The organism is Mesorhizobium helmanticense, from assembly GCF_003034915.1.
Classification (GTDB): domain Bacteria; phylum Pseudomonadota; class Alphaproteobacteria; order Rhizobiales; family Rhizobiaceae; genus Mesorhizobium; species Mesorhizobium helmanticense.
Window position 1 is genome coordinate 1 of sequence record NZ_PZJX01000007.1, and the last position, 115,343, is coordinate 115,343.

Sequence of the window (115,343 nt, forward strand, 5' to 3'; positions counted from 1 at the left end):
GGTGGCGAACAGGAAGCCGACGCCGATCATTGCCAGCACGCCAAGCATTCCAAGCAGGAAGGGATCGCCAAGACGCTCGCGGAACAGGCCGAAAACGATCGCGGCGCCCGTCAGGACGACGATGAAGACGATGAGCCGGGCAACCGCACCCGGTCGCGTGTTCTGGTCGACGATAGGTACCGGATAGAAATCGCCGCGCGTTTCCTTGGCCATATGCCCCTGCTTGTGAATTCCGGTACTTGCCCCTGCCCGGTTGAATCACATTCTCAATGCCTCGAAAAGGCCTCGGCGGCAAATCCACCCTAAAAATGACGCGTTCGGCGGCTAATCCATGTCGCGCAAAAGTGCGCAGCGGTTTTGCGACAACGACAGGCATAAAAACAAGACCTGATGCGCCTCGCATGAATCCGTTCAAAGGCGACGCGCTTGGCGTTTCACGCCGTTCACGATGCGACAAAGGCAACTTGCGGTAGCGTGCCGCAACGGTCTAGTGTCGCGTTTCTTCGAAAGCCGTTTTGGGGGCACCGATGCTGCAGTGGCTGGATAGCGTGGCGGGTCCTGGTTATGCCGCAGCAATCCTGTGGGCGCTTGCCGCGCTTGTCCTTCTGGTCATCGTTCTCATCATCATCAAGCTTTTCCGCAGCCTGACCTTCGGAACATTCGTTGCAGGCGGCAGAAACCGCAAGACGCGGCTGGCCGTCATGGACGCCACAGCTGTCGACAGTCACCGCCGGCTGGTTCTGGTGCGCCGCGACGATATCGAGCACCTGCTGCTGATCGGCGGCCCGACCGATGTCGTCGTCGAACGTGACATCAGGCTGGCCGCGCCGCGCCGCCCTGCGCTGACCGGAGATGGCGGCGGCCATCAGCCGGCACCGCGGCCACGCCCACCTCAACCTGCTCCCGCGCCGGTGAAGCAGGCACCGCAGCAGTCGGCAAGTGCCGCACCAACGCCTGTCCGCCCCCGCCAGATGGAACCAGCGCCAAAGCCGGCAACACAGCCGTCCAAACCGGCGGCCATCGCTCCGCTGCCCGCCTATGGATCAGGAAATGGCAGTGTCGCTCGACACGCGCCGGCGCCGGCCGACCAGGCCTCCGTCGACGATACGCTGATGCAGGAGCTTGAGTTCTCGCTCGACGAATCGCCGGCCAGCAAGCCTGCGGGCAAACCGGCGGCGAAGGCGCCGCAGTCCCTGGATGACGAGATGACGAGACTTCTCGGCGAGCTTTCCAGTCAGAAAAAATAGCCAAACAAAAATGGCCGGGGATATCCCGGCCATTGATGACTAATCTTGCCCGAAAGCTACGCTTCAGTCGTCGCGGTAGACCTTCTCGCGGCGCTCGTGGCGCTCCTGCGCCTCGATCGACAAGGTTGCGATCGGACGCGCATCGAGGCGTTTCAGCGCGATGGGTTCGCCGGTTTCCTCGCAATAGCCGTAAGTTCCCTCATCGATGCGCTGGAGTGCCGAATCGATCTTTGAAATGAGTTTTCGTTGACGATCGCGGGCGCGCAGTTCGATGGCGCGGTCGGTTTCCGACGAGGCGCGATCAGCCAGATCGGGATGGTTGGCGTTTTCCTGCTGCAGGATTTCGAGAGTCTCGCGCGCTTCGCGCAATATGTCATTCTTCCAGGTGACGAGCTTCAGGCGAAAGTAGGATTTCTGCCGTTCGTTCATGAACGGCTCGTCTTCGGAGGGTACGTAATCGGCGGTAACGATGTCGTTCATTCGACTCACCCAACAACCCCAAATTTGGCGCCTATATATTCGCGGACCGAAGGCTGCACAAGCGCAATCCGCGACAGTTTCACGCAATTGTTAATGTCGGACCGAATGGCATCGGCGACATCCTTCGCATGAAGGGCAAGACCGAATTCGCTTATGATTCGTTAGGTTTGAATGGTGCCAGCCATTGTGCGCCAAGCCTTTCTCATGGCTAATCCTGCTATAGTCCTGGCGCTTGACGCCGACACGAACGGGGGTTTGGTGAGCAGACTTTATCTGTTGAGGCATGCGAAAGCCGGATGGGCGCTGCCCGGCGTCCGCGACTTCGATCGCCCGCTCGATGCATCGGGCGTCGCCGATGCCGAAATGATGGGCACCCTCATGCGGATCCGCAATTACACCCCCGATCTTACCCTTTGCTCCAATGCAAAGCGGGCGCGCCAAACGCTGGAAGGCCTGGCCGGACACACCGATACCGGCCGGGTGCTGTTCCTCGACACGCTCTACAGCGAGGACGCCGCCGCCTATCTGGCCGCCGTCCGCGACAATGGGGGGCCAGGCTCGGGCGGGCCAGACTCCCTGCTCGTCATCGGCCACAACCCGATGACGGAGGATCTCGCACTGGCACTTTCGGGCGACGGCGACGAGGCGGCACGGGGGTTGCTGAACCATGGCTTCCCAACGTCCGGCCTGGCGGTGGTCCGTTTTCCAGGCAATCTTGCCCATGCCGCTCAAGGTGCAGGCTATCTCGAAGCCTTTATGACGCCGACCGAACCCTGACGCCATTTCAAACCTGCGATGCAAGGCCTATATCGGAGGCCACGGGAGTCCAAGAGAGCAGATTTGGCATCATCGCTGACCACTTTCACCGACGAGGCGAGGATTGCCCTGGATACGCTGTCGGGGCGCGCCGCCGGGCTTTTTTCACCGTCGCTGCGCCTTGGCGTGACCGGACTTTCGCGCGCGGGCAAGACGGTGTTCATCTCGGCTCTCGTCCACAACCTGATCCATGGCGGGCGCCTGCCCCTGTTCGAGGCGCAGAAATCGGGACGAATAGCCCGGGCTTTCCTGGAAGAGCAGCCTGACGACGCCGTACCACGCTTCCAGTACGAGGATCACGTCGTCGCCTTGGTCAATGACCGCCTGTGGCCGGATTCGACGCGCGCCATTTCCGAGCTCAGGCTGACCATCGAATATGAATCGGCCTCCGGCTGGAGCCGCATGTTTTCATCAGGCAGATTGTCGGTCGATATCGTCGATTATCCCGGCGAATGGCTGCTCGACCTGCCGCTGCTCGGCAAATCCTACGCCGATTTCTCACGCGAAGCCTTCGAGATGGCCGTGTTGCCGGTGCGCATGGAGCTTTCGCAGGAATGGCGGGCCCTCTCCGCTGCGGTCGACCCCGACGTGGACGCCGACGAGATGACGGCGCGCCGCCTCGCCGAGAGCTTCGCCGCCTACCTCAAGGCATGCAAGCTCGATGAACGGGCGCTTTCGACCTTGCCGCCCGGCCGCTTCCTCATGCCCGGCGACCTTGAGGGCTCGCCGGCGCTGACATTCGCGCCCTTGCCGACCTTGAGCGACCGGCGGGCGCGTTCTGGCTCGCTGCAAGCGATGATGGAGCGGCGCTACGAGGCCTACAAGACGCATGTCGTCAAACCGTTCTTCCGCGAACACATCGCCCGCCTCGACCGTCAGATCGTCCTGATCGACGCCTTGCAGGCCCTGAACGCCGGTCCAGGCGCGATGGCCGATCTGGAGCGCGCGGTGACCGAGATCCTCGCCTGTTTCCGTCCCGGCCGGGGCAATTTCCTGACGGATTTTTTTTCAAGGCGCATCGACCGCATCCTGGTGGCGGCGACGAAGGCCGACCATCTGCATCATGAAAGCCACGACCGGCTGCAGGCAATCGTGCGGCGGCTCGCCGACCGCGCCGTAGCGCGGGCGAATTTCACCGGCGCCGATGTCGATGTGGTCGCCATGGCTGCCGTGCGCGCGACGCGCGAAGGCACGGTCAAGCAAGGCCGCGAAACGCTGCCGGTCATCATCGGCACGCCGCTGAAAGGCGAGAAAATCAACGGTGAAACATTTGACGGAAAAACAGAAACAGCCATATTTCCCGGAGACTTACCGAAGAAAGCTGATGCTGTTTTCGATATCTCTGGGCCAGACCATCGGCAGAGCGGTGACGACCCTGCGATTCGCTTCGTACGCTTTCGCCCGCCAAAACTCGAACGCACCGCCGAAGGCGTCACGCTGTCGCTGCCGCATATCAGGCTCGACCGCGCCGTGCAGTTCCTGATCGGAGATCATCTGGCATGACCGCGCCGCGCAAGCCGGCGGCATTCCGCATCGAGCCGGAAGCTCCGCCAATCCAGGAAGCACCGGGCAAGGAAGCACCGGAAGGTCGCCGCCCCGACACACAGGCTGTGCGAAAACCCCGCGCGGTAAAGGCCGACGTCGCGGTCGTCGTGCCCGCCGAGATCGACGTCTTCGACGAACCCGACATCATCGCCGCGGAACCACCGCCGGCAGTCGCGCCGCGCAAGCGTTCGTTGCTCGGCAGCATATTCTTCGGCGCCATGGGCGTGCTGGTTTCGCTGGCCGTCGGTCTGTGGACTGACCAGCTGATTCGCGACCTGTTCCAGCGTGCGCAATGGCTGGGCTGGCTGGCCGCCGGCATGGCCGCCATCGCGGTTTTGGCTCTGTTGGTCATTCTCGTCCGCGAATTCCTGGCGATCTCCCGTCTCGCTGAGGTCGAAAAGCTGCAGAAACGAGCGCTCGACGCCATCGCCCGCGACGACCCGAAGGCCGCGCGCGCCGTGGTCGACGAACTTTCCGCCTTTGTCGCGGCCAAACCCGAAACCGCGGCCGGCAGGCGCGCACTGGCCGAGTTGCGCGGCGAGATCATCGATGGCGGCAATCTGGTGCGGCTGGCCGAGGCTGAAATCCTCGGGCCGCTCGATGCGCGCGCCAAGGCAATGATCCTCGATGCGGCAAAGCGCGTGTCATTGGTGACGGCCGTCAGCCCGCGTGCGCTGGTCGACGTCGCCTATGTCGTGTTCGAAGCCGGCCGATTGATTCGCCGCCTGTCGGAGCTCTACGGTGGCCGGCCGGGCACGCTCGGGTTCTTTCGATTGGCGCGCAGCGTTCTCGCCCATCTGGCGGTCACCGGCTCGATTGCCGTCGGTGACAGTTTCGTGCAGCAGATCATTGGCCATGGCCTTGCCGCGCGGCTCTCGGCGAAGCTCGGCGAAGGCGTCGTCAACGGCATGATGACGGCGCGCATCGGCATCGCCGCGATGGAGACTGCAAGACCCCTGCCCTTCAGCGCCGCGAGGCGGCCGGGATTGGGCGATTTCCTGTCCGCGCTGACATCGTTTGCAACGAAGAAAGAAAGTGAAACAACCCCCGACAAGTGAAGAACCGCGTATCCTTCGGGCGTTCCAGAGGCGGTTGTAGTGCTTTGATCCTTGCGCGTGATCCCCGTTGAAATCGATTCCGGTTTTCGGGAGGATATGCCGTTTGTCTGCCCGCATTTGCACGATGCCAATTGGTTCGACATGGCCGCAAAAGGCTTAAGCGGTCACCAAGCATTAACCAATCTTGTTCATGGTCGGGTGGGTTCCAAACTGATCTCTTTGTTGCCGGGTGTTGTCGATGAAAAGCGCAATTCTGTCCAGCGTCCTGCCCATGGCCGTCGCGCTGGCCGCAACCGCCGGCCTGGCCGGGAAAGCCCTTGGAGCAGAGCCGGACAAGCAGTTCTTCCGATCGGTCGAAGGCAAATGGGTCGGCCCGGGAGAAATCGTCGCCGGCAAATACAAAGGCACCAAATTCACCTGCAGTTTCACCGGCTCGACGCCTGACGGCAAGGTCGGCATGTCGCTCGACGGCGGCTGCCGCGTCGGCGTGTTCACCCAGCAGATGTCGGCGACCGTGCAGCACAAGGGCCGCCAGGGCTACAAGGGCAGCTTCATGGGTGGCGCCGCCGGCTCCGGCCTCGACATCATCGGCGGCAACGTGGTTGACCCGCACAAGGTCGTTTTCACCATCAACCGCAACCAGTTGCGCGGCGTCATGCAGGCTCTCGTGCCCGACGACAATTCGATGACGGTGACGGTCGCGGTGCGTGTCGACGAGCAACTGGTGCCGGTCATCGGCATGAAGCTGAAGCGGATCGATGCTGTCGAAGTCGGCTCGATCGCCCCGAACTGAACGCCCAGCGCCGCCAGCAATGCTGACCCTCTAGAGCAGAGCTTCGCAGACTCACGCGACGGCACCACAACCTTGTGTGACGCGCCGGCAACACGAGTTGCGCCACGTCCCGAATTGGCACTGTTCGATCTCTCCCGAAGCCCCTATCTTGGCCGCTCGATCGCCCAATCCAGGCGATCGCTAGAAAGCGAGCGGAACGGCAGGCATGGCGGCAGAAGCATCGGGTAGCGAACTGATCCAGGTGGTGGCATTGCTCGCCGCAGGTGTCGTCGCGGTACCGATTTTCAAGCGCATGGGGCTTGGATCCATCCTCGGCTATCTCGCCGCCGGCGTGGTGATCGGCCCGTTCGGACTTCGTATCTTTGCCGAATCGCAAGCCATTCTGCATGTCGCCGAACTCGGCGTCGTCATGTTCCTGTTCATCATCGGGCTGGAAATGCAGCCGTCGCGGCTTTGGGGCCTCAGGCGCGAAATCTTTGGCCTCGGGGCATTGCAGGTCGGCGTGTGCGCGCTGTTGCTGACCGGGGTCGGCCTGGCGGGCGGCTTTCCGGTCTCGCAATCCTTCGTCGCCGGCGCCGGATTCGTGCTGACCTCGACCGCGATCGTCATGCAGCTTCTGGAAGAGCGTGGCGAAATCGCCGCGCCCAAGGGCCAGCGCATCGTCTCCATCCTGCTGCTCGAGGATCTGGCGATCGTACCGCTGCTGGCCCTGATCGCATTCCTGGCGCCGGGCGGCGCCCATATGAGCCTGACGGAGCGGCTGACGGAGGTGGGCATCGGTCTTGCCGCGATCGTCGGGCTGGTGCTGGCCGGGCGCTATCTGCTCAACCCATTCTTCCGCATCCTGGCCGATTCCCGCGCTCGCGAGGTGATGACCGCCGCCGCACTTCTGGTCGTACTGGGGTCGGCGCTTGCCATGCAGCTCTCGGGTCTGTCGATGGCAATGGGCGCTTTCCTGGCCGGTGTGTTGCTCTCGGAATCCACCTTTCGCCATCAGCTCGAGGCCGACATCGAGCCGTTCCGGGGCATCCTGCTCGGCCTCTTCTTCTTGGCCGTCGGCATGTCGCTTGACCTCAATGTGGTCGCGGAAAACTGGCGGCTCGTCGCCATCTATGTCGTTGCCTACATGGTAATGAAGGCGATCGGCATCTATCTCGTCGCCCGCATGCTCAAGACCGGCCACCGGGAGGCGTTAGAGCGTGCCGTCTTCATGGCGCAAGGCGGCGAGTTCGCCTTCGTTCTCTATTCCGCCGCGGCGGCGGTCGGCATCATCGACAGCCAGGCCAATGCGACCCTGACCGCGATCGTCATCATCTCCATGGTGCTGACGCCGCTGGCCATCCTGGCGCTGCGCTATCTGACGCCACGCGACGAGCAATCGCTTGAAGGGGTCGACATTGCCGACGGCCTGACCGGCAGCGTACTGATCATCGGTTTCGGCCGCTTCGGCCAGATCGCCAGCCAGCCGCTGCTCTTGCGCGGGATCGACGTGTCGATCATCGACAATGAGGTCGAGATGATCCAGGCGGCGGCCGATTTCGGCTTCAAGGTCTATTATGGCGACGGCACGCGGCTGGACATTCTGCGCGCCGCGGGTGCTGGCCGGGCGCGCGCCGTGCTGATCTGCGTCGACAAGCCCGATGCCGCCGTCCGCATCGCTGAGCTGATCAAGGCGGAGTTTCCCCTGCTGACGGTGCTGGCACGCGCTTTCGATCGCGGAACCGCGCTGCAGCTCATCCGGGCCGGCGTCGACTTCCAGTTGCGCGAAACCTTCGAATCGGCCCTTGTCTTCGGCGGTTCCACCCTTGAGGCGCTTGGCGTCGATCCCGAAGACGTCGCCGAGGTCATCGAGGATGTCCGCCGCCGCGACGCCGCCCGTTTCGAGTTGCAGCTCGCCGAAGGCGTTCGCGCTGGGGCGCGCTTCCTCAAAGGCAATATCGGCACGCCCATTCCGACGCCGCTCAGCACCCCGCGGCGCGCCGGCCAGGCGCTCAATGAGGAGACCGCCGACGTGCTGCATAAATCCGAACCGGCCGACTGAGGAGCCCGCAGATGATCGAAATGGACGAGCGGGCCCTTGCGGTCGCCCAATTCTGGCGTGACGCCGGAAAGGATGCATGGTTCGAGAAGAACGACGCCTTCGATGCCGACTTCCGCAACCGATTTCTCGACCTGCATTATGCCGCTGCCCGGCGCGAATGCGACGACTGGTCGAACCATGCCGAAGGCTCGCTCGCCTTGATGATCCTGCTCGACCAGTTTCCGCGAAACTGCTTTCGCGGCACCGGGCACATGTATGCGACCGACCCGCTGGCGAGATACTTTGCCGGAAAAGCCATCGCCGCCGGCCAGGATCTGGCGCTCGACGAAGATTTGCGTGTTTTCCTCTATCTGCCCTATGAGCATTCGGAGCTGCTCGACGATCAAGAACGGTCGGTGGAACTGACGGCCACCAAGGCGCCCGAGTATCTGAAATATGCTGAGGAGCATCTGGAGATCATCCGGCGCTTCGGCCGCTTTCCGCATCGCAACAGGATGCTTGGCCGCGAAACGACGCCGGAGGAACAGGCGTTCCTCGATGGCGGCGGGTTCTCCGGCTGATCTCTTGCTGAGCCTGCCGGCCTCAGGCGAGCCACCAGTCGCGGCCGGACGGCAATCGCTCTATGCCAGCTGTATCAACGGCGGCAAGCCGCTCCGCCACGCTCCTGCCGCCGACGGCGAGGCCAGGCGCGATCTCGGCCAGCGGCGCCAGCACGAAGGCGCGTTCCAGCATGCGCGGATGCGGCACTTCCAGCCCCGTCTCATGGATGATGCGATCGCCGAACACCAATATGTCGATATCGATCAGGCGCGGTCCCCAGCGTTCCTCGCGCACCCGCTTCAGTCTGCGCTCGGCGTCGAGACAGAGATCGAGCAACGCACGCGGTGTAAGCGCAGTTGATATTTCGGCTGCCGCATTGAGGAAATCCGGCTGATCGAGCTTGCCCCAGGGCGGCGTCCGGTAAAGCGAGGAGACCGCGACGACACGCGTCTTCTCGTCGCCATCCAACATGCGCAGCGCCGCAGCCATAGACTTTGCCGGATCGCCGAGATTGCCGCCAAGGCTGAGGTAGACGGTATTATTCTGGCCAGACAACGGTCACCTCGACATGATCGAGCACACCGGGCACCGGCGCATTCGGCTTGCGCACGGTGATTTCGGCCCTTTTGATCTGCGGAAACCGCGCCGTCAGAGCCCGGGCCACCTCCAGTGCCAGCGCTTCGATCAGAAAGCGCCGCTCGCCGGTGACGATCTTTTCGATCACCGCGAAGGCAATGCCGTAATTGACCGTGTCGTCGATGGAATCATCAACCAGCGCCCGGCCCGGTTCTACCGTGAGGGCGGCATCGACGTAAAAACGCTGGCCGAGCGTTTCCTCCTCGTCCAGCACGCCATGCCGGGCGAAGAAGGCGCAGTTCTTCATACGGATGACATACATCGCTCAGCTTCCCCGGACATCTCGCGCCAGCATAGCATCGGCAATGGCCAGCGCATCCATGTTGATTGCGACATCGTGGACGCGAAAAAGCTGTGCGCCCCTGAGCCTCAGAATGACGCTCGTTGCCGCGGTCCCCGCACCCCTTGCCGAAGCGTCGCGGCCGGTAACAGTGCCGATGAAGCGCTTTCTCGACGTGCCGGCCATCAATGGAAAGCCCAACGCATCGAGCTCGGAAAACCGCGCCATCAGGTCGAGGTTTTCCTCCGCTGTTTCCTTGGCGAAGCCAAAGCCCGGATCGAGCACGATGTGGTCGTCGGCAACGCCGCTTCGCCGGGCGATTTCCAGTGATTTCCTAAGGAAGAAAAACTGATCCTCGATCACGTCGGGCAGTTTTTGCCGGTCACGCCCGGTGTGCATGATGACAAGCCCGGCGCCGGTTTCGGCCGCGACGCGCGCGATGCCCGGCTCGCGCTGCAGGCCCCAGACATCGTTGACGATATGCGCGCCGGCCGCCACCGCCAGCCGGGCGGTGTCCTCGCGATAGGTGTCGACCGAAATCAGCACTGTGCCAAGCCCGGCGAGCGCCTCGATGACCGGCAGCACGCGAGCCTGTTCTTCGTCTGCGTTTACAGCGGCGGCGCCGGGGCGCGTTGATTCTCCGCCGACATCGATGACCGAGGCCCCCTCCTCCATCATGCGGTGTGCCTGGGCTACCGCCTGTTCGGGCGCGACGAACAGCCCGCCGTCGGAAAAACTGTCCGGCGTGACGTTGAGGATGCCGACGATCACGGACTTGCCGCCAAGGTCGAGATGGCGTCCGTGCGCCAACTGCCATCGCCTTGTCGTCATTGTCCATCAACCATGTGTGATCCGCCAAAGATCAAATCCGTTGCGTCGACGACGGCCGTAAAGCAAGGTAGCTGAAGAGGCAACATGATGAAACGCCCCCTGCTCTGCGCTCTGATGCTCGCAATGGTCGCTTTGCCCGCGGCGGCGGCGTCATTGGTGAAAACATACAGCTATTTTCCCGTCGGCGGCAGGACGCTCGACGACATCGAGACTCAGCTCACCAAACATGGGCCTCGCGTGAAAAGCACCGGGATGAGGCATCCCGGCGCCACGCAAATGGCCTTCACCACGCGTGTCGGCTACGCGGAGAATGCGAATTCCTGCCGGATCGTCGCCGCCACCGTGACCGTCAAGGTCAAGGTGATCCTCCCGGAGTGGCGTCGTCCGCGCAAGGCTGATGCCGGCGTAAGATTGTTCTGGGACACTCTGTCTTCCGACATCAAGCGCCACGAGGAACGCCATGTCGAGATCGCCAAGAACCATGCCGGGGCGCTTGAGCAAGCGCTGAAAGCGAGCTATCCGCAGAAGACCTGCCAGGAGGCCAAGGCGAAGGCTGCCGAGATCACCGCAGCCATGCTTGCCAGGCATGACCAGGATCAGCTGCGGTTCGACCGCGTCGAAAGCGTCAATTTCGAAAGCCGCATCACCCGGCTGCTGCGCTATCGCATCGAGCGTATCGAGAACGGCCGGTTGCCACCGACCTGAGATTTCGCCGGGTCAGGGAACGCGCCAGCGCGAGCCAATTTCGCCGAAGCATGGTGCCAGGCCGGAAAAACTTTCGAGCCCCTGTCGAAATCGGCCTATACGGGACGACATATGTCAGGTTGGCCAAGGCGAAACCCCAGAACCACCAGACAACAATCGACGCGGCAGACGCACCGGACCGGCTTCCGGGGACGCACGCAAGCCCATGAAAGACTTAAGACGATGGACCTGGCTGTCGACAAGCAGGCGACGATGGTGCCCCCATTACCGCTGACAGAGAGCGAGAAGAACGCCATCATCGGCGGCGTGCTGTTGTCGATGCTGTTGGCGGCGCTCGACCAGACCATTGTCGCACCAGCCATGCCGACCATCGCGCATGCGCTCGGCCATGCCCAATATTTGCCCTGGATCGTGACCGGCTATCTCCTGACCGCAACCGCGGTGGCGCCGCTCTATGGCAAGATCTCCGACGTCCATGGGCGCCGGCCGACCGTCTATGCGGCGATCCTCATCTTTCTAGCGGGCTCGCTTGTCAGCGCCATGGCCCCCAACATGCTCGTGCTGATCATCGGCCGGGCGATCCAGGGCGCCGGCGGCGGCGGCCTTTTCGCTTTGGCGCAGACCGTCATCGGCGACCTTGTGCCGCCGCGCGAACGGGCCCGCTATTCCGCCTGGATCGCAGGCACATGGGCCGTCGCCAGCATCGCCGGGCCGCTGCTCGGCGGTGGCTTCGCCGAACATCTGCACTGGTCATTGATCTTCTGGATCAACCTGCCACTCGGCTTTCTGGCCATGGCGATCATCAACAAGCCGCTGAAGAAGCTGCCGATCGCGGCAAAGCATCATCGCATCGACGGGCTGGGCGCATTGCTGCTTGTGGTGGCGACGGCCTTGCTGCTGCTGGCGCTGAACTGGGGCGGCAGCACCTACCCCTGGCTGTCCAGCGAAATCCTTGGGCTGCTTGCCTGTTCGGCAATGTTCTGGGGTGCTTTCGCGCTGCGGCTGCTCAAGGCGGCAGAGCCGCTCATCTCGCTCGAAGTGCTTGGCAATCCGATCGTCCTGACCGGCACATTGTCCATGTTCCTGCTGCAAGCCGCCAATATCGGCCTGGCAGTCTACCTGCCGGTCTATCTGCAATCGGTCATCGGGCTGTCGGTTGGCGAATCGGGCATAGCCATGCTGGGGCTGATGCTCGGTACCGTTGCCGGCGCGACATTCAGCGGCCGCGCGATGCCGCACTTCGTTCACTACAAGCGGATCGCGATGGCAGGGGTCACTTTCGCCATAGCCTGTCTCGGCGTGCTTAGCCTTGTGGCGGGACATGCCTCCCTGCTGGTGGTCGAAATCCTGACGACATGCATTGGCCTCGGAAGCGGAACGACGTTTCCGGTTGCCGCCGTGTCGGTTCAGAACGCCGTCGATCAGCGGCATCTCGGCGTCGCCACCGGTGTGCTGACCTTCCTTCGCTCATTGGGCAGCGCCCTTGGGGTCGCCATGCTTGGCGCGGTCGCGCTGGGCTACGGCCTGCCGCTGGCCAGCGAAGGCGCGCGCACGACCAGCGCCGTTGCCGACGCCGCCGCATTCGCGATGATCTTCCTCGCTGCGGCCGTGACCCTGGTCCTGGCGCTGGTCGCGCTCGGGCTGATGCCGGAAAAACCGCTTCGCGGCCATGCGGAGACGGCGCCGGTTCTTGCGGAGTAAGCCCGCGACGACGCACGTCAATCGTGGACGCCGAGCTTCTTCTGCAGGCTGGTCGACGAGGTCGTATACTGGAATACGATGCGCTCGCCCGGGCTGATGATGCGCTTTGCCGCCTGCGCCATCAGCGCCACCTCATGGAACCCCGACAGGATCAGCTTGAGCTTGCCGGGGTACCAGTTGATGTCGCCGACAGCGAAGATGCCCGGCACCGATGTCTGGAATTTCTCGGTATCGACCGGGATCAAGTTCTCATGAAGATTGAGCCCCCAGTCGGCGATCGGACCGAGCTTCATGGTCAGACCGAAGAACGGCAGCATGCGCGTGCACGCCACCTCGACATCGCCGTCAGGCCCCTTGATGGTCGCCGATGAAAGCAGGCCATCGGCGCCGGTCAGGCCGGTCACCTGGCCGACCTGGAAAGCCAGTTCCTTCCTCTCCTGCATGGCATACATCTTGTTGACGCTGTCTGGGGCGGCGCGGAATTCGGGGCGCCTGTGGACCAGCGTCACGCTTTTCGCCACCTGTTGCAGGTTCAGCGTCCAGTCAAGCGCCGAATCGCCGCCACCGACGATGACGATATCGTGGCCGCGAAAATCCTCCATCCGGCGAACCGAATAGAAGACGCTCTTTCCTTCATAGGCCTCGATGCCCGGGATCGGCGGACGTTTGGGCTGGAATGAGCCGCCGCCGGCGGCGATCACCACCACCTTGGCTTCAAACACCTCGTTCTCGTCGGTGATGACGCGAAAGCCGCCGTCATCCAGCTTTTCGAGGCTCGAAACCATGCGATTATAGGTGAATTCAGGCTTGAACGGCGCGATCTGCTCAAGCAGCTTGTCGACCAGCCCCTGCGCCGAGATCGAGGGCCAGCCTGGTATGTCGTAGATCGGCTTTTCCGGGTAGAGTTCCGCGCATTGCCCACCGGGCCGGTCGAGTATGTCGATCAGGTGGCATTTCATGTCAAACAGGCCGAGCTCGAACACGGCGAACAAGCCGACCGGCCCTGCCCCGACGATGAGAACGTCCGTCTTGATCGTGTCGGTCATGCGATGCGCCTTGTGCCAAACTGGCGCGACACTGCATGACCATTGGCCCGCTGCCAAGCTGTCGCCGGGAAAATCATTGGGCCGTGACGTCAGCCCTGGCGAGCAGGCACGCGCACGACCAGTCCATCCAGCGCATCGCGCACCTTGATCTGGCAGGACAGCCGTGAGTTCGGCTGGACGTCGTAGGCGAAGTCCAGCATGTCCTCCTCCATCGCCTCCGGCTCGCCGACTTCAGCTGTCCATGCCTCGTCGACATAGACATGGCAGGTTGCGCAGGCGCAGGCGCCGCCGCATTCGGCCTCGATCCCTGGCACCGCGTTGCGGATCGCGTTTTCCATGACGGTCGAGCCGTTCTCGGCATCCACGTCGAAATGCGTGCCGTCGTGGGCAATGAAGGTCAGCTTGGTCATTTGTCACCTGAAGGGAAGTCCCAGCCGAGATAATCACTCCGGCAGACAAGTCAACTGCCGTGCAAAAACGCCGCTCTATGCCGTTTTTTTGGAAACTGGAATTAGCGGTTGATGGCTGCGATGAAATCGCGCACTTCCTCGATCAGCGCGCCAAGGCGCTTGAGCGTGCTGGGGTCTTCGGGCTGACGCTCGATGGCGGTGGCGCAATCGGCGATGGCGAAGGCGCCGACCCCCCGGGCAGAGCCTTTCAGCCCGTGTGCCAGAAACAGCCTTTCCCGGACATCGGCGTCGGCTATCCTGTCTCGCACCGACAACGCCTGCTGCACGAACAGGGCGAGCACCTCCTGCTCTAGGCCACGATCGCCCATCGTCTGGCGGGCCAGATGGGCCATATCCACAGGCCGTGCCGGCCCGGTTCCCGACACGTCGCCGCCAGGCATTGAGAAGGCGATGCCGTTTTCGCCACGCATGAACTCTAACTCCTTGATCGTCGGATCGCCGGAAAAGCTAGGCGAATCCCGTGGACAACGGGTTAATGAATGGCCGGGAAAAATGTTGCGAAAACGGCGCCGGGATCACGGTGTTGTTAACCTTATATTTAAAGTTTTACGTATCTCGCGGAATGCATGTTTTCTTTACCCCGGTGTGTCATTACGATACGAGGGGTCCATTTTTCAGCCTCCTGCGCGGGATGCGAAAATCACAATCATAAGTCCCGCGGCAGCTTGTACAGGGTAGCGAAGGCATGGCGAAGAAAACAACGACGACAAGAACGCTCGACAGCGACGTAGCCAAGGAACTCGAAAAAGCGCTTGATATCGACCTGAGCGGGGACGCCGGCGGCGATCTCGACATCGCGGCGTCGATGGAAGATCTGGAAGCGCAGATATCGCAGGCTGCGGACGAGTTGGCGCGCGAAGGCCGCAACCAGGATGCGGAGCCTGTCGTCAGCCAGAGCGAGACGGTAGCGCCCCTCGCAAACCAAAGCCACGCAAACCAAAGTCAAAAGACGGCGCCCACAGCCAACCAGAGCCAGAGCGCGAAACCCGCGGCGAAGGCCAAGCCCGCCGAATTGCGCCCGGTGGAAACGCGCAATGGCTCGCAGCCGGCCGGTTTCGCGCCAGCCAACGACGATCGTCAAAAGGATTACAAGACGCTTCTCCACAGCCTCAATCGGCGCGCCTCGAACACGATCTATTGGGTTGTGGCGATCGTTTCGCTCGTCTGGCTTGCCGGCGCTGGAGCGTTGGCCAATCTGCTGTTCGGACCGGATATCTGGAAAATCCGCACGCTTGACCAGTTTCTGGCCCGTCCCGAACTGATCGGCCTGGCGGTCGCGGCAATCCTGCCCGTTATCCTGTTCTGGGCGTTTGCCGCCATGATCCGCCGCGCCCAGGAGATGCGCATCGCCGCCCAGTCGATGACGGAAGTGGCCTTCCGCCTGGCCGAACCGGAAAGCCTTGCCCAGGATCGCGTCATGATGATCGGCCAGGCCGTTCGCCGCGAGGTGGCGGCCATGGGCGAAGGCATCGAGCGCACGCTGGCGCGCGCCGTCGAGCTCGAAACCCTGGTCCACAGCGAGGTGAACCAGATCGAACGCTCCTATTCGGAAAACGAAACCCGCATCCGTACGCTCGTCGACGGGCTGGGCAGCGAGCGCGAAGCCGTGGTCACCCACGCCGAGCGCGTGCGCGCGTCGATCGCCGGCGCGCATGAGACGCTGAAGGAAGAAATCGGCTCTGCCAGCGACCTCATCCGCGACAGCATCCTCAACGCTTCGACCCAGCTGTCTATGACCATCACCAATTCCGGCGATACATTGATCGACAGGATCAACGGAAGCTCGATGTCGATCTTCGATCAGGTGGAAGGTCGCCTCGATACGATCACCGACCGGCTGTCGACCTCCGGCGAGGCCTTCGCCAGCCTTCTCGATACGCGCATCGCCAAACTGACGGACACGACCGATGGCCTGACACGGTCGCTGACCGACCTGCTCGACGACCGGACCAACGGCATGGTGTCGCTGCTCGGCGGCGCCGCGCGCACGCTGAGTTCCGAGTTCGAAGCCAGCCTTAGCGGCATCGAGCGCACGCTTGCCGAACGCGGCCAGGCGCTGATCGGCGAATTCCAGACCCGCGCCGAAGCGCTGGACACCGGCACGCAGAAGCTCAACGCCGCGCTGGAGGCCCGTGCACGCCAGATCAACGAGACGCTGGTCGAACGCGCACGCGAAATCGCCCACACCTTCCAGGAAAGCAAGGACACGCTGTCGGTGATGATCGATCAGGGCAAGACCCAGATCGGCGCCGACATGGCCGACATCGTTTCGTCGACCTCATCCATGCTTGAAGCGCGTGCCAGCGACTTCGCCGGGCGCATGGAAGCGGCGCGCCATGTCGTTTCCCGTTCCTTCGACAGCGATATCCAGCGACTTGCCGACGCCCGCGTCGGCATCGAGGAGGCCGTCGAAAACCACAGCCGCAAGCTGTCGGAAAGCCGCGAGCGCATGACGGCGGCAATGCAGGCCGATCTGGAGAAGTTCGCCGAAAGCCGCGTCGGCATCGACGCAGCCGTGACTGACCAGGTGCAGAAACTTGCCGAGGGCCGCAGCCTGATCGCGCGCGCGCTCGAGGAGGATCTGCGCAAGGTCAACGAGTCGCGCGCCGCCATCGACGCTTCGCTCGGTAGCCATCTCGAAAGGCTCGAAGAAGGCCGCAACAGGCTTGCGCTTGCCCTCGACGAAGACTCCGGGAAACTTGTGCAAGCCCGTACAATCATTGATGAAATGGTTGCCGGACACGTCGGAAAGCTTGCTGAGGGTCGCGGCATTCTTTCGCGGGCGCTGGAGGCCGACCTCGCCAAGCTGGCCGACAACCGCGCCGGCATTGACGGGCTGGTCGCCGCCCAGGTTGAAAAGATCGCCGAAGGTCGAGCCGTCCTGGCCAAGGCACTGGAAACCGACATTGTCGGCATCAAGGACTTGATCGAGAGCCATTCCGCGAAACTGGCGGAAGACCGCGCCGGACTGTCGCGTTCGCTTGACGACGACCTGTCCGGCATCAGGGGCCTGATCGAGAGCCATTCGGGCCGGCTTGCCGAGGATCGCAGCCTGTTGTCGCAAACGCTCGAGGCCGACCTCGCCAAGCTGGCCGAAAGCCGCTCGAGCATCGACGGCCTGGTCGCCGGTCAGGTCGAGAAGCTGGCCGAAGGCCGCGATATCCTCAAGCGCGCTCTGGAAACCGACCTGAACACGATCAAGGGCGTTATCGCTGGCCAGTCCGATAGGCTGGCGGAAGACCGCAACCAGCTTTCACGAGCGCTGGAAACGGACTTGCAGAGCGTCAACAGTCTTATCTCCGACCACATGAACAGGCTCGCCGAGGACCGCTCGACACTGTCGAAGGCGCTCGAGGACGATCTCGCCAAGCTGGCCGAAAGCCGCTCGAGCATCGACGGCCTGGTAGCCGGCCAGGTCGAGAAGCTGGCCGAGGGCCGCGATATCCTCAAGCGCGCACTGGAAGCCGATCTCGGCAGCGTCAACAATCTCGTCAACAGCCACGCCGAGAAGTTGGTCGAGGACCGTTCGGCCTTGTCGAAGGCTCTTGAGGACGATCTCGCCAGGCTGGCGGAAAGCCGCTCAAGCATCGACGGGCTGGTCGCCGGCCAGGTCGAGAAGCTGTCCGAAGGACGCGACATTCTCAGGCGCGCGCTGGAAGCGGACCTTAATACGATCAAGGGCGTCGTCGCCGACCAGTCCAAGCAGTTGACCGACAATCGCGCGGAGTTTGCGCGGGCGCTGGAAGCCGATCTCGGCAACGTCAACAGCCTCGTCGGCAGCCATGCCGAAAAACTCCTGCAGGACCGCTCGACGCTGTCGAAGGCGCTTGAGGACGATCTCGCCAAACTGGCGGAAAGCCGTTCGAGCATCGACGGGCTGGTCGCCGGCCAGGTCGAGAAATTGGCCGAAGGCCGCGACATACTGAGGCGCGCGCTGGAAGCCGATCTCAACACGATCAAGGGCGTCGTTGCGGACCAGTCCCAGCAATTGACCGACAATCGCGCGGAGTTTGCGCGGGCGCTGGAAGCCGATCTCGGCAACGTCAACAGCCTCGTCGGCAGCCATGCCGAAAAACTCCTGCAGGACCGCTCGACGCTGTCGAAGGCGCTTGAGGACGATCTCGCCAAGCTGGCCGAAAGCCGCTCAAGTATCGATGGGCTGGTCGCTGGCCAGGTCGAGAAATTGGCTGAAGGCCGCGACATACTAAGGCGCGCGCTGGAGGCCGATCTGGAAAGGCTTGCGGCAAGCCGTGGCGAAGTCGACGACATCATTACCGGCCATGTCGGCAAGCTCGCCGAAGGCCGCGACATGCTGACCCGCGCCTTGGACGACGATCTTTCCAAACTTGCCGACACGCGGAAGGACGTCGACCGTTCCCTGTCCAGCCATATCGACCAGATCGCCGCCCGAAGCACCGACATCTCGGATGCCATCGCAGCCGACGTCGAAAAGATCGAGCAGGCGTTCAGCCGGCAGACGGGTATCATCGAGGAGCGCGCCGGAACCATGGAGCGCGCGTTGTCGACAGGCGTCGACAACGTCCGCGCCGTGCTTGAGAAGAGCGCTGTTTTCGTTGCTGGAGCGCTGCGCGAGAAGGTCATGGAAGTCACCAGCGCGCTGCATGAGCAGGCGGGTGTGGCGTTCAGCGACGCCGACCGCAAGATCGCCGAACGCGCCGAGCAGACCTCGGCTGCCCTGCTTGCCAGGGCAGAGGATATCGCCCGCACCTTCGAGGAGGCGGATCGCCGCCTTGCAGCGCGTGCACAGGACACGTCGAGCGCGCTTATTGCCCGCGCCGAGGATACATCGAGCGCACTCATGGCCCGTGTCGACGACACGTCGAACTCCTTGCTGGCGCGCGCCCAGGCAACAGCCGATCAACTGGCCGCCCGTGCCGGCGAGATCGCCGGAACATTCGATGCGGCGGACCAGAAACTGGTTGCCCGCGCCGTCGAAACAGCACAGTCGCTGGCCGCACGCGCCGGCGATATCCTGCGTAATTTCGAAGGCGCCGACGAACGGCTGACCGTGCGCATCGGCGAATCGGCCGAAGCACTTGCGGCACGTGCGTCGGACCTCGGCCGCATCTTCGATGCCGCCGACCAGCAGTTGATGTCGCGCATTGCCGAAGGCTCGGAGGCACTGTCGGCGCGCGCCTCCGAGATCGGCCGCATCTTCGACGAAGCCGATCACCGCCTGGTGGCGCGCATCGCCGACAGCACCTCGACGATCGGCGAGCATGCCGACAACATAGTCGGTGCCTTCGCCAGCACCGAGCAGCGTGTTGCCGAGCGTGCAAGGCTGACCGGTCAGGATCTTGCCGTCCATGCGCGCGAAATCGAGCAGGCGCTGGCCGGCGCCGATGAGCGCCTGGCGTCAAGCGCGGCGGCTGCGGCGGCTCGCGTCGAGGAGCAACTTGCCGGCGTCGAGAACCGTCTCGCCTACACCACCGAAACGGTGGGCCAGAGGCTCAACGAGCAGGTTTCAACCGCCGAGGCGCAACTCATTTCACGCGCCAACGCAATCGCCGAGACCTTTACCGCGGTCGGCCAGCATATCGGCCAGAGCACCAACGACGCAGCGAAGACCATCGGCTCCAACACTCGCGAGCTCAACACCATGCTTGCGGCGCGTTCGGCCGAGATATCGAAAATCCTCGACGAAACGGCACGGCCTCTGGTCGAACGCTTCGCCCAGGGCGGCTCGGAACTGCAAAAGAGCATGGAAGAAGTCACTGAGCGCGCCACCGAGAAGCTGCGCAGCGAAAATGCTGCTCTAGTCAACGCGCTCGCCAGCCGCACCGCCGAAACGCTGTCGGCCGTCGAGGGCGCACGCTCGACGCTCGCCGACAGTGTCGCCGAGCTCATCGGCCGCATGAGCACATCCAGTGCGCAGCTCGGTCAGTTGATCGAGCAGGCGGCGACCAATCTCGGCCAGGTCGACGAACGCCTGAGCGGCAGCACGCAGAGCTTTGCCGCGACGACCGAAAAAGCCGCGCAGACCTTCGCCAGTTCGGCGCGCCTGGTCGATTCGAACACGACCCGGCTTACCGAACTGTCGTCCGCCACCTTGCGCGAGGTCGCCTCGATCGCCACCAAGTTCGACGAGCACAGCCGGCTGCTGTCCAGCGCTTCGGACCTGTTGGGCTCGGCCCAGGCCAACCTCGAACACACGCTGGAGCGCCAATCCTCACTGGAAGATCTCGCCGTCGGCCTGGTCAAGAAGTCGGAGGACCTGGAAAAGGTGATGCGCTCGTTCGAGAACCTGGTCGGCCAGACGCTGCAGAACGCGGAAGGCAAGACACTGGAATCGGCCGACAAGATCCGGTCCGCCATTTCAGAGGTCGTCGATTCGGCAACCAAGCGTTTCGCCGACGCAACCGAGGAGATGCGGCGCACGGCGGGCTCGATCAAGAGCGAGCTCGACCTCACCCGCGCCGAGCTCAAAAAGGGCGTCATCGAGATGCCGGAGGAAGCAAAGGAATCGACCACGGCCATCCGCCGTGCTGTTTCCGAACAGATCAACGCGTTGAAGGAACTTTCGGATATCGTTGCGAAATCCGGCCGCGGCGCCACCGATCCCTCGGAGCCACGCAGCCTGCGTCCGGCGCCGCAGGCGCCTGTCGCACGCGCTCCCGAGCCGCCACGCCGGAACCCGTCGCCGGCGCCGCAGCCGGAGCTTCGTGCGCCGCAAGTGCCGTTGGGCGGGTCCGCCTTGCGCGACCTGGAGCGCCCAGTTGAGACGGCGCGTCAGCGCGATCCCAATGCCCGGACGCCTCAGGGTGGCTGGGTGCGCGATCTCCTGACCGGGGCATCGCGCGAAGAGGAAGCCAGGCCCGTCGCTCCGGCCGAAACGCGCCCGGCCCCTGCCCAGCGTTCGCCGCTTCATGTCATGGAGTCGCTCAACTCGCTTTCCGTCGATATCGCCCGAGCCATCGATCACGATGCTTCGATCGAATTGTGGAACCGCTATCGGCGTGGCGAGCGCGACGTGTTCACGCGGCGTCTCTACACGCTGAAGGGCCAGCAGACTTTCGACGAAATCCGCCGCAAATATCAGACCGAGGCGGAATTCCGCGCCGCCGTCGACCGCTACTGCGACGATTTCGAGAAGCTGCTCAAGGACGTGTCGCGCAACGATCGCGACAACATCATGGCGCAGACCTACCTGACGTCGGACACCGGCAAGGTCTACACCATGCTTGCCCACGCCAGCGGCCGCCTGCATTGATCAGGCAATAGGGAATCAAAAAAGGCGGGAGATTTTCCCGCCTTTTTCATTCTCGATCCGCAGGTTCCGCAGCCGGCCTTGTTTCTCTCAGATCACCGAATCAGTCCAGCGCACGATGTCCCTGGCCGCGTCGCCGAAGGCGTTGTCGAGTGCGCCGACATAGGCCTGGTTGCCGCTGCCCGAGACGGGCGCGCTCGCGGTAAAGCTCTTCGATGCGCGCACCTCGCCGTTGCGGTCGTTCAGTATCCGCACGAACAGATCGACCTCGGCGTGTTCGCCGCCATCGACGCGGACGTCGAAGGACCGGACCTCGACGATCACCTGGTAATCGATCGCCAGCCCCTCGCCCGGCTTGCCAACGCCGGCGAAGCTGCCCGAACGCTGGAACGTCTCGGCGAGCCGCGCCTGCACGATCAGCGGCAGCCGATCGGCCCACTGCGCGCCCTTGAGATACTGGATCGACCGATCGGACGGCCTGATGACGATGTTCTGGCTGTCCAGCGCCTTGAGCGCCGACGGCTGGGCGATGAGTATCTGGCGGCGGCTGTGGCTGCGCGCGTCAAGCGATGGCGCCGAAAGCTCGAACGTATCGAGCGGAGCCGGGCCGCCGCCCGGCAAGGCCGCGCAACTGGCAAGGGTCAGGGCAAGCAATGCCACAGCCGATCTGACGCCGCCCGATTTGACCCAAAACGACTTCACACGCGATCCCCGCAATACCCGGCCTCGTTGTCCCCAGATCGTAAGGTCAACCTGCATTGGTGGTCCATGTTTTTGCTGGGTGCGAAGGCCGAAGTCAACGCCGCGCCCTGCCATCGAACTGTCGAACCTCGCCTTCTCCCCCTGAAAGTATCCGCTGCGGATTGCGGCTGAGGTCCGTCACCGCCTCTTCGATACGGTTGATCGAGCGGCGACTGTCCTGGACCAGCGCCTCGACGTTTTGCAGGCCCTGGCCGGAGAATCGCGCCAGATTGTCGGTGATGGTGCCGAGGCGGGCGTTCAGCGTATCGGCGACCTGCTTGAACGACTTCAGCGTATTCCTGGCATCGGCCATCACGCCGTCCGCCTGGCCGGAGCCCAGCAATGTGTCGACCTTGGCGAGAATGCCGTCGACGCGCACCGAAGCGTCGTTGAGGCGCCCCGCGAGCTGGTGTGCATCCTTGATCGTTTCGTCGATGTCGTCGCTTCGGTCGGCGAATTTATCGGTCACCTTGGCGATATCGGCGGCAGCCTTGTTGGCGTTTTCGCTGGCTTTCTGGATGTTGGCCAGCGCGGTGCGAACCTGCGCCGGGTCGATGCCGTCGAGAACGCCGTCGACCTTGGTCAGCGTGCCTTGCGTCTTTTGTGCGAAGTCGTTGATCGACCCCACAGCCGTGTCGACATTCTTGATGACGGTATCGAACTGCTTCGAGGTTTCCTTCAGATTGCCGGTCACCGTATCGACATTGGCGACGATGCTCTTGATCTGGTCCTTGTCGACGGCATTGAGCAGCCCCTCGGCCGCCTTCAGCGTCCCGTCGAGCTTGCCGGAAACGCCCTTCAACTCGTCCGACAGCGAACTGACGCTGGCGAGGAATTTGTCGATACCGTCGGAGTTCTTGGCCAGCGCGTCCGAGAAGGTCTGCACATTGTTGACGGTCTGCGTCAGCGGCCCGCGAACGTCCTTGGTGAAGCCTTCGAGCTGGGTGAGAACCGTGTCGGCGCGGGTGAAGATGTTCTGCGCCGTTTGCAACAAATTGGTGACCGCCGACGGGTTGGCGACGATCTCGGCGACCTTGCCTTCCGCTTCCGCCTGGTCGAGAAGCTTCACTTCCTTGGGATCGGCGCCCTTGAGTTCGATATTGGCCTGGCCTGTAAGGCCGGCAAGCCCGATATCGGCCTGCGTCGACTTGGTGATCGGCGTCATGCGGTCTATCTCGGTGTCGGCGATAGCGGCGGTCGGATTGTCGACGTCGATATAGACGCGCCTGACATCGCCGACCTTGACACCGTTGAACAGCACGAAACTGCCGCGGCCGAGACCGGACGCCGAGCCGGGGATGCGCACACGCAGCATCACCGTCTCACCCTTGTCACCGATTGCGGCCGTCCAATAGACGAACGCAAAAGCCGCCAGGATCGCGGCCAGCGTGAAAATGCCGACAATAACGTAGTTGGCTCTGGTTTCCATTGCCTCACTTATGGCTATGCGCGCGCCGCAAGATCAAGTTGCCGGGCACGTTTTCCGCGGAAATAGGATTTCACCCACGGTTCCTCGCTTTTGAGCATGTCGTCGATCGTGCCTTCGACCAGCACCTTCTTTTTGCCGAGCACGGCCACCCGATCGCAGGCGGTGAACAGCGTGTCGAGATCGTGCGTGACCATATAAACGGTCAAATCCATGGTATCGCGCAGCTTGACGACCAGTTCGTCGAACTCCGCAGCACTGATCGGATCAAGGCCGGATGTCGGCTCGTCGAGAAAGACGATGTCGGGGTCGAGCGCCAATGCGCGCGCCAGTGCCGCGCGCTTGATCATGCCGCCGGAAAGCTCGGAAGGGAATTTCTGCGCCGCATCCGGTGGTAGCCCGACCAGTTCGACCTTGAGCATCGCCAGCTCGTCCATCAGCTTTCGCGGCAAGTCGAGATACTCACGCATCGGTACCTGCACATTTTCAAGCACCGTGAGTGCGGAAAACAGCGCGCCGTGCTGAAAGAGGACGCCGAGGCGCATGTCGATGCGAAGACGCTCCCTTTCGCTCGCCTTTTCGACATCGACGCCGAACAGCTTGATCGTCCCCGATTGCTTGCGCGTCAGGCCGAGGATGGTGCGCAACAGAACCGACTTGCCGGCGCCTGAAGCGCCGACAAAGCCGAGGATCTCGCCGCGCCTGATATCGAGCGACAGATGATCGAGAATGACCTTGTCACCGAAGGAGACGGTGATGTCGTGCGCCGAAAGCACGATCTCGTCTTCGTCGGCTTCCGCCGCAACCCTGGATGCCTCTGTGCTGTCCTGCATTGTCATGTCAGAACTCGATCGCCGCGTAGAACATGGCGAAAAGCCCGTCGAGGATGATGACCACGAAGATCGACTTCACCACGGAAGCGGTCACGTGCTGCCCGAGCGATTCTGCGCTGCCGCCAACTTTCATGCCTTCGACGGAGGCGATCGTGCCGATGATCATGGCCATGAACGGTGCCTTGATCAGGCCGGCAAAGATGGTGCTGATATCGATGGCGACGCGCAGCCGGTCGATAAAGGCCGCCGGCGGGATGTCGGAATAGAGCCATGCGGCCAGGATGCCGCCGCCAAGGGCCGCGAAATTGGCGATGATCGTCAGGCAAGGCAGCGCGATCACCAGCGCGACCAGCCGCGGAAATACCAGGACGCCGATCGGATTGAGCCCGATGACCTTCAGCGCGTCGACCTCCTCGCGCATCTTCATCGAACCGATTTCAGCGGTGATGGCGCTGCCCGAGCGGCCAGCGATCATGATCGCGGTCATCAGCACGCCGAGCTCGCGCAGGATCAGCACCCCGACCAGGTCGACGACAAAGATGTCGGCGCCGAAGTAGCTGAGCTGATAGGCGCCTTGTTGGGCAACGATCGCGCCGACGATGGCCGACATCAGCACCACCACTGGTATGGCGCCGACGCCCATGCGATCGATCTGGTTGAAGATTGCCGCCGGATTGACCGCATGGCCGCGGCCAAGCTTCATCTGCGAGCCTTGTATCGTGGCGCCAAGAATGTTCATCGAGGCCAGGAAATCGTCGCGCATCTCGTAAACGCGACGGCCAACCGCCTCGAGCGCACGGATGACGATGTTCGGCGGTCTTGCAATGCCCGACTCAGGCTCGCGCCGAACCGCGTCGCCGACCGCGCCGAGCAGGATGGAGGCGATCTCGCTTTGCCCCTGCAGGTCGATCTCGACACCCTTCTTTTCGAAGACGCTGACCAGGCGGTCGATCAGCCAGGCGCCGGCGGTATCCATCTTTTCAATATGGGAAAGATCGAGCGTAAGCGTCTTGAAACCGCTGCGTTTCTCGATCTTGCGCATCTCGGCATCGACCAGTGCCACGGTGCGCGTCGTCCAGTTGCCGGCGAAGGCGCAGCGCAGAACATCGCCCTCTTCACCAACCTCAACGCGCGGCCGGGGGTCGGCCTCGCTGGGGGTGCCGCTTGCGAAACGTTTGCGGGTGGTCAACATGGCGTCCTGTTTAGCCTGACGGGGTCGAGCTGTCGATTTGCCGACAAGCCCCTTCTCGCACAGCCGGAGCAGAAAAATATGGCGCGTGTCATTTCGGTCGAGGCCGAGCGCTTTCCCATCGCCGGCGCCTTCACCATTTCGCGCGGCTCGAAGACCGAGGCCGAGGTGATCATTTGCACGATCAGGCAGGGCAGCCATACCGGGCGCGGCGAATGCGTCCCCTACAAGCGCTACGGCGAAAACATGGATGGCGTCCACGCAGCGATCGAGGCCATGCGGGAACGGATTGCAGGCGGCATCGACCGGGTTGGGCTGCTCGACGCCATGCCGGCGGGTGCCGCGCGCAACGCCATCGACTGCGCGCTCTGGGATCTGGAGGCGAAGATTACCGGAACACCAGTGGCGCGCGCGATAGGCGCGGTTCCGTTGCGGACGCTGGAGACGGCCTACACGTTGTCGCTCGGCGAGCCGGAAGCGATGGCCGCACAGGCCCGCGCCAACGCCATGCGTCCGCTGCTCAAGGTCAAGATCGGCGGCGACAACGACATCGCCCGTATCCGCGCCGTCACCGAGGCGGCACCGCAAAGCCGCATCATCCTCGACGCCAATGAGGGCTGGACGGACGATAACATCGTGGAAAACCTCGCCTTTGCCGCGGAGCAACGCATCGCGCTGATCGAACAGCCGCTTCCCGCGGGCCGTGACGGCATCCTTCGCCACATCGCGCATCCGGTGCCGATCTGCGCCGACGAGAGCGTGCACGAGGCGAAGGACCTCGCCTCGATGGTCGGCCTCTACGATGCCGTCAACATCAAGCTCGACAAGGCGGGCGGGCTGACGGCGGCCCTCGCCCTTCGCAACCGCGCCCGCGAACTGGGTTTCGGCGTCATGGTCGGCTGCATGGTCGGCACGTCGCTTGCCATGGCGCCGGCCGTGCTGCTCGCCCAGGATGCCGATTTCGTCGATCTCGACGGTCCGCTGCTGCTGGCCCGCGACCGCGTGCCGGGCCTCGTCTACCAGGGATCGCTAGTATCACCCCCCGATCCGGTGCTGTGGGGCTGAACGAGCCGCAAATCCGATCAGCGTCAGCCCGATCAGGGCGATCGGGATCATGGCGAAAAAGCCGTCCACGCCGAAGCGGTCGTAGAGCGGGCCGGACAGAAGCGTGACGACAGCCGTGAAAAAGCCGTTGGAGAAATATGCGATGCCTTGCGCTGCGCCGGTTCGTTCCTCCGCGACTGTTTCGCCGATCATCTTCTGCAGGCCGATCAGCACCAGCGCCACGGAAATGGCATGCAGCGTCTGGACAGCGAAAAATCCGGCGACGCCAAGACCAAGCGGCCAGATCAGCGGGAAAGCGATCCAGCGGACGATCGAGCCGATCCCGGCTATCACCATGATCGACACGACGGAGAATGAGCCGAACACACGGGTGAAGGCCAAAAACATGCAAATCTCGGCCACCACGCCCCATCCCCACAGCAGCCCGACAACCGAATCGCTGATGCCGATCGATTTCCAGTAGATCGACACGAAACCGTAGAGAAACGCATGGCTGGCGGTGATGACGCCGACGCCGATGGAGAAATACAGGAAATACGCATTAAGAAGTTTCGGCGCCGATTGCTGGATATCGCTGGCTGACAGTGGCGAGGCCCGTCGGGGACGACCAAGCCGCGGCGCAATCAGTCCGACGGCAAGGGCTGCGGCAAACGCCACGAAGATGATCACCGGGACAGCCCCGGCGCTGGTCGCGGACAGGATGAAGCCGCCGGCAAGATTGGCGCAGAGATAGGAGATCGATCCCCATTTGCGCATGCTTGCGTAATTCGAGCCGAAGCGGCGCACGCCCGACAGCGCCAGCGAATCGGCGATCGGCGAGTGCGGCGTCCAGACGACGGCAAGCGCCAGCGACACGGCGAGCACCATGGCGTAGGTCGGTGGCAGGAAGTAGCCGGCGGCCAGCACCAGCGATGCGGCGACCAGCGCGATATAGACATTGGCGCGGTCCCTCGCCCGGTCGGCGAGCGCGGTAAGCAACGGCGTGGTCACCACACGCAGGAACATCGGCGCGGCGAGAATGACCGCTATTTGCTCGGCATGAAAACCCTTTGCCTGCAGCCACAGCGGAAAGTAAGGCAAATGCGTGCCCAGCGGCACGAAAAGCGTGAAGAAGATCAAGCTCATGCGCAGCTCGAAATGGCGCGGCTTGACGAGCTGTTCGGGCGAAAGCGGCGGCAGGGACATGAATCGATCCAATGACGCTGCATTCGTCGGCTGCAACGCGCATCGATCCCTAACATGCGGGAAAGTGAGTCGAAACCGCCTGGACCAACGCATCGGCCCGAAAATCGATTCCGATTTTCGGAGAGCACGATGCGTAGATTAGAAAGTGTTAGGGCGTACATTGTGCGTCCAAGTGGGCGCACGTCGCCCTAATTAATGCACTGTCAGGCAGCCTCGACCACCCTGTCCTCGATGAGCATTGGGATGAACGGCTCGTCCGGCGCCTCAGGCAGGACATGCGCCCAGGTCAGGATCTCCATCCGGCCGTCGAAATGCTCGACCACCGCCGTGCAGCTTTCGACCCAGTCACCGGTGTTGATATATTGCACGTCCTCGAAATTCTCGATCGCCGCATGATGGATGTGCCCGCAGATGACGCCGTCGACATGCGAGCGGCGCGCCTCCTCGGTCAGCACCGTCTGGAACGAACCGATGAAGTTCACCGCCTTCTTGACCTTGACCTTGGCCCAGGACGAGAACGACCAGTAGGAAAGGCCGAGCAGTTGACGCAGTCGCGTGATGACGCGGTTGACCAGCATCGCTCCGTCATAGGCGTAGTCGCCGAGATAGGCCAGCCAGCGCTGATTGTGGACGACGGTGTCGAACTGGTCGCCATGGATGACCAGCAAACGCTTGCCGTCGGCGGTCTCGTGGATGGCACGGTCGGCGACGACGATGCCGCCGAAATGCACGCCCTGGAACTGGCGCGCGAACTCATCATGATTGCCTGCGATATAGGTGATGCTGGCGCCCTTGCGTGCCTTGCGGAGCAGTTTCTGGACGACGTCGTTGTGGCTCTGCGGCCAGTGCCAGCTGCGTCTCAGGCGCCAGCCGTCGACGATATCGCCGACGAGATAGATGATGTCGGCATCGTGGTAGCGCAGAAAATCGATCAGGAAGTCGGCCTTCGCCGCCTTCGATCCGAGATGGATATCGGAGATGAACATGCTGCGGAAAGTGCGGGGCTCTGCGCCGGGCATTGGATTCTCACCGTTGCTTTCGAGCAGCCTATGCGCCGATTCATGCAACAACCGTATGACGGTTGCGATTGGTCCAGCCAAAGGGGTAGCCTGCCACGCTGTTCAAGGAGAAGAAATCATGGATCTCGGCATTCGCGGCAAGAAGGCCATCGTCTGCGCTTCGAGCAAGGGGCTAGGGCGCGGCTGCGCCATGGCGCTGGCCGAGGCCGGCTGCGATCTGGTGGTCAATGGACGCAATGCCGAGCTACTGGCGAAAACCGCGGCCGAGCTGCGCGAGAGATTCGGCGTGAAGGTGACGGAGATCGTCGGCGACGTCTCGAAGCCCGAGGTGCAGAAGGCACTACTCGCCGCCTGCCCCGACCCCGATATCCTCGTCAACAACAATGGCGGACCGCCGTTTCGCGATTTCCGCGAACTCGACCGCGAAAAGATCCTCGAAGGCGTCACCCAGAACATGGTGACGCCGATCGAGCTGATTAAGGCCGTCATCGACGGCATGGCGTCGCGCGGCTTCGGCCGCATCGTCAACATCACCTCGCTGTCGGTCTATGTGCCGATCCCCGGCCTCGATCTGTCGTCGGGCGCACGCGCCGGGCTGACCTCGTTCCTTGCCGGCGTGGCGCGGACGGTGATGGACCGCAACGTGACGATCAACAACATGCTGCCGGGCAAGCTCGACACCGACCGGCTGCGCGGCCCGCATGAACCCGGCAGCGTCGAGGATCCGACTGCCGCTGCCAAGCGCAAGGCCCAGGCAGCGGCCAACGTTCCGGCCAAGCGGCTCGGCACACCGGAGGAATTCGGCCAGATCTGCGCCTTCCTGTGCTCGGTCCATGCCGGCTATCTGACCGGGCAGAACATACCGGTGGATGGCGGCCTCTACGTCAGCGCGTTCTAGTGATGGAGCCTTAAGCGTAAGATCCGCGATGCTACACTCGTCCCTCATATCCTTCCTTAACGGCGAGAAACCGGCCGACGAACTTTGGCAGGAGATCGAAACCGAAGTGACCGAGTGCGCGACTGCCTCGACTACGCCTGGCTGCGTGGGGCACGTCATCATAACTGACGGGCCAGATACGATAATTAATCTTCGACATGTGGACGTGCTGGTTAGTCGGCTGGCGGACGGCATCCTGCCGGTCCAAGCAGCCGCCTACATCGCCGATGCGCTGATTATGAGCGACGACTTCGCCTTTGCGGACGAGGGCGTCTCGGAGGTTCTGTACTGTCTGTCAGACGACAGCGCGCGCCTTTCGCGAGAAGACGTGCAAGCCTTGCGGAACCGCCTTTCGACGGGAGCCTAGCGGGTGCTTTGGAATTGGGCGGCGGCGCAGCTCGCCGCAGCTCCCCGCCCCGTCATCCCAACATTTCAATGACAGACCGCATAGGCCAGGCGGCCTTGCAAAGCCACAAGCCACGCGCTTGCGACATATCACCTCTCGAAAAGCCACGGCTGCATGCTAAGAGTTTCAAAACAGCAAGCGGACTGATTTGAGGAGCGGCCGGCATGGAAGGCGAAGGCAAAAAGACGGCCCGGTCGGACCTCGACGAAGCCGCACTCTACTTCCACAAGCACCCAAGGCCCGGGAAGCTCGAAATCCAGGCGACGAAACCGCTGGGCAACCAGCGCGACCTGGCGCTGGCCTATTCACCCGGCGTCGCGGCGCCCTGTCTGGAAATCCGCGACAATCCGGCGACCGCCGCCGATTATACGGCGCGCGCCAATCTGGTCGGTGTCGTCTCCAACGGTTCGGCGGTGCTGGGCCTCGGCAATATCGGGCCGCTCGCCTCCAAGCCTGTCATGGAAGGCAAGGCGGTGCTGTTCAAGAAATTCGCCGGCATCGACGTCTTCGACATCGAGATCGACGCGCCTGGCATCGAGCGCATGGTCGAGACGGTCGCGGCGCTGGAGCCGACCTTCGGCGGTATCAACCTTGAGGACATCAAGGCGCCGGAATGCTTCGAGGTCGAGGAGCGGCTGAAGGCCCGCATGGGTATTCCAGTCTTTCACGACGACCAGCACGGCACCGCGATCATCGTCGCCGCCGCCGTGCTTAACGGGCTGGAGTTCGCCGGCAAGGCTATCTCGGACATCAAGATCGTCACTTCGGGCGCCGGCGCCGCCGCGCTTGCCTGCCTCAACCTCCTGGTCCTGCTCGGTGCCCGTATCGAAAACATCTGGGTCACCGACCGTTTCGGCGTTGCCCACAAGGGCCGCGTCGACGAGATGGACCGCTGGAAGGACCCTTATGTGAAGGACACCGAGGCGCGCACGCTGGCCGATGTCATCCCCGGCGCAGATGTGTTCCTCGGCCTTTCCGCCGCCGGCGTGCTGAAACTGGAATTGCTTCAGCACATGGCGCCAAAGCCGCTGATCCTGGCGCTGGCCAATCCCAATCCCGAGATCATGCCGGAAGCGGCGCGGGCGGCACGACCCGACGCGATGATCTGCACCGGCCGATCCGATTTTCCCAATCAAGTCAACAATGTACTCTGTTTTCCTTACATCTTTCGTGGCGCGCTGGACTGCGGCGCCAGCGCCATCAACGAAGAGATGAAGATGGCTGCGGTGCGGGCGATCGCGGCGCTGGCCCGCGAAGAGCCGTCCGATGTCGCCGCCCGCGCCTATTCCGGCGAGACGCCGATCTTCGGGCCAGACTTCCTGATCCCCTCGCCCTTCGACCCCAGGCTGATCCTGCGCATCGCGCCGGCGGTGGCCAAGGCTGCCTGCGACACCGGCGTCGCCACACGGCCGATCACCGACTTCGCCGCCTATATCGACACGCTGAACCGCTTCGTCTTCCGCTCAGGCCTGGTCATGAAGCCGGTGTTCTCGATGGCCAAGGCGTCGAGCGCCAAACGCGTCATCTATGCCGACGGCGAGGACGAGCGGGTGCTGCGCGCAGCGCAAGTCGTGTTGGAGGAAGGCATCGCCGAGCCGATTTTGATCGGGCGCCCGCATGTCATCGAAGTCCGGCTGAAACGCTACGGGCTGCGCATCAAGCCGGGCGTCGATTTCGGCCTGATCAACCCTGAGGACGATCCCCGCTACCGCCACTATGTCGATCTGCTGATCGAACTTGCCGGCCGCCGCGGCGTGACGACGGAAGCCGCGCGCACCATGGTGCGCACCGACAACACAGTCATCGCCGCCCTCGCCCTGAAGCGCGGCGATGCCGACGCCATGGTCTGCGGCCTCGAAGGCCGTTTCGAGCGGCATCTGCGCAACGTCACCCTGATCATCGGCCCACGCGCCGGCATCAAGGACCACGATTTGTCGACGCTTTCGATGCTGATCTCGCAGCGCGGTATCATTTTCCTCACCGACACCCACGTCTCCGTCGACCCGACAGCCGAGGAGATCGCCGAGATGACAGTGCTGGCGGCGGAAGAAATCCAGCGCTTCGGTATCGAACCGAAGGCCGCCTTGCTCTCGCATTCGGATTTCGGCTCGCGCGATTCACCCAGCGCTCTGAAGATGCGGCAGGCTGCGGCGATCCTGGCGCGCATCGCGCCGGACCTGCAATGCGACGGCGAAATGCATGCCGACACGGCTCTGTCCGAGCAGTTGCGCCAGCGCGTCTATCCGCATTCGCGGCTGAAAGGCGAAGCCAATCTGCTGGTGTTCCCCAATCTGGACTCGGCCAACATCACGCTCACCGCGCTACGCACGATGATGGATGCGCTGCATGTCGGGCCGATCCTGCTCGGTACCGACAGGCCGGCGCATATATTGACGCCGTCGGTGACGTCGCGCGGCGTGGTCAACATGACCGCGCTCGCCGTGGTCGAAGCAGCCCACAAGGCTCAGGCGATCGTAAATCTGGGATGAGCCCGTCTTCGGCGGTAAGCTAAACAAACAGTTAACTGCAATCGCGGTAGTTTTGGCGGCGGGAAACGGAGTTCTGGGCAAATGATGGGCGCTGGGTGGAAGCTGACGCGTGCAGCGGCGCTGCTTGCCGCTTTGGCGTTGTCCAGCCTTGCCGTCACCCAATCGCAGGCCGCCTCCCGTGTTTGCCGGCAGTTGGAAGCCGATCTGGCGTCCGCCTCGCGTGGCGGCGGCAAGCCGGCTCTGCTCAGAAAATATGACGACGCGATCGTCCGGCAACGCCAGCAGATCGCAAAGGCCAGCAACCAGTCCGGCTGCGGCTTCTCGCTGTTTGGCCGTAATGAAAACGCCTGCGCCGCGCGCGACGCCACGCTCGACCGCATGAACGCCAATCTCGACGCCTTGGAGGCCAAGCGGGCGCAACTCGCCGGCGGCGGCTCGCGGCGCGATCGCGCCCGCATATTGGCCGCGCTCGATGCCAATGGCTGCCGCGACAGCATTGTCGCTCCGAAGCGCGCGCCGCTGCGTGAGGCGAACCGTCAAGACGGCAATGGCAACCTGCTCGATCGGCTGCTGAACGGTGACAAAAGGCAACTCGAAGCGCCGGAGAGCGATCCCGACGAACAACGCGGCATCCGCGCCATGATCAACCAGCCCGACCGGATGGACCTGCCACGCCTTGGCGGCGAATTCCGCACGGTTTGCGTGCGCACCTGCGATGGCTACTTCTTCCCGATGTCGAATGCCGCCTCGATGGGCGATTTCGAGCGCGACCAGAAGAACTGCGATTCGAGCTGTCCCGGCACCGAGATGCAAGTGTTCTACACGCGCGGCCAGGATGGCGATTCGGCTGACATGACCTCGTCGGCCACCGGCAGGCCCTACCGCGAACTGCCGACCGCCTATCTCTACAAGCAGTCCTCACGCCCGCCGGCCTGCGGCTGCAACGCGGCACAGAATTTCGAAATCATTGCCGGCAAGCCGCCAAATCCTGAACAGTCGCAGGCCGATACGCAAGCCGAACCGTTCATTCCAGTGCCTGTCGCCAAGCCGGATCCGGGCGCCGACCCCGAGACCTTGGCCAACGCCGAAGGCGGCCTCGACCGTGAAGCCATAAAGCGCATGGCCGTCAAGCCCGTGGCGTCGACCTTGCCGCCACCGGAACAGCGCAAGGTCAGGGTCGTCGGGCCAGCGTTCCTTCCCGACCCAAAAGCGGCAATAGATCTGCAAGTTCCGGCCCCGAAGGCTGTCCGGTAAGTGCCAGCCTGAGTGGCATGAACAGCGCCTTGCCCTTGCGGCCGGTCGCTTCCCTGATCTTGCTCGTCCAGTTCTTCCAGACCGACCCGTTCCATGGCTCTTCCGGCAAAAGATCGAACGCCTGATGAAGAAAATCGCGGTCTTCGTCGGAAAACTCAGGCGGCTCCTGCGGACCTTCGCGAAGCGTGCGCCACCAGATGGCAGCGTCGGCCAGCCTGTCGACATTGCTACGCACAGCGAGCCAGAATGGCTCGGCCTGTTCGCCTGATATGCCAAGCACGATCAGCCGGTCGCGCGCTTCGGAAAACGGCATGTTGTGGAGCAGTGTGCGATTGAGCACGAAAAGCTCGTCCGGATCGAATTTGGCGGCGGATTTCGACGTTGCGGCCGGATCAAAGCGCTCCGCAAGCCCGTTCATATCGGGCACTGCCACGACATTTTCCGAAGTGCCGACGAGTACGGCCAGCGAGGCGACAGCCATCGGTTCGATGCCGGTCTCGCGCAGGCTTTCGATGGACAGTGCGCCGGTTCGCTTCGACAGCCCCTCGCCCGTACTGGTGGTCAAGAGATTGTGGTGGCCGAATACCGGCGGCTCGGCGCCCAGCGCCTGGAACAGTGCTATCTGTACGCCGGTGTTGGTGACATGATCGTCGCCGCGGATGACATGACTGACGCCCATCTCGATATCGTCGACCACCGAAGGCAGCGTGTAGAGATAGGTGCCGTCCTCGCGCCGCAGGACCGGATCCGAGAGCGAGGCTAGGTCGACGGTCTCCTCGCCGCGCACCATGTCGTCCCAGTGGATTTCGGTGCGTTCCGGCTGCAAGGGATCGCTGGTGAAATTGGGCAGGAGGAAGCGCCAGTGCGGCCGGCGGCCGTCCGACTGGTATTCGGCGACCTGATCGCGCGTCAGCGTCAGCGCCTCGCGGCCATAGACCGGCGGCAGGCCTCGCGTGCGGCGCACCTTGCGCCTGAGATCGAGCTCTTCCGGCGTTTCATAGCAGGCATAGACAAGGCGCGCCGCCTTCAGTTTCTCGATCGCCGCATCGTAGATCTCGAAGCGCCGCGACTGGTACTCCGTGGCATCGGGAAAAACGCCCAGCCAATGCAGATCATAGAGAATGGCGTCGGAAAATTCCTGCGTCGAGCGCGCGACGTCGGTGTCGTCGAAACGCTGGATGAAGCGGCCCTTGTTGTTCAACGCAAACAGCCAGTTGAACAGGGCGGTGCGCGCATTGCCGATATGGATGCGGCCGGTGGGCGACGGGGCAAAACGGACGGTAACTGTCATGAGCGGGGCGTACCGGATGCTTTCGGTGTTGACAAGACACGCCCCCGCGCGCTGCCGCAGACATAGAATATGACGGCGGAAATGAAAAGCCTGCAGCGCAGGGCGGAGTTCGATCCAGCAGAGCTTGAATCAAAAACCCGCCTCGGTGGGCGGGCCGTTGGCGCAATCAGCACCATGAATAAATTCCTAGCATAACTGATATCACCTGTCAAGTTGAACCCATCCAGCTTGGGTTCCTCGCCCACGAAAGTGGGGGCGAGGAACCCGGGTCTTGCCAGGTCGGAATGCCACGCAGCGATACAACCCGTCAGATCGCCAGCCCCTTGGTCAGTTCCAGCGCCTGGCGCTCGAACAGCCGGCGGTAGATGCCGCCTTGCAGACGGATCAACTCGTCATGCGAGCCTTCCTCGGCGATGCGGCCGCGATCGAACACCAAGAGCCTGTCAAGCGCCCGCACCGTCGACAGCCGGTGCGCGATGACCAGCGTGGTGCGGCCGACCATCAGCCGCTCCATCGCCTGCTGGATCAGCACCTCCGATTCCGAATCGAGGCTGGATGTCGCCTCGTCCAGAATGAGGATCCTGGCATCGGCGAGGAAAGCGCGCGCGATCGCCACCCGCTGGCGCTCGCCGCCGGACAGTTTCACGCCGCGTTCGCCGACCAGCGTGCCGTAGCCCTTCGGCAGGTCGGCGATGAAGTCGTGCGCGCTGGCCAGCCGTGCGGCATGCTCGATCTCCGCCTGGCTGGCGCTCGGCCGGGCATAGGCGATGTTTTCGGCCAGCGACCGGTGAAACAGGATTGGCTCCTGCTGGACGATGGCGATCTGCCCGCGCAGCGACGCCTGCGCCACCTGCGAGATATCCTGCCCGTCGATCAGGATCTGCCCTGAGTTCACGTCGTAAAGGCGCTGGATCAGCTTGACGAAGGTCGTCTTGCCCGAGCCGGAATGGCCAACCAGTCCAACGCGTTCGCCCGGCGCGATATCCACCGAAAAGTCGCGGTAGAGCGGCAGCCGATGGTTGCCATAGTGGAAGGTGACGTTGTCGAAGCCAATACGGCCGTCGGTGATGCGGATCAGCTTGGCACCGGGCCGGTCCTCGATGCCGAGCGGTTCGGACTGGAAGTCGACCAGTTCCTCCATGTCATTGATCGAGCGCTGCAAATTGCGGATATGCGTCCCGATATCCCTGAGATAGCCTTGCAGCACGAAGAACGAGGTCAGCACGAAGGCGACATCGCCGGCGCTCGCCTGCCCCCACGACCACAGCAGCAGCGAAAATCCGATCACCGCCGTCCTGAGCAGCAAAAGCATCGTCCCTTGCGTGGTGCCATTGAGGGTGCCGCGCACCCAGGTTCGCCGCGTGCGGGCACGCCATTTGGCGACCACTTTGGCAAGACGCGTTTCCTCGCGCGTCTCGGCGCCGAAACCCTTGACCACCGCATTGCAGCTCACCGCGTCGGCCAGCGAGCCGCCAAGGCGCGTGTCCCAGGCGTTGGCAAGCCTTGCCGCCGGCGCGACATAACCGAGCGACAGCATCGCTGTCACCGCGATGAACAGTACCGAGCCGGCGGCGACCACCACGCCCATTATCGGCCAGAACCAGCCGAGCAGCAGCGTCGAACCGATCAACATGACGACCGACGGCAGCAACGCGATCAGGATCGTGTCGTTGAGCAGGTCGAGCGCCCACATGCCGCGCGTTATCTTGCGCACGGTCGAGCCGGCGAAGCTGTTGGCATGCCAGTCGGTGGAAAACCGTTGAACGCGGTGGAAGGCGTCGGCGGCAATGTCGGCCATCATCTTCAGCGTCAGGTCCGTGATGCCCATGAAGGCGATGTTGCGCAGAACGACGCCCGCGAGCGCCAGCGCCACCAGCATGGAAAACGCCGCCATCGCCGCATTCCATGCGATCTCGTCGGCCGCAGCACTGCTGGCGACGGCGTCGACCAATCGGCCGGAATAGAGCGGCGTCAGCACATCGGCCGAGGTCGACAGCAGGAAGGTGCCCATGATGAGCGAAAGCCGCCAAGGCTGACGCCGCCAATGGCCGAACGTAAAACCAAGAACGCTGCGAAAGGCGCTCGCGCGCAAATCGATCTGAAAACGAGCCATGATGTCATCCGGGCGCAAACGAGCCCGGTCCCAGTAAGGTAGAAATGAAAAAACCGCGTTGGCGCCAACTGGCGCCCGGAAATGCGGAGGTTTGGTATCTTGGCGGCTCACCCTCTAACGGGCGGCGACCGGCAGCGGCAAAGGCCTGTTCTCAGCTCAGCTCTCGTCGCGAAGGAACTTCGCGGCCTGCTGAACAGGACCTAGGCTTCGCGGCCTCGCATAACGATGTCAAATCCTGGCATTCGGTTCCTCCCAAAGGGGGATCGCGGGAAGGCTTTTATAAAGATGCCTCGACGCTTCGCCAAGATAGCGGCCGAGCGAAACGGCATCTGGTCCAAACAGTGAGACGATTTTGCAACAATCGCGGGTTGTGCCGCTAGCTCAGCCTGCCGGGATGCGGTCGAGCCGCATGTATCGGCCATCGGTGGACGGCTTGAAGCCGAGCTTTTCATAGACCGCATGGGCGTCGTTGGTCGCCAGGCTCCAGTGCGTGACCGTCTTGCAGTCCGGATGATCGATAAGTGCCTGGACAAGCCGCGTGCCGATCCCGCGCCCGCGATGCCCGGGCCAGACGATGATGTCGGCAAGATAGGCAAACACCGTGCGGTCGGTGATCGCCCGGCCGAAGCCGACCTGTCTGCCGCCGAGGTAAGCGCCGGCGCAGAGCGAATTGGCAAAGGCGCGGCGGTGCGTTTCGTCGCTGCGCCCGGTGCCCCAGTAGCTCGCCATCAACAGGTCGGAGGTCGCCCGGAAGTCGATCCGCGACACGTCGAAGCTGATCTCGCAGTCAGGCACGACCACTATCTTTGCTTGAGCATGATCTTGTCCGAAAACCGGATTCCACTTTTCGGGGTCATGCCCTAGCCCCGATCCCGAAATCGGTTGGTGATGGGATAGCGGCGGTCGCGGCCGAAATTCTTCCTGGTGATCTTCACACCGGGCGCCGCCTGCCGGCGCTTGTATTCGGCGATATAGAGCAGGTGCTCGACGCGCGTCACCGTCGCCCGGTCGTGGCCGCGCGCGACGATATCGTCGACGCCCATCTCTTGCTCGACCAGACACTCCAATATGTCGTCCAGCACCGGATAGGGCGGCAATGAATCCTGGTCGGTCTGGTTCTCGCGCAGTTCCGCCGACGGCGCCTTGTCGATGATGTTCTTCGGGATCACCTCGCCGGAAGGACCCAGCGCGCCCGGCGGCACATGCGAATTGCGCCAGCGCGACAGCGCATAGACCTGCATCTTGTAAAGGTCCTTGATCGGATTGAAGCCGCCATTCATGTCGCCATAGAGCGTGGCGTAGCCGACCGACATCTCGCTCTTGTTGCCGGTGGTGACGACCATCGAGCCAAACTTGTTGGAGATCGCCATCAGTATGGTGCCGCGCGCGCGGCTCTGCAGGTTTTCCTCGGTGATGCCTTCCTTGGTGCCCTCGAAAAGCTGCGTCAGCGTGTGCAAAAATCCCTCGACCGGCTCGAAGATCGGCACGATGTCGTAACGGCAGCCAAGAGCGCGAGCGCAATCCTCGGCATCCTTCAGCGAATCCTTGGAGGTATAGCGATAAGGCATCATCACGGCGCGCAGCCGTTCCTCGCCCAGCGCATCAACGGCAAGGGCGGCGCAGATCGCCGAATCGATACCGCCGGAAAGGCCGAGAACGACATTCTTGAAGCCGTTCTTGTTGACGTAGTCGCGCAAGCCCAACATGCAGGCGCGGTAGTCCGCCTCCTCCCTTTCCGGGATCTTCGACATCGGCCCTTCGGAGCAGACCCAGCCGTCAGAAGTCCTCTTCCAGGTGGTGACGTCGACCGCCTCCTCGAACTGGCTCATCTGGAAGGCCAGCGTCTTGTCGGCACCTATGGCAAACGAGGCGCCGTCGAAGATAAGCTCATCCTGGCCGCCAAGCTGGTTGGCGTAGATAATCGGCAAACCGCATTCGATGACCTGGCGGATGACGACCTGATGGCGCACGTCGATCTTGGCGCGGTAGTAGGGCGAGCCGTTCGGCACCAGCAGGATCTCTGCCCCGCTCTCGGCCAGTGTTTCGCAGACAGCGACATCGCCCCAGATGTCTTCGCAGATCGGGATGCCGAGCCGCACGCCGCGGAAATTGACCGGCCCCTGGAGCTCAGGCCCGGCTTGAAAGACGCGCTTTTCGTCGAACTCGCCATAGTTCGGCAAATCGAGCTTGTAGCGCTCGGCAAGGATCTTGCCGCCATCGGCAAGAATGATCGAGTTGTGCGTGCCGCTCTTGCGCTTCAGCGGCGTGCCGATAATGACGCCCGGGCCGCCGTCGGCGGTGTCGTTGGCAAAGTCCTGCGCCGCCCGCTCGCATGCCTTCAGGAAGGTCGGCTTCAGCACCAGATCCTCAGGCGGATAGCCGGCGAGGAAGAGTTCCGTGAACAGCACGAGGTCCGCGCCCTGGCGGCCGGCATCCGCCCTCGCCTCGCGCGCCTTGGCGAGATTGCCTGATATGTCGCCGACCGTCGGGTTGAGCTGGGCGACGGCGATGCGCAGGATATCGGGGGCGGTCTTCTTGGTCATGCCTGCTGACTTAGCGCGGCAAAATTCGTCGGGCAATGCCGTTCGCTTGGACCACCCGGATCGAATGACATATGTCATTCGTGTCCTAATCGATCGAGTATCGATCGTGTCCTATTCGCCCATATATTCCCGCAGCGACTCCGGCGAGTGGTTCTCGCCGATCGACATTGCCAGGATGCGCGAAATATGCCGGCGCGGTAGCCGCGTTTGCGCCACCCAGGCGTTGATCTGAGCCTGGATCTTGTCGAGGTCCCTCTTCGAACTTGGGCTTTCGGCGATGTCGAGGCCGGCGTCTCGCAATGCGGCCGCCATGTCGGCGGAGATGATGAAGGCATCCCATTCCAGCCAGCGCAGGAAATACTGGCCGGTGTTGCCTCCGAGCCGGCTGCCGTGCTTGCCGAGATAGGCCATCAGTCCGACCTGGTCGTCCGCCGGCCAGTCGGCGAGAAATCTGCCGAAGCCGCCATGCTCCTTCGACACCCGCTCGACAAAGGCAGCGTTGTCGCGAACGGATCTGATCTTCTGCGGGTTGCGCACGATGCGCTGGTCGGAGGCCAGGTCGTGCCAGAAATCATCGGGCTGGAACAATAGCCGCTTCGGCTCGAAGCGAAGAAAAGCCTCTTCGAATCCGGGCCATTTCTGCTCGATGACACGCCAGACGAAGCCGGCGGCGAAAACACGCTCGGCCATGGTCGACAGGATCCGGTCGTCGGTAATGTCAGCCACCGCCGCGTTGTCGGGCATCGGGCCCAGCAGCGACGCCAGCGCTGCTTCACCGCCCTTGCGTTTTGCCGCGCGGGCGCGGATTTTCGCGAAATCGGGCATCTGTTTCCATCCTCACGCCGCGCTTTTGACGGAACGGCATCTTCCTATATGGAAACGAGACTGCCAAGCCGATGCTTTTCTTATGGAGACATCCATGAACAAGACCGTGCCCGAATTGGCCAACCGTTGGCTGGGGCTAGAACCGGAGAACTTAAGCGAACCTGAGAGGCGGGTGCTGCAGAGTGCGGTCGATCGCCAGCCGGTATCGCAGAACATCAACGACCTTGCCGGCACACAGAATGCAGGCGACCGGATCGCGGACGCCATCGCCCGCGTCGGCGGCTCATGGACGTTCATCCTGTCCTTCATCGCCTTCCTGATTCTCTGGATCGGAGCCAATTGGTGGCTGCTGGGGCGCGATTCATTCGACCCTTACCCTTTCATTTTCCTCAATCTCGTCCTGTCGATGATCGCCGCCCTGCAGGCGCCGGTGATCATGATGTCGCAAAACCGCCAGGCCGCGCGCGACCGCATCGACGCCGCGCACGACTACGAGGTCAATCTCAAGGCAGAGATCGAAATCATGGCATTGCATGAGAAGTTGGACGAACTGCGCCACAGCCAGATCATCGGCATGCGCGACGAGATTGCGCAGATAGCCGAACAACTGAGGCGGATCGACGAACGGCTCGCTCCGCAGACATCGCCCTCATGACGGAGGTAATCCATCATCTCATCGAGCAGTACGGGCTGATCGCCGTCTTTCTGGGCTGTGTCGCCGAGGGCGAGAGTGCTGCCATTCTTGGCGGATTTTTCGCGCATCAGCACGTCTTCGGCTTTTGGCAGGCCTTTCTGGCGGCAGCCATGGGCGCCTTTGTCGGCGACACCTTCTTCTTCATCCTGGGAAGAAGCTTCGCCGACCACCCATTCGTGATCAAGTTGAAAGGCCGGCCCGGCTTCAGCCATGCCTACCGTCTCGTCTCGAGCCATCCCAACATCTTCGTGCTGTCCAACCGCTACATCTATGGCATGCGTCTGGTCGGCGGCATCGCCGCCGGCTTCGCCAGCATACCGGTGGCGCGCTTCGTTATCCTCAACGCGATCTCTTCGTTGGTCTGGGCCGCGTTGTTCGGCACCGTCGGCTATGTCTTCGGACTGGGCGCCGAACGCATCGTCGGCCAGGCGCTGGCCCGTCACGAGCGGTTGCTGATCGCTCTGGCGATCGGGCTTGCCGTGGCCGGCCTGGCCTGGTTCGTCGCTCGTCACTTCGCCGGCAAGGAACGCGACAAGGATGCTAGAGCGTCAGACCGGTAGCCCCGTGATCCGCTCGATGATGGCGATGCCCCAGACGCCGGCAACGATCACCACCGAGATCAGCACCGCCAGTGAGCCGCAATCCTTGGCGAGCTGGATATCGACATTGAACTCCCGGCTGAAGGCGTCGCACGCAGCCTCGATACCGGTGTTCAGCACCTCGACCATGATCAAAAGCAGCACCGCGCCGATCAGCAAAGCATAGCCGCGCCACGAGACCGAAACGAACCAGCCAAGCGGCAGGGCAAGCACCAGCAGCATGAGCTCCTGCTGAAAAGCCTTTTCGCTGGCGGCCAGTTTGCGGAACGCCCGTACCGAATTGAAGAAAGCATCGATCAGCCGCTGCATGCCCAATCCCCTTTCCGAATCACCGGCAGGGGATATCGCAATGGCCCGATCAATGGAATAAGGCGGCCTCTCCAAAATTCATTCATCCGCGACCCTGAGCGACGGTGTCGACTTCTCGAATTGCGGCAGCCCGTCGTCGATAGCGTAGTAGTCGCCCTTGTCGCCGACGAAGATATGACATTCGCCTTGAAGCCCAGTCGGCCTGTCGAATGCTCCGGCCAGAACCGAGACATAGGCGTCCTCCCGCGGCTTCCAGAACAGCACCGAGCCGCATGTCTTGCAAAAGCCGCGCCTGGCAAACGACGACGCTTCATACCAGGTGATGCCCTCGGCGCCGGCGATCTCGATGTTTTCGTCGGAGACATTGGTTGCAGCGTAGTAGTGCCCGCTCTGCTTGCGGCATTGCGAACAGTGACAGTAAATCACCCCGCGCAAGGGTCCGCGCGTCTTGAAGCGCACGGCGCCGCACAGGCACGAGCCGCTGTGATCGTCATCCATCGTGGTCATCCATTGTGGTCTCCATTCGAAATCCTCATCGAAGACAGGATTCCAGTTTTGCAGCGGCTGCGCTGGAGCAAATACGACATTCAGCAGGCTACGCCGGGAAGCCATTCCCAAACAAAAAAGCGCCGGATTTCTCCAGCGCCTTTTGATCCTGATTTTCGATGGTGACTGAAACTAGCCGTTGACGGCCTGCTTGTGCTGCACCGGATGGCTCTTCTTGAGCAGGTCCGACACAAGGAAGGCCAGTTCGATCGCCTGGTCGGCATTGAGGCGCGGGTCGCAATGGGTGTGGTAGCGATCCTGCAGCTCTTCGGCGGTGATGGCGCGGGCGCCACCGGTGCATTCGGTGACGTTCTTGCCGGTCATCTCGACATGGATGCCGCCCGGATGCGTGCCTTCGGCGCGGTGCACCTCGAAGAAGGTCTGTACTTCCTTCAGGATGCGGTCGAATGGCCGCGTCTTGTAGCCGGCGGCCTCGATGGTGTTGCCATGCATCGGATCGGACGACCACACCACGCTGCGGCCTTCCTTCTTCACCGCCCGCACCAATTTCGGCAGATGCTCGGCGACCTTATCTGAACCGAAGCGCGCGATCAGCGTCAGCCGACCGGGCTCGTTTTCCGGATTGAGCAGGTCGATGAGCTGCAAGAGGCCGTCCGGCGTCAGCGACGGGCCGCATTTCAGGCCGAGCGGGTTCTTGATGCCGCGGCAATATTCGACATGGGCATGGTCGGGCTGGCGCGTGCGGTCGCCGATCCAGATCATGTGGCCCGACGTGGCGTACCAGTCGCCCGAGGTCGAATCGATCCGGGTCAGCGCTTCTTCGTAACCAAGCAGCAGCGCCTCATGGCTGGTATAAAAATCTGTCTCGCGCAGCGCATAATTGGTCTCCGAGGTGATGCCGACGGCCTTCATGAAGTCCATCGTCTCGGTGATGCGGTTGGCGAGCGCACCGTATTTCTCGCCCTGCGGACTGTCGGACACGAAGCCGAGCATCCATTGATGCACATTCTCGAGGCTGGCATAGCCGCCCTGGGCGAAGGCGCGCAAAAGGTTGAGCGTCGCCGCCGACTGGCGGTAAGCCATCTCTTGCCGTGCGGGATCCGGAATACGCGACTTGGCGTCGAACTCGATGCCGTTGATGATGTCGCCGCGATAGCTGGGCAGTGTCACGCCGCCCTTGGTTTCGCTGTCGGACGAGCGCGGCTTGGCGAACTGGCCGGCGACACGGCCGACCTTCACCACCGGCTGCGCGCCGGCGAAAGTCAGCACGACGGACATCTGCAGGAAGACGCGGAAAAAGTCGCGAATATTGTCCGCGCCATGCTCGGCGAAACTCTCGGCGCAATCGCCACCCTGGAGAAGGAATGCGTCACCGGCAGCGACACTGGCAAGCTGCTTCTTCAGCTTGCGCGCCTCACCTGCAAAAACCAGCGGCGGAAAGGTGGCAAGCTGGGCTTCCGTGTTCTTCAGCGCATTGAGATCCGGATAGGCAGGAACCTGCTGGATCGGCTTTGCTCTCCAAGAATTCGGCGACCATTTCGTCATCGTTGCACCAACGCTGTTTCAAGCGGGCGCCATCGCCCGCCGTTCCGCCCCTATATGGGGATCGCGCTCCATACACGAAGCCGATTTCCTATTCTAGACCGGAATTGGCTGCCTGGCGAATGCGACAACACTGCGGAAAATACTGCGAGGCAAACGCTAGGCGGCCTTCTCCACCAGCCGCGCCAACTGCGTCATGACAACCGCCGAGCCCGCAAGCCGCTTCTCGGCCGTCGGCCAATCACGGGTAAAGACAACGCTGTGGTCTGGCCGGATCTTGGCCAGCGAACCCTGCTCGCCGATGAATTTGACCAGCCCGACCGGGTTGGAGAACTCGCGCTTGCGGAAGTGGATGACGACGCCTTTCGGGCCGGCGTCGAGCTTTTCGACATTGGCCTTGCGGCAGAGCGCCTTGATGAAAACGATCTTCAGGAGATGCTTCACCTCTTCCGGCAGCGGCCCAAAACGGTCGATCAGCTCGGCGCCGAAGGCATCGATCTCCTCGGTGTTTTCGAGATCGCCAAGACGGCGATAGAGCGCTAGCCGTAGTTGCAGATCCGGAACGTAGCTTTCCGGGATCATTACCGCCGTGCCGACGGCGATCTGCGGCGACCAGCCGCCATCCTGCACCTCGCCGGAGTCCTTGACCTCGGCCACAGCCTCCTCCAGCATCTGCTGGTAAAGCTCGAAGCCGACCTCCTTGATGTGACCGGACTGCTCTTCGCCGAGAAGATTACCGGCCCCTCTGATATCGAGGTCGTGGCTGGCAAGCTGGAAGCCGGCGCCCAGTGTGTCGAGCGACTGCAGCACCTTCAGCCGGCGCTCGGCGGTGTCGGTCAGCTTGCGATTGGCCGGCAGCGTGAACAGCGCATAGGCGCGCACCTTCGAGCGGCCGACGCGACCACGCAACTGGTAGAGCTGCGACAGGCCGAACATATCGGCGCGATGCACGATCAGCGTGTTGGCGGTCGGGATATCGAGGCCGGATTCGACAATGGTGGTCGACAAAAGCACATCGTACTGGCCGTCGTAGAAAGCGTTCATGATGTCGTCGAGTTCGCCAGGCGGCATCTGGCCATGGGCCACCGCGACCTTTAGCTCCGGCACGGATTCCTTCAGGAAATCATGGATTTCCGCGAGATCGCTGATACGCGGCACGACATAGAAGGAATGGCCGCCACGGTAACGCTCGCGCAGCAGCGTCTCCCGAATGACCAGTGGATCGAAAGGCGAGATGAAGGTGCGCACCGCCATGCGGTCGACCGGCGGCGTGGCGATCAGCGACAGTTCGCGCACGCCGGTCAGCGCCAGTTGCAAGGTGCGCGGGATCGGCGTCGCCGACAGCGTCAGCACATGCACATCGGTCTTCAGGTCCTTCAGCCGCTCCTTGTGCTTGACGCCAAAGTGCTGCTCTTCGTCGATGATCAAGAGGCCGAGATTCTTGAACGAGATCGAGGCGCCGAGCAGCGCATGGGTGCCGACGACGATATCGACCTGGCCTTCGGCGATGCCTTTCTTGGTCTCGGCCAGTTCCTTGGCGCCGACCAGCCGCGACGCCTGGGCGACACGGATCGGCAGGCCGGAGAAACGCTGCGAAAAGGTCTTGAAATGCTGGCGTGACAACAGCGTCGTCGGCACCACCACCGCGACCTGGAACCCTTCCATTGCCGCGATGAAGGCGGCCCGCAGCGCCACTTCCGTCTTGCCGAAGCCGACATCGCCGCAGATCAGCCGGTCCATCGGCTTGCCGGCGCTGAGGTCGTCCATGACTGAATCGATCGCCGTCTGCTGGTCGTCGGTTTCCTCGTAGGGAAAGCGCGCCGCGAACTCACCGTAGAGCCCATCGGCAGGCACCAGGGCGGGTGCCGAGCGCATCTGCCGCTCGGCGGCGATGCGGATCAACTGCCCGGCCATGTCGAGCAGGCGCCGTTTCAGCCGCGCCTTGCGCGACTGCCAGGCGCCGCCGCCGAGCTTGTCCAATGTCGCTTCAGCCGAATCCGAGCCGTAGCGCGACAGAAGCTCGATGTTCTCCACCGGCAGGAACAGCCGGTCATCGCCGGCATAGTGGATTTCGAGGCAGTCATGCGGCGCGCCGACCGCCTCGATGGTGCGCAGGCCGATGAAGCGGCCAATGCCGTGATCGGTATGGACGACAATGTCGCCGGACGATAGCGACGAGGCCTCGGCGATGAAGTCGGAAGGGCGCTTCTTGCGCTTCGAGCGCCGGATCAGCCGGTCGCCCAGAATGTCCTGCTCGGCGACGACGACGAGCTTTTCGGTCTCGAAGCCGGATTCGAGCGGCAGCACGGCAAGCGCCGCCTGCCCCGGCTCCAGCTTTTCCGCCTCGGCCAGAGTTGCAACGGGTTTGAGGTTGCCAAGATGATGCTCGGCCAGGATCTGGCCAAGCCGGTCGAGTGAGCCTTCGGTCCAGCCGGCGATGACGACGCGCCGGCGCGCGGCGCGCTCGTCGGCGATATGCTTCACCACGACGTCGAAGACATTGATGCCGGGGTCGGCGCGCTCCTCGACGAAGCTGCGGCCATGCCGCGATCCCGCGTGATAGACCTTCTTTGAACCAGCATCCGGCGCATCGAAGGCGGTGAAGTCGATCGCTTCGCGGGGACCGAGCGAGGCGACCAGGTTCTCCGGCGAGAGAAAAAGCAGATCCGGCGGCACCGGCTTGTAGGGAACGGCGTCCTTCAGCGCGCCGTCGGCCTGTTTCCGGCGCGCCTCGTAGTGATCGAGGATCAGCGTATGGCGTTCCGCCAGCGCCTCATGCGCCAGATGATCGAAGACGACAGGCGCATCCGGCAGATAGTCGAACACCGTCTCCAGCCGCTCGTAGAAGAAGGGCAGCCAGTGTTCCATGCCGGCAAAGCGCCGTCCCTCGCTGACCGCGGCGTAGAGCCCGTCGTCGCGCTGCGGCGCGCCGAAGGCTTCGATATAGGAGCGGCGGAAGCGGCTGATGGTCTCCGGCGTCAGCGCCACTTCGCTCATCGCCTGCAGCGCCATCGATTTGCGCTGCCCGGTGGTGCGTTGCGTGGCGGCATCGAAGACGCGAATCGATTCCAGCGTGTCACCGAAGAAGTCGAGGCGCAGCGCTTCCGTCCAGCCGGGCGCGAACAGGTCGAGAATGCCGCCGCGAACCGCGAATTCGCCGACGCCGCGCACGGTCGGCACCCGCTCGAAGCCCGAGGTCTCCAGCTGCGACACCAGCGCGTTCATGTCGATCTGGTTGCCCGGCCTGGCGTGGAAGGTCTGCGCTTCCACCAACTCCGCCGGCGGGATGCGCTGCAACAGCGCATTGGCGGTCGTCAGGATGACCGCGCGGTGCGGTTTCTTCGCCAGCGCAATCATCGCCGTCAATGCATCGAGCCGCCTGGCAGCGGCATCCGCGCCTGGAGAAACGCGGTCATAGGGCAAGCAGTCCCAGGCCGGCAATTCCAGCACCGGCAGGCCGGGCGCGGCAAAGGCCAGCGCTTCCGTGATCGCCGGCAGCCGCTGACCGTCGCGCGCCACGAACAGCACCGGCTTGTCCGGCGCGATCTCGTGCGCCGCCTGCACCAGTGCAAACGCTTCATAGCCATCGGCGACGCCGTCGACGATGAACTGGCCGGCGCGACCCTTGGGCAGGCCGATTGTGGGGATCAGGCTCATGGAATCAACGTTTTCAGAAATTCATTGCCCGGCGGGACGCCAGGATCTTTTGCAGGACGGCACAGTCGATGTCGGGCGGAACCGGGCGTTCGCCGGTGACCATGGGCAGGAATTCGGTGTCGGGAATGTCGAGGAGCCTCTCATATTGGTCGATTTCGTCGCCGGTCAAGGCGCCGATCTCGGCATCGGCGAAGCCACCGAGGATGAGGTCCATTTCGCGCATGCCACGATGCCAGGAGCGGAACAGAAGCTTGCGGCGACGAGCATCGAGCCCCTCGCTTGATCGTCTCGTTCCCGTCATGGTGCCGCATCCTTGCCTGTCGCGGCGCATATAGCGTGGATAGAGGACGGTGTCAGCCTTGCGCTGCGGCTGTCGCGACATAAGCTGACATCATGCGTCCTTCCATCCTTGATCCGCTGTTCGTCCCGATCACTTCGCTTGCCGGCGTCGGGCCGAAGGTGGGCGCGTTGATCGAGAAAGTGGTGGCCGCCGATCTTGGCGACCGTGCCGCGCGCGCCGGCGACCTCCTGTTCGTGCTGCCCAATACCGTCATCGACCGCCGCAACCGGCCGGGCATAGCGCTGGCGCCGGCGGGCGCCATCGTCACCCTCGATGTGCGCATCGACCGCCACCAGCCGCCGCCGCGCGGCAACAGATCGGTGCCGTACCGGGTCTACGCCCATGACGATACCGGCGAGATCGCGCTGACCTTCTTCCATGCGCACGCCACCTACCTCGAAAAAGCGATGCCCGAGGGCGAGCATGTCGTGGTCTCCGGCCGCATGGAATGGTTCAACGGCCGCCCGACCATGGTCCATCCCGACCATATCGCGCTGGCCAACGACGCCGAAAACCTGCCGCTGGTCGAGCCGGTCTATCCGCTGACCGCTGGGCTCTCGGGAAAAGTGCTGCGCCGGGCGATCGGCCAGGCGCTCGGCCGCCTGCCGGAACTGCCGGAATGGCAGGATGAGGCGTTCATGCGCCGCCAGACTTTCCCAGCCTTCGGTGACGCACTCGCCCGCGTTCACTATCCGGCGGACCCGATCGATGTCGCCATCGAGGGGCCGGCGTGGCGGCGGCTTGCCTATGACGAGTTGCTGGCCGGCCAGGTATCGCTGGCGCTGGTGCGGGCTAAAGTCCGCCGCCTGTCCGGCAGGCCGCTGATCGGCGACGGCCGCATCGTCGACAAGCTGCGCGCGGCCCTGCCCTATTCGCTTACTGCCAGCCAGGAATTCGCGCTCGCCGAGATCAACGCCGATCTTGCCGATCCCGAACGCATGCTGCGGCTTTTGCAGGGCGATGTCGGCTCTGGCAAGACGGTGGTGGCACTGCTTGCGATGGCACGCGCCGTCGAGGCCGGCGGCCAGGCGGCCTTGATGGCGCCGACAGAAATCCTGGCGCGCCAGCATCTTGCGACCATCACACCCCTGGCTGAACGCGCAGGATTGCGCGTCGCCATCCTCACCGGCCGTGAAAAGGGCCGCGAACGCGCCGACACGCTGGCCGGCCTTGCCAGCGGCGAGATCGACATCGTCGTCGGCACCCATGCGCTGTTCCAGGAAACCGTGACCTTTCACGATCTCGTCTTCGCCGTCATCGACGAACAGCACCGCTTCGGCGTCCATCAACGCCTTGCCATCACCGCCAAGGGCGACGCACCCGATATGTTGGTGATGACGGCGACGCCGATCCCGCGCACGCTGGTACTGACCGCTTTCGGCGACATGGACGTATCGAAACTGACCGAAAAACCGTCCGGCCGCCAGCCGATCCGCACCGTCACCCTGCCGCTGGAGCGGCTCGACGAACTCATCGGCCGTATGCTCGACGCCGTCGCCGACGGGCAGAAGATCTACTGGATCTGTCCGTTGGTCGAGGAATCCGAAGAAATCAAGCTGATGTCGGCCGAGGATCGCTTTGCCGCGCTGAAGCCGTTGTTCGGCGACCGGATCGGCCTCGTGCATGGCCGCATGAAGGGCGCTGACAAGGACGAGGCGATGCGCGCCTTCAAGCAGGGCGAGACCCGCATCCTGATCGCCACCACGGTTATCGAGGTCGGTGTCGACGTACCGGATGCGACGATCATGGTCATCGAGCACGCCGAACGCTTCGGCCTTGCCCAGCTGCATCAGTTGCGCGGACGGGTCGGACGCGGCGACAAACCGTCGTCCTGCGTACTGCTCTACAAGGACCCGCTCGGCGAGACGGCCAAACGCCGGCTGTCAGTGATGCGCGAGACCGAGGACGGTTTTCGCATCGCCGAGGAGGACCTGAAACTGCGCGGCGAAGGCGAGTTGCTGGGCACCCGCCAGTCCGGCACGCCGGGCTTCCAGGTGGCGCGCATCGAGGCGCATGCCGACCTGCTGGAGGCCGCCCGCGACGACGCGCGGCTGATCCTGTCGCGCGATCCGGAACTGCAATCCGAACGCGGTACCGCGCTTCGGCTGCTGCTCTATTTGTTCGGCCGCGACGAGGCGGTGCGACTGCTGCGCGCCGGCTGAGGTCCGGCGCCGAGCGGCGGATTGGCAAGCGGACCGTCAATCCGCTCGCCGTTCAACGTCACCACCTTGGCCTTGACCTCCGGCGCCACCAATCCGGCCGAGACGATCAGCCTGGCGCCGTCCTCGATCGTCATGTCGAGCAGCACGATGTCGGATTTAAGCACATACATCAGGAAGCCGGTGGTCGGGTTCGGCGTGCAGGGCATGAACACGGCAACCAGCGGATCGCCTTCCTGGTCGAGCTTCTGATTGATCTCGGTTTCCTTCTCGCTGGCGACGAAAACCAGAGACCAGACGCCCTTGCGCGGATATTCGACCAAGCCGACCTGCCGGAACATGTCGCCCTTGTTGGACAGCACGGTCTGGAAGATCTGCTTCAGCGAGCCGTAGATGCCGCGCACCAGCGGCATGCGGCCAAGCAGGCGCTCGCCGAAATTGACGATGGCGCGGCCAACGATGTTGGCGGTCATGAAACCGATCAGCGTGATCAGGATCAGAGCGACGATCAGCCCGAAACCCGGAACCGGGAACGGCAGGTAGGTGTCCGGGCTGTAGCGCGCGGGAATATAGGGTTTTACCCAGGAATCGACCCAGCCGATGAAGGACCATGCGATGTAGGCGGTGATCGCCAGCGGCGCGCAGACGATGAAGCCGGTCAGGAAATAGTTCCGCAGCCGGGTCATGCCTGAAGTTCTGGGAGCATCGGACATGGTTCACACCGCGGCGCAGGTTTGCAGCGCGACATTAATGAACCGGAAGGCGCTTTGGAATTGCGAAGTTTTTAAACGACGCCCTATTCCACCGTCACCGATTTTGCCAGATTGCGGGGCTGGTCGACGTCGGTGCCCATGAACACGGCGGTGAAATAGGCGAGCATCTGGATCGGCAGCGCGTAAATGATCGGCGAGATGATTTCCGGCACCTCGGGCAGGATGATCGTCTCCATCGTCTTGACGCTGGATTGTGCCGCACCCTTGCTGTCGGTAATCAGGATGATCTTGCCGCCGCGCGCCGCCACTTCCTGCATGTTCGACACGGTCTTTTCGAAGATGCGGTCATGCGGGGCGATCACGATCACCGGCATGTTCTCGTCGATCAGCGCGATCGGCCCGTGCTTCAGCTCGCCCGCGGCATAGCCCTCGGCGTGAATATAGGAAATCTCCTTGAGCTTCAGCGCGCCTTCCATGGCCAGCGGAAAATTGGTGTCGCGGCCGAGATAGAGCACATCGGTGTAGCGTGACAGTTCGCGCGCGATCTGTTCGATCTGCCCGTCGAGCTTGAGCACCTGGTTGGCATAGCGCGGCGCCTCGGACAGTTCACGCACCAGTTTCTTTTCCTGATCGCGCGAAAGCGTTCCGCGCGCCGCCCCAGCCCGCACGGCAAGCGAGGCCAGCACCGACAACTGGCAGGTGAAGGCCTTGGTCGAGGCGACGCCGATCTCCGGCCCGGCCAGTGTCGGCAGGATGACGTCGGATTCGCGCGCCATCGTCGATTCGCGCACATTGACGACCGCGCCGATCTTCATGCCGGCCTTGCGGCAATAGCGCAGCGAGGCCAGCGTGTCGGCGGTCTCGCCCGATTGCGAGATGAAGAAGGCGGCGTCGTTCTTCGACAGCGGCATTTCGCGGTAGCGAAATTCCGAGGCGACATCGATATCGACCGGCAGCCGCGCATAGCGCTCGAACCAGTATTTGCTGATCAGGCCGGCCAGATAGGCGGTGCCGCAGGCCGAAATCGCCAGCCGGTCGATCTTGGCAAAGTCAAAAGGCAGGTCGAGCGGCTTCGAGACGCCACCGACAAAATCCACATAATGCGCCAGGGTGTGCGAGATGACTTCGGGCTGCTCATGGATTTCCTTTTCCATGAAATGGCGCCGGTTGCCCTTGTCGACCATGAAGGACGTGCTGAGCGACTGCTGGCGCTTGCGGTCGACCTTGTTGCCCTCCATGTCGAAGATGGCGATCTCGTTGCGGCGCACCACCGCCCAGTCGCCGTCCTCCAGATAGGTGATCGTATTGGTGAACGGGGCAAGGGCGATGGCGTCGGAGCCCAGAAACATCTCGCCATCGCCATGGCCGACGGCCAGCGGCGGGCCGTTGCGTGCGCCGACGATCAGGTCCTCGTCGCCTTTGAACATGATGGCCAGCGCAAAGGCGCCTTCCAGCCGCTTCAGCGCCTGGTGCGCGGCCTCGACCGGCTTCAGGCCCCTGGCCAGTTCGCGCGCCACCAGATGGGCGACGACCTCGGTGTCGGTCTGCGACGAGAACGTATAGCCGTCGCGCATCAGTTCATCGCGCAATTCGGCGAAATTCTCGATAATGCCGTTGTGGACGATGGCGACGCCGTCGGAAAAATGCGGATGCGCATTGGTCTCGTTCGGCACGCCATGCGTCGCCCAGCGCGTGTGGCCGATGCCGATCGTGCCGGCGAGCGGTTCTTCCTTCAGCCGGCGCTCGAGATTGATCAGCTTGCCCTCGGCGCGGCGGCGCCCAAGCTGGCCATGCTCGACGGTGGCGACGCCGGCCGAATCGTAGCCGCGATATTCCAGCCGTTTCAACGCGTCGACGATGAGCGGCGCCACCGGCGAGTGACCTACAATTCCAACGATACCGCACATTGCCGTTTGCCCCCATTGGCCGCGGAAACCCAGCGCTATTTAGGGACGGCCGGGGTGCCGCGAAAGTCACATTGCATTTCGTCGCGTATCAGCCGCGACGGTTCTTGCACAGATGCACCATGACACGGCGCACTTGCAATCCGGTTACCGCGATCGCTCGGTTTCTTCGTGAACGCATGCTATTCCGTGTCTGTGGTTCTGAAATCCATCAAAGACATGATGCGGTCATGACTGAACAAATCGACACAGTGACGCTTTGGCGTCCGGTTGGACCTAAAGAGCTGAAACTGATTGAAAGGTTGGGCATGCGGGCGTTTCCGCCGCGCCTTCCCGAGCAACCTATTTTTTACCCTGTTCTATCCGAAGACTATGCCGTGCAGATCGCGCGTGACTGGAACGTACCAGCCAGCGGCTCGAGATTCGTCACCCGGTTTGAGGTCCTGAAGGATTTTCTCGACCGCTATCGGGTCGAACATGCCGGCAGCAAGGCTCATCTGGAATACTGGATTCCTGCCGAAGACCTCCCTGATTTCAACAAGGCAATTGTCGGCAGGATCAAAGTGACTGCTGCTTTCGGCGAGCATACGAACCAGCCGACTGACGACCCGTGATTATCCAGCGGCTTTCTTCGCCGCCGCGGCCGAGGCAAAACGCTCGCGCAGTTCCTTGCCTTTGCCGGCCAGCGTCCTCTGGCGGGCGCGGCCGAAGGCCAGCGCGTCTTCGGGCACGCTTTCGGTGATGACGCTGCCCGAGGCGATGTAACCGCCCTTGCCGATCGTGACAGGCGCCACCAGCGAGGAGTTCGAACCGATGAAGGCGCCTTCGCCGATATCGGTGAAGAATTTCGAATAGCCGTCATAGTTGCAGGTGATGGTGCCGGCGCCGATATTGGCGCCGGCGCCGATGCGCGCGTCGCCGATATAGGTCAGGTGATTGACCTTGGCGCCCTCCTCGATAACAGCCTGCTTGACCTCGCAGAAATTGCCGACCTTAGCCTTTTGCTTCAGGTCAGCACCGGGCCGCAGCCGGGCGAACGGACCGACATCGCAATTCGAGGCGATGGTGGCACCTTCGATATGGCTGAAGGCATGGATCTTCGCGCCCTCGGCGATCTTCACTCCCGGCCCGAACCAGACATTGGGTTCGACGATCGTATCGGCGCCGATTTCGGTGTCATGCGAGAAGAACACGGTTTCCGGAGCGATCAATGTGACGCCCGACAGCATCGCCTCGCGCCGCCGGCGCGTCTGCCAGATGCCTTCGGCCCCGGCAAGTTCTGCGCGGTTGTTGATGCCGAGCGCATTCTCGAAACTAGCCTCCGAGGCAACGACATCAAGGCCCTGCGCGGCGGCGATCTCGACAATGTCGGTAAGGTAGTATTCGCCCTTGGCGTTGTGGTGGCCGACGGCGTCGAGCAGCTTCAGTGCCTGCTTGCCGGCCACCGCCATCATCCCGGCATTGCAGAAGGTGATCTTCTTCTCCTCGTCGGTGCAGTCCTTCTCCTCGCGGATGGCCAAGAGCTTGCCGGCCTTTTCGATCAGGCGGCCATAGCCGGCAGGGTTGGGCGGGCGGAAGCCGATGACGACCACGGCAGCACCTTTTGCCAGCTTCAGGCGCGCGGCGATCAGCACTGCCGGATCGATCAGCGGCGTGTCGCCGAACATGACGAGAATATCGTCGTAACCCCTTGATATCGCATCGCGAGCGGCCAGAACGGCATGCGCGGTGCCGAGCCGTTTCTCCTGCACGAAGCTCTCCGCCTTCGGCGCGAATTTCTGCGCCGCCTTGCGCATTTCCTCCGCCCCGTGGCCGATGACCAGCGCCTGATCGCCGGCGCCGGCAGCCTCGGCCGCCTTCACGACATGGGCAACCATCGGCAGGCCGGCGATTTTATGCAGCACCTTGGGCAACGCACTCTTCATGCGCGTCCCTTCACCGGCGGCAAGGATGACGGACAGGCAGGATCTCTGGCTCATGGAGGGACAACCGTATGAAAGGGATCAGGAATTGGGACTATCTAGCATTGGCGCCATGTTGCACCAATGCGGTTAAATTCCGGTGAGATGGTCGAGCAACTGACTTTTCAGTAGGTCTAAAGGTCAATCCAACGCGCTGGCAAGGGCCTGCGTCCGGGTGACCTACCCCAACTGTCCCAGCACCGGGAAATTCTCCAGCAGCCAGTAGGAGGCGGCCTGGACGCCGCCGGTGAGGAAAAACACGCCCGCGACGACCAGCAGCGCGCCGATGGCCTTCTCGACGCGGCCGAGATGGACGCGGAATTTGCCGAGGAAACGCATGAAAGCGCCGGAAAATAGTGCCGCGATCAGGAACGGTATGCCGAGGCCGAGCGAATAGGCGGCGAGCAGCAGCGCGCCCTCGCCCACCGTCTCGCGGCCGCCGGCCAGCGTCAGGATCGGCCCCAGCACCGGTCCGATGCAGGGCGTCCAGCCGAAGGCGAAGGCCAGTCCCATGACATAGGCGGCGATCATGCTGGCCGGTTTTCCCTGTGACTGGAAGCGCGCCTCGCGCGACAAAAGCGGGATGCGCAATATGCCGAGGAAATTCAACCCCATCAGGATGATGAGCACGCCGGCGGCCATCGCCAGCGGTTCCTGCCAGACACGCAGCCAATGGCCGATGGTCGAGGCGCCGGCGCCAAGCGAGACGAAGACGGTGGAAAAGCCGAGCACGAAGGCGATCGAGGAGAAAAGCAGCGCGCCTCGCGTGCCTTCGCGCGCCGTGAGGCCGGTCTCGCCACGGAAATCGTCGACCGAGACGCCGGCCATGTAGCAGAGATAGGGCGGCACCAGCGGCAATACGCAAGGCGACAGGAACGAGATCGCTCCCGCGCCGATCGCGCTGACATAGCCGATGTCCAGTGCCACTTCAGTCTCCCTGTGTTTGCGCCGCCTGTATTTCCGCCGCTTGTGTTTGCGCTGCCATATAGCCGCGACCGCGTCGGTCCGCCAATCACCATCGCGTGGCAAGTCGTCGCCGTGCCCTGAAGACCTGGCCAACAGAATTGCGGGAAGAATGCACCGGCATGTTGCGTTGACTGGCGAGAGGCGCGCGATTCCCCACGCGCTTCTGTGAACCACCCGAGGAGATTCCCATGAGAACGATCACAGTCGGGCTGGCGGTGCTTTTGCTCGCCACCGCCGCGTCCCATGCCGCCGAAGCCTGGAAGGAAGCCGACGTCGGCGGCGCCAAGATCTATACCGACGCCAACGGCATGACGCTTTACACCTACGACAAGGACGAGAAGGGCAAGTCGAACTGCTACGACAAATGCGCCACCAACTGGCCACCGCTCAAGGCGGAAGCCGACGCCAAGGCCGAGGGCGAATGGACAGTCGTCGACCGCACCGACGGCAGCAAGATGTGGGCCTATGACGGCAAGCCGGTCTATACGTTCATCAAGGACGAAAAGGCCGGCGATGTGGCCGGCGACGGCGTCGGCGGCGTCTGGCACGTCGTCAAGGCCGACTAGAGGCCTCAATGCGGCTTCCCGCCCGCCGGCGGGACATGCCGGTCGCCGGGCATCACCATGCAGCCGGCGGCCGGCTTCTGTTTGTGGACCGTGTCGCCCGTTCCCGGCGCGGCATTCCGGCCGGTTCTCCCTCGACTCGCTGGAAATTCCGGGCCGTTTCGGCGACCGGGGCGGCGCGCCATCGCCACCAGCCGGAATTCTGTGATTTCCATCATACACTCTAAGAGTGTATTACCGCGGGCATCCCCGCATTTTGGGCGCTTGCCCTTGACCGGATGCAAAAGCGCGGCCATGTGAGCGACAAATTATGCGAGATTTCGTCGCGCGCAGCGGAATTCTTCTGCCGCATCACAACTGATATGAGACCTCATGGACGTCGTCGTCGTCGAATCGCCGGCCAAGGCGAAGACAATCAACAAGTACCTCGGCAAGAACTACAAGGTTCTGGCCTCGTTCGGCCATGTCCGCGATCTTCCGGCGAAGGACGGCTCGGTGCGCCCGGATGAGGACTTCGCCATGTCCTGGGCCGTCGACACCGCCTCGGGCAAGCGCCTGGCCGACATCGCCAAGGCGGTCAAGGACGCCGACGGCCTGATTCTGGCCACCGACCCGGACCGCGAGGGCGAGGCCATCTCCTGGCATGTTCTGGAGGTGCTGAAGCAGAAACGCGCGCTCAAGGACAAGACGGTCAGCCGTGTCGTCTTCAACGCCATCACCAAATCGTCGGTGCTGGAGGCGATGGCCAATCCGCGCCAGATCGACGCGCCGCTGGTCGATGCCTATCTGGCCCGCCGCGCGCTCGACTATCTCGTCGGCTTCACCCTGTCGCCCGTTCTGTGGCGCAAGCTGCCGGGCGCCCGCTCGGCCGGGCGCGTCCAGTCCGTGGCGTTGCGTCTGGTTAGCGATCGCGAATCGGAGATCGAGCGCTTCATCCGCGAGGAATACTGGCAGATCGCCGCCATTCTCGGCACGCCGCGCAAGGAAAGCTTCGAGGCGCGGCTGACCGCCTTCGATCGCAAGAAGCTGCAAAAACTCGACATTTCAAACAAGGCGCAGGCCGACGACATCAAGGCGATGCTCGAGGGAGCGACCTTCAAGGCGCTATCGGTCGAAGCCAAGCCGACCAAGCGCAATCCGGGCCCGCCCTTCACCACCTCGACGCTGCAGCAGGCCGCCTCCTCGCGCCTCGGCTTTTCGGCCACCCGCACCATGCAGGTGGCACAGCGCCTCTATGAAGGCATGGACATCGGCGGCGAGACCGCAGGCCTGATCACCTATATGCGAACCGACGGCGTGCAGATGGCGCCGGAGGCGATTGACGCCGCACGCGATGCGATCGCCAAGGAATTCGGCCCCAAATACCTGCCCGAAAAGCCGCGTCTTTACACGACCAAGGCCAAGAACGCCCAGGAAGCGCACGAAGCGATCCGCCCGACCGATTTCATGCGCACGCCGGCTTCGGTCAGGCAATATCTCGATGCCGACCAGGCGCGGCTCTACGAAATGATCTGGAAACGCGCCATCGCCAGCCAGATGCAGCCGGCCGAGATCGAGCGCACCACAGTCGAAATCGAGGCGGTCAACGGCGCCCGCACCGCCGAACTCCGTGCCGTCGGCTCCGTCATTCGCTTCGACGGCTTCATTGCCGCCTATACCGAGCAGAAGGACGAGGATTCCGAAGACGAGGAAAACCGCCGCCTGCCCGAGATCCGCGCCGGCGAGCAGCTCGACCGCGAGGCGATCAACGCCACCCAGCACACGACCGAGCCGCCGCCGCGCTATTCCGAGGCGTCGCTGATCAAGAAGCTAGAAGAGCTCGGCATCGGCCGTCCCTCGACCTATACGGCGATCCTGAAGACGCTCGAGGACCGCGACTATGTCACCATCGACAAGCGCAGACTGGTGCCGCAGGCCAAGGGCCGGCTGCTGTCGGCCTTCCTCGAAAGCTTCTTCGAGCGCTACGTCGAGTATGACTTCACCGCATCGCTCGAGGAAAAGCTCGACGAGATTTCCGACGGCAAGCTCGCTTGGAAGGACGTGCTGCGCGATTTCTGGAAGGATTTTTCCGGCGCTGTCGCCGACATCAAGGAGCTGCGCGTCACCGACGTCCTCGATGCCTTGAACGAGGAACTGGCGCCGCTGGTGTTTCCCGCGCGGGAGGATGGCTCCAACCCCCGCATCTGCCCGAAATGCGGCAGCGGCAACCTCTCGCTGAAACTGGGCAAGTTCGGCGCCTTCGTTGGCTGCTCGAACTATCCCGAATGCTCGTTTACCCGTCAGCTTGGCGATGCCGCCAATCCCAATGGCGAGAATGGCAATGGCGAGGACGGCACCAAGGTGCTCGGCAAGGATCCGTATACGGCCGAGGAAATTACGCTGCGCAGCGGCCGTTTCGGCCCCTATATCCAGCGCGGCGACGGCAAGGAAGCCAAGCGCTCCAGCCTGCCCAAGGGTTGGACGGTCGAATCCATCGACCACGAAAAGGCGCTTGCCCTGCTAGCGCTGCCGCGCGATGTCGGCAAGCATCCGGAATCCGGCAAGATGATCTCCGCTGGTCTAGGACGCTACGGTCCCTTCGTGCTGCATGACGGCACCTATGCCAATCTCGAAGGCATCGATGAGGTGTTCTCGATCGGTCTGAATCGCGCCGTGTCAGTGATCGCCGAGAAGCAGTTGAAAGGCCCGGGCGGCCGTAACGGTGGCACTCCCGCCGCCTTGAAAGATCTTGGCGACCATCCTGACGGCGGCGGCAAGATCGTTGTGCGCGATGGCAAATACGGGCCCTACGTGAACTTCGGCAAGGTCAATGCCACCTTGCCCAAGGGCAAGGATCCGCAGTCGGTGACCATCGAGGATGCGCTGGCGCTGATTGCCGAGAAGGAAGCCAAGGGCGGCGGCAAGAAGCCATTCCGCCGCGCGGCCGCATCGGCTGGCAAGCCGGCAGCGGCCAAGAAGACGACCGCCAAGAAGCCGGCCGCCAGGAAAAAAGGATAGGACGGCGTGGCGCGCGGGATATCCGGACGAAGCCACGGCGATCCGCGCACCGCCGACACCCGCGCCAAGGTCAAGGACGACTACCGGCCGTCGCGCGATGAGATCCTGCGCTACATCGCCGAAAATCCGGATCGTTCAGGTAAACGCGACATCGCCAAGGCCTTTGCGCTACGCGGCGAGGACCGCATCTGGCTGAAGGACATGCTTCGCGACCTGCAGGACGAGGGCCTGCTGACCAGGGAGCGCAAGCGGCTCGCCCGTGTCGGCGCCCTGCCCCATGTCGCCGTGCTCGACATCTTTGGCCGCGACGGCGACGGCGCGCTGTTGGCGCGCCCGACCGAAGCCGTGGGTAGCGGCGAGCCTCCCGTCGTTGCCATCCGCGTGTCGCGCGGCGGTCCGGCGCCAGGCATCGGCGACCGTATATTGGCCAAGACCTTCCCGAGCGACGATGCGAGTGCCGTACCGGGTGGCCCTGCCTATACCGGGCGGGTGATGAAGATCTTCGAAAAGCGCACCGAGGCCGCTCTCGGCGTCTTTCGCGTGCTGAAGGACGGTACCTTCCGCATCGAGCCGGTGGAACGGCGCCAGCCCGAACTGGTCGTCGACAAGGAGTTCCAGAACGGCGCCAAGAATGGCGACCTGGTCGAAGTCGAGCCGGCGCGAGCTTCCCGCTATGGGCTGCCACGCGCCAAGGTTTTGACGGTGCTGGGGTCGCTGACCAGCGAGAAGGCGGTCTCGATGATCGCCATCCATGCGCACGACATTCCGCACATCTTTCCGGCCGATGTCATCGCCGAGGCCGAAGCGGTGAAGCCGGCAACGCTCGCCGGGCGCGAAGACTGGCGCGACCTGCCGCTGGTCACCATCGATCCGGCCGACGCCAAGGACCATGACGACGCGGTGTTCGCCATATCGGACCCCGACGAGAAGAACCCCGGCGGCGTGATCGTCACCGTGGCGATTGCCGATGTCGCCGCCTATATCCGCTATGGCACGGCGCTCGACCGCGAGGCGCTCAGGCGCGGCAATTCGGTCTATTTCCCGGACCGCGTCGTACCGATGCTGCCGGAGCGCATCTCCAACGATCTGTGTTCGCTGCGCGAAGGCCAGGACCGCCCGGCGCTGGCCGTGCGCATGACTTTCTCCGCCGATGGCCACAAGCTCAGGCATTCGTTCCACCGCGTCATGATGAAATCGGTGGCCAAGCTCGCCTATCCGCAGGCGCAGGCCGCGATCGACGGCGCGCCGGACGACAAGACCGGCCCGATCCTCGACACCGTGCTGAAGCCGCTATGGGATGCCTACGCCATTCTCAAGCGTGGCCGCGATACACGCCAACCGCTGGAACTTGACCTGCCGGAGCGCAAGATCCTGCTGAAGGAGGACGGCACTGTCGACCGCGTCGTCGTGCCGGAGCGGCTCGACGCCCACAGGCTGATCGAAGAATTCATGATCCAGGCCAATGTCGCCGCCGCCGAAACGCTGGAGGCAAAGCGGCAGGCGCTGGTCTACCGCATCCACGACGCGCCCTCGCTCGCCAAGCAGGAATCGCTGCGCGAGTTCCTGCAGACGCTCGGACTGTCGCTGGCGCGCGGCGCGCAGATGCGGCCAGCCCAGTTCAACGGCATTCTGGAGCGCGTCAGCGGCGCCGACAATGAAGGGCTGGTCAACGAAGTGGTGCTGCGCTCGCAAAGCCAGGCCGAATACTCGCCAAAGAATATCGGCCATTTCGGCCTCAATCTGAAACGCTATGCGCATTTCACCTCGCCGATCCGCCGCTATGCCGACCTGATCGTGCATCGCGGGCTGATTGCCGCACTCGGCTTCGGTCAGGGCGGGCTGACGCAGAATGAGGCGGAACGGCTGGAAGAGGTTTCGGTGCTGATTTCCGGTACCGAGCGGCGCGCCATGGCTGCCGAGCGCGACACGGTCGACCGGCTGATCGCCGCCTATCTCGCCGAGCGGGTCGGCGACCGTTTCGACGCGCGCATCTCGGGCGTCACCAAATCGGGACTATTTGTCCAATTGCCGCAGTTTGGCGCGGATGGTTTCATCCCGGTGTCAAGTCTGGACGGCGATTACTATATATACGATGAAACTGCCCGATCGCTTTTCGGAGAACGTACCGGCAAGGGCTATCAGCTTGCCGACCGCGTCGAGGTTCGCCTGATCGAGGTGGCGCCTATGGCTGGCGCGATGCGTTTCGAGATGCTGACCGACCCAAAGCCGCTGCCCGGCTCCAAACGGTCGTTTCACAAGGCCAAGGGCCGCGCCCGGGCGTCGCAATCGCGTCCAGGCCCGCGCGGCAGGAGACGGTAATGGCAAAAGAACTGGGAATGGAACCGCAGGTTTTCGGCGGCGAACATCATTCGGGCCGGGCCGCCCGACCGCTGTGGACGGCGATGAAGCGTGGCCTGCTCGGCCGCTGCCCGCATTGCGGCGAGGGCAAGCTGTTTCGCGCCTTCACCAAGACCGTCGACAAATGCGACGTCTGTGGCGAAGAGCTTCATCACCACCGCGCTGACGACCTGCCTGCCTATCTGGTGATCGTCATTGTCGGCCACATCGTGCTCGGCGCCTTCATGGGTGTCGAGGCGACCTCCACCCTCTCCACCTGGCAACATATCGCCATCTGGGTGCCGCTGACCATTCTTCTGGCGGTCGCGCTGCTGCAGCCGGTCAAGGGCGCTGTCATCGGCCTGCAATGGGCGCTCTATATGCACGGCTTCGGTGGCGAAGAGGACAGGATCGAATCTCATCCCGAGGCTTGAAACAAAGACTGGCGCAATCGGCGATGGCTGAACGCCACTTTCGCATGGCAGAAGATTCCGCTAGGTCGTGCGCATGGATGGTATGACCAAGGCGCACATCGACAAGGTTGAGCGGAGTGCGGCTGTACTTGGCACAAGGCCAATTCGTCCGCGTGATGCCGCGACGCTGATCCTGCTCGACCGCAAAGGCGACGATCTCGTGGTGCTGATGGGGCGGCGTCACGCCCGTCACGCCTTCATGCCGGGCAAGTTCGTCTTTCCTGGTGGCCGCACCGATCCGGCCGACAGCCATATTCCCGTCGCCACCGCCCTTCACCCCAAGGACGAAGCGAGCCTCATTGCCGGCCTCGGCCGCACGAGCCCGGCTCGCGCCCGCGCCATCGCGCTTTCGGCGATCCGCGAGACCTATGAGGAGGCTGGCCTGCTTATCGGCCAGAAAGGCGCCTTGACGACGACCAGGCGCGACTGGCAGGGCTTTGTCGAGCACGGCGTAAGACCCTCGCTCGACGCACTGCGCTTCATTGCACGCGCCATCACGCCGCCGAACCGGGTGCGCCGCTTCGACACGCGCTTTTTCAGCGCCTGGCGCAGCGATGTCGCCGTGGAGCTGCCTGATGGCGGCCCGACCAACGAGTTGGAGGAACTGGTCTGGCTGCCGCTTGCCAAAGCCAGGGAGGCCGATGTTCCAGACATCACGCGGACGGTGCTGGAGGAACTGGAGCGTCGGCTCGCCGATGACCCGCTCCTGCTTCCTGGCGGTTCCGTGCCGTTCTACCGGTCTGTCCGCAATCGCTTTGTCCGCGAAATTCTGTAGCATAGAGCATCCACATCCCATGACGGTCGATACCCAGCAAAAGGGCGAGGAACGCGTACACTGGTTGCCGATGGTCGCGGCGATCTCGTCGATCAGCGTCGTCGGCATCGCCATCGGCCTCGGCATGCCGCTGCTCAGCGTGATCCTGGAATCGCGTGGCCATTCGGCCTCGATGATCGGCCTCAACACCGCGGTCGCTGGCCTGGCCTCGATCGCCGGCGCGCCGCTTGCCACCCCGCTTGCCATGCGGTTCGGCGTCGCCTGGACCATGATTGCCATGATTGCCGCCGGTGCGCTGGCTTTCGTCGGCTTCCATTTCGCGCCGGATTTCTGGATGTGGTTCCCGTTGCGCGTCGTGCTGCACATCGCCTTGACGGTGCTGTTCATCCTGTCGGAATTCTGGATCAGCACATCGGCGCCGCCGCACCGGCGTGGTCTTGTGCTCGGCATTTACGCCACCGTCCTGTCGCTCGGCTTTGCCGCCGGACCATGGCTGTTCGCCCATCTCGGCAGCTCCGGCTTCAGGCCCTTCGGCGTCATCATCGCCCTGGTGACGCTGGCCGCCATACCGGTGCTCGCCGCACGCAACGAGAGCCCGACAATCGTCTCCGACGGCGAAACCAGCAATTTCCTGCGCTACATCTGGCTGGTGCCGACGGCGACAGCGGCCGTGCTGGTGTTCGGCGCCGTCGAAACCGGCGGCTTTGCGCTGTTCCCGATCTACGGCAGCCGCATCGGCTACTCGGAAGCCGATGCCGCGCTTCTCCTGACCATGATCGGTCTCGGCAATGTGCTGCTGCAGATTCCCATCGGCATGATCAGCGACCGCGTCAGCGACCGCCGCTACCTGCTGCTGGCTTGCGCCACCGTCGGCCTCGCCGGCACGATCTTCATGCCGTTCTTCGCTCAGAACTGGCACCTGATGGCCGCACTTTTGTTCGTCTGGGGTGGCGTCGTCGCGGCCATGTACACGATCGGCCTTGCGCATCTCGGCTCGCAGCTTTCCGGCCATGAGCTGGCGTCGGCCAACGCCGCCTTCGTGCTCTGCTACGGCGTCGGCATGGTGCTTGGTCCGCAAGCGATCGGCATCGGCATGGATGCGTTCGGCCCGTCCGGCTTCGGCTGGTCGCTGGGCTTGTTCTTCGCCGCCTATATCGCTCTGGTCGCCATCAGGCTCGTGCGGAAAATCCTGTAGCGCGACGCCGCCGCCAATCCCTTCTTTGCGGCATCCTGCGACAGGCTGCTGACATCACCGTGTCAGTAGCACCCCTGCTATATCAGCGCTCCAAACCACCCTCAGCAGGGAGACATCAGATGATCGACAGTGGTTTTGAAACGAAATCGGTGCGGATGGAATTGCTGCTGCTTGTCAGCTTTCAGGCGCCCGCCGCCGACGTCGACCGCATCATGGAAGCGGTGACCGCGATCAGCCCGCTCGGCATGGGCAATTACGACAGCAACGCCTTCCAGTCGGCGGGCGGCATCGAGCGCTACCGGCCGCTCGAAGGTGCCGCCGCCGGCGCCGAGACGGTCTTGCGCGAGCGGCCGGGCACCGTCGAAGTGTCGTTCGAACTGCCCGACGACCAGCGGCTGGCCGAGCGCGTCGTCGAGGCGATCTATCAGGCGCACTCCTACCAGGAGCCGGTGATCCGCATCCAGCCTTTGCTCGCCAGCCGCTCGAAAGGCCTCGACGACCGCTCCAACCCGAACCGCTGGTGGAACACGACAGGAGACTGGAAGAAAGCGGCGGTTTCGATCAGGGAAGACGCCTGAACCGCGGCTGAGACCCGGACACAGGCTTGACTTTCCGGGCATGTTCTTTACATGTCGCGCCAAGTTTCCCGCGTCCGGGGCGTTTCCCCGTGCTCCAGCGGCCAACCCCACGAACATTAATGGACTGATATCATGGCAAAAGCCGCAAACATCAAGATCAAGCTTCTGTCGACCGCCGACACCGGTTTCTTCTACGTGACCAGCAAGAACAGCCGCACCAAGACGGACAAGCTGTCGTTCCGCAAATACGATCCGGTCGCCAAGAAGCACGTCGAATTCAAGGAAACCAAGATCAAGTAATCGGGTTTTCTTCCGCACACCGAAACGCCGCCTCATGGGCGGCGCTTTCGTTTGTGGGCCGAGACGGCCGAAAATTGCGCCACAGCCTATCCGAGGCGGTTTCCGCTTGCTGGATCGAAGAGATGCAGTGCCGCAGGCTCAGCGGACAGCCGCACCCTGTCGCCCGGCCTGACAGTGCTGCGCCCCATGACGAAGACGCAGACCTGCTGGCCGGCCATCTGGACATAGAACTGGGTCGACAGGCCAAGCGGCTCGACCACCTCGACCTCGGCCTCGAGCGCCCCGCCTTCGGCAAGCTGGATATGCTCCGGCCGCAGCCCGACGGTGATTGCGTCACCGTCCTGCAACGGCAGACCATCCGGCAATCGGAGCTTCTGACCGTCGGCGAGCACCGCGTCGGTCTTGCCGCCCTTGGCAACCGTCGCCGGCAGGAAATTCATGCCGGGTGAGCCGATGAAGCCGGCGACGAAGATGTTGGACGGCCGGTCGTAGAGTTCCAAGGGATGGCCGACCTGCTGGACGAAGCCGTCATGCATGACGACGATGCGGTCGGCCATGGTCATGGCCTCGATCTGGTCATGGGTGACATAGACCGAGGTTGTCTTGAGTTGCTGGTGCAGCGCCTTGATCTCGGCGCGCATATGGACGCGCAGTTTGGCATCGAGGTTCGACAGCGGCTCGTCGAAGAGGAAGACCTTGGGATCGCGCACGATGGCGCGGCCCATGGCGACGCGCTGGCGCTGGCCGCCGGAGAGCTGGCGCGGCAGGCGCTGCAGGAAGTTGTCGAGGCCGAGCCGCTTGGCGGCCGCACCCACCCTGGTGTCGATCGCCGTCTTTTCCGCCTTCTTAAGCAGTAGGCTGAAGCCCATGTTCGACGACACGTCCATGTGCGGATAGAGCGCATAGGACTGGAACACCATGGCGATGTCGCGGTCCTTCGGCGCGACATCGTTGACCAGCCGCTCACCGATGCGGATCTCGCCGCCGGAGACCTCCTCCAGCCCGGCGATCATGCGCAAAAGGGTCGACTTGCCGCAACCGGACGGGCCGACCAGCACGACGAACTCGCCATCGGCGATTTCGAGGTCGACGCCGTGCAGGATGCGCAGCGAGCCATAATCCTTCTCGACATTTTGCAGCGTGACGGAAGCCATCGATTATCCTTTGACGGCGCCGGCGGTGAGACCGGTGACGAGATAGCGTTGCAGGAAGGCGAAGAAGATGCAGACCGGGATCAGCGCCAGGATAGAGGCCGCCATCATCTGCCCCCAGTCGACGGCAAACTTGCCGATGAAGGTGAGCAGGCCGACGGCGAAGGTCTTCTGGGCGTCGCTGGAGATCAGCATAAGTGCGAACAAAAGCTCGCTCCAGGCGGCGGTAAAGACGAAGCCGAGTGTTGCGCCCATGCCGGGCAGCGTGAGCGGCACGATCACCTTGCGCATCGCCTGCGCGCGCGTGCAGCCGTCGATCATCGCCGCCTCTTCGAGATCCCTGGGGATGCCATCGAAGAAGGACTGCATCAGGAAGGTGGCGAAGGCGGTGTTGAAGGCGGTGTAGATGATGATCAGCCCCACCAGGCTGTTGGTCAGGCCGAGATCTCCCATGATGCGGTAGATCGGCGGAATGACCATGACCAGAGGAAAGGTCTGGGTGAGCAGAAGCAGGATCGCCAGCGTCGCCTTGCCGCGGAAGGTGAAGCGCGACATGGCATAGCCGGCGAGCGTGGCAATGATTGTGACGAAGGCTGCCGTCGACACCGAGACGATGACACTATTCAGGAAATAGCGCGGGAAATCGGAGGCTTCGAGCACGGTGACGAAATTCTGGAGCGTCGTCCGCGACGGCCACAAGGTGATTCCCTCGGAATAGAGCAGCCGCTCCGGCGTGACCGAAATCTTCAGCGTCCAGAAGATCGGGAACAGCGCAAAGATCATGTAGGCGGCGATGGCGCTATAGAGGCCGATGCCGCCGACGATGCGCGAGGAAGTGGAGCGTCCGGCGATCATCAGACGTGCCTCACCAGCGTGCGGCGGATGGCGATCAGCGCCACCGCATAGGCAATAAGCAGGACCAGCAGCAGCACCGCCACCGCCGAGGCGTACCCCTTGTCCAACGACTTGAACGCGCTGACATAGATGTAGACCGGCACCGTGCTGGTCGAGCCGGCCGGTCCGCCTTCGGTCATGACGAAGATCAGGTCTGCGAAAGTGGCGATCCAGATCGTGCGCAGCATGACGGTGATGACGATGGTCGGCGCCAGGAACGGCAGCGTCACCTTGGTGAAGCGCTGCCACGGCGAGGCACCGTCGATGGCCGCCGCCTCATGCAATTCAGACGGGATCGACTTCAGCCCGGCCAGCAGCGTGATGGCGAAGAACGGGATGCCGAACCAGATGTTGGCGATGATCGGCCCCCACATGGCGGTGGCCGGATCGGACAGGATATTGGTCGGCTCGGCCTTGAACCCCAGCGCATAGAGCCAGTGCGGTAGCGGCCCGATGATCGGGTTGAACAGCCAGGCCCAGGTGAGGCCTGACAGGAACGACGGCACCGCCCAGGGCAGGAATACCACCGCCTGCACGACCTTGCGGCCGATGAACGGCTTGTCGAGGAGCAGCGCGAGGCCAAGCCCGAGGAAGAACTGGAAGAACAGGCTGGCGACCGTCCACCACAACGTGTTGACCAGCGCCTGCCCCAGCACCTGGTCGGAGAGCATCGTCTCGTACTGGCCGAGCCCGACATATTCCGACTTGAAGGCGGAGAATTTGCGGAAGGAATAGCTGATGCCGATGATCAGCGGCACCAGCAGCACCACAACCAGAAGCACGATCGCCGGGCTGAGATAAAGCCATGGCTCGATCGCGGCACTGGTCAGCCGCTTCTTTCGCGGCCTGCCGGCGGATCGTATTTCGGACACGGCGTAAGTCATGCGGTGCTCGCGGTGGAGGGTGGGCGACGGCGTCGGCGACAGCGTCCTTCTCCCCGTTCACGGGGAGAAGATGGCGGTCCACCCTCCGCAGCTGCTGCGGAGGACGGGCGGTCAGATGAGGGGCGGCGCGAACTTGCCAAAGTATGGCGCCGCCCCTCATCCGGTCCTTCGGACCACCTTCTCCCCGTGAACGAGGAGAAGGAAAAAGGCGGCCTACTTCTTGTTCTTGGCCATCCAGTCCTGCTGTTCCTTGGTCAGGAACGCAGCCCATTGGTCGGCGACCTCCTTGGCCGTCTTCTGGCCGAGCAGCACTTCCTGGAAGTTCTTGATCGCCACCTGGTCGACGAAGTTGCCGAGGTTCTCCAGATGCGTCGGAGGCGTCACCATTTCATATTTGGAGCTGTCGCTCAGCTCCGTGAACCAGCCCTTGAACTGCTCGGTCTTGAAGTGGGCATCCTGGTCGGCGCCGTTGTGGATCGGGACGACACCGACTTCCTTGGCCCATTCCAGATTGTCCTTGGGCGACAAAAGCGTCGCCATCAGCTTCCAGGCATCGTCTTTGTGCTGGGAATTGGCGAACATCGCCCAGCCGGCATAGCCCAGCGTCGGATAGGATTTGCCGCTCGGCCCGACCGGCAATGGCGCCACGGCAAAATCGTCGGCACTCATCTTGTCGGCGATGCCGAGCAGCGCGTCCGGATCCTGGTTCAGCATGGCGCAGGTGCCGGAATAGAAGCCGGTGACGGTTTCATTGAAGCCCCAGCTCACCGCATCCTTCGGCGCAAGGCCGTTCTTGTACATGTCGGCCAGCATCTGCAGGCCCTTGACCGAACCCTCGTCGTTGATGGTCGAGGTACCGTCTTCGTTGAAGTAGCCGCCCTTGCCGGCGGCGATGTTCATGAACATGTGCATGCCGTTGAAGGCGCCGGGGCCGCCGCGCAGGCAGTAGCCATATTTGCCGGGAAGCGCCGAAATCTTCCTAGAATCCTCGACGAATTCATCGAGCGTCGCCGGCGGACCGTCGAGGCCGGCCTCCTTGAACAGCTTCTTGTTCCAGAACAGCGCGTTCACATAGTAGCCGTAGGGGATCATGAACTGGGTGTTGTTGACGGTCGAGCCGAATTGCTTGGCCCGCTCGCCCAGCGTCTTGGCGTCGTCCCACTTGGCCATATAAGGCCCGAGATCCTCGAGCTGCGCATTGTTGGCATAAAGGCCCATCCAGCGTTCCGGCATCTCGACGATGTCTGGCGTGTCACCGGCCTGCACCATGGTAAGAAACTTCTCGAACGCCTGCCCCCAGGGCAGCGAGACCAGCTCGACCTTGACGCCCGGATTGGCTGCCTCGAACTCGGCGATCTGCTTCTTCAAGAATTCGGTGCGCGGCGGGCTGGTGATGACCTCGACCATTTTGAGGGTGGTGTCGGCCAGGGCGCCGCTTGCGGAAATCGCCAGTCCGGCGACGGCGGCAAGCATGAACGTCAGTCTTTTCATGTTCGGTACTCCCATTTTGAACGGCTCCGTCTATTTTTTTGCTTTGTCGAAGGCTTGGGCGATGTCGGCCCAGAGGTCCTCGACGCTTTCCAATCCGACGTTGAAGCGGATGGTTCGGGGGCTGACGCCGAAGCGCGCCATCGAATTCAGGCCCGGTGTCTGCTCGAGCGAGGCCTTGGCCGGCACGACCAGGCTTTCATGACCGCCCCAGCTGACACCGATGCGGAAGAATTTCAGAGCATCGACGAAGGCGGGAATGTCGACATCCTCCGTCACCTCGAAGGAGAACAGCCCGGCATAACCGGCAAGCGTCGCCTTGCCCGGGTGGTTGGAATAGGCAGGGTGGTTGACGCGCTCGACCTGGCCATGCGCCTTCAGCCGCTCGGCCAGCGTCAGTCCGCTCTTCATGTGATGCGGCAGCCTGAGCGGCAGCGTGCGCAGACCGCGCAGCAAGAGCCACGCCTCGAAAGGCGAAAGCTTGCCCCCGAGCGAGGAATAGGTCTGCTCGTTGATGCGGCCAATATTGGCGGCCGAGCCGGCCACCACGCCGGCGACGGTATCGCTGTGGCCGCCGAGATATTTCGAGGCCGAATGCAGAACGAGGTCGACGCCGTGCAGGATCGGCTTCTGGAACACCGGTGTCGCCCAGGAATTGTCGATGGTGGTGAGGATGCCCTGCTCCTTGGCCAGGCGCGTCAAATGCGCAATGTCCTGCAGCTCGAACATCATCGAGGTCGGGCTCTCCAGATAGAGCAGCTTGGCGCCGGGCAGTGCCGCCGCCACCGCATCCGGATCGGAGCCGTCGACATAGTCGACCTTGATGTTGAGGCGCGGGAACAGCCGTTCGAACAGCCGATAGGCATCGCCGTAACAGTTGCGAACGGCGACGATGCGCTCGCCGGCGCCGACGAAGGCAAGCACCGTGGCGCTGATCGCCGCCATGCCGCTGGAAAAGCCGCGCGCGGCTTCGGCGCCTTCAAGGGCAGCGACGCGCGCCTCAAATTCCATGACCGTCGGATTGTCGCCGCGCGAATAGATCGGCTGCTTCCTTCGGCCGGCGAAAGTGTCGGCCATCTCGGCATAGTTGGCGAAGGTGAACAGCGAAGTCTGGTAGATCGGCGGCACCACCGCGCCGCCAGGGAACGGTTCGTCATGCGCCAGAAGCGTTGCCGCCTCGGCGAGATAGTCCTGGTCGGTTATACCCGGGTCGAAACTGGTGGGCTGCTCGTTCATTTCAGGTCCGAAAGTTTGAGATTGGCCGCGCCGCGCTTCAGATCGTCCTCGACGGTGGCGATCAGCTTCAGCGCCTCAGCCCGGGCTCCGTCCGGGTCGTGCGCGGCGATGCGTTCGTAGATGGTGCGATGGAAGGGAAAACTGGCGTGGCCGAAGTCACGCACGCCGAGCGGATGTTCCCAGAAACGGTGGAAGAGTTCGTGCATGGCGGCGATGATCTGCTCGAACAGCGGGTTGCCGGAGGCGCGGTAAACGGCCTGGTGGAACTCCCAGTCTTCCTCCGCCGACATGCCGGCGCGGCTGTGAAAGGCCTCTTCCATGATGTCGAGCTTGCGTTCGATCTCGGCGATCTCGGCCTTGCCGGCGCGGATGGCGCAAAGGGCTGCGGCCTCGGCCTCCAGCGCGCGGCGGATTTCGAGCGTGCGCATCAGGCCGGTGAAATCATTGCCGCCGGCGAGCGTCAGCGGCATGTGCAGCATATCGGGTGAGACAGCAGCTTTGAGATAGGTGCCGCTGCCCTGCCGTCGCTCGACGAGACCGAGCCCCTCCCAGCGCGTCAGCGCCTCGCGCACCGTGTTGCGGCTGACCTTGAGGCGCTCAGCGAGAATCCGTTCGGTCGGCAGTCTTTGGCCTGGACGCAGCGCTTCCTGCATGACGAAGCCGGCGAGTGCCTTCAGCACCGCGTCGTCACGAGCAGTTGTCTGTATCGGCGGAAGGCTGAACTCGGTCACGTCAAGGAATGCTCGAAGTGGTTCAATGGTCCAACCAATTTCTGCATGGAAGGAAGGCCATGTCAATCGGCGTCAGACGACGCCCAGGCCTGCGTTAAATCCAGGGGCAACGCCGGGATTCATGCCAGAGCGGCTTTTCTGAACGCTGGCTTCGCCATGCTCACGACAAAAAACCCATGGTGTTCCGGGGTTTGGCACAGAATCCTGATGTCATTTTGAAAGGGGGCCGGTCGGCGTTTGGCAGCGGTACGAGGAGGCCACTATGTGCCAGCGCCGGCCGGCCGACCCCACGGACCCAGGAGATGCGGCGGACCTGAGAATCATGGGGTATTCTTCGGATCGATCCGGCGAACTACCCTCGCGCCGGCTCCTTCATTGGTCTGCACATTTGCGCAACACCTCAGGAAAATCAACCATTTCTTAACCAAGCAAGGGAATCGCTTGCGTTAAGGTAAATGCGTAACCCTGTCGCACTGACTGGATAATCGAACGTCGGCGCTACGCTGCCTTGGCGACGACGCGGTTGCGGCCGCCACTCTTGGCTTCGTAGAGCGCCAGATCGGCGCGCTTCATCAATCCCGCCACTGTGTCCACACCCTTCAGCACCGATGATACGCCAACGCTGACGGTGACTTCGATCGTCTCGCCCTCGGAACCGACGGCAAACGGCAGCTGCGCGATTTCGGCGCGAATGCGCTCCGCAACCCTTTCGGCGACCACGCCATCCGTGTCCGGCATCACCACGACGAACTCTTCGCCGCCGAAACGGCAGGCAAGGTCGATGCCGCGCACATTCTTGCGCAGCCGCCGCGCGAATTCCCGCAGCACGTCGTCGCCGCCGTCATGGCCGTGCGCGTCGTTGATGGCCTTGAAGCGATCGAGATCGGTGATCATCACCGACAACGGCCGCCGCCGCGCCACGGCGCGGTCGAACAGAGTCTGCAGATGGCTGTCGAGGTAACGGCGGTTGTGCAGCCCGGTCAACCCGTCGGTCACCGCCATCTCGATGGTCTGGGTGACGCTGGCGCGGAGCTGGTCGTTGTAGCGCTTGCGGCGGATCTGCGTGCGCAGCCGCGCGGTCAGTTCCTGCTGGTCTATCGGCCGCATCAGATAGTCGTTGATGCCGAGTTCGAGGCCGCGCACGAGGCGTCCCTCCTCGCCCTGCTCCGCCAGAAGGATGATCGGCAGGAAACGTGTGCGATCGAGCGAGCGCAATTGCGAACAAAGCCTTAGCGGATCGAAATCGGAGAAGGCCGTCGAGATCATCACGCATTCATAGGGCGTCTCGGCTGCCTGGAAGAAGCCGGCATGCGGATCGGTGGCAATGTCGAGATCGGCGCTGCCGCGCAGCATTTTCTGAATGCGCTCGAAGGAAGATTGACGCTCATCGATCAAGAGAACCTTCGGCATCGTGTCTTCGGCGGCGAAATTGCGGCTCAGAAGCTCCTCGATACCGATGTTGCGGGTGGTCGAGGCGCGCAGGCGCAACTCGTCGGTCAGCGTCTTCAGCCTGACCAGGCTTTTGACGCGCGTCATCAGTTGCAGATCGTTGACCGGCTTGGTCAGAAAATCGTCGGCGCCGGCGTCGAGCCCGCGCACCCGGTCCGAAACCTGGTCGAGCGCGGTAATCATGACGATCGGGATATGCGATGTCGCCGGATCGCTCTTCAGCCGCCGGCAGACCTCGAACCCGTCCATGTCGGGCATCATCACGTCGAGCAGCACGACATCGACCTTGCCGTTTTCGCAGGTTTCAATCGCGTCCGGCCCATTGGTGGCGGTCAGCACCTCGAAATATTCGGCGAGCAGCCGGACCTCGAGCAGCCTCACATTGGCAGGGATGTCGTCGACGACGAGGATCCGTGCGGTCATCTCATAAGGCTCCGGCTCGGCTGAAAGGGCGCATCAGGCATCGCCTAGGTAGGATTTGATGGTTTCGATGAAACGCGGCACCGAGATCGGCTTGGAAATATATGCCTCACAGCCACCCTGGCGGATGCGTTCCTCGTCACCTTTCATCGCGAAGGCGGTGACCGCAATGACCGGGATGACATGGAGGTCGTCATCCTCCTTCAGCCATTTGGTCACTTCCAGCCCCGACACTTCGGGCAGTTGGATGTCCATCAAGATCAGGTCCGGCCGGTGCTTTCGCGCCAGGTCCAGCGCCTCCAGACCGTTGCGCGTGCGCACCGTTTCATAGCCGCTCGCTTCAATGAGGTCCCGAAAGAGCTTCATATTGAGCTCATTGTCCTCGACGATCATGACCTTCTTTGGCATCAGTTTCCCGTTCCGGCTCGGCCTTCCGCTCGAAGGCTGCCGTCATGCGCCCCCGCCGGAACGCACCAAACCCTGCGTCACAATACGGCAATAAGATTGACGAAACGCAAACCGGCAGCCGCAAAAGCCGTTCGGATTCCACTTCGAACGCCACATTGAAGAGCTTGCCGCAGGCGACACTTGCGATTACTGCGAAATGAGACTCATTCCGCCCCCAGAGAAGGTAGCGATGGCAAACGCAGCGTCAATGCGTGAGGAGGCCGAAACCATAGCCGTGAAGGCATTGGGCTTCGTCGCCGCGGACCCGGAGCTTCTGCCGCGCTTCCTGGCGATCACCGGTATCGAGGCGCATTCGATCCGCCGCGCGGCCGGCGAGGCGGGTTTCCTGGCCGGTGTGTTGCAGTTCATTCTCGCCCACGAGCCGACGCTGATGCGGTTTGCCGAGGAAACCGGCACGCCGCCGGCCGCCGTCGGCAAGGCGTTGCGGGCGTTGCCGCTGGGCGACGACAATCACGAGCATTCCATATGAGCGACGATCCCGAAACCGCGCGGCAGATCGAGGAACTTGCCGCCGATGACCGGCCGCTGCTGGTGCTCGATGTCGACGATGTCGTACTCGAATTCATCCGGCCTTTTCCGCATTTTCTCAAATCGCGCGGCTTCGGCCTGACGCTCGCTTCGTTCCGCCTCACCGGCAACATCGCCGAAACGGCGAGCGGCCGTCTGATCGAACAGCCCGAGGTGACGACACTTCTGGGTGAGTTCTTCGACGCCCAGGCCGATTGGCAAAGCATCACCGACGGTGCCGAGGATGCTCTTGCAGCGCTTGGCGACAGCGCCGAGATCGTCCTCCTGACCGCCATGCCGCACAAGCATCGTGCCGTGCGCCGCGCCCATCTTGACGCGCTTGGGCTGCCCTACCCGCTTCTGACCACCGAGATGGCCAAGGGACCGGCAGTGGCCAAATTGCGCGGCAACAAGGGCCGCCCGGTGGCTTTCGTCGACGACCAGCCGTCCAATCTGGTGTCGGTGCGGGGCTCGGTCGCCGACGCGCATCTCTTCCATCTGATGGCCGACAATTCGCTGCGTGCCTACCTGCCGCCCGTGCCGGACGGTATCACAATCGTCGAGGACTGGCACGACGCCACGCCCAAGATCGCAATGGCGCTTGGATTTTGATCAAGCGCCTAAGGCTGGAGCTTCGCTCCGCCGTTGTCGTCGTCGCCCGCGGTAGCATCACTCGGGTCAGTAAGGGGACCGTCTAGCACGGCATCGGCCGGCTTCAGCATGGCCCCGTTGACCGTGACCGAGCCATCGGCCTTGGCATTGATGACCCATTCCATACGGCCATTCGGCAGCGTCTTCCCAAATCCTTTGACCGCGAGCGCGAAGGGGAAAGCTTGTGCCGCTTGCTGGTCGCTCTTGGCCGCCGTCTGCAGGGTCTGCACGATTTTGTCGTAGCCCGCGACATCGACGATCATGCGCGCTTCCGGTTTCTTGCCGGGAAACGTCATCTCGCCTTCCATCGCGACCTCGATGCTGCCGTTCCTCACCGTGCTGTGCGCGAGGACGACTTTCGGATTGTTGGCCATGAAATCGGCGATCAAGGTCTCGCCAAATTCATCTGACAGCGGAGGATTCTTATTGAGATCAAAGGCTTCAATCGCCTTTCTTAGCATGCTGTCCAAGTCGAGATTGGCGCCGCCAAAGCTCAATTCGATGTCGGTAGGCAACAGCGCGGCGCTCCAGCTGGGCAGAAGGTGCTGAGGGACGGTCAAGCCGGTCGCCTCAATCCGACAATCGATCTTCCCGTTGTCAGAGATTCCGTCGAGACCGGTTGTCGCGCTCAAATCCGCAAGCTCGAAATTGCCCGCGGGACTCCCCACGCTGATGCCATCAAAGCGATAGGAATATTCCAATCGCTCCCACAAGGGTAATGCGCTCGTCAGCAGCGACTTCAGCTCAGCCTGATTTGTCTTTAGTGAAGCTTCGTCCTGATTGACGATGGCAAAACCGAGAAGATCGAGGAAAGCCTTTGTACGCACGCCACTCCCGGTAATCTCGGTCGACATCCTTGGTGACTTCATTGTGACTGGTACTTTCAACCCCGTCTCGCCTTCGTCGGCGATGGCCGTTTCGACGAAATCAGCAATCGTTTGCGTCATGGCAAAATCGACGCCGCCGCCCACGGATTTGCTAGCGTTCAAGGTCGACGTACCGGCGCCCACGCTTAAGTCCATCGGCTCCTTGGGATCCCTGGATGTCACTTGCATTCCGGCCATCGAGCCGGCTCCGCTAGTGAACGCCGCCAGTCTCGGATCGTAGATGCCACTGAACGCGGAGCCGGAAACGGAGAAACGCACCCCGTGTGGTCCCTCGACATCGACGAAGGCGTTGGGCGCTAAATCTGACGACACGCTCCAGCTTCCGTCACTGCGCGGTTTGACCAGCATCGCAAAGGGGACGAGATTGAATGTCAGAGGGTCCTTGCTGGAATTTGCCCTAATGAGTGCGTTAAAGTCGAAGGCTATCCGATAGGCATCGCCGTCGGCCGAGATCTTCAGAATGCCGCTGTCGAGCACCTTCTTGCCAATGTAACGCGACAGATCATTCGACAGCTGCTTCGCACCCCGGTCGTCGACGGTCTGGCCCCAGGCCGGCGCGCTAAATGCAAGAGCTAAGAAAAATGGCAAAACGCGCTTCATTTGAACCCCCATCCAAAAAGCAAAAGTCATTTCGTTCATTGGTAGAAAGACACCCTCACAGCTGCAAGACAACGACCTAAAGCACCAGCCGCATCAGCGGCCTGCCCGCCTTGCGTTCCACAAGCCGTTCGAAGCCCGCCCTCTCGAAGACCCGCGACGACCCGACGAACAGTCCGATCGAGCGCGAGTCTTTCGACAGGTCCATCGGGCACGCTTCGACCAGCCGCGCGCCGTTCTCGCGGGCAAACGCGATGCCACCCTCGACAAGGCGGTGGCTGATGCCTCTGCCACGCGCCTTGGTCCGGATGAAGAAGCAGGAGATCGCCCAGACACCCGGATCAGTGGCATCGGCTGGGTCGACAGGAGCCGACCCCCTGCCCTTGTTGTTCCACTCCGGCACGTCGGCGCGCGGGCCGATCTGCATCCAGCCGACCGCCTTGCCATCCTCGAATGCCAGCACGCCAGGAGGCGGTCCGGTCTCGATCCGGGCCTTGATGTGGTCTTTGTTGCGCTCCTTGTCGCTCGCGCGACGCATCGCTGGCGCCAGCCGGAAATGTGTGCACCAGCAGCCGTAACAGGCCCCTTGCTTGCCGAAAAGATCCTCGAAATCCGCCCAAAGCTCGGGCGCCAAAGGCGCTATGGTCGTATTCATGAACTCTCTCCCGGCGAGCCGCCTTGTCGCGGCTTCCGTCCTGACGTACCATTGCATTTGTTCTCTTTATGTTCGCAGCGATGGCAGCTCCTGTCAACAATCCCGATCACGGTTTTTGCCGCGACTGCCTGACCTTCCAGCGCGGCGAGGCGCGACGCTGCGAACGCTGCGGCAGCCCGCGGCTTGCCCGCCATCCCGAGCTCTACAAGCTGCATCTTGCCCATATCGACTGTGACGCGTTTTACGCAGCCATCGAAAAGCGCGACAACCCGGCGCTGAAGGACCGGCCGTTGATCATCGGCGGCGGCAAGCGCGGCGTCGTCTCCACCGCCTGCTATATCGCCCGCATTCACGGCGTGCGCTCGGCCATGCCGATGTTCAAGGCGCTCGAAGCCTGCCCTGAGGCGGTGGTCATGCCGCCGGACATGGAGAAATATGCGCGCGTCGGCCGCGAAGTGCGCGCCCTGATGCAGGCGCTGACGCCGCTGGTCGAGCCGATCTCCATCGATGAGGCATTTTTGGACCTTGCCGGTACCGAGCGCCTGCACGGTTTGCCGCCGGCGGTGGTACTGGCGCGCTTTGCGCTCGGCGTGGAGAAGGAAATCGGCATCACCGTGTCATCGGGCCTTTCCTACTGCAAGTTCCTGGCCAAGGTGGCGTCGGATTTTCGCAAGCCGCGCGGCTTTTCGGTGATCGGCGAGGCCGAGGCGCCAGGCTTTCTGGCCGAGCAGCCGGTGACGCTGATCTGGGGCGTGGGTAAGGCCTTCGAGGCCGCGCTCGAGCGGGACGGCATCCGCACCATCGGCCAGTTGCAGCGCATGGAGCGCGGCGACCTGATGCGCCGTTATGGCGTGATGGGCGACCGGCTCTACCGGCTTTCGCGCGGCGAGGACGACCGCCGCGTCCACCCCGACCAGGATGCGAAAAGCGTATCGGCGGAAACCACTTTCGATACCGATATCGCTTCGCTGGACGAATTGGTCTCGGTGCTGAGGGCGCTGTCGGAAAAGGTCGCGGCGCGCCTGCGGAAATCCGGCATTGCCGGGCGCACCGTGGTGCTGAAGCTGAAAACCCAGGATTTCAAGACCCGCACGCGCAACCGCCAGCTCGGCGATCCGACCCGGCTGGCCGACCGGATCTTCTCGACCGGCCTCGACCTGTTGCGCCGCGAAGCGGACGGGACGAAATACCGGCTGCTCGGCATCGGCGTCAGCGACCTCTCCGACGACGAAAAGGCCGACCCGCCCGACCTGGTCGACGTCCAGTCGCGCAAGCGCGCCATGGCCGAAGGCGCCATCGACGCGCTGCGCGACAAGTTCGGCAAGAAGGCCGTGGAAACAGGTTATACCTTCGGCAAGGGCCGCAATGCCCATCCGCCCGAGCCGATCGAGGAGTGACACAGGCCGACGGCAACTCCATCCGCGCTCAAGTGCGTCTGAGATCGATCCGGCTGGTCACCACGGTCTTGCCGGTTTTCGGGTCGACATCGGTAACCGTCAGCCGCATCCCATCCTCGCCGTTCTTCTCGACCGTGAGCCGTGCCTTGCGATCGCCGTTGACCTCCTTCGCCCAGCTTATGCCGAGATTGATGGCGTCGCCGGATCGGCTGCCGTTGAGCTGCGCCGGCCCGGTGCGGGACCCGACATAGACGCCGGTGTACTTCGCCCCGCTCGACTTTAGATCCGCGCTGATGGCGCGCGTCACCACGACAAGCCCGCGGCATTTGCCATCCAGCGACAGCGAGGTCGATGTCGCGTCGGAATTGAAGGTGCAGGAAACATTCACCGTCGGCGCCTCGGTAGTGACCTTGACGATACCTTTGCCGGCAAAATTCCCCTGAAACGAACGGAGGAAATCTGCGTCTTCGCCATGAGCTGCACCCGCCGCTGCCGTCAGGCAACCGGCCAGTAAAAATCGCGCGAGCGAATTCATCAAAGCTCTCCCCGTGCTGTCAGAGCCACAGAAAGTCAGGAATACCAGAAATCAACGCTTGCCGCCGTGGCAGGTTCCACTTTCAACATGACTGTTTTGCAACGCACCGCTTCTGGCCCAGTCGAATGCGTCGCCTAGCGGTTGCAGGGAAAGCCCCGGCTTGCGACATAGCGCGCATGGCACCCTCACCCTCGATCCCCAAGGCCGCGTTCTGGATGGCGCTGTCGGTCGCCTCGTTCCTGGCGATGTCGGTCGCCGGCCGCGCCACAACCGCCGAGCTCAACGTCTTCCAGGTGCTGGAGCTGCGCTCGGTGATCGGCCTTCTCATCCTGCTGCCGCTGGTGATGGCATCAGGCGGTTTTGCAGCGATGCGCACCAAGCGACCCGTCGCCCATATAGCCCGCAACGTCATCCACTATACAGGCCAGGCAGCATGGCTTTACGCGCTGACGCTCATTCCGCTGGGTGTGCTGATCTCCATCGAATTCACGACGCCGATCTGGACGGCCATTCTGGCGGTCGCTTTCCTCGGCGAAAGGCTCTCCCGGCCAAGGCTTGCGGCGATCGTGCTCGGGCTGATTGGTGTGGTGATCATCGTGCGTCCAGGCATCGGCGCCGTTAATCCGGGATATGTTGTCGTGCTGGGCGCCGCAGTCTGCTTCGGCATCTCGGTGGTCCTGGTCAAATCGCTGACGAAGACGGACAGCGTCGTGCGCATCATCTTCTGGATGCTGGTCATCCAGTCGGTTATCGGCCTCGTCCCGGCACTCTACCAGTGGCGCAACCCGCCGCTCGAACTGTGGCCGTGGATCGTGCTGATCGCCTTCACCGGCATGTCGTCGCACTTCTGCATGGCCCGGGCGCTCGGTTATGCCGACGCCACGGTCATCTCGCCGATGGATTTCCTGCGCGTGCCGCTGTCGGCGCTGATCGGCTGGCTGCTCTATCACGAGCAGATCGACGCCTTCACCGCCGGTGGCGCCTTGCTGATCCTGATGGGCAATCTGCTCAACCTGCAACGCAGAGCGACGAAACCCGCGGAGATCGCGGTATCATAGTGCCTTGGGGCTCAATCGCCGTCGTCGGGTATCTTGAGAAGATGCCCGCAGGCCTTGCAGTGCACCGCGTCGGGCTCATGTCGCTGCAGGCCGCATTGCGGACAAGGAAAAAAGACCTTGGCCGGCCGGAACAGCGCCTGCGCCAGCCTGACGAACAGCGATATGCCGATGATCATGGTGGCAATCGCGGTGAGCTTGCCTGCTATTCCCGGCAGCACGATGTCGCCGAAACCGGTCGTGGTCACCGTGGCGACGGTGAAATAGAGCGCATCGATATAGCCTTCGAGACCAGCCTGGGAGCGGAAGAAGAAAGTGTAGACAAACCCGGTGATGACAAACAGGAAGGTCAGAAGATTGATGACTGCGTGGCTGGCCTCGCGCCATCGCCTGAGGCCGCGCATCTCCAAATGCCGCCACAACCTACCGCTGCGCGACAGCGACCACAGTCTGAGGATGCGCAGGAAACCGAGATTAGCCAGTGCCGTAGGCATCAGCAGCGTCAGCAGGATGAAGACATCGATCCACGACGCCGGCTGCCTGATCAGGCGCAGCATGTCGTTGGAGGCAAGCAGCCGGGCAGCCATGTCGGCGGCGACAAGCGCCGCCACTGTATAGTCGAGCCAGAGGAAAGAGGACGATTGCTGAATGACCGGCGTGGCGATGAAGAAGCCGATGATGGCGAGGTCGATGATGATAGCCACAAGCTGAAACCGGAAAGCCGCGGGCGTGCGCCCGTGATAGAGCTTGCGCAACATGTCGCGCAGCCGTGCCAAGGCCGAACGATCCTGCAATTCGTCCTTCTCTGCCGCCTTCATGATGGCTGCGATAGCCTTCGCGGCGGCGGCCGTCCAGCGCGCGGGCGGGCGGAAGCTGTAGCAAGGCGAAAACAATCGGTCCGATGGATGCCAGTTGAAGCCATCACAGCGGCCTGCCCTCGACGATGCTGATGCGTGGCCCCGCCTCGATGATGTCGATTACCCCGAAGCCGCCCTTTGCCAGCAGCGACTTGAACTCTTCGGCCGTCCGCTCCTCGCCATCAGGCGCGACCAGCATGTTGAGGTCGGAGAATTTGGCATTCGCCCCTTGATTGGGCGGCGCAAGCACAGCCTCAAACACCAGCAGCTTGCCGCCATCATGGATCGCCCGGCGACAGTTTTTCAGGATCGCGACGTTGGTTTCGTCGTCCCAGTCGTGCAGTATCCATTTGAGCAGCACCGCGTCCGCCCTGGCAGGTAGCGCGGCGAAGAAGTCGCCACCGACGATCTCGCAGCGATCGGCGACGCCTTTCGCCGCCATCACCGAGGCGGCCCGCGCCACCACATGCGGCTGGTCGAAAAGGATGCCGCGGCTGCCGGGGGTCGCGGCAAGAACTTCGGCAAGCAGAGCCCCCTGCCCGCCGCCGACATCCATGATCACCGGAAACGGCGAAAAATCATATGCCGCCAGGATGGCCGCCGCCGCGCCGCGCGAATTCGCCGCCATGGCACGATCGAAGATGGCGGACTCCTCGGGATGCTCGGCCCGGTATTCCCAAACACCTTTGCCGTGTGCGTGACGGAAAGCGTTCTTGCCGGTCTGGATGCTGTAGAGCAGCTCGCTCCACGCTTGCCGGTAATAGGGCCTCCCGACAAAAGCCGCCCAGGGTGCAGCCGAATACTCCGCGTCGGAGCGCAAGGCGCCACCCAGAGGGGTCAGCGAGAACAGCTCGTCCTCCCCTTCATGAAATAGGCCGACCGCCGCAAGCGCGCGCATCAACCGATAGAGCGCACGCGGATGTGTGCCGGTCAGGCTTGCAAGCTCGGTAGCGGAGCGTTTGCCGTCCTTGATGTGGTCAGCGATGCCGAGCATCGCGGCGACTGAGATCGCCTGCGATACCTGGTATCCATTGACCATCCGTATCAGTTCGAAAGCGGCTGTCCGTTCGTCCATGGCGCGCCCCCAATCGCCAAAACCAGAAGGTTTGATTCTAGACTAGCTCCACTTCAACCACGCCCGGCACCGCGCGCATCGCCGACGCGATCTGCGGCGAGATACGATAGCGACTGGGCAATTCGATCTCGACCTCACCCTGGCCGTCATCCTTGATCAGCACGAAGCTTACCTGTCCTTCGCCCTTCACGGCAAGCTGGCCGGCCAGAGTGCCGATTGGGGCGGCATCGCGCACGAAGATGCGCAGCGCCTTCTGGACGCGGCTCGCCTCATCCTCTAGCGACTGCACGGTCTGGATGCGAAGGTTGACGCCTTCCGGCCGGTCCTCGGCCGAAACGGTGATCACCACCGAACGGCCAGGCTCCAGCAGATCGCGGTATTGCGCCAGGCCCTCGGAGAACAGCACCGCCTCATACTGGCCCGAATTGTCGGAGAACTGCACGACGCCCATCTTGTTGCCGGTGCGCGTCTTGCGTTCCTGCTTGGTGGTGACGGTGCCGGCAAGCCGGCCGGCCGCAGCCCCCCGTTTGACGGCGGCGGAGAACTCGCCCCAATTCTGAACCCGCATCTTCTGCAATGCCGCCTTGTACTCGTCGAGTGGGTGCGCCGAGAGATAGAAGCCGACCACCTGGAATTCGCGGTGCAGGCGGTCGGCGGCAAGCCAAGGATCGGTCGCCGGCAGGTTGAGGGCTTGCGACTGCGCGCCGAGCGAGGCGCCAAAAATGTCGGCCTGACCCGAAACCGCGTTCTGCTGCGCCAGCGAAGCCAGCCCCATCATGCGCTCGACACCGGCCATCATCGCGGCGCGGTCGTGCCCGAAGCAATCCAGCGCGCCGGCCATGATCAGGCTTTCGAAAACGCGCTTGCCGACGATCTTGGGATCGACCCGCTCGCAGAAATCGGCAAGGCTCTTGAACGGCTTTTCGCCGCGCACGGCGACGATGTGTTCGACTGCAGCATCGCCGACGCCCTTGAGTGCCGCCAGCGAATAGAAGATCTTGTTCTCGCCGACCTCGAAGGCGCGGAAGCTCGTCATCACTGACGGCGCCACCACCTCGATGCCGAGACGCAGCGCATCCTGACGGAAATCGGCAAGCTTGTCGGTGTTGCCCATGTCGAGCGTCATCGACGCGGCCAGGAACTCCACCGGATAATGCGCCTTGAGATAGGCCGTCTGGTAGGAGACCACCGCATAGGCGGCGGCATGCGACTTGTTGAAGCCGTAGTCGGCGAATTTGGCCAGAAGGTCGAAGATGAAGTCGGCCTGCGGCTTGCCGACGCCGCGCTCGACCGCGCCCGAGACGAACCGCTCGCGCTGCTTGTCCATCTCGGCGCGGATCTTCTTGCCCATGGCGCGGCGTAGAAGATCGGCTTCGCCGAGCGAATAGCCGGCAAGCTCCTGCGCGATCTGCATGACCTGTTCCTGGTAGACGATGACGCCCTGCGTCTCCTTCACCAGATGGTCGATCTTCGGGTGGATCGAGGCCATCTCCTCCTCGCCATGCTTTCTGGCGTTGTAGGTCGGGATGTTCTCCATCGGGCCTGGACGATAGAGAGCGACCAGCGCGATGATGTCCTCGATGCAGTCGGGCCGCATGCCGATCAGCGCCTTGCGCATGCCGGCACTTTCCACCTGGAACACGCCGACCACCTCGCCGCGCGACAGCATGGCGTAGGTGTCGGGGTCGTCGAGCGGAATCCTCGCGAGATCGATCTCGATGCCGCGGCGGCGGATCAGCTTGACCGCCGTCTCCAACACCGTCAGCGTCTTCAGGCCGAGGAAGTCGAACTTCACCAGCCCGGCCTGCTCGACATATTTCATGTTGAACTGGGTGACCGGCATGTCCGAGCGCGGATCGCGGTACATCGGCACCAGTTCCGACAAAGGTCTATCGCCGATGACGATGCCGGCGGCGTGGGTCGAGGCGTGGCGATAGAGGCCTTCCAGCTTTTGCGCCATGTCGAGCAGCGTCTGGACGATCGGCTCCTTCTCGGCCTCCTCGGCAAAGCGCGGCTCGTTGGCGATGGCGTCCGCAAGCTTGACCGGATTGGCCGGGTTCGACGGCACCATCTTGGAGAGCTTGTCGACCTGGCCGTAAGGCATCTGCAGCACGCGGCCGACGTCGCGCAGCACCGCGCGCGCCTGCAGCGTACCGAAGGTGATGATCTGGCCAACCTGGTCGCGGCCGTATTTCTGCTGGACGTAGCGGATGACCTCCTCGCGCCGGTCCTGGCAGAAATCGATGTCGAAGTCGGGCATCGACACGCGGTCGGGGTTGAGGAAACGCTCGAACAGCAGGGAGAAGCGCAGCGGGTCGATGTCGGTGATGGTCGTGGAATAGGCGACTAGGGAGCCGGCGCCCGAACCGCGGCCGGGCCCAACCGGAATGCCTTGCGCCTTGGCCCATTTGATGAAATCGGCAACGATCAGGAAATAGCCGGGGAACTTCATCTTCGTGATGATGCCGAGCTCGAAATCGAGCCGTTCGCGATATTGCTCCACCGTATAGCCCGGCGTGGGGCCGTGCGCGGCGAGCCGCGCTTCCAGCCCCTCATGCGCCTGGCGGGCCAGCTCCTCGGCTTCCGCCTTTACCGCGGCGTCATTGTCGGCGACATCGCCGCCGGTGAAACGCGGCAGGATCGGATTGCGGGTTTTCGGATAATAGGAACAACGCAGCGCAATCTCGACAGTGTTGTCGATGGCTTCCGGCAGATCGGCAAACAGCCGTGCCATCTCGGCCTGGCTTCTCAGGAAATTGTCGGGCGAGAGGCGACGGCGGTTGTCGACGGCGACGACCGAGCCCTCGGCGATGGCGATCAGCGCATCGTGCGCCTCATAGTCTTCGCGCGAGGAAAAAAACGCCTCATTGGTGGCGACGAGCGGCAGGTCGTGGCTGTAGGCCAGATCGACCGTCGACTTCTCGATTGTGCGATCGTAACCGGAAACCCGATCCAGCTCGACATAGAGCCGGTCGCCGAACAGCGCCTTGAGCGTAAGCAGCCGCTGCTCAGCAAGATCGCGGCGGTCTTCCTTCAAGGCAGTGCCGATCGGCCCGCGCGGCCCGCCGCTGAGGCAGATCAACCCGTCGGAGTGGCCTTGCATCATCCCGGTCGTCAGGTGCACGGCCTCGCCGGGCGGCGTTTCGAGATAGACCCGGCTGACCAGTCTGACCAGATTGCTGTAGCCGGCCTCGGTCGCCGCGATCAAAACCACCGGCCGCATGTCCGGGCCTTGCCGCCTGCGGTCGCGCTGGCTGTCGTTCGCTTCGCCGGAAAAGGCGAGAGCGGTCTGGCAACCGATGATCGGCTGGATGCCTTCCTTCACCGCCTTCTGGGCAAACTCCAGCGCCCCGAACAAATTGTTGGTGTCGGTCACGGCGATCGCCGGGCACTCGTCCTTGACCGCGTGAGCGACAACCGTGCCGAGCTGCAGGGCGCCTTCGAGCAGCGAATAGGCAGAATGCACGCGCAGATGGATGAACGGCCGCGCCGCCACCTCCGGCCTCGATGCCTTTACGGCTGCTTCACGCAACAGCGGGTCGCGTGGAAGTCTGTCATCCGCCATGGTTTTCCGTGCTGTCCGAGGGACTCAATCGGTGAAGATGTATTGTCCGGGACCGGACGATGCCAGTCCAGTACAAACGACAGCTGACCACAGGCTTCCGGCGGCCTGTGCGGCCAAAGCACCTTGCAGCCAAGCGGAATCGCTTGGCATCGCAGAAATGCTGATAAAACAAATGGATAGAGCGGATGCCAGATTCAATTCAAATGCATCCCCTCTATAGTCACGCGAACTCCATGATCACCGCATCGACGGCAAGGCTGTCGCCCGGCCTGGCGTTGAGTTTCGACACGGTGAGGTCGCGTTCGGCGCGCAGCACGTTTTCCATCTTCATCGCCTCGACCACGGCCAGCGTCTCGCCGGCCTTGACCTCCTGACCCTCGGCGACGGCGATCGACACGACGAGGCCGGGCATCGGGCAGAGCAGCATCCTGGAGGTGTCCGGCGGCACTTTTGCCGGCATCAGCCTTTCAAGTTCGGCCGTGCGCGGCAGCATGGCGCGCGCCGTCACCGACATGCCTTTCCAGGCGATGCGCAACCCGTTTGGCACTGGCCTGATCTGTGCCGCGATCCTGCGGTTGCCGACCGTGCCGCGCCAGATGAGGTCGCCGGGCCGCCAGTCGGACGCCACCGTCAGTGCCTTGCCGCCGTCGATCGCCAGATCGATTTCCATTGGGATGGAGATCATGCCCTCGATGATCAAGGCCGAAAGATAGTCGTCGCCGATCTTCACCACCCAGTCCCGCTTGAGAATGCCCGAATGCGGCGCCAGCCGCCCGCCCAACCGGTCGAGCCGGTCGCGGCGCAGCAGCTCGACCGCGGTGGCGATCGACGCCAGCACCGCCTTCTCCTCGCTATCGGGCACGATCGGCGCGAAGCCGTCAGGATATTCCTCAGCGATAAAAGCGGTCGATATCCGGCCTTCGCGCCAGCGCGGATGCTGCATCAATGCGGCCAGGAACGGTATGTTGTGCTCGATACCGTCAACGACAAAGCTGTCGAGTGCCTCCGACATGGCGTCTATTGCCGCGATCCGCGTCGGCGCCCAGGTGCACAGCTTGGCGACCATCGGATCGTAGAACATCGAAATCTCGGACCCTTCGGTGACGCCGGTATCGTTGCGGATAACGACATCGCCGAACTTTCCCTCGTCCGGCGGCCGGTATCTGGTCAGCCGGCCGATCGAGGGCAGGAAATTGCGATAGGGATCCTCGGCATAAAGACGGCTTTCCACCGCCCAGCCGTTCAGCTTCACGTCGCTCTGCTTGATCGCAAGCTTTTCGCCGGCCGCCACGCGGATCATCTGCTCGACCAGATCGATGCCGGTGATGAGCTCCGTCACCGGATGCTCGACCTGCAATCGCGTATTCATTTCAAGGAAATAGAAGTTCTTTTCGCTATCGACGATGAACTCCACGGTGCCCGCGCTCTGGTAGTCGACCGCCTTGGCCAGCGCCACCGATTGTTCGCCCATGGCTTTCCGGGTCTTGGCGTCGAGAAAAGGCGACGGCGCTTCCTCGGCGACCTTTTGGTTGCGGCGCTGGATCGAGCATTCGCGCTCGCCAAGGTAAAGCGCATTGCCATGCGCGTCGGCCAGCACCTGGATTTCGATGTGGCGCGGATCGACCACGAACTTTTCGATGAACACACGATCGTCGCCGAACGAACTCTTGGCTTCCGACCGCGCGCGATCGAACCCGTCGCGCACCTCGGCCTTGCTCCAGGCGATGCGCATGCCCTTGCCGCCGCCGCCAGCCGAGGCCTTGATCATCACGGGATAACCGATCTCGCCGGCGATCTTTTCCGCATGGTCGGCATTTTCGATGACGCCGAGCCAGCCGGGCACGGTCGAAACCTCCGCGGCATTGGCGAATTTCTTCGATTCGATCTTGTCGCCCATCGCCTTGATCGCCTTGGGCTTCGGACCGATGAAGACGATGCCTTCAGCCTCCAGCGCCTCGCAAAAGGAGGCGCGCTCCGAAAGAAACCCGTAGCCGGGATGCACGGCCTGCGCACCCGTCGCCTTGCAGGCGGCGATGATCTTCGCCGGCACCAGATAGCTCTGCGCGGCGGGCGATGGTCCGATATGCACCGCTTCGTCGGCCATCTCGACATGCACGGCGTCGCGATCGGCATCCGAATAGACCGCCACGGTGGCGATGCCCATCTTGCGCGCCGTCTTGATAACGCGGCAGGCAATCTCGCCACGGTTGGCGATCAGGATTTTCGTAAACATGCGGGCGTTATTCCCCTCCGGTCGGCTGTTCCTTTTATGGCCTCTGCTTGTGCGGTCAAGCCGGCCGTGCAATTCACCGCCTTTCAATCGATTTGCGAATCCAATTCGTTGCCGTGGCCCGGTTTCGCCATCAGCTTCCAGTTGATCGCATCACCAAAACCTGAAAGCTTGAACGCAAAATCGCCTTGGAGGATTTGTCTGATGAAAACCCGCGCCGCTGTCGCTGTCGCCGCTGGAAAGCCGCTGGAGATCATGGAAGTCGACCTCGACGGCCCTCGCGATGGCGAGGTGCTGGTCGAGATCAAGGCGACCGGCATCTGTCACACCGACGAGTTCACGCTGTCAGGCGCCGACCCAGAGGGCCTGTTTCCGGCCATCCTCGGCCATGAAGGCGCCGGTGTCGTCGTCGATGTCGGCAAGGGCGTCACTAGCGTCAAGAAGGGCGACCACGTCATCCCGCTCTATACACCTGAGTGCCGGCAGTGCCCGTCCTGCCTGTCGAGAAAGACTAATCTGTGCACGGCCATCCGTGCCACGCAGGGGCAAGGGTTGATGCCCGACGGCTCCTCGCGCTTCTCGATCGGCAAGGACAAGCTGTTCCACTATATGGGCTGCTCGACCTTCTCCAACTTCACCGTGCTGCCCGAGATCGCGCTGGCCAAGGTCAATCCCGACGCGCCCTTCGACAAGATCTGCTACATCGGCTGCGGGGTGACCACCGGCATCGGCGCCGTCATCAACACGGCCAAGGTCGAGATCGGCGCGACCGCCGTCGTCTTCGGTCTCGGCGGCATCGGCCTCAACGTCATTCAAGGGCTGAAGCTCGCCGGCGCCGATATGATCATCGGCGTTGACTTGAACAACGACAAGAAAGCCTGGGGCGAGAAATTCGGCATGACGCATTTCGTCAATCCGAAAGAGATCGAGGGCGATATCGTGCCCCACCTCGTCAACATGACCAAGCGCGGCGCCGACCAGATCGGCGGCGCCGACTACACCTTCGACTGCACGGGCAACACGAAAGTCATGCGCCAAGCCCTTGAATCGTCTCACCGTGGCTGGGGCAAGTCGGTCGTCATCGGCGTTGCCGGCGCCGGTCAGGAAATCTCGACACGCCCGTTCCAGTTGGTCACCGGGCGCACCTGGATGGGCACCGCCTTCGGCGGCGCGCGCGGCCGCACCGACGTGCCGAGGATCGTCGACTGGTATATGGACGGCAAGATCCAGATCGATCCGATGATCACCCACACGCTGAAGCTGGAGGACATCAACAAGGGTTTTGACCTCATGCACGAGGGCAAGTCGATCAGGAGCGTCGTGGTTTACTAGGGTAAAGCCACACGCCGTCGGCCAACCGGCCTGCGACCTCTGTGGTTCATGACAAGGGAGGAGAAAACATGCCGGAGAAACTGCATCCGAAAATCGACAATGGTCTGCCCAAGGAAAGTGCCAGCTTCGTCGGCGGCACGCTGGTCTGCGCCTGCACGAGCAAGCCGGTCAAGGTCAAGGTGAAGGGTCAAATCGCCCATAACCATGCCTGCGGCTGCACCAAATGCTGGAAGCCAGATGGCGCGATATTCTCGGTCGTTGCCGTGGCGGGCACGGGCGACGTGACCGTGACCGAGAACGGCGACAAGCTGAAGGTGGTTGATCCCGGCGCCCTGATCCGGCGCCACGCCTGCACCGGCTGCGGCGTCCACATGCACGGGCCGGTCGAGCGCGACCATGCGTTCAAGGGGCTCTCCTTCATTCATCCCGAGCGTTTCGAGGAGGATGGCTGGTCGCCTCCGGGCTTCGCCGCCTTCGTCTCGTCAATCATCGAATCCGGTGTCGATCCGAGCCGCATGGACGGCATCCGCTCGCAACTGAAGACAATCGGGCTCGAACCCTATGATTGCCTCAATCCAGGTTTGATGGACTATATCGCCACCTGGACCGCGAAGAAGTCCGGCGCGCTGCCGGCCTAGCGACGACTCGACGACATCAGTGGGGCCGGATATCAACCGGCCCCATATTCTTTGGAACGAACGATGCCAGCACCCGCCATTTACGTCGACGCCGACGCCTGCCCGGTCAAGGCCGAGGTCGAAAAGGTCGCCGAGCGCCATGGCGTCGTCGTCACCTTCGTCTCTAATGGCGGCCTGCGCCCATCGCGCGATCCGATGATCCGCAATGTCGTGGTGTCGAAAGGCGCTGACGCCGCCGACGACTGGATCGTCGACAACGCACGGCCCAACGACATCGTGGTGACAGCCGATATCCCGCTCGCAGCCCGCACGGTGGCGCTTGGCGCCCATGTGCTCGGCCCGACCGGACGCCCGTTCACGCCGGAGACGATCGGCATGGCGGTGGCGATGCGCGACCTCAAGCAGCATCTGCGCGAGACCGGCGAAAGCAAGGGCTACAATGCGAGCTTCGCGCCGCAGGACCGTTCGCGCTTTCTCGGCGAACTCGATCGCATCTTGCGACGGGCGTTGAAATCCGTCACACCGGACTAAGAAACCATCTCCACGCTAGGCCATGGCCGCCGAAACGCCCTTCAACAAACCCATACACCGGCATATGCAGTTCGCGGTGTCGGCCTGCGTCGGGGTAGTGGCGCTGGCCATCGCGTTGGGGTTGCGCGCGCCCCTCGCCTATTCGATCGGCGCCAATGCGTTCTTTGCCGCCTACATTATCCTCGTCGTCGCCCAGATGCCGCTGCTCACCGGCCGCTATCTGAGCAAGAATGCGCGTGCCACCGACCAGCCGGTGCTGGTCATCTTCGCCGTCACGCTTGTCGTCGTCGGTGTCGCCACCATCTCCTTGTTTCAATTGATCAATCGAAAGGACAGCGCGGCTGCCTTCGAACTGACCTTCGCCCTGCTGTCGATCCCGCTCGGATGGTTCACCATCCATGCGATGGCGGCGCTTCACTACGCGCATGTCTACTGGATGGACGGCGATACGGTCGATACCAAAACCAAGCAAAAAATGCCGGTCGGCGGCCTCGATTTCCCCGGCGGCAAACGGCCGGAAGGCTCGGATTTTCTCTACTTCTCGACAATCATCGGCATGACCGCGCAAACCGCCGACACAAACATAACGACCTCGCATATGCGCCGCATTGTGCTCGTCCATTCGATCGTGTCGTTCTTCTTCAACACAGTGATCGTCGCCGCCGCTGTCAATCTCGCGGTCAGCCTCGGCAGCCCGTAGTATCGAGCAACTCGTAATAATTCCGTGATCGGATGAAACATCGCTTTGGCTGGCAGCGTATTGGGAGGAGAAGGACTGGTAAGACTGGCTTAGCGGTCGAGAGGACGAGACAATGGAATCGGTTGCCAGAAGCCAACCCACCGCCGAGGCGGACACCGCCCCGTCGAAGGACGCGACGCTGATCTACCGGCAGTCGCGCTGGACGCGGCTGACGCATTGGCTCTGGGCGATCTCGCTGTTCTTTATGCTGCTTTCCGGCCTGCAGATCTTCAACGCCCGCCCGCAGCTCTATATCGGCAAGGAGTCGGGATTCGACTACAACAACACCGTCTTCGCCATCGGCGCCGAGAATACCGCCACCGGCCCGCGCGGCTACACCGAAATCCTGGGCAAGCGTTTCGACACGACCGGCGTGCTCGGTTGGTCGGGGCCCGCCGGGCAGGAAACGTCCCGCGCCTTTCCGTCATGGGCGACAATCCCGTCCTATTACGACCTCGGCACCGCCCGCGTCGTGCATTTCTTCTTCGCCTGGATATTGTCGACGACGCTGATCGTGTGGCTGATCGCCAGCCTGATCAACGGCCATCTGCGACGCGATCTCGCCCCGCGCATCGACGACATCAAGCGCCTGCCACGGGACATCATCGACCACGCCAAGCTGAAGTTTCATCACACCCGCGAATACAACACGTTGCAAAAGATGGCCTATGGCGGCGTGCTGTTCGTGCTTTTGCCGCTGATGATCATCACCGGTCTCGCCATGTCGCCGAGCATGAATTCCGTGCTGCCGTTCCTCAACGATCTCCTCGGCGGCCGGCAGACGGCGCGCACCATCCATTTCATCGTGATGGCGCTGCTCGTCGCCTTCTTCATCATCCATATGCTGATGATCCTCGCCGCCGGCCCGATCAACGAACTGCGCTCCATCATCACCGGCTGGTACCGAACCGATCCGCCGGCGGATGACGGAAAACCATCCGAGAGGGGTGCCTGACATGCCAAAATTCCAGATCAGCCCCAAACTGCAGATAAGCAGAAGAAGATTCCTGACCTCGGCCAGCCTCGGCCTGTCAGGCATCATGCTGTCTGGCTGTGACGCCTTCGACAGCCACCTCGGCGTCGGCGACGGCCTGCGCGGCTTCCTCGAAGGCGCCAACGACCTGACGTACCGCGCACAGCGGTTGCTTGCCGGTCGCGACGCGCTGGCGCCGGAATTCACCGAAGCCGATATCCGCCAACCGCAGCGCCCAAACGGCATCACCGCGCCGGACGACGATGTCTATAAGGGCCTGCTCGCCAATGATTTCGCCGATTGGCGGCTTGAAGTTTCAGGCCTTGTCGAAAAGCCGCTATCGCTCAGCCGCGAACAGCTTCAGAACATGCCGAGCCGCACGCAGATCACGCGCCATGACTGCGTCGAAGGCTGGAGTTGCATCGCCAAATGGACCGGCACACCGCTGTCGCTGGTTCTCGACCAGGCGGTGGTCAAACCGCAGGCGCGCTATGTCATGTTCCACTGCCTCGACACGATCGACCGCAGCCTGTCGGGCGACATCAAGTATTATGGCACGATCGACCTGATCGACGCCCGCCATCCGCAAACGATCCTGGCCTATGGCCTGAACGGCAAACCGTTGCCCGTCGAGAACGGTGCACCGCTTCGCGTCCGCGTCGAACGCCAACTCGGCTACAAGATGCCGAAATATCTCACCAAGATCGAATTGGTCGACGGCTTCGCCAATGTCGGCGGCGGTCGTGGTGGCTATTGGGAAGACAATGGCTACGACTGGTACGGCGGCATCTGATGGCTGCTCGGGTAGGACGCGTCAGGCGTTCAGCATACGGATCTTGGCGACGCCATCATTCGTCCGAATCCTCGAAAGTGGTTTGACCGGGCTCAGGTGGCCCGGCTCGCGTGTCGTCCGGATTATCCACCATGCAGCCGACGCCGTGGCATCCCTGATAGTTGCCGTGAGTATCGAAATTGGGATTACCGTCCCTGTCGAACTGCGGCGTCGGATCGATCCACTGATCGTTACGGCGCGGCTTCGGCCTCGGATAGTAGTTATCCGAACGGTGGCCATGCTTGTCGTTGTTGTCAAGGATCGCGCCGACGATGCCTCCGACAATGATCGCAGCCGCCGCATCACCTGGGGATGGCTTGCGGCCGGAGCCTGCGACTGCGAATTCGGCCGAGCAGCCATTGTCGACCCAGACGCCGCCGCCGTCATAACCCCAGCTCTTGCCATACTGGCAACGTGCCTTCGAAAGCCGTGACGTCAACTGCACACCGCGACGCGTATCGACGCCACAGTAGGAATAACGGTAGTTCGCGCTGGAGCAGACGATGCGGTTTGCAACTGCCGCCTGCGCCGCGTCCGGTAACAAGGAGAGCTTCGCCGGATTGCCCAGGGCACAGGCCAGGAACACCATCGAACCGGTAATCGCTATCCGTGCCGACATCGCAAGTCTCCATCAGGGTTCGCTATCGACAGAATGGCACCTTTGTGTAAATCTGACAACTGGACGGGCTGCAGCGAGGTTATATTCATGCGCGCTAAGATGATCGCCGCAACTATACTTGCCATTTCCGCCTGGTTGGCGCTGGCGGCGCCATCCGCCTGGGCGGACGACAGCCTCAAGCACGTCATCGACCAGAAGACACTGACTGTCGGTGTGGCGCTCAACCCGCCATGGATCCTCAAGAAAGCCGACGGAAAATTCGCTGGCTACGATGTGGATCTGACCAACGCGCTCGCTTCCGACCTTGGCGTCGACCTGAAACTGGTCGAAGTGCCCTGGAATGACCTCAAGACACGGCTGCTCAAGGGCGATTTCGACATGATTGCGGCAGGCTATGCCAGCACGCCGGAACGCGCCCGCGACGTGGTATTCTCCGACAAGACCGGCACCGCCGACATCCGCATGGTGGCGACGATCGCCAGTCTTGGCAAAAAGCCGGGAAAGGCATTGCGGGCACCGGGATACAAGATCGCCGTGCTCTCCAATTCCACGGATGAAGCCGCAGCGAAGGAAGCCTTTCCCAAGGCGACCTTCCTGTCCTTCGACAATACGGCCGATGTGTTTGCCGCGATCATCGGCGGCGAGGCGCAGGCCATGGTCGCCACCTCGCCGACGCCGCAGATGGCCGCCAGGCTTTATGATGCGAAATTGACCATGGTCGGCGGGCCGCTGTTGCGGACGCCGGAGGCGTTTGCCCTGCGGCCGGACGATGTCCGTCTCATCCAGTACGTCAACAACTGGATCGGCGCGCGCACCGCCGACGGCACCATAGGCAGCGTGCGCCGCTACTGGTTCGACAGCTTCAAATGGATGTCGCGCTTCGACACCGGCAAGCCGGAGCCGGCCAAACAATAGAGCGTGATGTCAGCGCTTCAGGCGACCTTGTCGATCAGCGGCTTCAGCGCCGGATGGATTTCCGGCGAGGCGTGCTTGATCAGCGTCAGCAGCGCCCGCTCGTTCTCCTGCAGCGGCCGGTCGCCAATGTGCTCGGCCAGCCACTTCGCCTCGCCGGCGTCGATCGTCTCGGCGCGGCGAGCCAGTGCCTCGGCTGCCTTGTTCTTCGATTCCCAATCGGCCTCGATATCGCCCGGCGCGCGGTAGGCTTCCAGGACACCGGCGAGACCGCCCGACACCATGCGGTTGAAGAAACCGCCAATTTCCGGTTCGGCCTGCTCGAAAAAAGAGTCCTGGCGCAGTGCCACATCGCGCACCGGCGCCTCATAGCCGGCCGAGCACATGACGAAATTGGCGATCGCCTTGACGAACAGATCGTTCCAGGATGGATCGTTGCTGGTCGCGGCCGTCCGCTGGTTGATCCTGAATAGCACCTCCGCCTCGGCGCGGGTCATGGCAATATTGCCGTCGCCGCCATAGGCGTAGAGGATGCGACGCAGAAGCTCGACTTCCGCCTTGGCAATCCTGCCGGGCACCAGTTTGCCGCCGTGCATGAGCGGCCCCTTGCCGTCGACGACGGCATGGGCGACCTGCTCCAGCGCATAGACGCAAAGCCGGTTTGGCGAGGACTTCGCCTTTTCCAGCACACGCATCAGCAATTCGAGCTCAGTGCGGCTATCGACCATGCCATCGCGCGAAATCGTCCGGACCAGCCAGTCGGCGTTGTCTTGCGAGACATAGCCTGCCGGTTTTTCCTGATGGACGATGTAATCGGTGACGGCCTCGACGAAGAAGTCAGGCCATTCCGCGCATTTGTCCCTTGCCGTCGCATCGAGCGCAAACAGCGCCTCGGCCTCGCCGCGGCTCACCACGCCATCGCCGAACACCTCGCGGCGCAGCATAACCACATCCTCAGCCGTGATGCGATTTTTCCACGCCAGCCCGGCCACCGGCGCGCTCATGATCAGTTCGCCCATTTTTCGTTCCCGTCTATCGCCGGCAACGCCGGTCCCAAGCACCATGGCGACCCCTATATCAGCAGTGTCTTGAGAAACCGCCAAACGGCGTGGTTAGCGAAGACTTGTCGGCCAATGCATGTCGCCCAAAAGCATGCCCACGGGCTCGACCCGAGGGTGTGCAGCGGTTTGGGTAAACGAGATGCATCAAGACAAAGGTCCAAAGCGCGGTGCCTGAATCCGTTCAGTGCGATGCGCTTTAGATGTCGCTGGCAGGTGACAAGGTGTCGTTGACGGGCTATGGATGACGAGTCGAGGGCTCATGGTTTTGAGTCCTACCTGTTTGCGGGAGAGAGCAGCGAGAGCTGCCGCCGAAGGGGAAATCGCCCGAAATCTCTCAGGCAAAAGAACCGTAGACGGGAAAGACACTCTGGAAAGTCGGGGCTTGCCCCCGCGCCGAAGGTGTAAGCGCTGCCGACAGAGTTACGGGGCGCGAGTCTCTCAGGCTTCAGACAGAGGGGCACGGACTGGTCGCCATCAGCGGCCGATTGCGTGCGACTCTGGAGATGACATGACGGGCGACGACACCAAACACCTTCCCCTCGAAGATTTGCATGCCGCCGTCGGCGCACGCTTTGGCGCGTTCGCCGGCTGGTCGATGCCGCTGACCTATCCGGCCGGCGTGATGAAGGAACACCTTCATACCCGCGAGCAGGCCGGCCTGTTCGACATCTCGCACATGAAGCTGTTCGAGGTCAGCGGTCCGGGCGCCGCCGCACTGCTCGACCGCGCCTGCCCGCTGGATGCCGGCGCGCTCGATATCTCCCAGTCCAAATACACCTTCTTCCTCAATGAGGCCGCCGGCATCATCGACGACCTTATCGTCACGCGGCTTGGCGACGAGCGCTTCATGGTCGTGGCCAATGCCGGCAACGCCGCCGTCGACGAGAAGCACTTGCGCGGGCTGGCTGAGGATTTCGAGGCAAAGGTCGACGCACTCGACCGCGTCTTCCTGGCCATCCAGGGCCCCGAAGCATGGGCGGCCCTTGCCCGCGCCGGCATCGAGACCGGATCGCTGCTGTTCATGCATGGCATCGAACCCAGGCAAAACTGGTTCATGAGCCGCTCCGGCTATACCGGCGAAGACGGTTTCGAGATCGGCCTGCCGGAAGCGGACGCACGCGATCTCGTCGCCAGACTGCTCGAAGACGAGCGCGTGCTGTGGATCGGCCTTGCCGCCCGCGACAGCTTGCGGCTGGAGGCCGGGCTCTGCCTGCACGGCCAGGACATCACGCCAGAGATCGATCCGGCCAGCGCCGGGCTGATGTGGGCGATCCCCAAGGACATCCGCGCCGCCGGGGCGTTCATCGGCGCCGATGCCTTGCGCGCAATCGTTGAGCGCGGCCCGGCGCAAAAACGCGTCGGCCTGAAGCCGGAAGGCCGCCAGCCGGTGCGCGCCGGCGCCGCGCTGTTCGACGCCGACGGCAATCAGGCAGGCCATGTCACCTCGGGCGGCTTCGGCCCCTCGGCCGGCCACCCGGTTGCCATGGGCTACGTCTCGACGGCGCTGGCCAAGCCCGGAGCAAAACTGCTTGCCGATGTGCGCGGGACGAAAATCCCGATCGATATCAATCCCCTACCCTTCACACCTCATCGCTACCGCAAAGGATAAGTCCTATGGCAAAGACCTATTTCACCGAAGACCACGAATGGCTCCGCGTCGAAGGCGGCATCGCCACTGTCGGCATCACCGATTACGCGCAGGAGCAACTCGGCGATCTCGTTTTCGTCGAATTGCCGGAGACGGGAAGAAAGCTGGCCAAGGGCGATACGGCCGTCGTGGTCGAATCGGTCAAAGCGGCATCCGACGTCTATGCGCCGGTCGATGGCGAGATCACCGAAGCCAACAACGCGCTGTCGTCGGACCCGTCTCTGGTCAATTCGGCGGCAACAGGCGACGGCTGGCTATGGAAGATGAAGCTCGCCAATGAAAGCCAGCTCGAGGGCCTCCTCGATGAGGCCGGCTACCAGGCTCACATCGGTTGATATCAGGATATTGAACATGACCGTAGCAGCACCCTATCCCTTTTCGACCCGCCACATCGGCCCCGGCCTCAACGATATCAGAGCCATGCTCGCCACCATCGGCGTTCCCTCCGTCGAGACGCTGATCAGCCAGGCCGTGCCGAGATCGATCCGTCTCGACCAGCCGCTCGCCTTGCCCGCTCCAGCCAGCGAAGCGGAAGCGCTGGCCGAGCTCTCGGCAATGATGGCCAAAAATACCGTGTTGAAGAGCTTTATCGGCGCCGGTTACCACGGCGTCCACGTGCCGCCGGTCATCCAGCGCAATCTGTTCGAGAACCCGGCCTGGTATACGGCCTACACGCCCTACCAGGCCGAAATCAGCCAGGGCCGGCTCGAAATGCTGTTCAACTTCCAGACCCTGGTTGCCGAGCTGACCGGACTTCCGGTGGCATCGGCGTCGCTGCTCGACGAGGCGACGGCGGTGGCCGAGGCCGTCGGCATTGCGCTGCGCCACCATCGCGACAAGCGCACCAAGGTAGCGCTTGCCGGCACCCCGCATCCGCAGACGCTGGACGTCGTGCGCACCCGCGCCGAACCGCTCGGCACCGAGGTCGACGGCGAGACGATCGACGACAACACCGCCGCCCTGCTCGTCTCCTGGCCTGACACGTTTGGTGTCTATGGCGACCACAAGGCGGCGATCGAAAAGGCTCGCGCCGCCGGCGCGCTCGTCGTCTTCATCGCCGATCCGCTCGCTCTCACGCTGACCGACACGCCGGCAAAACTCGGCGCCGACATCGCCGTCGGTCCGATGCAGCGCTTTGGCGTGCCGATGGGCTTTGGCGGTCCGCACGCCGCCTATTGCGCCGTCTCCGACAGACTGACGCGGCTGATGCCCGGCCGCCTCGTCGGCCAGTCGACCGACAGCAAGGGCCGCCCCGGCTATCGCCTCGCTTTGCAGACGCGCGAACAGCATATCCGCCGCGACAAGGCGACCTCCAACATCTGCACCGCGCAGGCGCTGCTCGCCAACATGGCGACGGCCTATGCGATCTGGCACGGCCCCGCCGGCCTGCAAGCGATTGCCGGCTGCATCCACGCACTGGCCAACCGCCTGGCGGCCGGCCTCAAGGTCTCAGGCGTTTCGGTGCTTGGCGCGAACCGCTTCGACACGGTGACGGTAGAGGTGAAAGGCAAAGCCCAGGCGATCGCCACCGCTGCCGAAAAGACCGGCCGGCTGCTGCGCGTCATCGACGCCGACCATATCGGCATCAGCTTCGACGAGACCTCGACCGAGGCCGATCTGGACGCGATCGCGGCACTGTTCGGCGCCAAGGTCGATGCCGCCGGCGCCAGCACCCTGCCTGGCAAACCACGCGGCAAGGAGTTTCTCAGCCAGCCGGTCTTCCACGAAAACCACTCGGAAACCGAGATGATGCGCTTCCTGCGCCGGCTGGCCGACAAGGACCTGGCGCTTGACCGCGCCATGATCCCGCTCGGATCCTGCACCATGAAGCTCAACGCCGCTGCCGAGATGATGCCGGTGAGCTGGCCAAGCGTAGCCAATCTGCATCCGTTCGCGCCGGCCAGTCATTCGGCGGGCTACCGCGCCATGGTCGGCGAACTGGAAGGCTGGCTGTCCGAGATTACCGGTTTCGAGGCGGTCAGCCTGCAACCCAATGCCGGCAGCCAGGGAGAGTATGCCGGATTGCTCGCCATCCGCGCCTATCACCGCTCGCGCGGCGAAGGCCATCGCACCGTCTGCCTGATCCCCTCCTCCGCGCATGGCACCAATCCGGCAAGCGCGGCGATGGCCGGCATGAGCGTCGTCGTCGTGCGCTGCCTCGAGGACGGCAATATCGACATGGACGATATGAGGGCCAAGGCCAATGAGCATTCCAGGAATCTCGCGGCGCTGATGTTCACCTATCCCTCGACGCATGGCGTCTTCGAGGAAGGCGCGCGCCATCTCTGCGCCCTCATCCATGAGCATGGTGGACAGGTCTATTTCGATGGCGCCAACCTCAACGCCATGGTCGGCCTTGCTCGTCCCGGCGACATCGGCGCCGATGTCTGCCACATGAACCTGCACAAGACCTTCTGCATTCCGCATGGCGGCGGTGGCCCCGGCATCGGCCCGATCGGCGTCAAGGCGCATCTGAAGCCCTATCTGCCCGGCCACGTCACCGAAGGCTCGGCCCATGCCGTGTCGGCGGCACCCTTCGGCAGCGCTTCCATCCTGCCGATCACCTGGATGTACATCCGCATGATGGGCGCCTCCGGCCTGAGGCAGGCTACCGAGACCGCCATCATCTCGGCCAACTATGTGGCGACACGGCTCGCGCCGTACTTCCCGCTCCTCTACAAGGGCAGGCATGATCGCATCGCTCATGAATGCATCCTCGACACGCGCGTGCTCAAGGAGAGCTCCGGCATCAGCGTCGACGATATCGCCAAGCGCCTGATCGACTACGGCTTCCATGCGCCGACCATGTCGTTTCCGGTCGCCGGCACGCTGATGGTCGAGCCGACCGAATCCGAGCCCAAGCAGGAACTCGACCGTTTCTGCGAGGCGATGATTGCGATATCGGGTGAGGCGGCCAAGGTGGCGAAGGGCGAATGGCCTTTGGCCGACAATCCGCTGGTCAACGCGCCCCACACCGCCGCCGAGGCGCTGGCTGGCGAGTGGACCCATCCCTATTCGCGGCTCGAGGCGGCCTATCCAGCCGGCAACGCCGATACATCGGCGAAATACTGGCCGCCGGTATCGCGCATCGACAATGTCGCCGGCGACCGCAATCTCGTCTGCTCCTGCCCGCCACTGTCGGAATATCTGGGCGCGGCGGAGTAATTCCGGCGGAATAATGAGGCAGAACGCAGGGGCCGGCCCAACCTGGTCGGCCCTGCTGGCCTTGTTCTGGGCAATGACGCGATTTCGCCAGCAGTCTCGATGACACGCATGCTGCCACCGACGCATTTCCGCCGCTTGGTTGTCGAATGGTTTTGCTGTAAGAGGAGCGATCCTCGAACGTAACAGGAACCTCCGTCGCCTGCCCGCGAAAAGCGTGGCAGTATCGGCAGGTGATTCGCAGCATCGCAATCCAGGACCAGCATGGACGACAGCAACGATCTTTTCGGCAATATGGACAAGCAGCCGCAGCCGGTTCGCACACCGGCGCGCCCGGCGGACCCGCTGGTGCAGGCCACCAGGCGTGCTGCCGCGACCAAGGATGGTAGCGAGGGCTATAGTGCCGCCGACATCGAGGTTCTGGAAGGGCTCGAGCCGGTGCGGCGCCGCCCCGGCATGTATATTGGCGGCACTGACGACAAGGCGATGCACCATCTGTTTGCCGAAGTCATCGACAATTCGATGGACGAGGCGGTCGCCGGACACGCGACCTTCATCGATGTCGAACTCTCCGCCGACGGCTATCTCACAGTTACCGACAATGGCCGCGGCATCCCGGTCGATCCACACCCGAAATTCAAGAAACCGGCGCTCGAAGTCATCATGACGACGCTGCATTCGGGTGGCAAGTTCGACTCGAAGGTCTATGAAACCTCGGGCGGCTTGCACGGCGTCGGCGTTTCCGTGGTCAACGCGCTGTCGGATCATCTCGAGGTCGAAGTCGCGCGGGGACGCCAGCTTTATCGGCAAAAATTCTCGCGCGGCATTCCGGTCACCGGCCTGGAGCATCTCGGCGAGGTGCACAACCGCCGCGGCACCAAAATCCGCTTCCATCCCGACGAGCAGATCTTCGGCAAGGGTGCCGCCTTCGAGCCGGCGCGGCTCTATCGGATGACGCGCTCGAAGGCCTATCTGTTCGGCGGCGTCGAGATCCGCTGGACCTGCGATCCGTCGCTTATCAAGGAAAAGGATCAGACGCCGGCCAAGGCCGAGTTCCATTTTCCGGGCGGCCTCAAGGACTATCTGAAAGCGTCGCTCGGCGATGAATTCCAGGTCACCCGCGAAGTCTTCGCCGGCAAGAGCGAAAGGCAAGGCGGCCACGGCTCGCTCGAATGGGCGGTGACCTGGTTCGGCGGCGACGGCTTCCTCAACTCCTACTGCAACACCATCCCCACCGGCGAAGGCGGCACGCACGAGGCCGGCTTCCGCAACGTCTTGACGCGGGGCTTGCGTTCCTACGCCGATCTCGTCGGCAACAAGCGCGCCTCGATCGTTACGTCGGAAGACGTCATGATCTCGGCGGCGGGCATGCTCTCGGTGTTCATTCGCGAGCCGGAATTCGTCGGCCAGACCAAGGACAGGCTGGCGACGATCGAGGCAATTCGAATTGTCGAAACCGCCATCCGCGACCCCTTCGACCATTGGCTGGCCGACAATCCGCAGGAAGCCTCGAAACTGCTCGAATGGGTGATCGCGCGCGCCGACGAGCGGGTGCGACGGCGCCAGGAAAAGGAAGTCTCTCGCAAAAGCGCGGTGCGCAAATTGCGGTTGCCCGGCAAACTCGCCGACTGCACCCAAAATGCCGCTGCCGGCGCCGAGCTCTTCATCGTCGAGGGCGATTCGGCCGGCGGCTCGGCGAAACAGGCGCGCGACCGCGCCAGCCAGGCCGTGTTGCCGCTGCGCGGCAAGATCCTCAACGTCGCCAGCGCCGGCAACGACAAGCTCGCCGCCAACCAGCAGATATCAGACCTGATCCAGGCATTGGGCTGTGGCACGCGTTCAAAGTACCGCGACGAGGATCTGCGCTACGACCGGGTCATCATCATGACCGACGCCGATGTCGATGGCGCCCACATCGCCTCTCTGCTGATCACCTTCTTCTATCAGGAGATGCCAAATCTGGTTCACGGCGGCCATCTCTATCTGGCGGTGCCGCCGCTTTACTCGATCCGGCAAGGCGGCAAGGTCGCTTACGCCCGCGACGATGCGCACAAGGACGAGCTTCTGCGGACCGAATTCACCGGACGCGGCAAGGTCGAAATCGGCCGCTTCAAGGGGCTGGGCGAAATGATGGCGGCCCAGCTCAAGGAAACGACCATGGACCAGAGGAAGCGCACGCTGCTCAGGGTCGATGTGATCGACGCTGAGGCCGCGACCAAGGATGCGGTCGACGCGCTGATGGGCACCAAGCCGGAAGCCCGTTTCCGCTTCATCCAGGAACGCGCCGAATTCGCAGCGACAGAAGTGCTGGACATCTGAAATAGCCGCTTCCATTCGAATGCGGAGATGAGCATGTGACCTGGGACCGGCTGCGCAGCGATCTCGCCGCAAGGCTCGCCAGCCTCACGCGGCCGACCCGGTCGGACTGGATTTTCGCCCTGCGCACGGTATCGGCCGGGTTGATCGCGCTTCTTTGCGCCTACGCGCTCAAGCTCGACCATCCGCAATGGGCAATGATGACGGTTTTCATCGTCGCCCAGCCAGTCGCCGGCATGGTGCTGGCAAAGGGCTTTTACCGGCTGCTCGGCACGCTTGCCGGTGGTCTGGCGGCAATCGGCATCACCACCCTTTTTGGCGACAATCCCTGGCTGCTGGTCACGGTGCTTGCCGTCTGGATCGGCCTTTGCACGCTCGTATCATCGCTGCTGCGCAACCCGGAAGCCTATGGCGCGGCCCTTGCCGGCTATACCGCGATGATCATCGGCCTGCCGGCTTTCGGACAGCCGCATCTTGTCGTTGAGCTCGCCGTGGCGCGTTGCGCGGAAATCGTGCTCGGCATCGTCTGCGCCGCGTTGACCAGCCGTTTGATCCTGCCCAAACTGGCGGCCGACGCCATTATCTCCAGGCTGAAGCGCTGCATACTCGACCTCGCGGTCTATGCCGGTGGTGCTTTCTCCAGCGGCGATGCGACGATGCTCGCCGGCCTGCACCGAAAGCTGATCGCCGACGCTCAGACACTCGGCGAAATGCGCGCCTATGCAAGACTGGAAGCGCCGAGCTTTGCGAGCCGCGCCTATCCGGTCCGGCGCACCATCGGCCAGCTTCTGTCGGCCCTGTCGGCGGCGCGCGCGCTGCATGCCCATGCCGCGCCGAAGAACGCGGCCCTCATTCCCGTGCGCGCCAAACTGAAGGCTTTCGTCGGCGAATTGGCGGCACAACCGGCTGCGCTGGACGATACCGCACCTTGGATAGCACGGCTCGACGCGATCGTTGCCGAAGCGCGGCGGATGCCCGACATGTCGGCGGCTAAGGGCGAGGACAGGATCGGCGCCGTCACCCGCCTCACCATCGCCGCCGATTTCGCCGAAGCCTTGCAGCAGGTGCTGCGTGGCCTGGACGCCTTGCGCGCTCCAGCTTCCCGTTCCGCTCGTGAGCGGCGGCAGCCGGCGCTGGTGATCCATCGCGACTATCATGCGGCGTGGCGCAACGCCGTGCGCGCCGCGATCGCCACGCTTCTGGTCACGGTCTTCTGGCTGACGACGAAATGGTCCGAAGCTGCCGGCACGGTCATCCTTGTCGCCGTCGTCTCCAGCCTGTTTGCCGCCCGCCCCGATCCCGTGCAATCAGCCTGGGGCTTCTTCAAGGGCACCTTGCTGGCCCTGCCCTTTGCGTTTCTCGTTGGCCAGATCGCGCTTCCCGCTCTGCCCGGTTTTGGCTGGTTCATGCTCTTCGTTGTGCCTATCCTCGTGCCGGCGGCACTGGGTATGGCCAATCCACGCCATGTCGGCCTGGCGACAGCCTTTGCCATCAACTTCCTCGCCTTCCTCAGTCCGCACCAGGCCATGATCTACGATCCCGTACCGTTCTTCGCTGGCTCGGCGTCGATCCTGGTCGGCATTCTCCTCGCGATCGGCGTCTTCATCGTCGTCTTGCCTGCCGACCCCTGGGTCACCGTCAACCGCACCCTGCAGGCCATGCGGCAGGATCTCGCGCGCCTTTGCCTGCATGAACGCGTTGCGAGACGCGAAGCTTTCGAGAGCCTTGCCTACGACCGCGTCAACCAGTTGATGCCGCTCTTGCAGAGCACCGGCAAGAAGGGTGACACCGTGCTCGGTGGCAGCATTGTCTCCGTCACTGTCGGCATCGAAATCCTGCGGCTTCGCAATGCGCAGCAAAGTCCGGCAATCCCGCCGGACACAGCACTTTGGATCACCAATTTCCTGCGCGGGCTGGCGCGCGAACTGCTTTTCCGAAAACCCGGCGATCCGCAGACGGCAACGATCGCCGTCGCAAGGCAATATGCGGCTGGCATCGCCGAGCGCAGCGACGCGGCGGAGATTTTGCAGGTTGCGGCCTCGCTGCGGATCATCGCCGTGGCGGTCGAGGATTTTCCGGATTTTTTCGCGAAGAATAAGATTTAGGCCGCCGCGATAGCCAGCGCATGACCGCGCGCGTTTTCGCGCAGTGCGTCGAGATGGATCGACTTCACCAACCCGGCAAGATCGCCTTGCGCCGACTGCCCACCGAGTTCCTTCAGCATCAGCCAGCTGACCTCCTGCACGCCGGCGATGCGCTTGCCATTGGCAACCTCGCGCCAAACCTTCAACGCGCGCAGGATGATCGCGTGTATTGCCGCGGCAAGACCTGCGCTGCGAAACAGCGCCTGCAGAGCCACGTCATGCCCGCCGGCCAGCAGCGCCCTCACCCGTTGTTCGGACTGCTGGCTGAGCGCAACCAGCGCCGAGCCGAAGAAATCGACCTTGCCATGCGCGATGGTGCGAATGAGGAAGCTTGCCGTCAGGTCGCCACGCAGGCGCAGGTGCTCAATCAGGGCTGCGTGCTCTTCCTGGCGCGTGCCTTCGATCAGCGTCACCGAAGCCCTGACGCAGGCGTCGCGCATGACGCGTTCAGCTCTTGCCGAGCCCATCAGCGCCAGCACCAGCGGCGACCCCTTGAGGGTTTCACCAAGTTTTATCAGCAGCATATGCCGGCAGTCGGCCGGTAGCCGTGCGTCCGATATCAGCGCTTCGCGCATCTGAGGCAAATGACCATGCCGTTCGGCCATGCGGCGAAAGCTGAGCGAAGCGATATCGGCGCCGCTATTGGCGAGCAGCGTGGCGCAGGCTTCCGGTTCGCCGATCTCGGCGACTGCCGCCGCCACCGCCATCGAGACGACAGGCCGGTCGGCGATCAATTTCTGCGTCGCCTTCTGGCCGCTCGCGACCCGGTCGATCAAATCGGCATCGGTGAGCAGCGGCGAACGCGCCAGCACCAGGCTGGCCACTTCCGGCTGGTCGGACGCCAGCGCGCTGATGATCTGCAGCGGCGCGTGATGGCTCATCGACAACGCCTCGGCAATCGCCAATCGCACCTTCGACGAGGCGTCGTCGAGCAGCAACGTCAGCGCGGCCTCGGCGGCGCAACGATCCTCGAAAGGCAGATCGGAATTGATATAGGCGCGGGCCAGCGCGCTGGCTGCCGCGGCGCGTTCCGAGACCCGCGCGGTGTCAATCCATTTCAGGAAATGCGAAACAACCATGCCGTCCGCTGCGCCCCCAGCCCGAGTCCGTTCCCGCCCTTGGGTAGACCGTAGGCAGAAATGGTTTACGAACGGTTCACCATGTTTGTTAACTGGCTTGCGAGCTTGGTTTGCAGCGCCTATCAACCCCTGAGCAGTGGAGGAAATAGACACATGGCCGGCCTTTATCTGGAAGAATTCGTCGTCGGCCGTGTCTTCCAGCACACGCTGCGCAAGACCGTCACCGAAAGCGACAACATGCTGTTTTCGGTGATGACGCTGAATCCACAGCCGCTGCATATCGATTTCGACTTCGCCGCCAAAAGCGAATGGGGCAAGCCGCTGGTCAATTCGCTGTTCACGCTGGGCTTGATGATCGGCATTTCGGTGAACGACATCACTGTCGGCACCACCATTGCCAATCTCGGCATGAAGGAGACGGTGTTTCCACATCCGGTCTTCCATGGCGACACCATCCGCGTCGAGACCACCGTGATCTCGGCGCGGGCATCGAAATCGAAGCCGGACCGCGGCATCGTCGAGTTCGAACACCGCGCCTACAACCAGAATGACGTGCTCGTCGCTAAATGCCTGAGGCAAGCGATGATGATGAAGAAGGCAGCCTGAACCATGCGTTCGCTGCTCTTCGTTCCCGGCGATTCGGAAAAGAAGCTGGAGAAGGGGTTTGGCGCTGGCGCCGACGTGGTCATCGTCGACCTCGAGGATTCCGTGGCGCCCGGGAACAAGCCGGCGGCGCGCGACATCGCGGCGAACTTCATTGCCGCCTATCGGCATCAGGCCACGGCCACGATCTATGTTCGGGTCAACGATCTGTCGAGCGGGCTGACCGACGACGATCTCGCGGCACTTGTTCCGACCAAACCCGACGGCATCATGCTGCCGAAGTCAAACAGCGGCGAGGATGTCCAACAGCTTTCGGCAAGACTGAGGGTGCACGAAGCCGAAAACGGCCTGCCGGACGGCGCGATAAGAATTCTGCCGATCATCACGGAAACGGCGGCAGGCGTGCTGGCGGCCACGACCTACGCCAAGGCCAGCGCGCGGCTTGCCGGCATCACCTGGGGGGCGGAGGATCTGTCGGCGGCGATCGGTGCCCGCACGGCGCGCGACGAAAATGGCCGCTACACCGATCTGTTCCGGTTTGCCCGAACCATGACCATCCTTGCCGCGGGTGCGGCGGAGGTCGCCGCGATCGACACGGTCTTCCCCGGCTTTCGCGACATGGCTGCTTTCGAGAATGAATGCGCCGAGGCCGAGCGCGACGGTTTCACCGGCAAGATGGCGATCCATCCGGCGCAAGTGCCGGTCATCAACGCCGCCTTCACGCCATCGGCTGAGGCCGTTCAGCATTCCGCTGCCCTGGTTGCCGCATTTGAGGCGGCGGGAAACCCCGGTGTCGTCGGCATCGACGGCAAGATGTACGACCGGCCGCATCTTCGGCTCGCCGAACGGCTTCTGGCACGCGCCAGGGCAGCCGGGGTTTTGGCGTAATCTGCCCAGCCCTATTCTTTTCCCCACCGGGGCCGACGCATCGAGAAGATCTCGTTGACGCTCGAATAGTCCATATAGCCGAGACGGCCGACATTGCCCGCCTTGACGATATCGAACCTGCCGTCGTTCAGGAAAGCGTCGTCGATATGGACACCGACGACTTCGCCGGCCACCACAACCGCGCCCGTCGATGTTCCGTCCAGCGCTTTCGGGCGAAGGATCTCGGTCACCCGGCATTCGAGCGCCGCGGGCGCTGCCGCCACGCGCGGCGGCGCGACAAGACGCGACGGCGCCATGGCCAGATCGGCATAGCCGAATTCGCTGATGCCGCGCGGCGCGTCGACAGCCGTCCGGTTCATTTTCTCCGCCAGCTCGCGACTGACCAGATTGGCGACGAACTCGCCCGTTTCCTCGGCAAAGGTGGCGCTGTCCTTCTCGCCTTCGGACGAGAACCAGACAAGGAAGGGCCGGGTCGAAAAGGCGTTGAAGAAGGAATAGGGCGCGAGATTGATCCTGCCTTGCCCATCCACTGTCGAGATCCATCCGATCGGGCGCGGCGCCACGATCGCCTTGGACGGATCATGCGGCAGCCCGTGCCCTTTCGACGGTTCGTAGAACATCTCTATTCCACCCAGGGTCCCTGATAGTCGGCATAGAGTTTCGCCGCATCCGGGCGCGGCCGCTCCGGCGCTGGCCCTTGATAGGAGCCGATATGGACAAAGCCGACAACGCGCTCATGCGGCGCCAGCCCCAGCAACGCCCTGCCCTCAGGCACGTCTGAGTACCAGTTGCTGATCATATTGGTGCCGTAGCCCAGCGCATTGGCCGATATCATCAGGTTCATCGCCGCCATGCCGCCGGACAGGAACATTTCCCATTGCGGGATTTTCGGGTTCTCCTTTGGGCTCGACACCACGCCGATCACCAGCGGCGCGCGCGAAAAGCGCGCCAGTTCCTGGTTGCGGCGGCCTTCGGGCAGCGGCCCCTCGCGCTGTTCGGCAAGGGCCGCCAGCTTCTTGCCGATCTCGAAGCGGGCCTCGCCCCGGTAGAGGATGAAGCGCCAGGGTTCCAGCCGGCCATGGTCCGGCACCCGTGAGGCGGCGGCAATCATGGTCGCGATATCGGCCTCGCTGGGCGCCGGCTCCTTCAACTCCGGGATCGGCGCGGAATTTCGGGTCAGCAGAAAGTCGATGATCGGCGACGCCATGGGTGCAAGTCTCCTGGAATTTGAGCTGAAGCACGCCATCGCGACATCGGGCGGCTTGGGCAGTGGCGCGGACGCGCCGGGACGGCAAGAATCCTTTAGACCGAAACATGGCCCAGCAGAAGCGATCCGGACTCTTAAGCCTTGAAATTGCCACCGCCTTGGGCTTCAACGCAAGGCATGTTTGAGGGGATGCTTCGTCTTTTCCTGGTCTGGCTCGGTGTGGCACTGTTCATGGTGCCGATCGCGTCCGCCATCGCCCAGAATGCGGACGGCATTAGCAATCTGAAGCTTCCCGGGATTTCCAGCTACGCGAGGCCGAAAAGCGAGACATCGCTGGCTCTGGGCAGCAGCGGCGCGATCACGCTGTCGGCGCAACTGACCGACAGGGGCGCCGACATCACGCGCGGCATCGTCTGGCGTGTCTTCAAGCCTGAAACAGCAAGCGACGGCAAGCTGCCGATGGTCGCTTCCGCCCATGGCGGCACCGCCGTGTTTCAGCTCGAGCCCGGCAGCTATCTGGTCCATGCCTCATATGGTCGGGCCGGTGCTACCAAGCGCATCACCGTCGGCAAGGACGCCAAGCGCGAGAGCCTCGTGCTTGATGCCGGCGGTCTCAAGCTCGACGCCGTGCTGTCGGGCGGGGCGCGCATCCCACCGAAAAAGCTGCGCTTTTCGATTTACGAGGACCATGCCGAAGCCAATGGCGACCGTGCGCTGATCATCCCCGACGTCGAGCCGAACAGCGTCGTGCGGCTGAACGCCGGCGTCTACCACGTCGTTTCGACCTACGGCGCGGTGAATGCGGTCATACGCTCCGACATCCGCGTCGAGGCCGGCAAGCTGACCGAAGCGACTGTCGAGCATCGCGCAGCCGAGATGACCATGAAGCTGGTGCGCGAAGCCGGCGGCGAGGCGATCGCTGACACCTCCTGGTCGCTGCTCAACGAATCCGGCGACCCGATCAAGGAAACCGTCGGCGCCTTTGCCTCGATGGTGTTGGCCGAGGGCGACTACACCATCATCGCCAAGAATCGCGACCGTATCTACCAGAAGGATTTTACGGTCGTGGCTGGACAGAACAAGGAAATCGAGGTCCTGGCCTCGGAAGCCTCGGCGATCGATCCTGAGGAAGGCGCGGACTGAAGCGATTCCACCTTTTCGTTGAATCGCAAAGTCGCAACTCAGGCCGCGAGCTTCGTCCGCCCCTGCAGGAACGGAAGCTTCTTCCGCCGCGCCTCGGCCGGCGCCAGATCGAACACGCCGCGATGGAGACGGTCGAGCAGCATCTTGCGGTCGCGCAGCGGCTCCAGCTCTTCCCAGCTCAACGCGTCGCCGACGCGCACGTCGATCGACTTGCCGGAGAGGCGCGCGAATTCACGGATGAGCAGCGATGTGCGCAGCGTCAGTGAGGCCTTGCCGACGAACTTCGCCACGCGGCCGTCACGCTCGGCCATGTTCATCGGACCGCTGACCAGATGGAACAGCCGACCGTTCTGACCGGAAAAATGCATCGGAATGACCGAGGCCCTGGCATCCTGGACGAGACGGGCCGGAAACATCTTCCATGGCAGGTCGCGCGCCCGGCCGAACCCCTTCGGCGCCGTGGCGACGCCGCCGGCTGGAAAGACGACGATGGTAACGCCCTCCTTCAGCAGCCGCACCGCCTCATGGCGCACCGCCATATTGTTCTTGAGCGCATCCTTGGTTTCGGAAAAGTCGATCGGCAGCGAATAGGGCTCCATCTCGCTGATCTTGAGCAGATCCTTGTGGATCATGACACGAAACGGGCGCTTAAGCTGCTCGGCCAGCGAGAGCACGGCTATGCCGTCGCCTATGCCAAACGGATGGTTGGCGACGATCACCAACGGTGTGTCGGGCAGCCTTGCCGGCGGCCACTGATCGGCGGTCCGCACCCGGACATCGATCAGTTCCAGCATGCGGCTGAACACGCGCTCGCCGGTCGGCACCACGTGACGGCGCCAGAAATCGTAGAGCGCAGCATAGCGGTCGCGCCCGGACAGGCCTTCGATCGAATGGATGAACCAGCGCGTCAATGCCGGCTGATGCGGGCTGGCATAGGAAAGTTCGGGAAACGGTCTTTCGCGCAGTTTCAGCTTCAGCATTGCGGCTTTTTAAACTCACGCCATGACAGGGATGTGAAAATGGCGGTGGATCGCTCCACCGCCATTTCGTTGTGACTCTGAAGAGATCAGGCCGCGCGGCGTCTCCGGTCGGGCGTGACCGCCTCATCGGAAAGCAGCTTCACGGCTTCGACGAGACCAAGCGATTCCTGATCGCGCGAACCCAGGCGGCGGATGTTGACCGTCGCTTCCTCCGCCTCGCGCTTGCCGCAGACGAGGATGACCGGAACCTTGGCCAGCGAATGCTCGCGGACCTTGTAGTTGATCTTCTCGTTGCGCAGATCGGCTTCCGCCTGGAGCCCGACCGCCTTCAACTGCGCAACGACCTTTTGAGCGTAGTCATCAGCATCGGAGGTGATCGTCGCCACCACAACCTGCAATGGCGCGAACCACAGCGGGAAATGACCGGAATAGTTCTCGATCAGGATGCCGAGGAAGCGCTCCATCGAGCCGCAGATGGCGCGGTGCACCATGACGGGCTGTTTCTTCTCCGAATCCGAACCGATGTAGAAGGCGCCGAACCGTTCCGGCAGGTTGAAGTCGACCTGCGTGGTGCCGCATTGCCATTCGCGGCCGATAGCATCCTTCAGCACATACTCGAATTTAGGGCCGTAGAAGGCGCCCTCGCCCGGATTGATCGAGGTCTTGATGCGATTGCCGGACTGTGTGCGGATCGTCTCCAGCACACTGCCCATGATCGCCTCGGCATGATCCCATGCCTCGTCGGTGCCGACGCGCTTGTCGGGACGCGTTGACAATTTCACGCTGATCTCGTCGAAACCGAAATCGGCATAGGTCGACAGGATCAGATCGTTGATACGCAGGCATTCCGACGCGAGCTGCTCCTCGGTGCAGAAGATATGCGCGTCGTCCTGCGTGAAGCCGCGCACGCGCATCAGCCCATGCAGCGCCCCGGACGGCTCGTAGCGATGCACATTGCCGAATTCCGCAAGCTTTACCGGCAGATCGCGGTAGGATTTCAACCCGTGCTTGAATATCTGCACGTGGCCAGGGCAGTTCATCGGCTTCAGCGCGAACACCCGGTCGTCGTCGGTGTCGTCGCCGGCGACCGTCACCTTGAACATGGCGTCGCGATACCAGCCCCAGTGGCCTGACGTCTCCCACAGGCTCTTGTCCAGCACCTGCGGCGCGTTGACCTCCTGGTAGCCCTGCTCGTCAAGCCGGCGACGCATGTAGTTGACCAGGTTCTGGAACATCTTCCAGCCCTTGGCGTGCCAGAAGACGACGCCAGGCCCCTCTTCCTGGAAATGAAACAGGTCCATCTCGCGGCCGAGCTTCCTGTGGTCGCGCTTTTCGGCTTCCTCCAGCATCGTCTGATAGGCATCGAGTTGTGCCTGGTCGGCCCAGGCCGTGCCGTAGATGCGCGTCAGCATCGGGTTGTTGGAATCCCCGCGCCAATAGGCACCGGCCACCTTCATCAGCTTGAAGGCGTTGCCGATCTGCCCGGTCGAGGCCATATGAGGGCCGCGGCAGAGGTCGAACCAGTCGCCTTGGGCATAGATCTTGAGATCCTGATCCTCCGGAATGGCGTCGATCAGCTCCAGCTTGTAGCGCTCGCCCTTGTCGGCGAACACCTTCTTCGCCTTGTCACGAGACCAGATTTCCTTGGTGAACGGCTTGTTGCGCTGGATGATCTCGCGCATCTTCTTCTCGATCACCGGGAAATCGTCGGGCGTGAACGGCTCGTTGCGGGCAAAGTCGTAATAGAACCCGTTCTCGATCACCGGCCCGATGGTCACCTGTGTTCCCGGCCACAATTCCTGCACGGCTTCGGCCAGCACATGTGCTGCGTCATGGCGGATGAGTTCCAGCGCGCGCGGAACCTCGCGGGTGATGATCTCGACCTTGCCGGACTTGCCGAGCGGGTCACCGAGGTCGCGCACCACGCCGTCGATCGAATAGGCGACGGCCTTCTTGGCCAGCGACTTCGAGATCGATTCCGCCAGGCCGGCGCCGGTCATCGCCGCGTCGTAGTCGCGGACGGAGCCATCGGGAAATGTCAGGGAAACGGTATTCAGCACGTTCTTCTCCTATCCAGTCCCGCAAACGAGCGCGGGTGGTGAAATGCCGGATGCGTCCGGTAGCGGCAGCCTTTTAGGGGTAGATTCCGACGCCGTAAAGCGCCCGTTCCGCCTATTTGATCAAGCCAGGCAGCTCTTTCAAGAACGCTGCGCGCGTCGCTAGGCCCTTCGGCATGTCGGTCCGCTTCGTATCAACGAGGAGCCGGGCAAACACGATCCGGCGGTCGCCCTTTTCAGCCCAGCCGACGAACCAACCAAGCGAGCGCTTGTCCGTGCCGCCATTGCCGAGCCTGGTGCTCCCGGTCTTGCCCTGCACGGTCCAGCCGTCCGTCTGGAAGCTCGGAATGATCGCTTTGGCCATCTGATGCGCCCTGACCGAAACCGGCATTTGGCCGGCAAGCAGCCGGCGCAGGAAAGCAATCTGCTCGACAGGCGATATTTCGAGCGAGGAATTCACCCAGGAATTTGTGAGGCTGTCATTCTTGCCGGCGTTGCCGGAGACATCCATGTTGCCATAGCCGAACTTCGTGACATATCCGGCAAAGCGCTTGGCTCCGAGCCGGCGCGTGATTTCACGGGAATACCAGAGGACGGAATCGCGCTCCCAGATCGTGGGGTCGACGGTTTTCCGGTCCCGCTTCACCGCCTTGAACTCGGGCTTGTAGTCCCAGCTTGGCGTGTGCTCGTCGCTCAGAATGCCGGAGTCATAGCCAATGAGGGCTAACGGCACCTTGAAGGTCGACGCCGGGCTGAAGCGCTGGTCGCAAACGCCGTCCTGGTAGAGCGTCTCGCCGCTCACGGTATCTTGGATCAGCGTGCATTCGACATCGCCGAGCGGTGCCGACTGCGCCCGCATCGGGAAACCAAGGAACCAGGCCAGAAGAAAGAGAACGATCGCAAAAACGAAGGGACGGCGGTCTATCTGGCGCATGCAAAGCTCTTTCCTGGAGGGATCACCGGAAACGGCTTAGCGAGGCGTCTTGTCTCGATTTTGTCTCAAATTCGCAGTCTTTGTGCAGGCTGATGTTAACCCTACCAGATCGTAAAAGACCGGCCGGCGCTGAAATCCTGGGGATGCAGTCAGACCCCGGATTCGCCGGGCTTCCTACCGATCTGCCAATACCGCCAGGGCATGAACCAGCGATAGCGATCGGCCAGTGCCTCCGGCACACGATCGATGCCATGCGTGCCGAACGGCCCGCAGCGCAGCACCCGGAAAAGCCCCATCCAGCCGCCGGCCCACAGGCCGTGGCGGGCGATCGCCTCATGCGCGTATTCGGAACAGGTCGGCAAGTGCCGGCACGAATTGCCGACAAAACCGGACAGCGTCAGTTGATAGAGCCGAACCAGCGACGTGCCGAGGACACGGCCCGGCGTCTTGCGCCACGGACCGGGCCAGTTGCGCCCGCGCCGTCCGGCCAATGCAGCATGTGCGTGCTGGTGTTCGTTGCTCATCGCGATCCGGATCGTCTTCCTGTCGTCGATAGATGTGGACATTGGCCGGGGAAAGCAATGTCTCTTTAGCTCCTCGATGGCATTCAACGATGGCGCGGATACGCGCGGCCCGTCGGGTGGGTCCGCTGAGGCGAACCTGTTTCGGTTCGCCAATTTCCACCGGACTCCATACGCGTCGGTCTTGGCGGCTGGTACTGAAACGTCACGATCCGCATCACGTCACCGAAGATATCCAGAAGTTCGTTCATGGCCGCTTCTCCTCCAGGCAGCGATTAGATCGCTGCTGGCCTTCGTCCTCAAACGAGTATAATTTCCGCCTCGGATAACTCTGGGTTATGCGAATGAAGCGCGGGCGGCTTCCACTGACGGCATTGAGAAGTTTCGAGGCCGCCGGCCGGCACCTGAGCTTCAGCCGCGCTGCCGAGGAGCTTTTCGTTTCGCAGGCAGCAATCAGTCGCCAGATAAGGGAGTTGGAGACGCTGATCGGCAAGCCGCTGTTCGAGCGACTTCATCGCAAGGTCGAGTTGACGGAAGCGGGGCAAACCCTCCTTGCTCAACTGACCGCCAGTTTCGATGATATCGACCGTCGGCTGTCGCAAATTGTCAGCAAGCCGGCCCAGAGCCAATTAACGGTCAGTGTCGAACCGTCCTTTGCCGGCGAGTTCCTGATACAGCGTCTCAACTCGTTTCGGGAACGGCATCCCGATATCGACATTTCGATCGATGCGGAATCCCGGCTTATCGAATTCCGCGGGCACGAAGCAGAGATCGCAATTCGCTATGGAGCGAGCGCCCGGTCCTGGCCACGCACTGAAGCGTGGCATTTGGTCGACGTTCTGGTGACGCCAGTCCTGACTTCCGCATTGCTCGCGTCTGGCGCCCCGCTGACATCTCCTGCCGACCTGCGCTACTATACGTTGCTCCACGACTACAATCGCGATGGCTGGGCGAGGTGGTTTCAGGCGGTAGATCTTCCAGATCTCGCGC

Annotated in this window: 100 protein-coding genes and 1 riboswitch (1 of these 101 running past the window's edge); of the genes, 47 read left to right on the forward strand and 53 right to left on the reverse strand. The window is 63.0% G+C overall.

The genetic code is table 11. The annotated features are described in order from the left end of the window. Positions 1 to 213 (reverse strand): hypothetical protein (locus tag C9427_RS04155; protein WP_146172496.1); only part of this gene is annotated, 213 nt, incomplete at its 3' end. 314 nt (positions 214 to 527) lie between these two features. Between C9427_RS04155 and C9427_RS04160 the strand changes: the two genes are divergently transcribed. Next, complete coding sequence (locus C9427_RS04160) at positions 528 to 1,247, forward strand: flagellar biosynthetic protein FliO (protein ID WP_167434243.1); 720 nt, start codon at positions 528 to 530, stop codon at positions 1,245 to 1,247. 63 nt (positions 1,248 to 1,310) lie between these two features. On the opposite strand, the gene dksA is transcribed toward C9427_RS04160, so the two are convergent. Then, entirely contained in the window at positions 1,311 to 1,727 is a 417-nt protein-coding gene (gene dksA, locus C9427_RS04165; protein WP_006202025.1) for an RNA polymerase-binding protein DksA, read from the reverse strand. A 258-nt stretch (positions 1,728 to 1,985) separates the two neighbouring features. Between dksA and C9427_RS04170 the strand changes: the two genes are divergently transcribed. The 6 genes from C9427_RS04170 to C9427_RS04195 all read left to right on the forward strand — a co-directional run bounded on the left by C9427_RS04170 (position 1,986) and on the right by C9427_RS04195 (position 8,540). Beyond that, positions 1,986 to 2,504 carry a SixA phosphatase family protein gene (locus C9427_RS04170; RefSeq protein WP_107648182.1) on the forward strand — a complete coding sequence of 173 codons (519 nt, stop codon included), beginning with the start codon at positions 1,986 to 1,988 and terminating at the stop codon, positions 2,502 to 2,504. Between the two features lie 63 nt (positions 2,505 to 2,567). Then, entirely contained in the window at positions 2,568 to 4,046 is a 1,479-nt protein-coding gene (locus tag C9427_RS04175) for a YcjX family GTP-binding protein (protein ID WP_107647934.1), read from the forward strand. Continuing rightward, a complete protein-coding gene (locus C9427_RS04180; RefSeq protein ID WP_107647935.1) occupies positions 4,043 to 5,146 on the forward strand; it encodes a YcjF family protein in 1,104 nt (367 codons plus the stop codon). Before C9427_RS04175 ends, C9427_RS04180 begins: the two co-directional genes overlap by 4 nt. 238 nt (positions 5,147 to 5,384) lie before the next feature. Beyond that, complete coding sequence (locus tag C9427_RS04185; protein ID WP_107647936.1) at positions 5,385 to 5,939, forward strand: hypothetical protein; 555 nt, start codon at positions 5,385 to 5,387, stop codon at positions 5,937 to 5,939. Between the two features lie 205 nt (positions 5,940 to 6,144). Beyond that, positions 6,145 to 7,980: a monovalent cation:proton antiporter-2 (CPA2) family protein gene (locus tag C9427_RS04190; protein ID WP_107647937.1), complete on the forward strand. Its 1,836-nt coding sequence runs from the start codon at positions 6,145 to 6,147 to the stop codon at positions 7,978 to 7,980. A gap of 11 nt (positions 7,981 to 7,991) precedes the next feature. Next, positions 7,992 to 8,540: a DUF924 family protein gene (locus tag C9427_RS04195; RefSeq protein ID WP_167434244.1), complete on the forward strand. Its 549-nt coding sequence runs from the start codon at positions 7,992 to 7,994 to the stop codon at positions 8,538 to 8,540. 22 nt (positions 8,541 to 8,562) lie between these two features. Here the strand turns inward: C9427_RS04195 and folK are convergent, their stop codons facing one another. From folK to folP, 3 genes are read right to left on the reverse strand one after another with little or no spacing between them, the layout of a single operon-like run. Further along, positions 8,563 to 9,075: a 2-amino-4-hydroxy-6-hydroxymethyldihydropteridine diphosphokinase gene (folK, locus tag C9427_RS04200; RefSeq protein WP_107647938.1), complete on the reverse strand. Its 513-nt coding sequence runs from the start codon at positions 9,073 to 9,075 to the stop codon at positions 8,563 to 8,565. Beyond that, positions 9,059 to 9,418 carry a dihydroneopterin aldolase gene (gene folB, locus C9427_RS04205; RefSeq protein WP_107647939.1) on the reverse strand — a complete coding sequence of 120 codons (360 nt, stop codon included), beginning with the start codon at positions 9,416 to 9,418 and terminating at the stop codon, positions 9,059 to 9,061. Before folB ends, folK begins: the two co-directional genes overlap by 17 nt. Positions 9,419 to 9,421: 3 nt before the next feature. After that, on the reverse strand, positions 9,422 to 10,267 hold the full coding sequence (folP, locus tag C9427_RS04210) for a dihydropteroate synthase (protein WP_107647940.1): 846 nt from the start codon (positions 10,265 to 10,267) through the stop codon (positions 9,422 to 9,424). An 84-nt stretch (positions 10,268 to 10,351) separates the two neighbouring features. Here folP and C9427_RS04215 point away from each other — a divergent pair, with 84 nt between their 5' ends. Both C9427_RS04215 and C9427_RS04220 read left to right on the forward strand, forming a co-directional pair. Beyond that, the gene (locus C9427_RS04215) at positions 10,352 to 10,972 is read left to right on the forward strand and encodes a DUF922 domain-containing Zn-dependent protease (RefSeq protein ID WP_107647941.1); all 621 of its coding nucleotides are present in this window, start codon (positions 10,352 to 10,354) and stop codon (positions 10,970 to 10,972) included. A gap of 222 nt (positions 10,973 to 11,194) precedes the next feature. Then, positions 11,195 to 12,673 (forward strand): MDR family MFS transporter, encoded by a 1,479-nt coding sequence (locus tag C9427_RS04220; RefSeq protein WP_107647942.1) that lies wholly within the window; start codon positions 11,195 to 11,197, stop codon positions 12,671 to 12,673. A gap of 17 nt (positions 12,674 to 12,690) precedes the next feature. Here C9427_RS04220 and C9427_RS04225 read toward each other — a convergent pair whose 3' ends face one another. The 3 genes from C9427_RS04225 to C9427_RS04235 form a co-directional block, all read right to left on the reverse strand. Beyond that, positions 12,691 to 13,719, reverse strand: coding sequence for an NAD(P)/FAD-dependent oxidoreductase (locus C9427_RS04225; RefSeq protein WP_107647943.1), 1,029 nt, complete (start codon positions 13,717 to 13,719; stop codon positions 12,691 to 12,693). Positions 13,720 to 13,808: 89 nt separating this feature from the next. Further along, on the reverse strand, positions 13,809 to 14,129 hold the full coding sequence (locus C9427_RS04230) for a 2Fe-2S iron-sulfur cluster-binding protein (RefSeq protein WP_006334837.1): 321 nt from the start codon (positions 14,127 to 14,129) through the stop codon (positions 13,809 to 13,811). Between the two features lie 101 nt (positions 14,130 to 14,230). Next, positions 14,231 to 14,599, reverse strand: a complete 369-nt coding sequence (locus tag C9427_RS04235) for an Hpt domain-containing protein (protein ID WP_097573765.1) — start codon at positions 14,597 to 14,599, stop codon at positions 14,231 to 14,233. Positions 14,600 to 14,874: 275 nt separating this feature from the next. Between C9427_RS04235 and C9427_RS04240 the strand changes: the two genes are divergently transcribed. Continuing rightward, positions 14,875 to 21,420, forward strand: a complete 6,546-nt coding sequence (locus tag C9427_RS04240; RefSeq protein ID WP_107647944.1) for a kinesin — start codon at positions 14,875 to 14,877, stop codon at positions 21,418 to 21,420. An 87-nt stretch (positions 21,421 to 21,507) separates the two neighbouring features. Here the strand turns inward: C9427_RS04240 and C9427_RS04245 are convergent, their stop codons facing one another. Genes C9427_RS04245 through C9427_RS04260 form a run of 4 tightly spaced genes read right to left on the reverse strand, consistent with a single transcriptional unit; the run spans position 21,508 to position 25,609 of the window. Then, positions 21,508 to 22,176 carry an ABC-type transport auxiliary lipoprotein family protein gene (locus C9427_RS04245; protein WP_245436986.1) on the reverse strand — a complete coding sequence of 223 codons (669 nt, stop codon included), beginning with the start codon at positions 22,174 to 22,176 and terminating at the stop codon, positions 21,508 to 21,510. A gap of 37 nt (positions 22,177 to 22,213) precedes the next feature. Then, positions 22,214 to 23,587, reverse strand: coding sequence for an MlaD family protein (locus C9427_RS04250; RefSeq protein WP_107647946.1), 1,374 nt, complete (start codon positions 23,585 to 23,587; stop codon positions 22,214 to 22,216). Positions 23,588 to 23,601: 14 nt separating this feature from the next. Beyond that, on the reverse strand, positions 23,602 to 24,423 hold the full coding sequence (locus tag C9427_RS04255) for an ABC transporter ATP-binding protein (RefSeq protein ID WP_107647947.1): 822 nt from the start codon (positions 24,421 to 24,423) through the stop codon (positions 23,602 to 23,604). Position 24,424: 1 nt separating this feature from the next. After that, complete coding sequence (locus tag C9427_RS04260; protein ID WP_107647948.1) at positions 24,425 to 25,609, reverse strand: ABC transporter permease; 1,185 nt, start codon at positions 25,607 to 25,609, stop codon at positions 24,425 to 24,427. A 78-nt stretch (positions 25,610 to 25,687) separates the two neighbouring features. Here C9427_RS04260 and dgcA point away from each other — a divergent pair, with 78 nt between their 5' ends. Continuing rightward, complete coding sequence (gene dgcA / locus C9427_RS04265; RefSeq protein WP_107647949.1) at positions 25,688 to 26,671, forward strand: N-acetyl-D-Glu racemase DgcA; 984 nt, start codon at positions 25,688 to 25,690, stop codon at positions 26,669 to 26,671. On the opposite strand, the gene C9427_RS04270 is transcribed toward dgcA, so the two are convergent. Both C9427_RS04270 and C9427_RS04275 read right to left on the reverse strand, forming a co-directional pair. After that, the gene (locus tag C9427_RS04270; protein ID WP_107647950.1) at positions 26,642 to 27,856 is read right to left on the reverse strand and encodes an MFS transporter; all 1,215 of its coding nucleotides are present in this window, start codon (positions 27,854 to 27,856) and stop codon (positions 26,642 to 26,644) included. The genes dgcA and C9427_RS04270 overlap by 30 nt on opposite strands. 203 nt (positions 27,857 to 28,059) lie before the next feature. After that, positions 28,060 to 28,875 (reverse strand): UDP-2,3-diacylglucosamine diphosphatase, encoded by an 816-nt coding sequence (locus C9427_RS04275; protein ID WP_107648184.1) that lies wholly within the window; start codon positions 28,873 to 28,875, stop codon positions 28,060 to 28,062. Positions 28,876 to 28,993: 118 nt separating this feature from the next. Here C9427_RS04275 and C9427_RS04280 point away from each other — a divergent pair, with 118 nt between their 5' ends. From C9427_RS04280 to C9427_RS04295, 4 genes are all read left to right on the forward strand, one after another. Next, positions 28,994 to 29,773, forward strand: a complete 780-nt coding sequence (locus C9427_RS04280) for an SDR family oxidoreductase (RefSeq protein WP_107647951.1) — start codon at positions 28,994 to 28,996, stop codon at positions 29,771 to 29,773. Between the two features lie 28 nt (positions 29,774 to 29,801). Continuing rightward, positions 29,802 to 30,179: a hypothetical protein gene (locus C9427_RS04285; RefSeq protein ID WP_107647952.1), complete on the forward strand. Its 378-nt coding sequence runs from the start codon at positions 29,802 to 29,804 to the stop codon at positions 30,177 to 30,179. Between the two features lie 203 nt (positions 30,180 to 30,382). Next, positions 30,383 to 32,707 (forward strand): NADP-dependent malic enzyme, encoded by a 2,325-nt coding sequence (locus C9427_RS04290; RefSeq protein WP_107647953.1) that lies wholly within the window; start codon positions 30,383 to 30,385, stop codon positions 32,705 to 32,707. Between the two features lie 81 nt (positions 32,708 to 32,788). Continuing rightward, positions 32,789 to 33,961, forward strand: coding sequence for a DUF2865 domain-containing protein (locus C9427_RS04295; protein WP_107647954.1), 1,173 nt, complete (start codon positions 32,789 to 32,791; stop codon positions 33,959 to 33,961). Here the strand turns inward: C9427_RS04295 and gltX are convergent. The 5 genes from gltX to C9427_RS04320 form a co-directional block, all read right to left on the reverse strand. Then, entirely contained in the window at positions 33,879 to 35,252 is a 1,374-nt protein-coding gene (gltX, locus tag C9427_RS04300) for a glutamate--tRNA ligase (RefSeq protein ID WP_107647955.1), read from the reverse strand. The genes C9427_RS04295 and gltX overlap by 83 nt on opposite strands. 307 nt (positions 35,253 to 35,559) lie before the next feature. Then, complete coding sequence (locus tag C9427_RS04305) at positions 35,560 to 37,365, reverse strand: ABC transporter ATP-binding protein (RefSeq protein WP_107648185.1); 1,806 nt, start codon at positions 37,363 to 37,365, stop codon at positions 35,560 to 35,562. A 381-nt stretch (positions 37,366 to 37,746) separates the two neighbouring features. After that, complete coding sequence (locus C9427_RS04310) at positions 37,747 to 38,160, reverse strand: GNAT family N-acetyltransferase (protein ID WP_107648186.1); 414 nt, start codon at positions 38,158 to 38,160, stop codon at positions 37,747 to 37,749. A gap of 65 nt (positions 38,161 to 38,225) precedes the next feature. Further along, positions 38,226 to 39,908 (reverse strand): NAD+ synthase, encoded by a 1,683-nt coding sequence (locus C9427_RS04315; protein ID WP_107647956.1) that lies wholly within the window; start codon positions 39,906 to 39,908, stop codon positions 38,226 to 38,228. Between the two features lie 111 nt (positions 39,909 to 40,019). Further along, the gene (locus C9427_RS04320) at positions 40,020 to 40,733 is read right to left on the reverse strand and encodes a DNA-3-methyladenine glycosylase I (protein WP_107647957.1); all 714 of its coding nucleotides are present in this window, start codon (positions 40,731 to 40,733) and stop codon (positions 40,020 to 40,022) included. A 94-nt stretch (positions 40,734 to 40,827) separates the two neighbouring features. Here C9427_RS04320 and C9427_RS04325 point away from each other — a divergent pair, with 94 nt between their 5' ends. Continuing rightward, complete coding sequence (locus C9427_RS04325) at positions 40,828 to 41,388, forward strand: DUF1003 domain-containing protein (protein WP_107648187.1); 561 nt, start codon at positions 40,828 to 40,830, stop codon at positions 41,386 to 41,388. Next, positions 41,385 to 41,987, forward strand: a complete 603-nt coding sequence (locus C9427_RS04330) for a DedA family protein (protein WP_107647958.1) — start codon at positions 41,385 to 41,387, stop codon at positions 41,985 to 41,987. Before C9427_RS04325 ends, C9427_RS04330 begins: the two co-directional genes overlap by 4 nt. On the opposite strand, the gene C9427_RS04335 is transcribed toward C9427_RS04330, so the two are convergent. The 5 genes from C9427_RS04335 to C9427_RS04355 all read right to left on the reverse strand — a co-directional run bounded on the left by C9427_RS04335 (position 41,976) and on the right by C9427_RS04355 (position 48,342). Then, positions 41,976 to 42,335 carry a diacylglycerol kinase gene (locus tag C9427_RS04335; protein ID WP_006334888.1) on the reverse strand — a complete coding sequence of 120 codons (360 nt, stop codon included), beginning with the start codon at positions 42,333 to 42,335 and terminating at the stop codon, positions 41,976 to 41,978. The genes C9427_RS04330 and C9427_RS04335 overlap by 12 nt on opposite strands. A 78-nt stretch (positions 42,336 to 42,413) precedes the next feature. Beyond that, complete coding sequence (locus tag C9427_RS04340; protein ID WP_107648188.1) at positions 42,414 to 42,833, reverse strand: GFA family protein; 420 nt, start codon at positions 42,831 to 42,833, stop codon at positions 42,414 to 42,416. 180 nt (positions 42,834 to 43,013) lie between these two features. Then, positions 43,014 to 44,387 carry a class II 3-deoxy-7-phosphoheptulonate synthase gene (locus tag C9427_RS04345; protein WP_107647959.1) on the reverse strand — a complete coding sequence of 458 codons (1,374 nt, stop codon included), beginning with the start codon at positions 44,385 to 44,387 and terminating at the stop codon, positions 43,014 to 43,016. Between the two features lie 156 nt (positions 44,388 to 44,543). After that, complete coding sequence (gene mfd, locus C9427_RS04350; protein ID WP_107647960.1) at positions 44,544 to 48,041, reverse strand: transcription-repair coupling factor; 3,498 nt, start codon at positions 48,039 to 48,041, stop codon at positions 44,544 to 44,546. A 13-nt stretch (positions 48,042 to 48,054) separates the two neighbouring features. After that, positions 48,055 to 48,342, reverse strand: coding sequence for an FAD assembly factor SdhE (locus C9427_RS04355; RefSeq protein WP_097575888.1), 288 nt, complete (start codon positions 48,340 to 48,342; stop codon positions 48,055 to 48,057). Positions 48,343 to 48,434: 92 nt separating this feature from the next. On the opposite strand from C9427_RS04355, the gene recG reads away from it, so the two are divergent. Then, entirely contained in the window at positions 48,435 to 50,543 is a 2,109-nt protein-coding gene (gene recG, locus C9427_RS04360) for an ATP-dependent DNA helicase RecG (RefSeq protein WP_107647961.1), read from the forward strand. Here recG and C9427_RS04365 read toward each other — a convergent pair. Both C9427_RS04365 and glmS read right to left on the reverse strand, forming a co-directional pair. Then, positions 50,495 to 51,253 carry a DUF502 domain-containing protein gene (locus tag C9427_RS04365; protein ID WP_107647962.1) on the reverse strand — a complete coding sequence of 253 codons (759 nt, stop codon included), beginning with the start codon at positions 51,251 to 51,253 and terminating at the stop codon, positions 50,495 to 50,497. The two genes, recG and C9427_RS04365, sit on opposite strands and share 49 nt — an antisense overlap. Before the next feature lie 83 nt (positions 51,254 to 51,336). Continuing rightward, on the reverse strand, positions 51,337 to 53,160 hold the full coding sequence (gene glmS / locus C9427_RS04370; RefSeq protein WP_107647963.1) for a glutamine--fructose-6-phosphate transaminase (isomerizing): 1,824 nt from the start codon (positions 53,158 to 53,160) through the stop codon (positions 51,337 to 51,339). Positions 53,161 to 53,387: 227 nt separating this feature from the next. On the opposite strand from glmS, the gene C9427_RS04375 reads away from it, so the two are divergent. After that, positions 53,388 to 53,771, forward strand: coding sequence for an ADP-ribosylation/crystallin J1 (locus C9427_RS04375; RefSeq protein ID WP_107647964.1), 384 nt, complete (start codon positions 53,388 to 53,390; stop codon positions 53,769 to 53,771). Here C9427_RS04375 and glmU read toward each other — a convergent pair whose 3' ends face one another. Together glmU and C9427_RS04385 are read right to left on the reverse strand one after the other, a co-directional pair. Next, positions 53,772 to 55,136 (reverse strand): bifunctional UDP-N-acetylglucosamine diphosphorylase/glucosamine-1-phosphate N-acetyltransferase GlmU, encoded by a 1,365-nt coding sequence (gene glmU, locus C9427_RS04380; protein WP_107647965.1) that lies wholly within the window; start codon positions 55,134 to 55,136, stop codon positions 53,772 to 53,774. Positions 55,137 to 55,298: 162 nt separating this feature from the next. Next, positions 55,299 to 56,045 (reverse strand): cytochrome c biogenesis CcdA family protein, encoded by a 747-nt coding sequence (locus tag C9427_RS04385; protein WP_107648189.1) that lies wholly within the window; start codon positions 56,043 to 56,045, stop codon positions 55,299 to 55,301. 227 nt (positions 56,046 to 56,272) lie between these two features. Between C9427_RS04385 and C9427_RS04390 the strand changes: the two genes are divergently transcribed. The 8 genes from C9427_RS04390 to rpmG all read left to right on the forward strand — a co-directional run bounded on the left by C9427_RS04390 (position 56,273) and on the right by rpmG (position 65,302). Then, on the forward strand, positions 56,273 to 56,650 hold the full coding sequence (locus C9427_RS04390; protein ID WP_107647966.1) for a COG4315 family predicted lipoprotein: 378 nt from the start codon (positions 56,273 to 56,275) through the stop codon (positions 56,648 to 56,650). A gap of 369 nt (positions 56,651 to 57,019) precedes the next feature. Then, positions 57,020 to 59,644: a type I DNA topoisomerase gene (gene topA / locus C9427_RS04400; RefSeq protein WP_107647968.1), complete on the forward strand. Its 2,625-nt coding sequence runs from the start codon at positions 57,020 to 57,022 to the stop codon at positions 59,642 to 59,644. Between the two features lie 6 nt (positions 59,645 to 59,650). Then, on the forward strand, positions 59,651 to 61,963 hold the full coding sequence (gene rnr / locus C9427_RS04405; protein ID WP_107647969.1) for a ribonuclease R: 2,313 nt from the start codon (positions 59,651 to 59,653) through the stop codon (positions 61,961 to 61,963). Beyond that, on the forward strand, positions 61,963 to 62,415 hold the full coding sequence (locus C9427_RS04410) for a DUF983 domain-containing protein (RefSeq protein ID WP_097575878.1): 453 nt from the start codon (positions 61,963 to 61,965) through the stop codon (positions 62,413 to 62,415). The genes rnr and C9427_RS04410 overlap by 1 nt, the downstream gene beginning before the upstream one ends. A gap of 73 nt (positions 62,416 to 62,488) precedes the next feature. Further along, complete coding sequence (locus C9427_RS04415) at positions 62,489 to 63,229, forward strand: NUDIX hydrolase (RefSeq protein ID WP_107647970.1); 741 nt, start codon at positions 62,489 to 62,491, stop codon at positions 63,227 to 63,229. A gap of 19 nt (positions 63,230 to 63,248) precedes the next feature. Then, positions 63,249 to 64,424 (forward strand): MFS transporter, encoded by a 1,176-nt coding sequence (locus C9427_RS04420; RefSeq protein WP_107647971.1) that lies wholly within the window; start codon positions 63,249 to 63,251, stop codon positions 64,422 to 64,424. 119 nt (positions 64,425 to 64,543) lie between these two features. Further along, positions 64,544 to 65,002, forward strand: coding sequence for a YqfO family protein (locus C9427_RS04425; RefSeq protein ID WP_107647972.1), 459 nt, complete (start codon positions 64,544 to 64,546; stop codon positions 65,000 to 65,002). Positions 65,003 to 65,134: 132 nt separating this feature from the next. Continuing rightward, positions 65,135 to 65,302, forward strand: coding sequence for a 50S ribosomal protein L33 (gene rpmG, locus C9427_RS04430; RefSeq protein ID WP_006201775.1), 168 nt, complete (start codon positions 65,135 to 65,137; stop codon positions 65,300 to 65,302). A gap of 86 nt (positions 65,303 to 65,388) precedes the next feature. On the opposite strand, the gene C9427_RS04435 is transcribed toward rpmG, so the two are convergent. The 8 genes from C9427_RS04435 to C9427_RS04475 form a co-directional block, all read right to left on the reverse strand. Further along, positions 65,389 to 66,456 carry an ABC transporter ATP-binding protein gene (locus tag C9427_RS04435; protein ID WP_107647973.1) on the reverse strand — a complete coding sequence of 356 codons (1,068 nt, stop codon included), beginning with the start codon at positions 66,454 to 66,456 and terminating at the stop codon, positions 65,389 to 65,391. A gap of 3 nt (positions 66,457 to 66,459) precedes the next feature. Continuing rightward, complete coding sequence (locus C9427_RS04440; RefSeq protein WP_107647974.1) at positions 66,460 to 67,308, reverse strand: carbohydrate ABC transporter permease; 849 nt, start codon at positions 67,306 to 67,308, stop codon at positions 66,460 to 66,462. After that, entirely contained in the window at positions 67,308 to 68,231 is a 924-nt protein-coding gene (locus C9427_RS04445; RefSeq protein ID WP_107647975.1) for a carbohydrate ABC transporter permease, read from the reverse strand. The genes C9427_RS04440 and C9427_RS04445 overlap by 1 nt, the downstream gene beginning before the upstream one ends. A 213-nt stretch (positions 68,232 to 68,444) precedes the next feature. After that, the gene (locus C9427_RS04455) at positions 68,445 to 69,722 is read right to left on the reverse strand and encodes an ABC transporter substrate-binding protein (RefSeq protein WP_107647977.1); all 1,278 of its coding nucleotides are present in this window, start codon (positions 69,720 to 69,722) and stop codon (positions 68,445 to 68,447) included. Positions 69,723 to 69,752: 30 nt separating this feature from the next. Next, a complete protein-coding gene (locus C9427_RS04460; RefSeq protein ID WP_107647978.1) occupies positions 69,753 to 70,955 on the reverse strand; it encodes a PLP-dependent transferase in 1,203 nt (400 codons plus the stop codon). Beyond that, a complete protein-coding gene (locus C9427_RS04465; RefSeq protein ID WP_107647979.1) occupies positions 70,952 to 71,686 on the reverse strand; it encodes a FadR/GntR family transcriptional regulator in 735 nt (244 codons plus the stop codon). Before C9427_RS04465 ends, C9427_RS04460 begins: the two co-directional genes overlap by 4 nt. Positions 71,687 to 72,184: 498 nt before the next feature. After that, positions 72,185 to 73,558: a PleD family two-component system response regulator gene (locus C9427_RS04470; RefSeq protein ID WP_107647980.1), complete on the reverse strand. Its 1,374-nt coding sequence runs from the start codon at positions 73,556 to 73,558 to the stop codon at positions 72,185 to 72,187. Between the two features lie 33 nt (positions 73,559 to 73,591). Beyond that, on the reverse strand, positions 73,592 to 73,963 hold the full coding sequence (locus tag C9427_RS04475) for a response regulator (RefSeq protein WP_010909712.1): 372 nt from the start codon (positions 73,961 to 73,963) through the stop codon (positions 73,592 to 73,594). Between the two features lie 229 nt (positions 73,964 to 74,192). Between C9427_RS04475 and C9427_RS04480 the strand changes: the two genes are divergently transcribed. Next, positions 74,193 to 74,492, forward strand: coding sequence for a DUF3572 domain-containing protein (locus C9427_RS04480; protein WP_107647981.1), 300 nt, complete (start codon positions 74,193 to 74,195; stop codon positions 74,490 to 74,492). Then, on the forward strand, positions 74,489 to 75,142 hold the full coding sequence (locus C9427_RS04485) for a hypothetical protein (RefSeq protein WP_107647982.1): 654 nt from the start codon (positions 74,489 to 74,491) through the stop codon (positions 75,140 to 75,142). The genes C9427_RS04480 and C9427_RS04485 overlap by 4 nt, the downstream gene beginning before the upstream one ends. Before the next feature lie 8 nt (positions 75,143 to 75,150). Here C9427_RS04485 and C9427_RS04490 read toward each other — a convergent pair whose 3' ends face one another. Then, positions 75,151 to 76,707 carry a hypothetical protein gene (locus tag C9427_RS04490; protein ID WP_245436974.1) on the reverse strand — a complete coding sequence of 519 codons (1,557 nt, stop codon included), beginning with the start codon at positions 76,705 to 76,707 and terminating at the stop codon, positions 75,151 to 75,153. Positions 76,708 to 76,744: 37 nt separating this feature from the next. Beyond that, positions 76,745 to 77,320, reverse strand: coding sequence for a GNAT family N-acetyltransferase (locus C9427_RS04495; protein WP_107647984.1), 576 nt, complete (start codon positions 77,318 to 77,320; stop codon positions 76,745 to 76,747). A 68-nt stretch (positions 77,321 to 77,388) separates the two neighbouring features. On the opposite strand from C9427_RS04495, the gene C9427_RS04500 reads away from it, so the two are divergent. Continuing rightward, complete coding sequence (locus C9427_RS04500; protein WP_107647985.1) at positions 77,389 to 78,717, forward strand: DNA polymerase IV; 1,329 nt, start codon at positions 77,389 to 77,391, stop codon at positions 78,715 to 78,717. A 28-nt stretch (positions 78,718 to 78,745) separates the two neighbouring features. Here C9427_RS04500 and C9427_RS04505 read toward each other — a convergent pair whose 3' ends face one another. Further along, positions 78,746 to 79,252 (reverse strand): hypothetical protein, encoded by a 507-nt coding sequence (locus tag C9427_RS04505; protein ID WP_107647986.1) that lies wholly within the window; start codon positions 79,250 to 79,252, stop codon positions 78,746 to 78,748. A gap of 176 nt (positions 79,253 to 79,428) precedes the next feature. Between C9427_RS04505 and C9427_RS04510 the strand changes: the two genes are divergently transcribed. Beyond that, positions 79,429 to 80,310: a DMT family transporter gene (locus tag C9427_RS04510; RefSeq protein WP_107647987.1), complete on the forward strand. Its 882-nt coding sequence runs from the start codon at positions 79,429 to 79,431 to the stop codon at positions 80,308 to 80,310. Positions 80,311 to 80,321: 11 nt separating this feature from the next. On the opposite strand, the gene C9427_RS04515 is transcribed toward C9427_RS04510, so the two are convergent. From C9427_RS04515 to C9427_RS04530, 4 genes are all read right to left on the reverse strand, one after another. Next, entirely contained in the window at positions 80,322 to 81,125 is an 804-nt protein-coding gene (locus C9427_RS04515) for a potassium channel family protein (RefSeq protein WP_107648190.1), read from the reverse strand. Between the two features lie 103 nt (positions 81,126 to 81,228). Then, complete coding sequence (locus tag C9427_RS04520) at positions 81,229 to 82,239, reverse strand: methyltransferase (RefSeq protein WP_107647988.1); 1,011 nt, start codon at positions 82,237 to 82,239, stop codon at positions 81,229 to 81,231. Positions 82,240 to 82,276: 37 nt separating this feature from the next. Further along, positions 82,277 to 85,804, reverse strand: coding sequence for a DNA polymerase III subunit alpha (gene dnaE, locus C9427_RS04525; RefSeq protein WP_107647989.1), 3,528 nt, complete (start codon positions 85,802 to 85,804; stop codon positions 82,277 to 82,279). Between the two features lie 220 nt (positions 85,805 to 86,024). Beyond that, positions 86,025 to 88,037, reverse strand: a complete 2,013-nt coding sequence (locus C9427_RS04530; protein ID WP_107647990.1) for an acetyl-CoA carboxylase biotin carboxylase subunit — start codon at positions 88,035 to 88,037, stop codon at positions 86,025 to 86,027. A 201-nt stretch (positions 88,038 to 88,238) separates the two neighbouring features. Between C9427_RS04530 and C9427_RS04535 the strand changes: the two genes are divergently transcribed. The 6 genes from C9427_RS04535 to C9427_RS04560 all read left to right on the forward strand — a co-directional run bounded on the left by C9427_RS04535 (position 88,239) and on the right by C9427_RS04560 (position 93,040). Further along, a complete protein-coding gene (locus C9427_RS04535; RefSeq protein WP_107647991.1) occupies positions 88,239 to 89,366 on the forward strand; it encodes an S-(hydroxymethyl)glutathione dehydrogenase/class III alcohol dehydrogenase in 1,128 nt (375 codons plus the stop codon). 68 nt (positions 89,367 to 89,434) lie between these two features. Continuing rightward, the gene (gene gfa, locus C9427_RS04540) at positions 89,435 to 90,004 is read left to right on the forward strand and encodes an S-(hydroxymethyl)glutathione synthase (protein ID WP_107647992.1); all 570 of its coding nucleotides are present in this window, start codon (positions 89,435 to 89,437) and stop codon (positions 90,002 to 90,004) included. Positions 90,005 to 90,067: 63 nt separating this feature from the next. Continuing rightward, positions 90,068 to 90,535 (forward strand): YaiI/YqxD family protein, encoded by a 468-nt coding sequence (locus tag C9427_RS04545; protein WP_107647993.1) that lies wholly within the window; start codon positions 90,068 to 90,070, stop codon positions 90,533 to 90,535. Between the two features lie 22 nt (positions 90,536 to 90,557). Then, complete coding sequence (locus C9427_RS04550; RefSeq protein ID WP_107647994.1) at positions 90,558 to 91,235, forward strand: DUF1345 domain-containing protein; 678 nt, start codon at positions 90,558 to 90,560, stop codon at positions 91,233 to 91,235. Positions 91,236 to 91,347: 112 nt separating this feature from the next. Further along, on the forward strand, positions 91,348 to 92,229 hold the full coding sequence (locus tag C9427_RS04555; RefSeq protein ID WP_107647995.1) for a cytochrome b/b6 domain-containing protein: 882 nt from the start codon (positions 91,348 to 91,350) through the stop codon (positions 92,227 to 92,229). A gap of 1 nt (position 92,230) precedes the next feature. Then, positions 92,231 to 93,040, forward strand: a complete 810-nt coding sequence (locus C9427_RS04560; RefSeq protein ID WP_107647996.1) for a molybdopterin-binding protein — start codon at positions 92,231 to 92,233, stop codon at positions 93,038 to 93,040. Between the two features lie 55 nt (positions 93,041 to 93,095). Here the strand turns inward: C9427_RS04560 and C9427_RS34390 are convergent, their stop codons facing one another. Next, entirely contained in the window at positions 93,096 to 93,698 is a 603-nt protein-coding gene (locus C9427_RS34390; RefSeq protein WP_208636344.1) for a DUF3011 domain-containing protein, read from the reverse strand. A gap of 87 nt (positions 93,699 to 93,785) precedes the next feature. Here C9427_RS34390 and C9427_RS04570 point away from each other — a divergent pair, with 87 nt between their 5' ends. After that, complete coding sequence (locus C9427_RS04570; RefSeq protein WP_167434248.1) at positions 93,786 to 94,613, forward strand: transporter substrate-binding domain-containing protein; 828 nt, start codon at positions 93,786 to 93,788, stop codon at positions 94,611 to 94,613. Positions 94,614 to 94,630: 17 nt separating this feature from the next. Here the strand turns inward: C9427_RS04570 and C9427_RS04575 are convergent, their stop codons facing one another. Continuing rightward, positions 94,631 to 95,629: a hypothetical protein gene (locus C9427_RS04575; RefSeq protein WP_107647998.1), complete on the reverse strand. Its 999-nt coding sequence runs from the start codon at positions 95,627 to 95,629 to the stop codon at positions 94,631 to 94,633. A gap of 315 nt (positions 95,630 to 95,944) precedes the next feature. Continuing rightward, a riboswitch (glycine riboswitch) is annotated at positions 95,945 to 96,031 on the forward strand. Positions 96,032 to 96,179: 148 nt separating this feature from the next. Between C9427_RS04575 and gcvT the strand changes: the two genes are divergently transcribed. The 5 genes from gcvT (at position 96,180) to C9427_RS04600 (ending at position 104,902) form a co-directional block, all read left to right on the forward strand. Beyond that, positions 96,180 to 97,280: a glycine cleavage system aminomethyltransferase GcvT gene (gene gcvT / locus C9427_RS04580; RefSeq protein ID WP_107647999.1), complete on the forward strand. Its 1,101-nt coding sequence runs from the start codon at positions 96,180 to 96,182 to the stop codon at positions 97,278 to 97,280. 5 nt (positions 97,281 to 97,285) lie between these two features. Continuing rightward, on the forward strand, positions 97,286 to 97,654 hold the full coding sequence (gene gcvH, locus C9427_RS04585) for a glycine cleavage system protein GcvH (protein WP_107648000.1): 369 nt from the start codon (positions 97,286 to 97,288) through the stop codon (positions 97,652 to 97,654). A 16-nt stretch (positions 97,655 to 97,670) separates the two neighbouring features. Further along, on the forward strand, positions 97,671 to 100,484 hold the full coding sequence (gcvP, locus tag C9427_RS04590; protein WP_107648001.1) for an aminomethyl-transferring glycine dehydrogenase: 2,814 nt from the start codon (positions 97,671 to 97,673) through the stop codon (positions 100,482 to 100,484). A 261-nt stretch (positions 100,485 to 100,745) separates the two neighbouring features. Further along, complete coding sequence (gene parE, locus C9427_RS04595; RefSeq protein ID WP_107648002.1) at positions 100,746 to 102,800, forward strand: DNA topoisomerase IV subunit B; 2,055 nt, start codon at positions 100,746 to 100,748, stop codon at positions 102,798 to 102,800. 35 nt (positions 102,801 to 102,835) lie between these two features. Further along, complete coding sequence (locus tag C9427_RS04600) at positions 102,836 to 104,902, forward strand: FUSC family protein (protein ID WP_107648003.1); 2,067 nt, start codon at positions 102,836 to 102,838, stop codon at positions 104,900 to 104,902. Here the strand turns inward: C9427_RS04600 and C9427_RS04605 are convergent. After that, positions 104,899 to 106,020, reverse strand: coding sequence for a DUF2336 domain-containing protein (locus tag C9427_RS04605; protein WP_107648004.1), 1,122 nt, complete (start codon positions 106,018 to 106,020; stop codon positions 104,899 to 104,901). The two genes, C9427_RS04600 and C9427_RS04605, sit on opposite strands and share 4 nt — an antisense overlap. A gap of 153 nt (positions 106,021 to 106,173) precedes the next feature. Between C9427_RS04605 and C9427_RS04610 the strand changes: the two genes are divergently transcribed. Together C9427_RS04610 and C9427_RS04615 are read left to right on the forward strand one after the other, a co-directional pair. Beyond that, the gene (locus C9427_RS04610) at positions 106,174 to 106,626 is read left to right on the forward strand and encodes a MaoC family dehydratase (protein ID WP_107648005.1); all 453 of its coding nucleotides are present in this window, start codon (positions 106,174 to 106,176) and stop codon (positions 106,624 to 106,626) included. Positions 106,627 to 106,629: 3 nt separating this feature from the next. Further along, the gene (locus tag C9427_RS04615; protein WP_107648006.1) at positions 106,630 to 107,511 is read left to right on the forward strand and encodes an HpcH/HpaI aldolase/citrate lyase family protein; all 882 of its coding nucleotides are present in this window, start codon (positions 106,630 to 106,632) and stop codon (positions 107,509 to 107,511) included. 11 nt (positions 107,512 to 107,522) lie between these two features. Here the strand turns inward: C9427_RS04615 and C9427_RS04620 are convergent, their stop codons facing one another. Together C9427_RS04620 and C9427_RS04625 are read right to left on the reverse strand one after the other, a co-directional pair. Further along, complete coding sequence (locus C9427_RS04620; protein ID WP_107648007.1) at positions 107,523 to 108,131, reverse strand: flavin reductase family protein; 609 nt, start codon at positions 108,129 to 108,131, stop codon at positions 107,523 to 107,525. A gap of 2 nt (positions 108,132 to 108,133) precedes the next feature. Next, complete coding sequence (locus tag C9427_RS04625) at positions 108,134 to 108,718, reverse strand: nitroreductase family protein (protein WP_107648008.1); 585 nt, start codon at positions 108,716 to 108,718, stop codon at positions 108,134 to 108,136. 177 nt (positions 108,719 to 108,895) lie between these two features. On the opposite strand from C9427_RS04625, the gene C9427_RS04630 reads away from it, so the two are divergent. After that, positions 108,896 to 109,861: a hypothetical protein gene (locus C9427_RS04630; protein WP_107648009.1), complete on the forward strand. Its 966-nt coding sequence runs from the start codon at positions 108,896 to 108,898 to the stop codon at positions 109,859 to 109,861. A gap of 38 nt (positions 109,862 to 109,899) precedes the next feature. On the opposite strand, the gene C9427_RS04635 is transcribed toward C9427_RS04630, so the two are convergent. The 5 genes from C9427_RS04635 to C9427_RS34010 all read right to left on the reverse strand — a co-directional run bounded on the left by C9427_RS04635 (position 109,900) and on the right by C9427_RS34010 (position 114,604). Next, the gene (locus tag C9427_RS04635; RefSeq protein ID WP_107648010.1) at positions 109,900 to 110,841 is read right to left on the reverse strand and encodes a lysophospholipid acyltransferase family protein; all 942 of its coding nucleotides are present in this window, start codon (positions 110,839 to 110,841) and stop codon (positions 109,900 to 109,902) included. 86 nt (positions 110,842 to 110,927) lie between these two features. Beyond that, positions 110,928 to 112,901, reverse strand: coding sequence for a threonine--tRNA ligase (gene thrS, locus C9427_RS04640; protein WP_107648011.1), 1,974 nt, complete (start codon positions 112,899 to 112,901; stop codon positions 110,928 to 110,930). Positions 112,902 to 113,013: 112 nt separating this feature from the next. Further along, positions 113,014 to 113,832, reverse strand: coding sequence for a class D beta-lactamase (gene blaOXA / locus C9427_RS04645; RefSeq protein WP_107648012.1), 819 nt, complete (start codon positions 113,830 to 113,832; stop codon positions 113,014 to 113,016). Positions 113,833 to 113,981: 149 nt separating this feature from the next. After that, positions 113,982 to 114,356 (reverse strand): membrane protein insertion efficiency factor YidD, encoded by a 375-nt coding sequence (gene yidD / locus C9427_RS04650; protein WP_107648191.1) that lies wholly within the window; start codon positions 114,354 to 114,356, stop codon positions 113,982 to 113,984. 83 nt (positions 114,357 to 114,439) lie between these two features. Next, positions 114,440 to 114,604 carry a hypothetical protein gene (locus C9427_RS34010; protein ID WP_167434249.1) on the reverse strand — a complete coding sequence of 55 codons (165 nt, stop codon included), beginning with the start codon at positions 114,602 to 114,604 and terminating at the stop codon, positions 114,440 to 114,442. 93 nt (positions 114,605 to 114,697) lie between these two features. Here C9427_RS34010 and C9427_RS04655 point away from each other — a divergent pair, with 93 nt between their 5' ends. Beyond that, on the forward strand, positions 114,698 to 115,343 hold the 5' portion of the coding sequence (locus tag C9427_RS04655) for a LysR substrate-binding domain-containing protein (RefSeq protein ID WP_107648013.1). 266 nt of this gene lie beyond the right edge of the window; only the first 646 of its 912 coding nucleotides appear in the window; the start codon lies at positions 114,698 to 114,700; its stop codon lies beyond the right edge, outside the window.

Coding starts and splice junctions, on each gene's coding strand:
- C9427_RS04520 (WP_107647988.1), bottom strand. CDS start 82,239: ATGGACGAACGGACAGCCGCTTTCGAACTGATACGGATGGTCAATGGA.
- C9427_RS04220 (WP_107647942.1), top strand. CDS start 11,195: ATGGACCTGGCTGTCGACAAGCAGGCGACGATGGTGCCCCCATTACCG.
- C9427_RS04470 (WP_107647980.1), bottom strand. CDS start 73,558: ATGACCGCACGGATCCTCGTCGTCGACGACATCCCTGCCAATGTGAGG.
- C9427_RS04285 (WP_107647952.1), top strand. CDS start 29,802: ATGCTACACTCGTCCCTCATATCCTTCCTTAACGGCGAGAAACCGGCC.
- C9427_RS04225 (WP_107647943.1), bottom strand. CDS start 13,719: ATGACCGACACGATCAAGACGGACGTTCTCATCGTCGGGGCAGGGCCG.
- C9427_RS04485 (WP_107647982.1), top strand. CDS start 74,489: ATGAGCGACGATCCCGAAACCGCGCGGCAGATCGAGGAACTTGCCGCC.
- C9427_RS04160 (WP_167434243.1), top strand. CDS start 528: ATGCTGCAGTGGCTGGATAGCGTGGCGGGTCCTGGTTATGCCGCAGCA.
- C9427_RS04415 (WP_107647970.1), top strand. CDS start 62,489: ATGGATGGTATGACCAAGGCGCACATCGACAAGGTTGAGCGGAGTGCG.
- C9427_RS04330 (WP_107647958.1), top strand. CDS start 41,385: ATGACGGAGGTAATCCATCATCTCATCGAGCAGTACGGGCTGATCGCC.
- recG (WP_107647961.1), top strand. CDS start 48,435: ATGCGTCCTTCCATCCTTGATCCGCTGTTCGTCCCGATCACTTCGCTT.
- C9427_RS04290 (WP_107647953.1), top strand. CDS start 30,383: ATGGAAGGCGAAGGCAAAAAGACGGCCCGGTCGGACCTCGACGAAGCC.
- C9427_RS04295 (WP_107647954.1), top strand. CDS start 32,789: ATGATGGGCGCTGGGTGGAAGCTGACGCGTGCAGCGGCGCTGCTTGCC.
- C9427_RS04620 (WP_107648007.1), bottom strand. CDS start 108,131: ATGTTCTACGAACCGTCGAAAGGGCACGGGCTGCCGCATGATCCGTCC.
- folB (WP_107647939.1), bottom strand. CDS start 9,418: ATGTATGTCATCCGTATGAAGAACTGCGCCTTCTTCGCCCGGCATGGC.
- C9427_RS04515 (WP_107648190.1), bottom strand. CDS start 81,125: ATGAAGGCGGCAGAGAAGGACGAATTGCAGGATCGTTCGGCCTTGGCA.
- C9427_RS04325 (WP_107648187.1), top strand. CDS start 40,828: ATGAACAAGACCGTGCCCGAATTGGCCAACCGTTGGCTGGGGCTAGAA.
- C9427_RS04460 (WP_107647978.1), bottom strand. CDS start 70,955: ATGAACGAGCAGCCCACCAGTTTCGACCCGGGTATAACCGACCAGGAC.
- C9427_RS04365 (WP_107647962.1), bottom strand. CDS start 51,253: ATGTCCGATGCTCCCAGAACTTCAGGCATGACCCGGCTGCGGAACTAT.
- C9427_RS04570 (WP_167434248.1), top strand. CDS start 93,786: ATGCGCGCTAAGATGATCGCCGCAACTATACTTGCCATTTCCGCCTGG.
- C9427_RS04510 (WP_107647987.1), top strand. CDS start 79,429: ATGGCACCCTCACCCTCGATCCCCAAGGCCGCGTTCTGGATGGCGCTG.
- C9427_RS04475 (WP_010909712.1), bottom strand. CDS start 73,963: ATGCCAAAGAAGGTCATGATCGTCGAGGACAATGAGCTCAATATGAAG.
- C9427_RS04355 (WP_097575888.1), bottom strand. CDS start 48,342: ATGACGGGAACGAGACGATCAAGCGAGGGGCTCGATGCTCGTCGCCGC.
- folP (WP_107647940.1), bottom strand. CDS start 10,267: ATGACGACAAGGCGATGGCAGTTGGCGCACGGACGCCATCTCGACCTT.
- gcvH (WP_107648000.1), top strand. CDS start 97,286: ATGGCAAAGACCTATTTCACCGAAGACCACGAATGGCTCCGCGTCGAA.
- topA (WP_107647968.1), top strand. CDS start 57,020: ATGGACGTCGTCGTCGTCGAATCGCCGGCCAAGGCGAAGACAATCAAC.
- C9427_RS04445 (WP_107647975.1), bottom strand. CDS start 68,231: ATGACTTACGCCGTGTCCGAAATACGATCCGCCGGCAGGCCGCGAAAG.
- mfd (WP_107647960.1), bottom strand. CDS start 48,041: ATGAGCCTGATCCCCACAATCGGCCTGCCCAAGGGTCGCGCCGGCCAG.
- dnaE (WP_107647989.1), bottom strand. CDS start 85,804: ATGGCGGATGACAGACTTCCACGCGACCCGCTGTTGCGTGAAGCAGCC.
- C9427_RS04255 (WP_107647947.1), bottom strand. CDS start 24,423: ATGACAATGCAGGACAGCACAGAGGCATCCAGGGTTGCGGCGGAAGCC.
- C9427_RS04250 (WP_107647946.1), bottom strand. CDS start 23,587: ATGGAAACCAGAGCCAACTACGTTATTGTCGGCATTTTCACGCTGGCC.
- glmU (WP_107647965.1), bottom strand. CDS start 55,136: ATGAGCCAGAGATCCTGCCTGTCCGTCATCCTTGCCGCCGGTGAAGGG.
- glmS (WP_107647963.1), bottom strand. CDS start 53,160: ATGTGCGGTATCGTTGGAATTGTAGGTCACTCGCCGGTGGCGCCGCTC.
- parE (WP_107648002.1), top strand. CDS start 100,746: ATGGACGACAGCAACGATCTTTTCGGCAATATGGACAAGCAGCCGCAG.
- C9427_RS04260 (WP_107647948.1), bottom strand. CDS start 25,609: ATGTTGACCACCCGCAAACGTTTCGCAAGCGGCACCCCCAGCGAGGCC.
- C9427_RS34390 (WP_208636344.1), bottom strand. CDS start 93,698: ATGTCGGCACGGATAGCGATTACCGGTTCGATGGTGTTCCTGGCCTGT.
- C9427_RS04230 (WP_006334837.1), bottom strand. CDS start 14,129: ATGACCAAGCTGACCTTCATTGCCCACGACGGCACGCATTTCGACGTG.
- blaOXA (WP_107648012.1), bottom strand. CDS start 113,832: ATGCGCCAGATAGACCGCCGTCCCTTCGTTTTTGCGATCGTTCTCTTT.
- C9427_RS04435 (WP_107647973.1), bottom strand. CDS start 66,456: ATGGCTTCCGTCACGCTGCAAAATGTCGAGAAGGATTATGGCTCGCTG.
- C9427_RS04240 (WP_107647944.1), top strand. CDS start 14,875: ATGGCGAAGAAAACAACGACGACAAGAACGCTCGACAGCGACGTAGCC.
- C9427_RS04315 (WP_107647956.1), bottom strand. CDS start 39,908: ATGACCAAGAAGACCGCCCCCGATATCCTGCGCATCGCCGTCGCCCAG.
- C9427_RS04390 (WP_107647966.1), top strand. CDS start 56,273: ATGAGAACGATCACAGTCGGGCTGGCGGTGCTTTTGCTCGCCACCGCC.
- C9427_RS04410 (WP_097575878.1), top strand. CDS start 61,963: ATGGCAAAAGAACTGGGAATGGAACCGCAGGTTTTCGGCGGCGAACAT.
- C9427_RS04345 (WP_107647959.1), bottom strand. CDS start 44,387: ATGACGAAATGGTCGCCGAATTCTTGGAGAGCAAAGCCGATCCAGCAG.
- gfa (WP_107647992.1), top strand. CDS start 89,435: ATGCCGGAGAAACTGCATCCGAAAATCGACAATGGTCTGCCCAAGGAA.
- dgcA (WP_107647949.1), top strand. CDS start 25,688: ATGGCGCGTGTCATTTCGGTCGAGGCCGAGCGCTTTCCCATCGCCGGC.
- C9427_RS04500 (WP_107647985.1), top strand. CDS start 77,389: ATGTTCGCAGCGATGGCAGCTCCTGTCAACAATCCCGATCACGGTTTT.
- C9427_RS04455 (WP_107647977.1), bottom strand. CDS start 69,722: ATGAAAAGACTGACGTTCATGCTTGCCGCCGTCGCCGGACTGGCGATT.
- C9427_RS04440 (WP_107647974.1), bottom strand. CDS start 67,308: ATGATCGCCGGACGCTCCACTTCCTCGCGCATCGTCGGCGGCATCGGC.
- C9427_RS04575 (WP_107647998.1), bottom strand. CDS start 95,629: ATGGGCGAACTGATCATGAGCGCGCCGGTGGCCGGGCTGGCGTGGAAA.
- C9427_RS04375 (WP_107647964.1), top strand. CDS start 53,388: ATGACTGAACAAATCGACACAGTGACGCTTTGGCGTCCGGTTGGACCT.
- C9427_RS04535 (WP_107647991.1), top strand. CDS start 88,239: ATGAAAACCCGCGCCGCTGTCGCTGTCGCCGCTGGAAAGCCGCTGGAG.
- rpmG (WP_006201775.1), top strand. CDS start 65,135: ATGGCAAAAGCCGCAAACATCAAGATCAAGCTTCTGTCGACCGCCGAC.
- C9427_RS04335 (WP_006334888.1), bottom strand. CDS start 42,335: ATGCAGCGGCTGATCGATGCTTTCTTCAATTCGGTACGGGCGTTCCGC.
- C9427_RS04280 (WP_107647951.1), top strand. CDS start 28,994: ATGGATCTCGGCATTCGCGGCAAGAAGGCCATCGTCTGCGCTTCGAGC.
- C9427_RS04275 (WP_107648184.1), bottom strand. CDS start 28,875: ATGCCCGGCGCAGAGCCCCGCACTTTCCGCAGCATGTTCATCTCCGAT.
- C9427_RS04495 (WP_107647984.1), bottom strand. CDS start 77,320: ATGAATACGACCATAGCGCCTTTGGCGCCCGAGCTTTGGGCGGATTTC.
- C9427_RS04635 (WP_107648010.1), bottom strand. CDS start 110,841: ATGCTGAAGCTGAAACTGCGCGAAAGACCGTTTCCCGAACTTTCCTAT.
- C9427_RS04305 (WP_107648185.1), bottom strand. CDS start 37,365: ATGGCTCGTTTTCAGATCGATTTGCGCGCGAGCGCCTTTCGCAGCGTT.
- C9427_RS04270 (WP_107647950.1), bottom strand. CDS start 27,856: ATGTCCCTGCCGCCGCTTTCGCCCGAACAGCTCGTCAAGCCGCGCCAT.
- gcvP (WP_107648001.1), top strand. CDS start 97,671: ATGACCGTAGCAGCACCCTATCCCTTTTCGACCCGCCACATCGGCCCC.
- C9427_RS34010 (WP_167434249.1), bottom strand. CDS start 114,604: ATGAACGAACTTCTGGATATCTTCGGTGACGTGATGCGGATCGTGACG.
- yidD (WP_107648191.1), bottom strand. CDS start 114,356: ATGAGCAACGAACACCAGCACGCACATGCTGCATTGGCCGGACGGCGC.
- C9427_RS04625 (WP_107648008.1), bottom strand. CDS start 108,718: ATGGCGTCGCCGATCATCGACTTTCTGCTGACCCGAAATTCCGCGCCG.
- C9427_RS04180 (WP_107647935.1), top strand. CDS start 4,043: ATGACCGCGCCGCGCAAGCCGGCGGCATTCCGCATCGAGCCGGAAGCT.
- C9427_RS04560 (WP_107647996.1), top strand. CDS start 92,231: ATGCCAAAATTCCAGATCAGCCCCAAACTGCAGATAAGCAGAAGAAGA.
- C9427_RS04235 (WP_097573765.1), bottom strand. CDS start 14,599: ATGCGTGGCGAAAACGGCATCGCCTTCTCAATGCCTGGCGGCGACGTG.
- C9427_RS04420 (WP_107647971.1), top strand. CDS start 63,249: ATGACGGTCGATACCCAGCAAAAGGGCGAGGAACGCGTACACTGGTTG.
- C9427_RS04215 (WP_107647941.1), top strand. CDS start 10,352: ATGATGAAACGCCCCCTGCTCTGCGCTCTGATGCTCGCAATGGTCGCT.
- gltX (WP_107647955.1), bottom strand. CDS start 35,252: ATGACAGTTACCGTCCGTTTTGCCCCGTCGCCCACCGGCCGCATCCAT.
- C9427_RS04340 (WP_107648188.1), bottom strand. CDS start 42,833: ATGGATGACGATCACAGCGGCTCGTGCCTGTGCGGCGCCGTGCGCTTC.
- C9427_RS04505 (WP_107647986.1), bottom strand. CDS start 79,252: ATGAATTCGCTCGCGCGATTTTTACTGGCCGGTTGCCTGACGGCAGCG.
- C9427_RS04550 (WP_107647994.1), top strand. CDS start 90,558: ATGGCCGCCGAAACGCCCTTCAACAAACCCATACACCGGCATATGCAG.
- C9427_RS04605 (WP_107648004.1), bottom strand. CDS start 106,020: ATGGTTGTTTCGCATTTCCTGAAATGGATTGACACCGCGCGGGTCTCG.
- C9427_RS04185 (WP_107647936.1), top strand. CDS start 5,385: ATGAAAAGCGCAATTCTGTCCAGCGTCCTGCCCATGGCCGTCGCGCTG.
- C9427_RS04245 (WP_245436986.1), bottom strand. CDS start 22,176: ATGCAGGTTGACCTTACGATCTGGGGACAACGAGGCCGGGTATTGCGG.
- C9427_RS04480 (WP_107647981.1), top strand. CDS start 74,193: ATGGCAAACGCAGCGTCAATGCGTGAGGAGGCCGAAACCATAGCCGTG.
- C9427_RS04630 (WP_107648009.1), top strand. CDS start 108,896: ATGTTTGAGGGGATGCTTCGTCTTTTCCTGGTCTGGCTCGGTGTGGCA.
- C9427_RS04555 (WP_107647995.1), top strand. CDS start 91,348: ATGGAATCGGTTGCCAGAAGCCAACCCACCGCCGAGGCGGACACCGCC.
- dksA (WP_006202025.1), bottom strand. CDS start 1,727: ATGAACGACATCGTTACCGCCGATTACGTACCCTCCGAAGACGAGCCG.
- gcvT (WP_107647999.1), top strand. CDS start 96,180: ATGACGGGCGACGACACCAAACACCTTCCCCTCGAAGATTTGCATGCC.
- C9427_RS04545 (WP_107647993.1), top strand. CDS start 90,068: ATGCCAGCACCCGCCATTTACGTCGACGCCGACGCCTGCCCGGTCAAG.
- C9427_RS04530 (WP_107647990.1), bottom strand. CDS start 88,037: ATGTTTACGAAAATCCTGATCGCCAACCGTGGCGAGATTGCCTGCCGC.
- C9427_RS04190 (WP_107647937.1), top strand. CDS start 6,145: ATGGCGGCAGAAGCATCGGGTAGCGAACTGATCCAGGTGGTGGCATTG.
- C9427_RS04610 (WP_107648005.1), top strand. CDS start 106,174: ATGGCCGGCCTTTATCTGGAAGAATTCGTCGTCGGCCGTGTCTTCCAG.
- C9427_RS04425 (WP_107647972.1), top strand. CDS start 64,544: ATGATCGACAGTGGTTTTGAAACGAAATCGGTGCGGATGGAATTGCTG.
- C9427_RS04320 (WP_107647957.1), bottom strand. CDS start 40,733: ATGCCCGATTTCGCGAAAATCCGCGCCCGCGCGGCAAAACGCAAGGGC.
- C9427_RS04195 (WP_167434244.1), top strand. CDS start 7,992: ATGATCGAAATGGACGAGCGGGCCCTTGCGGTCGCCCAATTCTGGCGT.
- C9427_RS04490 (WP_245436974.1), bottom strand. CDS start 76,707: ATGAACGAAATGACTTTTGCTTTTTGGATGGGGGTTCAAATGAAGCGC.
- C9427_RS04615 (WP_107648006.1), top strand. CDS start 106,630: ATGCGTTCGCTGCTCTTCGTTCCCGGCGATTCGGAAAAGAAGCTGGAG.